The sequence below is a fragment of the Alteromonas sp. ABH4_453 genome, from assembly GCF_056160665.1.
Genome location: NZ_JBSWXP010000004.1, coordinates 57,672 through 173,014 on the forward strand (window position 1 = coordinate 57,672; position 115,343 = coordinate 173,014).

At 45.2% G+C, this 115,343-nt stretch carries 94 protein-coding genes and 1 riboswitch (2 of these 95 cut by a window edge); of the genes, 57 read left to right on the forward strand and 37 right to left on the reverse strand.

Annotated elements, in window-relative coordinates; all coding sequences use genetic code 11:
* From ACXAGV_RS09035 to ACXAGV_RS09065, 7 genes are all read right to left on the reverse strand, one after another.
* Positions 1 to 632, reverse strand: partial view of a response regulator gene (locus tag ACXAGV_RS09035; protein ID WP_474872968.1) — the beginning only. Its footprint begins 1,549 nt before the window's first position; only the first 632 of its 2,181 coding nucleotides appear in the window; its start codon is at positions 630 to 632; its stop codon lies off the left edge, out of view.
* 116 nt (positions 633 to 748) lie between these two features.
* Complete coding sequence (locus ACXAGV_RS09040) at positions 749 to 2,095, reverse strand: AmpG family muropeptide MFS transporter (RefSeq protein ID WP_474872969.1); 1,347 nt, start codon at positions 2,093 to 2,095, stop codon at positions 749 to 751.
* Positions 2,096 to 2,165: 70 nt separating this feature from the next.
* Entirely contained in the window at positions 2,166 to 2,489 is a 324-nt protein-coding gene (locus tag ACXAGV_RS09045) for a hypothetical protein (protein ID WP_474873248.1), read from the reverse strand.
* A gap of 142 nt (positions 2,490 to 2,631) precedes the next feature.
* Positions 2,632 to 3,519 (reverse strand): DUF3530 family protein, encoded by an 888-nt coding sequence (locus ACXAGV_RS09050; RefSeq protein ID WP_474872970.1) that lies wholly within the window; start codon positions 3,517 to 3,519, stop codon positions 2,632 to 2,634.
* Positions 3,520 to 3,671: 152 nt separating this feature from the next.
* Positions 3,672 to 4,388, reverse strand: coding sequence for a bifunctional tRNA pseudouridine(32) synthase/23S rRNA pseudouridine(746) synthase RluA (gene rluA, locus ACXAGV_RS09055; RefSeq protein ID WP_474872971.1), 717 nt, complete (start codon positions 4,386 to 4,388; stop codon positions 3,672 to 3,674).
* Between the two features lie 49 nt (positions 4,389 to 4,437).
* Positions 4,438 to 7,299, reverse strand: coding sequence for an RNA polymerase-associated protein RapA (rapA, locus tag ACXAGV_RS09060; RefSeq protein WP_474872972.1), 2,862 nt, complete (start codon positions 7,297 to 7,299; stop codon positions 4,438 to 4,440).
* 88 nt (positions 7,300 to 7,387) lie between these two features.
* The gene (locus tag ACXAGV_RS09065; protein ID WP_474872973.1) at positions 7,388 to 8,803 is read right to left on the reverse strand and encodes a gluzincin family metallopeptidase; all 1,416 of its coding nucleotides are present in this window, start codon (positions 8,801 to 8,803) and stop codon (positions 7,388 to 7,390) included.
* Positions 8,804 to 9,322: 519 nt separating this feature from the next.
* On the opposite strand from ACXAGV_RS09065, the gene ACXAGV_RS09070 reads away from it, so the two are divergent.
* Positions 9,323 to 10,720: a PhoH family protein gene (locus ACXAGV_RS09070; RefSeq protein WP_474872974.1), complete on the forward strand. Its 1,398-nt coding sequence runs from the start codon at positions 9,323 to 9,325 to the stop codon at positions 10,718 to 10,720.
* A 113-nt stretch (positions 10,721 to 10,833) separates the two neighbouring features.
* Here the strand turns inward: ACXAGV_RS09070 and ACXAGV_RS09075 are convergent, their stop codons facing one another.
* From ACXAGV_RS09075 to ACXAGV_RS09085, 3 genes are all read right to left on the reverse strand, one after another.
* On the reverse strand, positions 10,834 to 11,862 hold the full coding sequence (locus ACXAGV_RS09075; RefSeq protein WP_474872975.1) for a hypothetical protein: 1,029 nt from the start codon (positions 11,860 to 11,862) through the stop codon (positions 10,834 to 10,836).
* A 158-nt stretch (positions 11,863 to 12,020) separates the two neighbouring features.
* Positions 12,021 to 13,406: a siroheme synthase CysG gene (gene cysG, locus ACXAGV_RS09080; protein WP_474872976.1), complete on the reverse strand. Its 1,386-nt coding sequence runs from the start codon at positions 13,404 to 13,406 to the stop codon at positions 12,021 to 12,023.
* Positions 13,407 to 13,535: 129 nt separating this feature from the next.
* Entirely contained in the window at positions 13,536 to 15,326 is a 1,791-nt protein-coding gene (locus ACXAGV_RS09085) for a DEAD/DEAH box helicase (protein WP_474872977.1), read from the reverse strand.
* Positions 15,327 to 15,631: 305 nt separating this feature from the next.
* Here ACXAGV_RS09085 and prsT point away from each other — a divergent pair, with 305 nt between their 5' ends.
* The gene (gene prsT, locus ACXAGV_RS09090; protein WP_474872978.1) at positions 15,632 to 18,406 is read left to right on the forward strand and encodes an XrtA/PEP-CTERM system TPR-repeat protein PrsT; all 2,775 of its coding nucleotides are present in this window, start codon (positions 15,632 to 15,634) and stop codon (positions 18,404 to 18,406) included.
* Positions 18,407 to 18,592: 186 nt separating this feature from the next.
* Here prsT and ACXAGV_RS09095 read toward each other — a convergent pair whose 3' ends face one another.
* Complete coding sequence (locus tag ACXAGV_RS09095) at positions 18,593 to 19,447, reverse strand: ion transporter (RefSeq protein WP_474872979.1); 855 nt, start codon at positions 19,445 to 19,447, stop codon at positions 18,593 to 18,595.
* A 184-nt stretch (positions 19,448 to 19,631) separates the two neighbouring features.
* On the opposite strand from ACXAGV_RS09095, the gene ACXAGV_RS09100 reads away from it, so the two are divergent.
* Positions 19,632 to 19,784, forward strand: coding sequence for a hypothetical protein (locus tag ACXAGV_RS09100; RefSeq protein ID WP_474872980.1), 153 nt, complete (start codon positions 19,632 to 19,634; stop codon positions 19,782 to 19,784).
* A gap of 187 nt (positions 19,785 to 19,971) precedes the next feature.
* On the opposite strand, the gene tolC is transcribed toward ACXAGV_RS09100, so the two are convergent.
* Positions 19,972 to 21,369: an outer membrane channel protein TolC gene (gene tolC, locus ACXAGV_RS09105; RefSeq protein ID WP_474872981.1), complete on the reverse strand. Its 1,398-nt coding sequence runs from the start codon at positions 21,367 to 21,369 to the stop codon at positions 19,972 to 19,974.
* Between the two features lie 296 nt (positions 21,370 to 21,665).
* On the opposite strand from tolC, the gene nudF reads away from it, so the two are divergent.
* From nudF to parE, 5 genes are all read left to right on the forward strand, one after another.
* Positions 21,666 to 22,292 carry an ADP-ribose diphosphatase gene (nudF, locus tag ACXAGV_RS09110; RefSeq protein WP_474872982.1) on the forward strand — a complete coding sequence of 209 codons (627 nt, stop codon included), beginning with the start codon at positions 21,666 to 21,668 and terminating at the stop codon, positions 22,290 to 22,292.
* Positions 22,289 to 22,729, forward strand: coding sequence for a DUF1249 domain-containing protein (locus ACXAGV_RS09115; RefSeq protein ID WP_474872983.1), 441 nt, complete (start codon positions 22,289 to 22,291; stop codon positions 22,727 to 22,729). Before nudF ends, ACXAGV_RS09115 begins: the two co-directional genes overlap by 4 nt.
* Positions 22,726 to 23,529: a metallophosphoesterase family protein gene (locus ACXAGV_RS09120; RefSeq protein ID WP_474872984.1), complete on the forward strand. Its 804-nt coding sequence runs from the start codon at positions 22,726 to 22,728 to the stop codon at positions 23,527 to 23,529. The genes ACXAGV_RS09115 and ACXAGV_RS09120 overlap by 4 nt, the downstream gene beginning before the upstream one ends.
* Positions 23,530 to 23,656: 127 nt before the next feature.
* A complete protein-coding gene (locus tag ACXAGV_RS09125; RefSeq protein ID WP_474872985.1) occupies positions 23,657 to 24,238 on the forward strand; it encodes a YqiA/YcfP family alpha/beta fold hydrolase in 582 nt (193 codons plus the stop codon).
* Between the two features lie 136 nt (positions 24,239 to 24,374).
* Entirely contained in the window at positions 24,375 to 26,270 is a 1,896-nt protein-coding gene (gene parE, locus ACXAGV_RS09130) for a DNA topoisomerase IV subunit B (RefSeq protein ID WP_474872986.1), read from the forward strand.
* Between the two features lie 124 nt (positions 26,271 to 26,394).
* Here the strand turns inward: parE and ACXAGV_RS09135 are convergent, their stop codons facing one another.
* Positions 26,395 to 27,069: a hypothetical protein gene (locus ACXAGV_RS09135; protein ID WP_342290839.1), complete on the reverse strand. Its 675-nt coding sequence runs from the start codon at positions 27,067 to 27,069 to the stop codon at positions 26,395 to 26,397.
* Positions 27,070 to 27,280: 211 nt separating this feature from the next.
* Between ACXAGV_RS09135 and ACXAGV_RS09140 the strand changes: the two genes are divergently transcribed.
* On the forward strand, positions 27,281 to 27,982 hold the full coding sequence (locus tag ACXAGV_RS09140) for an HAD family hydrolase (RefSeq protein ID WP_474872987.1): 702 nt from the start codon (positions 27,281 to 27,283) through the stop codon (positions 27,980 to 27,982).
* 178 nt (positions 27,983 to 28,160) lie between these two features.
* Positions 28,161 to 29,456: a hypothetical protein gene (locus ACXAGV_RS09145; RefSeq protein ID WP_474872988.1), complete on the forward strand. Its 1,296-nt coding sequence runs from the start codon at positions 28,161 to 28,163 to the stop codon at positions 29,454 to 29,456.
* A gap of 100 nt (positions 29,457 to 29,556) precedes the next feature.
* Here ACXAGV_RS09145 and ACXAGV_RS09150 read toward each other — a convergent pair whose 3' ends face one another.
* Positions 29,557 to 29,889, reverse strand: a complete 333-nt coding sequence (locus ACXAGV_RS09150; protein WP_474872989.1) for a hypothetical protein — start codon at positions 29,887 to 29,889, stop codon at positions 29,557 to 29,559.
* A 278-nt stretch (positions 29,890 to 30,167) separates the two neighbouring features.
* Here ACXAGV_RS09150 and ACXAGV_RS09155 point away from each other — a divergent pair, with 278 nt between their 5' ends.
* A complete protein-coding gene (locus tag ACXAGV_RS09155; RefSeq protein ID WP_474872990.1) occupies positions 30,168 to 30,359 on the forward strand; it encodes a hypothetical protein in 192 nt (63 codons plus the stop codon).
* A gap of 1 nt (position 30,360) precedes the next feature.
* Here the strand turns inward: ACXAGV_RS09155 and epmB are convergent, their stop codons facing one another.
* Positions 30,361 to 31,386, reverse strand: coding sequence for an EF-P beta-lysylation protein EpmB (epmB, locus tag ACXAGV_RS09160; RefSeq protein ID WP_474872991.1), 1,026 nt, complete (start codon positions 31,384 to 31,386; stop codon positions 30,361 to 30,363).
* A gap of 36 nt (positions 31,387 to 31,422) precedes the next feature.
* On the opposite strand from epmB, the gene efp reads away from it, so the two are divergent.
* The 5 genes from efp to ACXAGV_RS09185 all read left to right on the forward strand — a co-directional run bounded on the left by efp (position 31,423) and on the right by ACXAGV_RS09185 (position 37,084).
* The gene (efp, locus tag ACXAGV_RS09165; protein WP_390380872.1) at positions 31,423 to 31,992 is read left to right on the forward strand and encodes an elongation factor P; all 570 of its coding nucleotides are present in this window, start codon (positions 31,423 to 31,425) and stop codon (positions 31,990 to 31,992) included.
* 101 nt (positions 31,993 to 32,093) lie between these two features.
* Complete coding sequence (epmA, locus tag ACXAGV_RS09170) at positions 32,094 to 33,062, forward strand: elongation factor P--(R)-beta-lysine ligase (RefSeq protein ID WP_474872992.1); 969 nt, start codon at positions 32,094 to 32,096, stop codon at positions 33,060 to 33,062.
* Positions 33,063 to 33,242: 180 nt separating this feature from the next.
* Positions 33,243 to 35,738 (forward strand): TonB-dependent receptor, encoded by a 2,496-nt coding sequence (locus ACXAGV_RS09175; protein ID WP_474872993.1) that lies wholly within the window; start codon positions 33,243 to 33,245, stop codon positions 35,736 to 35,738.
* Between the two features lie 164 nt (positions 35,739 to 35,902).
* The gene (locus tag ACXAGV_RS09180; protein ID WP_474872994.1) at positions 35,903 to 36,526 is read left to right on the forward strand and encodes a gamma-glutamylcyclotransferase; all 624 of its coding nucleotides are present in this window, start codon (positions 35,903 to 35,905) and stop codon (positions 36,524 to 36,526) included.
* Between the two features lie 39 nt (positions 36,527 to 36,565).
* A complete protein-coding gene (locus tag ACXAGV_RS09185; protein WP_474872995.1) occupies positions 36,566 to 37,084 on the forward strand; it encodes a GNAT family N-acetyltransferase in 519 nt (172 codons plus the stop codon).
* 55 nt (positions 37,085 to 37,139) lie between these two features.
* On the opposite strand, the gene ACXAGV_RS09190 is transcribed toward ACXAGV_RS09185, so the two are convergent.
* Positions 37,140 to 37,748, reverse strand: a complete 609-nt coding sequence (locus ACXAGV_RS09190; protein WP_474872996.1) for a peptidylprolyl isomerase — start codon at positions 37,746 to 37,748, stop codon at positions 37,140 to 37,142.
* A 75-nt stretch (positions 37,749 to 37,823) separates the two neighbouring features.
* Positions 37,824 to 39,056: a methyltransferase gene (locus ACXAGV_RS09195; protein WP_474872997.1), complete on the reverse strand. Its 1,233-nt coding sequence runs from the start codon at positions 39,054 to 39,056 to the stop codon at positions 37,824 to 37,826.
* Positions 39,057 to 39,368: 312 nt separating this feature from the next.
* Between ACXAGV_RS09195 and ACXAGV_RS09200 the strand changes: the two genes are divergently transcribed.
* The 6 genes from ACXAGV_RS09200 (at position 39,369) to ACXAGV_RS09225 (ending at position 42,758) form a co-directional block, all read left to right on the forward strand.
* Positions 39,369 to 40,010 carry an alpha-ketoglutarate-dependent dioxygenase AlkB family protein gene (locus tag ACXAGV_RS09200; protein WP_474872998.1) on the forward strand — a complete coding sequence of 214 codons (642 nt, stop codon included), beginning with the start codon at positions 39,369 to 39,371 and terminating at the stop codon, positions 40,008 to 40,010.
* A gap of 5 nt (positions 40,011 to 40,015) precedes the next feature.
* On the forward strand, positions 40,016 to 40,336 hold the full coding sequence (locus ACXAGV_RS09205; protein WP_474872999.1) for a BolA family protein: 321 nt from the start codon (positions 40,016 to 40,018) through the stop codon (positions 40,334 to 40,336).
* 31 nt (positions 40,337 to 40,367) lie between these two features.
* Entirely contained in the window at positions 40,368 to 41,060 is a 693-nt protein-coding gene (locus ACXAGV_RS09210) for a phosphatase PAP2 family protein (protein ID WP_474873000.1), read from the forward strand.
* A 53-nt stretch (positions 41,061 to 41,113) separates the two neighbouring features.
* A complete protein-coding gene (locus ACXAGV_RS09215; protein WP_474873249.1) occupies positions 41,114 to 41,704 on the forward strand; it encodes a nucleotidyltransferase family protein in 591 nt (196 codons plus the stop codon).
* 375 nt (positions 41,705 to 42,079) lie between these two features.
* Entirely contained in the window at positions 42,080 to 42,562 is a 483-nt protein-coding gene (locus tag ACXAGV_RS09220; protein ID WP_474873001.1) for a hypothetical protein, read from the forward strand.
* Complete coding sequence (locus tag ACXAGV_RS09225) at positions 42,555 to 42,758, forward strand: helix-turn-helix transcriptional regulator (protein ID WP_014948230.1); 204 nt, start codon at positions 42,555 to 42,557, stop codon at positions 42,756 to 42,758. Before ACXAGV_RS09220 ends, ACXAGV_RS09225 begins: the two co-directional genes overlap by 8 nt.
* 116 nt (positions 42,759 to 42,874) lie before the next feature.
* Here ACXAGV_RS09225 and ACXAGV_RS09230 read toward each other — a convergent pair whose 3' ends face one another.
* Both ACXAGV_RS09230 and ACXAGV_RS09235 read right to left on the reverse strand, forming a co-directional pair.
* Positions 42,875 to 44,215 (reverse strand): nitrate- and nitrite sensing domain-containing protein, encoded by a 1,341-nt coding sequence (locus ACXAGV_RS09230; protein ID WP_474873002.1) that lies wholly within the window; start codon positions 44,213 to 44,215, stop codon positions 42,875 to 42,877.
* Positions 44,216 to 44,558: 343 nt separating this feature from the next.
* Positions 44,559 to 44,846 carry a hypothetical protein gene (locus ACXAGV_RS09235; RefSeq protein WP_014948232.1) on the reverse strand — a complete coding sequence of 96 codons (288 nt, stop codon included), beginning with the start codon at positions 44,844 to 44,846 and terminating at the stop codon, positions 44,559 to 44,561.
* 431 nt (positions 44,847 to 45,277) lie between these two features.
* Here ACXAGV_RS09235 and ACXAGV_RS09240 point away from each other — a divergent pair, with 431 nt between their 5' ends.
* The 13 genes from ACXAGV_RS09240 (at position 45,278) to ACXAGV_RS09300 (ending at position 65,281) form a co-directional block, all read left to right on the forward strand.
* A complete protein-coding gene (locus ACXAGV_RS09240) occupies positions 45,278 to 46,843 on the forward strand; it encodes a SulP family inorganic anion transporter (protein WP_474853596.1) in 1,566 nt (521 codons plus the stop codon).
* Between the two features lie 312 nt (positions 46,844 to 47,155).
* Positions 47,156 to 49,705 (forward strand): nitrite reductase large subunit NirB, encoded by a 2,550-nt coding sequence (nirB, locus tag ACXAGV_RS09245; RefSeq protein ID WP_474873003.1) that lies wholly within the window; start codon positions 47,156 to 47,158, stop codon positions 49,703 to 49,705.
* 36 nt (positions 49,706 to 49,741) lie between these two features.
* Entirely contained in the window at positions 49,742 to 50,113 is a 372-nt protein-coding gene (nirD, locus tag ACXAGV_RS09250; protein ID WP_014975661.1) for a nitrite reductase small subunit NirD, read from the forward strand.
* An 87-nt stretch (positions 50,114 to 50,200) separates the two neighbouring features.
* Positions 50,201 to 53,092 (forward strand): nitrate reductase, encoded by a 2,892-nt coding sequence (locus ACXAGV_RS09255; protein WP_474873004.1) that lies wholly within the window; start codon positions 50,201 to 50,203, stop codon positions 53,090 to 53,092.
* Between the two features lie 12 nt (positions 53,093 to 53,104).
* Entirely contained in the window at positions 53,105 to 54,088 is a 984-nt protein-coding gene (cobA, locus tag ACXAGV_RS09260; RefSeq protein ID WP_474873005.1) for a uroporphyrinogen-III C-methyltransferase, read from the forward strand.
* A complete protein-coding gene (locus ACXAGV_RS09265; protein ID WP_474873006.1) occupies positions 54,072 to 55,058 on the forward strand; it encodes a glycosyl transferase family protein in 987 nt (328 codons plus the stop codon). The genes cobA and ACXAGV_RS09265 overlap by 17 nt, the downstream gene beginning before the upstream one ends.
* Before the next feature lie 181 nt (positions 55,059 to 55,239).
* Positions 55,240 to 56,784, forward strand: coding sequence for a bifunctional metallophosphatase/5'-nucleotidase (locus tag ACXAGV_RS09270; RefSeq protein ID WP_474873007.1), 1,545 nt, complete (start codon positions 55,240 to 55,242; stop codon positions 56,782 to 56,784).
* Between the two features lie 4 nt (positions 56,785 to 56,788).
* Entirely contained in the window at positions 56,789 to 58,384 is a 1,596-nt protein-coding gene (locus tag ACXAGV_RS09275; protein WP_474873008.1) for a diguanylate cyclase, read from the forward strand.
* Between the two features lie 281 nt (positions 58,385 to 58,665).
* Complete coding sequence (locus tag ACXAGV_RS09280) at positions 58,666 to 59,982, forward strand: methyl-accepting chemotaxis protein (RefSeq protein ID WP_474873009.1); 1,317 nt, start codon at positions 58,666 to 58,668, stop codon at positions 59,980 to 59,982.
* Between the two features lie 557 nt (positions 59,983 to 60,539).
* Entirely contained in the window at positions 60,540 to 61,949 is a 1,410-nt protein-coding gene (locus tag ACXAGV_RS09285; protein ID WP_474853608.1) for a CmpA/NrtA family ABC transporter substrate-binding protein, read from the forward strand.
* Between the two features lie 87 nt (positions 61,950 to 62,036).
* Positions 62,037 to 63,032: an ABC transporter permease gene (locus ACXAGV_RS09290; protein ID WP_474873010.1), complete on the forward strand. Its 996-nt coding sequence runs from the start codon at positions 62,037 to 62,039 to the stop codon at positions 63,030 to 63,032.
* Between the two features lie 16 nt (positions 63,033 to 63,048).
* Positions 63,049 to 63,924 (forward strand): ABC transporter ATP-binding protein, encoded by an 876-nt coding sequence (locus ACXAGV_RS09295; RefSeq protein WP_474873011.1) that lies wholly within the window; start codon positions 63,049 to 63,051, stop codon positions 63,922 to 63,924.
* A 136-nt stretch (positions 63,925 to 64,060) separates the two neighbouring features.
* Entirely contained in the window at positions 64,061 to 65,281 is a 1,221-nt protein-coding gene (locus ACXAGV_RS09300) for an alginate export family protein (protein ID WP_474873012.1), read from the forward strand.
* A 69-nt stretch (positions 65,282 to 65,350) separates the two neighbouring features.
* Here ACXAGV_RS09300 and ACXAGV_RS09305 read toward each other — a convergent pair whose 3' ends face one another.
* The 5 genes from ACXAGV_RS09305 to ccoG all read right to left on the reverse strand — a co-directional run bounded on the left by ACXAGV_RS09305 (position 65,351) and on the right by ccoG (position 71,821).
* Complete coding sequence (locus ACXAGV_RS09305) at positions 65,351 to 65,941, reverse strand: HD domain-containing protein (protein ID WP_474873013.1); 591 nt, start codon at positions 65,939 to 65,941, stop codon at positions 65,351 to 65,353.
* 89 nt (positions 65,942 to 66,030) lie between these two features.
* Positions 66,031 to 66,663, reverse strand: a complete 633-nt coding sequence (locus ACXAGV_RS09310; RefSeq protein ID WP_334059125.1) for a thiol:disulfide interchange protein DsbA/DsbL — start codon at positions 66,661 to 66,663, stop codon at positions 66,031 to 66,033.
* Positions 66,664 to 67,028: 365 nt separating this feature from the next.
* On the reverse strand, positions 67,029 to 68,951 hold the full coding sequence (locus ACXAGV_RS09315) for a TonB-dependent receptor plug domain-containing protein (RefSeq protein WP_474873014.1): 1,923 nt from the start codon (positions 68,949 to 68,951) through the stop codon (positions 67,029 to 67,031).
* 90 nt (positions 68,952 to 69,041) lie between these two features.
* Positions 69,042 to 69,306, reverse strand: a riboswitch (cobalamin riboswitch).
* 104 nt (positions 69,307 to 69,410) lie between these two features.
* The gene (locus ACXAGV_RS09320) at positions 69,411 to 70,394 is read right to left on the reverse strand and encodes a serine/threonine protein kinase (protein ID WP_474873015.1); all 984 of its coding nucleotides are present in this window, start codon (positions 70,392 to 70,394) and stop codon (positions 69,411 to 69,413) included.
* Complete coding sequence (gene ccoG / locus ACXAGV_RS09325) at positions 70,391 to 71,821, reverse strand: cytochrome c oxidase accessory protein CcoG (protein ID WP_474873016.1); 1,431 nt, start codon at positions 71,819 to 71,821, stop codon at positions 70,391 to 70,393. Before ccoG ends, ACXAGV_RS09320 begins: the two co-directional genes overlap by 4 nt.
* A gap of 538 nt (positions 71,822 to 72,359) precedes the next feature.
* Between ccoG and ACXAGV_RS09330 the strand changes: the two genes are divergently transcribed.
* Together ACXAGV_RS09330 and ACXAGV_RS09335 are read left to right on the forward strand one after the other, a co-directional pair.
* Positions 72,360 to 72,725: a hypothetical protein gene (locus tag ACXAGV_RS09330; protein WP_474873017.1), complete on the forward strand. Its 366-nt coding sequence runs from the start codon at positions 72,360 to 72,362 to the stop codon at positions 72,723 to 72,725.
* Positions 72,726 to 72,831: 106 nt separating this feature from the next.
* The gene (locus tag ACXAGV_RS09335) at positions 72,832 to 73,377 is read left to right on the forward strand and encodes a DUF3016 domain-containing protein (protein WP_474873018.1); all 546 of its coding nucleotides are present in this window, start codon (positions 72,832 to 72,834) and stop codon (positions 73,375 to 73,377) included.
* Positions 73,378 to 73,471: 94 nt separating this feature from the next.
* On the opposite strand, the gene ACXAGV_RS09340 is transcribed toward ACXAGV_RS09335, so the two are convergent.
* Positions 73,472 to 75,232 (reverse strand): acyl-CoA dehydrogenase family protein, encoded by a 1,761-nt coding sequence (locus ACXAGV_RS09340; RefSeq protein ID WP_474873019.1) that lies wholly within the window; start codon positions 75,230 to 75,232, stop codon positions 73,472 to 73,474.
* A gap of 347 nt (positions 75,233 to 75,579) precedes the next feature.
* Here ACXAGV_RS09340 and ACXAGV_RS09345 point away from each other — a divergent pair, with 347 nt between their 5' ends.
* Both ACXAGV_RS09345 and ACXAGV_RS09350 read left to right on the forward strand, forming a co-directional pair.
* A complete protein-coding gene (locus tag ACXAGV_RS09345; protein WP_474873020.1) occupies positions 75,580 to 76,371 on the forward strand; it encodes an SDR family NAD(P)-dependent oxidoreductase in 792 nt (263 codons plus the stop codon).
* A 71-nt stretch (positions 76,372 to 76,442) separates the two neighbouring features.
* The gene (locus ACXAGV_RS09350; protein WP_474873021.1) at positions 76,443 to 77,318 is read left to right on the forward strand and encodes an amidohydrolase family protein; all 876 of its coding nucleotides are present in this window, start codon (positions 76,443 to 76,445) and stop codon (positions 77,316 to 77,318) included.
* Between the two features lie 70 nt (positions 77,319 to 77,388).
* On the opposite strand, the gene ACXAGV_RS09355 is transcribed toward ACXAGV_RS09350, so the two are convergent.
* The 3 genes from ACXAGV_RS09355 to ACXAGV_RS09365 all read right to left on the reverse strand — a co-directional run bounded on the left by ACXAGV_RS09355 (position 77,389) and on the right by ACXAGV_RS09365 (position 79,842).
* Entirely contained in the window at positions 77,389 to 78,573 is a 1,185-nt protein-coding gene (locus ACXAGV_RS09355) for a mandelate racemase/muconate lactonizing enzyme family protein (RefSeq protein WP_474873022.1), read from the reverse strand.
* Positions 78,574 to 78,628: 55 nt separating this feature from the next.
* Positions 78,629 to 79,396 (reverse strand): class II aldolase/adducin family protein, encoded by a 768-nt coding sequence (locus ACXAGV_RS09360; protein ID WP_474873023.1) that lies wholly within the window; start codon positions 79,394 to 79,396, stop codon positions 78,629 to 78,631.
* A gap of 65 nt (positions 79,397 to 79,461) precedes the next feature.
* The gene (locus tag ACXAGV_RS09365; RefSeq protein ID WP_474873024.1) at positions 79,462 to 79,842 is read right to left on the reverse strand and encodes an NUDIX hydrolase; all 381 of its coding nucleotides are present in this window, start codon (positions 79,840 to 79,842) and stop codon (positions 79,462 to 79,464) included.
* A 394-nt stretch (positions 79,843 to 80,236) separates the two neighbouring features.
* Between ACXAGV_RS09365 and ACXAGV_RS09370 the strand changes: the two genes are divergently transcribed.
* From ACXAGV_RS09370 to ACXAGV_RS09390, 5 genes are all read left to right on the forward strand, one after another.
* Positions 80,237 to 81,286, forward strand: a complete 1,050-nt coding sequence (locus ACXAGV_RS09370; RefSeq protein WP_474873025.1) for an efflux RND transporter periplasmic adaptor subunit — start codon at positions 80,237 to 80,239, stop codon at positions 81,284 to 81,286.
* A 13-nt stretch (positions 81,287 to 81,299) separates the two neighbouring features.
* The gene (locus tag ACXAGV_RS09375; protein WP_474873026.1) at positions 81,300 to 84,407 is read left to right on the forward strand and encodes an efflux RND transporter permease subunit; all 3,108 of its coding nucleotides are present in this window, start codon (positions 81,300 to 81,302) and stop codon (positions 84,405 to 84,407) included.
* Positions 84,408 to 84,905: 498 nt separating this feature from the next.
* Positions 84,906 to 85,310 (forward strand): type 2 periplasmic-binding domain-containing protein, encoded by a 405-nt coding sequence (locus tag ACXAGV_RS09380; RefSeq protein WP_474873250.1) that lies wholly within the window; start codon positions 84,906 to 84,908, stop codon positions 85,308 to 85,310.
* Positions 85,311 to 85,344: 34 nt separating this feature from the next.
* On the forward strand, positions 85,345 to 86,544 hold the full coding sequence (locus ACXAGV_RS09385) for a topoisomerase IV (protein ID WP_474873027.1): 1,200 nt from the start codon (positions 85,345 to 85,347) through the stop codon (positions 86,542 to 86,544).
* A 143-nt stretch (positions 86,545 to 86,687) separates the two neighbouring features.
* A complete protein-coding gene (locus ACXAGV_RS09390; RefSeq protein WP_474873028.1) occupies positions 86,688 to 88,307 on the forward strand; it encodes a methyl-accepting chemotaxis protein in 1,620 nt (539 codons plus the stop codon).
* 173 nt (positions 88,308 to 88,480) lie between these two features.
* Here ACXAGV_RS09390 and rpoD read toward each other — a convergent pair whose 3' ends face one another.
* From rpoD to rpsU, 4 genes are all read right to left on the reverse strand, one after another.
* The gene (gene rpoD / locus ACXAGV_RS09395) at positions 88,481 to 90,316 is read right to left on the reverse strand and encodes an RNA polymerase sigma factor RpoD (RefSeq protein WP_474873029.1); all 1,836 of its coding nucleotides are present in this window, start codon (positions 90,314 to 90,316) and stop codon (positions 88,481 to 88,483) included.
* Between the two features lie 403 nt (positions 90,317 to 90,719).
* Positions 90,720 to 92,498: a DNA primase gene (gene dnaG / locus ACXAGV_RS09400; RefSeq protein WP_474873030.1), complete on the reverse strand. Its 1,779-nt coding sequence runs from the start codon at positions 92,496 to 92,498 to the stop codon at positions 90,720 to 90,722.
* Positions 92,499 to 92,716: 218 nt separating this feature from the next.
* Positions 92,717 to 93,163, reverse strand: coding sequence for a GatB/YqeY domain-containing protein (locus ACXAGV_RS09405; RefSeq protein ID WP_474873031.1), 447 nt, complete (start codon positions 93,161 to 93,163; stop codon positions 92,717 to 92,719).
* A gap of 179 nt (positions 93,164 to 93,342) precedes the next feature.
* Entirely contained in the window at positions 93,343 to 93,558 is a 216-nt protein-coding gene (rpsU, locus tag ACXAGV_RS09410) for a 30S ribosomal protein S21 (protein ID WP_012517258.1), read from the reverse strand.
* Positions 93,559 to 94,081: 523 nt separating this feature from the next.
* Between rpsU and tsaD the strand changes: the two genes are divergently transcribed.
* Positions 94,082 to 95,107, forward strand: a complete 1,026-nt coding sequence (tsaD, locus tag ACXAGV_RS09415; RefSeq protein ID WP_474873251.1) for a tRNA (adenosine(37)-N6)-threonylcarbamoyltransferase complex transferase subunit TsaD — start codon at positions 94,082 to 94,084, stop codon at positions 95,105 to 95,107.
* 192 nt (positions 95,108 to 95,299) lie between these two features.
* Positions 95,300 to 96,616, forward strand: coding sequence for an alkaline phosphatase family protein (locus tag ACXAGV_RS09420; protein ID WP_474873032.1), 1,317 nt, complete (start codon positions 95,300 to 95,302; stop codon positions 96,614 to 96,616).
* Here the strand turns inward: ACXAGV_RS09420 and plsY are convergent.
* Positions 96,606 to 97,208, reverse strand: coding sequence for a glycerol-3-phosphate 1-O-acyltransferase PlsY (gene plsY / locus ACXAGV_RS09425; protein ID WP_474873033.1), 603 nt, complete (start codon positions 97,206 to 97,208; stop codon positions 96,606 to 96,608). The two genes, ACXAGV_RS09420 and plsY, sit on opposite strands and share 11 nt — an antisense overlap.
* Before the next feature lie 291 nt (positions 97,209 to 97,499).
* On the opposite strand from plsY, the gene folB reads away from it, so the two are divergent.
* From folB to ACXAGV_RS09445, 4 genes are all read left to right on the forward strand, one after another.
* Complete coding sequence (gene folB / locus ACXAGV_RS09430) at positions 97,500 to 97,853, forward strand: dihydroneopterin aldolase (protein WP_474873034.1); 354 nt, start codon at positions 97,500 to 97,502, stop codon at positions 97,851 to 97,853.
* Positions 97,853 to 98,347 carry a 2-amino-4-hydroxy-6-hydroxymethyldihydropteridine diphosphokinase gene (folK, locus tag ACXAGV_RS09435; RefSeq protein ID WP_334059082.1) on the forward strand — a complete coding sequence of 165 codons (495 nt, stop codon included), beginning with the start codon at positions 97,853 to 97,855 and terminating at the stop codon, positions 98,345 to 98,347. Before folB ends, folK begins: the two co-directional genes overlap by 1 nt.
* A gap of 8 nt (positions 98,348 to 98,355) precedes the next feature.
* Positions 98,356 to 99,156: an undecaprenyl-diphosphate phosphatase gene (locus tag ACXAGV_RS09440; protein WP_474873035.1), complete on the forward strand. Its 801-nt coding sequence runs from the start codon at positions 98,356 to 98,358 to the stop codon at positions 99,154 to 99,156.
* A gap of 121 nt (positions 99,157 to 99,277) precedes the next feature.
* Positions 99,278 to 99,649: a histidine triad nucleotide-binding protein gene (locus tag ACXAGV_RS09445; RefSeq protein ID WP_474873036.1), complete on the forward strand. Its 372-nt coding sequence runs from the start codon at positions 99,278 to 99,280 to the stop codon at positions 99,647 to 99,649.
* A 108-nt stretch (positions 99,650 to 99,757) separates the two neighbouring features.
* Here the strand turns inward: ACXAGV_RS09445 and ACXAGV_RS09450 are convergent, their stop codons facing one another.
* Entirely contained in the window at positions 99,758 to 101,452 is a 1,695-nt protein-coding gene (locus ACXAGV_RS09450; RefSeq protein WP_474873037.1) for a dipeptidyl-peptidase 3 family protein, read from the reverse strand.
* 443 nt (positions 101,453 to 101,895) lie between these two features.
* On the opposite strand from ACXAGV_RS09450, the gene ACXAGV_RS09455 reads away from it, so the two are divergent.
* Positions 101,896 to 102,732, forward strand: coding sequence for an HDOD domain-containing protein (locus ACXAGV_RS09455; RefSeq protein ID WP_474873038.1), 837 nt, complete (start codon positions 101,896 to 101,898; stop codon positions 102,730 to 102,732).
* 120 nt (positions 102,733 to 102,852) lie between these two features.
* Here ACXAGV_RS09455 and ACXAGV_RS09460 read toward each other — a convergent pair whose 3' ends face one another.
* Positions 102,853 to 104,043 carry a benzoate/H(+) symporter BenE family transporter gene (locus ACXAGV_RS09460; RefSeq protein ID WP_474873039.1) on the reverse strand — a complete coding sequence of 397 codons (1,191 nt, stop codon included), beginning with the start codon at positions 104,041 to 104,043 and terminating at the stop codon, positions 102,853 to 102,855.
* Between the two features lie 187 nt (positions 104,044 to 104,230).
* On the opposite strand from ACXAGV_RS09460, the gene ACXAGV_RS09465 reads away from it, so the two are divergent.
* Positions 104,231 to 104,794 (forward strand): helix-turn-helix domain-containing protein, encoded by a 564-nt coding sequence (locus ACXAGV_RS09465; RefSeq protein WP_474873040.1) that lies wholly within the window; start codon positions 104,231 to 104,233, stop codon positions 104,792 to 104,794.
* Positions 104,795 to 104,998: 204 nt separating this feature from the next.
* Here ACXAGV_RS09465 and rdgC read toward each other — a convergent pair whose 3' ends face one another.
* Positions 104,999 to 105,910 carry a recombination-associated protein RdgC gene (rdgC, locus tag ACXAGV_RS09470; protein WP_014948279.1) on the reverse strand — a complete coding sequence of 304 codons (912 nt, stop codon included), beginning with the start codon at positions 105,908 to 105,910 and terminating at the stop codon, positions 104,999 to 105,001.
* 128 nt (positions 105,911 to 106,038) lie between these two features.
* Positions 106,039 to 107,772 carry a sensor histidine kinase gene (locus ACXAGV_RS09475; RefSeq protein WP_474873041.1) on the reverse strand — a complete coding sequence of 578 codons (1,734 nt, stop codon included), beginning with the start codon at positions 107,770 to 107,772 and terminating at the stop codon, positions 106,039 to 106,041.
* A gap of 265 nt (positions 107,773 to 108,037) precedes the next feature.
* Here ACXAGV_RS09475 and phoB point away from each other — a divergent pair, with 265 nt between their 5' ends.
* From phoB to ACXAGV_RS09500, 5 genes are all read left to right on the forward strand, one after another.
* Entirely contained in the window at positions 108,038 to 108,727 is a 690-nt protein-coding gene (gene phoB, locus ACXAGV_RS09480) for a phosphate regulon transcriptional regulator PhoB (RefSeq protein ID WP_118490259.1), read from the forward strand.
* Positions 108,728 to 108,826: 99 nt separating this feature from the next.
* The gene (gene phoR / locus ACXAGV_RS09485; protein WP_474873042.1) at positions 108,827 to 110,128 is read left to right on the forward strand and encodes a phosphate regulon sensor histidine kinase PhoR; all 1,302 of its coding nucleotides are present in this window, start codon (positions 108,827 to 108,829) and stop codon (positions 110,126 to 110,128) included.
* Between the two features lie 97 nt (positions 110,129 to 110,225).
* Positions 110,226 to 111,179, forward strand: coding sequence for a PstS family phosphate ABC transporter substrate-binding protein (locus tag ACXAGV_RS09490; RefSeq protein WP_474873043.1), 954 nt, complete (start codon positions 110,226 to 110,228; stop codon positions 111,177 to 111,179).
* 423 nt (positions 111,180 to 111,602) lie between these two features.
* Entirely contained in the window at positions 111,603 to 114,395 is a 2,793-nt protein-coding gene (locus tag ACXAGV_RS09495) for a hypothetical protein (RefSeq protein WP_474873044.1), read from the forward strand.
* A 117-nt stretch (positions 114,396 to 114,512) separates the two neighbouring features.
* On the forward strand, positions 114,513 to 115,343 hold the start of the coding sequence (locus ACXAGV_RS09500; RefSeq protein WP_474827788.1) for a TonB-dependent receptor domain-containing protein. It continues 1,818 nt past the right edge of the window; only the first 831 of its 2,649 coding nucleotides appear in the window; it begins with the start codon at positions 114,513 to 114,515; the stop codon falls past the right edge of the window.

Consider the following 115,343-nt stretch of genomic DNA (forward strand, 5'->3'; position numbering starts at 1 on the left):
AGCCATACAAAAAAGTACCAAAGCACCAAAATAATCACGCTCAATAGTGTGGTAAGCAATATTTTGTGTTGCTGTGACTGAATACGGTTCAACAGGGCGTTTTCTTCTGCTTGTAAGGCTTTTAAAAGCGGAAGCAGGCTAAAGCCATCTTTTTTAATATAGCGAACTTGCTCTGTGTGTGGGAGTTGAATAAGCGTGTGAAGCAGTACCAGCGTTGTTTTTGCTGTTTCTTTCGCCGAAGTGTTTCCTAGGCTGGTCGTTGCTTCCCTAAACGCAGTGTCAGAAAGGGCAGAAAGCGCCACGTAAACGCCACTTTCTTTCTGTATATGTTGCCGCAACCCTTGAAAAGCAATTTGTAACTCATACTCTAAAGCAGTGCGGATGCGGTTAGCGTCTTGATCATGAGTGTAGAGTTGGTGAATTCTATGCTCAGAGGTAAGCAGCCCGTCCCGGAGCTCGCTTTGTTGATTGAGCTTGGTAATAAAAGACTGTTGCTTGCTCATTAATACCAGCAAGATTGAAATAATAACGATGCCAAACAACAATGCCGTCGCATTCACTTTAGAAAAAGTAAATACTGTGGCGTTGCTCAATGTCTTCCGCTGTAGCTTAGTAGCATCGTTTGGACTCAACTTTCTTCCTTGCAAGTTAGTGTTAGTTGCCTTTTATAAAGGTAGGCAACTAAAGCTAACTTGCAAGGAAATGTCGTCAAATTAATTGGAAGTAAAAAAAGAATAGAACCGTTTAACTATGACGTTTCAACGCGTTTAATGTGATGTCTAATAGCGTGTAAGAAGCAAAGGCTTGGTATTACCATAACCGCCGTTAAAATAAAAAATACACTCCAGTTTCCGCTCAGGCTATCCACAACCAAGCCACTGCTAGAGGCGACTAACGTCCTTCCCGCAACGCTGAGCGAGGCCATAAGGGCATATTGAGTGGCGCTAAAAGCACGATTACATAGAAGCGATATAAAGGCGACCATAGCTACCGTGCTCCATGCTCCTGTAAAACCGTCTACAATGACAGTTATGGCTAACAGTGATGTAGAAGGCCCCGTTTGTGCAATGAGCGCAAACAGAAGGTTTGAAGCCGCCATAGCAACACCCGCAATCATCAGCCCTCGATAAATACCATAACGGATATTAACTAGCCCACCTAGTAGTGAAAAGACGATCGTCACCCACCAGTTAAGAAGCTTTGAATAAGTAGCAATATCGGTATTTGAAAATCCGACCTCTTTGTAGAACACAATGCTCATACGGCCTAAAAAAGCCTCACCAATTTTGAAAAGGAAAATGAATAATAAAAATGAAGCTGCCAGCTTGATGCCATTTCGACTAAAGAACTCAGAAAATGGCGTAATGAGCGTTGTTCTTAACCAATTGAGCACCGCTGACTTATTTTCGTGGGTATTCGTTATGCGGCCAAGCAGGGCCTCTCTGTCTACATTGGGCTCATTGGCAAAGCAAGTCGCACAGGCCAATAACGCCATGATAGCACCCAGTAATAGGTATATGTTTGGCCATGACCAAGACGTTAGATCTGCTAAAAAAAAGGGTATAGCACCAAGGCCACCGTATCCTGTCCACCAACCGGCGGTCGCCATCGATGAGGCGGCTGACATACCGTCTTTATCATCTTGTTCAATACAGTCAATCCGAAAGCCATCAATAGCAATATCCTGTGTAGCAGAAGCAATGGCAATCAATAAGCCGATTAATGCAACGTAAAATAAATCATGGTCAGTGTTAAGTTGTGACATGGTCAAACAGAGCAAAACAACACAGCTTTGCATCAAAAAAATCCAGCCTCGTCGCTGACCTAATAGTGGGGGCTTGAGCTTGTCGACAAGAGGAGACCATAAAAAATTAAATGAGTAAGTGGCAAAGATAATGCCAAACAAACCAATAGCCGAACGCGATAACCCTTCATCCTTTAACCATGCTGATAATACCGACCCAATCATGATCCAAGGAAAGCCACTGGAAATGCCAAAAAGAAAAATGGTTAGGTAACGTTTGTCATTGAACGTTTTTAATGCAGTTAGCAATACTTCGACCTTCGGCGTTGACTCAAAAGTGTATTGAGCCATGAACCACGGTGTTTAGCAATAAAACTGTGAAGGCGGATTGGTATAATTACCGCGGTTAAGTAAGAGAGATTTAAGGGCGGATACCCACGCAGTCTAGAGGACAGTGCCCTAGGCCTTCAAGAAAATTGACGCAATTAGTAAGCTCATCAACAAGAAACTGGTCTTTCGTCAATTTTTCTTCATTCCAGTAATGCACTTGGTGAAGCAAATGCCAAAATACACGTTCTTTCTGTGTGTAAGGCTGTGTTAGCGTGCATTCAATTTGACCCCATTCTTCCATGCTATCCCAAAAGAATAGCTCGATCTCCTCGACCGGAAGCTCTCCTTGCCAAAATGCTCTCAAATAGAAACACAGCTGTTTCGCTTTGTTATCTACAAAATTCTGAACATCCACGAGTAACTCAACCATCTTTGTTTGCTTAAATTAGTATAGTTCATTACATGATTACCATTGACAGTATTGACCCACTGTTCGCTCTGTTGCGGGTAGGTAACTGTTTTGGGTACTAATTTAGCGTAATCTCAAGATGACGTAATTACCAGCCTAGATGCCGTGTCCAGCCTACAGTGCTATTTGCAACCATTTGAATGTTAGGTGTTTTTTCAATTTTTTTTATACTAAAGGTTAAAGAATTATTTGGAATTGTAACTTGCCTGTAGTGCAATTTAAGTTCATTTTTTGCTCTAACTTTCCTTTTCATTGCTGTGCTAGTCTCCCAGTCATTAAAGTTGCTGAGGGATAGGTCGAGCACTGGAAAGCTCGCTTTCGCTATAGTGTCAATGACTAAGTTGTTTGTATTTTCCTCTGGCCAAAACGGCGAAATGGCAACAAAAGTGTCAGGCTGTAAGCTAGGTATTGTCTCTATGGAAGACAGGTAAGCGGTAGCAAGCATCCCCTGTGCGATCACCATGCGATATCCTGATCTATCTTGTAAATAATTATCTAAAGCACTGATTTGCAGCGTTAGTGCAGTCGTCGTCGATTCAAAGTTGAGGTACTGCGTCAGTTGGTTACTTCTAGGGTGAATGACTTGCGCTGTATCAGTTAATGGCGAGGCTCCTTCTGTCAATATTTCGCTGTCTTGTTCACCATTGGGTTTGACGGTGGTCGAGCTTATGGGCATGTTGAAAGGGCTTATAACGACATTCCAGCCTTTCTCTGCAAGCATATTTGCTAAGCGGTTTCCTTGTGCGAGGGTAAGGCTCGATGGAAAAGGCTCTGTGAGCACAATGGCAACCCCCAAGGGGAGAGGTGTTTTCGCCTCAACTTCAATAAGTGGCACTTCCATTTCGCCAACCATAAGCGCGTGTACTTCGCCTGGCAGATAAGCATTTTTTACATCCGTAAAAAAGTTGCAGTAAGCCTTTAAAGGCAATAGTGAAATCATAACTGCCAAGGTTATAAGGAGAGCGTGCCTTTTCATATAATGTGGTTTGCCTTTACCTATTACCTTGATACGGACAGAGCAGTCAGTATCAAATCAATTCATCAACCAAATCGTTCTAATAAGGTTATCGGCAATGCGCTTTAAAACTATAATGAGGTCGGTTGGTAAAGCGGCGTAACGCGAAAGTGTTACTCGACATTTTCAGCAAGCGGGTTGGGACGATACTGGCTAAAAGGGATAGTAGTTTGAAAGTGCAGCCAATGCCCAAGTGTCGGGTGCAAAAGACTCAAGCTTTCAGCATGAAGCTGTAAGCGGGCTGCCATGGATAGCGCCTCTTCATGGGCATAGAGTCTATCCCCTAAAATAGGGTGACCTAGAGCAAGCATATGCACGCGCAGTTGGTGAGAACGACCGGTAATGGGATAGAGGGCAACAAGAGAATAGGGTCGCTCTTCTTCATCCAGTGTGCACTCAATGACGTCAAAGTGCGTTACGGCTTTTTTACCGCGCTCGAAATCTACCATTTGCTTCGGTCTGTTCGGCCAGTCGCAAATAAGGGGTAAATTAACCTCTCCGCTGTCTTGTTCTACATGCCCATGAACTAGGGCGAAGTAACGTTTTTTAGTTTGCCGAAGTTCAAACTGTTTCGAGATATGGCGATGGCTGTCTTTATTGAGCGCCAGCACCAAAATACCCGAAGTCGCCATGTCTAAGCGATGTACTACTGTGGCGGTGGGATAAACACGGTTCACCCGGCTGATCAGCGAGTCGCGGTGTTCTAATGCTTTGCCCGGAACGCTCAATAGCCCGCTAGGTTTATGCGCAACCACCATGTCCTCATCTTGATACAAAATATCAAGATAAGGTGTCATCGGTGGGTTATAAACAAAACTTGGGTTCGCCATTATGTACTCGTTGCTTCACAGTCGCTCTTGAATGTTTAACCTTTCGAGGTTACGGGTTATTTACCACAATACGAATGGCGTCCAGCTGAACGTCTGCATCCTGAATAACTTTATCAAGGGCGTTCATTTGCGTTTCGATAAACTCAATTTCGCTGTCACGTACTGCTGGGTTACGCTTTTGAAGATCGCGTAAGCGCTGTATTTCTTCGTTAAGCGTGCTGTGCATACTGTTAAGTGCATCGTGTTGCTTTTGGTTCGCTTGTTGGTGGGCAAGCTTACGCGCCTTTTCAATGGCAAGCTCAAGCGGCTGTTGCAAGGCTTTTAGAAGCTGAGCCGAGATCTTACGTCCAATTTTACGCTTAACGTCGAAGCTCAATTCAGACGGGTTTCCTTGCGCATCTAAACACACTCGCACGGGCGTTTGAGGTAAGAAGCGGCCCAACTGAAGCGCTTTAGGCGCTTGCGCCTGCAGCACAAACAACGCCTCAACCCAATAAGCGCCTTTTGGCAGAGACGGCTCGGCAATGAAGCCCATGCTGCTCTTTCCGTGTACGTCGGTGAGTACTACGTCCATGGCGGTATGCACAAGTGGATGATCCCAACTTAAAAACTGCACGTTTTCTAGCGTGGTGGCAACACGGCGCTTGTAAGTAACCGTCATGCCTTCTGGGTCAAGACCTGGAAGCTGGCTCACCATCGATTCAGTTGGCATAAGAATAAAGCAGTCATTGCCTTTTTCGTCCTGCTGGACGCCGATAGCGTCAAATACACGGCCCATAAAGCGCGACAAATCTTGTTCGCTATCAAGGGTGATAATGTCTTCAAGCAGTTGCTCTACACGGCCTTCTCCAGAAGCATTAAGCTCAAGAAGTCGATCGCGACCGGCTTCAAGCTGTGCCACCAGCTGGCTATTTAGCGTAACACTCATGTTTACAAGCTCGTCACGGGCATTCATATCATTAGGGTGTAAGCAGGCACCAATAAGCAAAGGTTTAACGTCGTCAAACACACCAGAGCCGGTCGGACAGGTTTTCTCAAAGGCATTAAGCCCTTCGTGATACCAATCTAGTAAAACGTGCTGCGCGGTTTTCGCTAAATACGGCACGTGAATTTGTACGGTTTGGGTTTGGCCAATACGGTCAAGACGACCAATACGCTGTTCAAGCAGGTCTGGCGTAATGGGCAAGTCGAACAGAACCAAGTGGTGAGCGAACTGGAAGTTACGGCCTTCACTGCCAATTTCACTGCACAGTAGAATTTGAGCGCCGTCTTCTTCGTCAGCAAAGTAATGGGCGGCCTTATCACGCTCTACGATGCTCATGCCTTCGTGGAACACACTGTGGCGAATACCGGTTTGCGTGCGAATGACTTCGCCTAGTTCTTGTGCCGTACGAGCGCTTGCGCAAATAAGCAGAATCTTTTCTGGCTTAACGCTTTGCATAAAATCTAGCAGCCACTCAACGCGAGGGTCGTGCTTAGTCCAGCTATTAACAACACTTGCCATACGCTCAGGGTATAGTGAATAGGTTAGGTCGCCGCCGCTCACTGCCTCTGAATAAACCTCCGGCAAAGCCAATTCATATGCACTTAGTTTACGCTCCGGAAAGCCTTCGATATTGGCGCGACGGTTTCTAAACAGCATGCGACCTGTGCCGTGACAGTCGATAAGTTGATGCAGCAACGCATGACGATTTTCCGGCGCACTTAAATCACCCGCATGTTCCATTACGTCAGGCGCAAATTCTGCGAGTTTGCTGCGCTGTTTGTCGTTCGGCTCGGCGTCTGAAAGTAATGGCGCTACCGCATCGGCGAGCTGGCTGTATTTCGATTCTTCATCTAAGAAAGCGTCGTAACTATGAAAGCGAGCCGGGTCGAGTAGGCGTAAGCGTGCAAAGTGGCTTTCGTGACCAAGCTGATCAGGCGTTGCGGTAAGTAGCAATACGCCAGGTGTTTGATTCGCTAGTGCTTCAACACATAGGTATTCGGCAGAAGGAGCCTCACTTGACCACGCAAGGTGGTGGGCTTCATCGACAACCATTAAATCCCAACCTGCGGCTTGAATTTGTTGCTGGCGTTTTTCGCTCTTACTGAGAAAGTTGATACTGCAAAGTACCAACTGATCGCTTTCAAATGGGTTTACTGCGGCTGTGTCAGCTGTATCGTCATCTTCTAGACCTTCGCTCTCTTCTATCGCTTCGCAGCGACTCTCATCGTAAATGGCGAAGGGAAGATTTACACGGCGCAGCATTTCAACTAGCCATTGGTGCATGAGCGAGTCTGGAACCAAGATAAGCACGCGCTCTGCACGGCCTGTTTTAAGCTGCTGGTGAATAATTAACGCGGCTTCAATGGTTTTACCAAGCCCTACTTCATCAGCAAGCAATACGCGAGGCGCGTGTCTTCCGCCTACCTCTGACGCTATGTGTAGCTGGTGCGGGATAAGCGATATACGGGCACCGGCAAGGCCGATAGTACTTGAACGCAAATATTCGTATTGATGGTCTAGGGCGCGTTCACGTAAGTCGAACCATTTCGGATTGTCTAGTTGCTGACTAAACAGGCGCTTTTCAGGTTGGTTTAAGCGAATGTGGCTGTCTAGCATGGTTTCAGGTAAACGCACTTGGGCCTTGGTATCTTCACGAAGCCCGTGATATATAAATAAACCTTGGCTTTCTTCTTTTTCAGTAATGGTCATTTCCCAGCCATCTTGGCTTTTGACCGTTTCGCCAATTTCGAATATTAGTCGCGTAAGCGGCGCGTCCTGCTTTGTGTATTTTCGCGCTTCGCCTGTTGCCGGATACAACACTTCAACTGAGCGGAAATCGTTACCGATAACCACGCCCAGCCCCAGCTCTATTTCGGTGTTGCTTAACCAACGCTGACCAACTAAAAATTGACTATCTGAACTCATAAATCACCAACCTGTTTTTCGGGGGGCGGTATTGTACGCATTGCGTTGTGATAAGTCATTAATACTAGACCATTGGTTGTCATTTTTACTACATGGGCGAAGAGGGGATCTGATGCATCTGAAAAAGGTTTTCAATTCCTTGAATGGCTTTTGCTGCATCATCACTCGTTGCACTGTTGATGGCTTTTATAAGCTCAGGTGCATGGTATCGTTCTAACAAGTTTAAGAACGTCGCTGTGCCAGGCGGCATACCATTATTCACTGCTTTTTGAAGTCGCTTCCATACAGTGAACAGCGACTCCTCACCTAACGTTTTTTGTTGCACCACGCTATCGATGGCGCGGTGCATTATCATCCCGCATGAATAATAAAGATTGAAGTGCCCGTTTTTATAAGCACGAGCCAGCGTAGTCTGCGCCAGCCCTTCAGTACAGCGCTCGAAAGCGCGGGTCATTCGGCTTTCAACGTAGCTATTGGCGTCTTCGTAGAGGAAGTTCATGGCGATTGCCGCAAAGTAGTCGGCGTTGCCCTCGTGCAGCCAAGACTGCTCCTCGTTTTCTGATACACCTTCGGTACTGCCGGGCTGATATAAATGGGCGACTTCGTGAGCAAAGAACCAAAGTGTTTGGTTAACAAAGCTGCTGTTATCGGCCTGCTCATTTAAGTCTTGTCTGTTCCAATGCATAAATATCTGGTTAGGTAGTGTGCCGCCTTGTGTAGAGTGATCGTTTACGTTTGCATAAGAGGCAAGTAACATGGGCTTTTCGCCCTTAAGCGGATTAAGAGAATGGGAGAAAAACGCCATCATGTTGGGTATATCTTCTTCTAGCGAAGCTTTAATGTTTTCAGGAAGCCCGGGATCAATTAGGGCAACCACATCATCGGTAATAATTGGCTGTTGCCTACCCACATACACAACTCTTCCGTCATTGTTATCTGTCCACGACACGCTGCTTTTCACTACTTTGCCATTCAACACTATGTGCTCATCACTGGGAACATTGAGTATCAGGTGCCATTTATTATCTTCTTCAGTACAGGCATTAGCACAAGCAAACAGTCGCCCAGAGTGAAAGGCATTTCCACCATCAGAAAAAGGAGAAAATGGTGCGTAATCTTTACCCAAATGTTTATAGGTGGGCGTCAGTAAAAATGACACGGTAGAGAGGGGCTTGCCCGACTTCGAGCGTACAAGTTCTTGGTGTTTGACGTTATCAAAGACGATTTCTATGTCGTTGTCTTGCGCGAACCAACGTGTTGTTCTTGATGTATCTGGGTTTCTAACAAAAGCCAGCGTTTTGGCTGGCGTAGTTAATGTGTAAGTGACTACCCATTTTTCAGACTTATCAGCCGTGCTTTTCGCAACCTTGATTAGAATGGTAGAAGGGGAAAAATTATTGTGCGCTTGGCTATTCGCCCATGCAATTTCAACGTTAAAGCACGCTAGTAGCGCTAACGTCATGCTTATGGCTGTTTTTATTTTTGTGATGTTAAGCCAATTCATAGCTGCTCTTTCCCTGAGTGTTATTAATTTAAACGCATCCACTTTATTGGGGGGGGGCATTGGGTTAGCCCCCGTGTTTTATTCACCGCTTCAACAAGTACACCTTAGCGTATTTGGGTATTAAAAACGCAGTTAAAACTACGCTAACTGTCGTTAAAGTGTGAGCATTTGTTACGAACCAAGTATGCCAGTTTCTTCTTTTTATCAAAATTGGAGCGCTGTGCTATCTCATATAACGTGAAGGGACTGTTCGTCGCTTCTCACTTGCTCTAACGAAAAATAAAAAAGAAAAAACAGTGCTAAATCTGAAAAACTGGATTATGGTGGAATTAAGGGTTCGCTAATTTAACAAACGAACCTTTGAGGCAGAAAGAGTAGTACTGCTTCTCAGTCGACGCGAGTAGGGGAAGAAGTCCTGTTTCGAGCGGCATTCTCCTACAACCGTAACTGTAGCTTGTTAGCGCGTGCGTTCATAAATGAACAATACGTCTGACCTGGCTTTATTTACCGGAGTGAAGGATGCCAAAAAAAAATTCTACCGATACTAAGATTTACGTCCTCGATACCAATATCCTGCTGCACGAACCTCACGCTTTTCTCTCCTTTAAAGAACATGATGTTGTTATTCCAATGACCGTATTGGAAGAACTCGACTACATCAAAGACAGCAAAAAAGACGTGGCGCGTGATGCACGGGTATCCATTCGGGCTATGGAGGATTTACTCCACGACGCAACGCCAGAAGATATGCTAGCGGGTGTATCGATGGAAGGGTTAGGCGCGGGTCAAACGGCACCTACAGGGAGTCTATCTATATTTGCCGACCTTAATATGGTCGAAGCCCAGCAAGTTTTTACCAGCAATGAGAATGACAACCGCATCATTAACGTAGCGCTGCACTTGCAAAAGACGTTCGCGCCGCAAAAAGTGGTGTTGGTTACCAAAGACTTAAACATGCGCCTTAAAGCGAAAGGGGCAGGCCTCGCTCATGTTGAAGACTACCGCACCGATCAGCTAATTACTGACATCAAATATCTATCTCGCGGGTTTCATACCTTTGACGGTAATTTTTGGGACAGCGTAAAAAGCGTGGATAGCCGCAGCGAAGGGCGCGACACTATTCACACTATCCCCAAGTCTATGTTGCCAGAAGCGTATGTAAACGAGTTTTTGCTCGACGAAACTAAACAGTTTGCAGGTTTAGTAGAAGAGATCACCGACGATCATTTAGAGGTGTTGGATTTAGGTTATGAACGCTTGATGGGTCGTCACGCCTGGGGCATTACACCCAAAAATATAGGGCAGGCCATGGCGCTCCATGCGTTGCTAGACCCACATATTGATATGGTTATTCTCACAGGCCCTGCCGGTAGTGGTAAAACGCTACTTGCGTTAGCGGCAGCCCTTGAAATGGTGGTAGAGCGTAACATGTATGACAAAATCATTGTTACGCGAAGCACGCCGGAAATTGCTGAGTCCATCGGCTTCTTACCGGGAACGGAAGAAGAAAAAATGCTGCCTTGGTTGGCGGCTATTACCGACTCTTTGGAAGTACTTCACAAGCACGACGAAAATACCAAAGGTTCTATGAATTACATCATGGAAAAAGCCAACATTCAGTACAAGTCGGTGAACTTTATGCGAGGCCGAAGCATTCAAAATGCCATTGTGATTTTGGATGAATCACAAAACTTAACGGCGTCACAGCTTAAAACCATCATCACACGCTGCGGTGAAGGAACAAAGCTGATTGTAGGCGGTAACCTGGCACAAATAGACAGTAACTACTTAAGTGCTGTGACCTCCGGGCTTACTTACTTGGTTGAGAAGTTTAAAGACTTCTCGGGCAGTGCCACCATAAACCTAGACGGCGTGGTAAGAAGTCGTCTTGCGAGTTTTGCTGAAGAAAATCTCTAGCAATCAGCCTTTTCTAAGCATTTTAATTAAAGCGCCTTTATCGTAAAGGCGCTTTTTGTTTTCCTAACTGGTGAAGATATTCTTTCATTGCACTATGGGGGCATTAAATCCGATCATTCGACTGTTTCCACTTGATAGCGCCCGGTTACAATGTGGCGTTCGGTATCTTCAGATACTTGTCCAAACGGAATAAGCGCCGGTCCTGTTGGGTCGTAGAGTACATAGGTGTCACCGTCGTATTCTATGGTTCTGTCATCCTTCATGGGCGTCAAGGCAATGCCAAGCAGCGCATGATTAGGTAAAAATATCATAACCATTTTGGTTGACGGTAGAAATGCACGCACCATTGACGATGCCAATACTGCTTTACTATCGCAATCACCCAGGTTATGCAAAAGCACGTTTACAGGCGGCGCATAGCCAGACCCGTTACTCACTACTCTATCTTCTAAGGTGTCGTAAGGGATACTTTGAAGCCAGCTAAGAATTAGCGAGAAATAGGCCCTAGAGTCTGACTGTGAAGCCACTTTTTCATAAAACGCTTGTGATGCTGCTACTAAAGGCTTTACCGACTCAGCAACATATCGCACGTGGTCCGGTTTTACCGCCTTTTGATTAAACAAGGTTGTAAAGCGGGTAAAGTAATGGTCTCGCAAGTACTTATCGTACTCTTGCTGCTGAATAGCTTTTAATTTACTGAGTATTTCTTCAACTTTTGCTTCATCTGACCCTGTAACCTGGATATCAATTGACTCTCTTTTGGGCGTTATCTTCACACGCGCAACTTTCGGGTCTATTTTTTTTGCCTCTTCGGTTAATGCAACGATAATGTATCGCTGAGCAACCTTTGGTTTGTAGTTGGCTTGCCGTGAAGGGGCCTCTCTCAATGCGCTATTGGGTAGCTCAAAAGAAATAGTTTGTCGTGTGTTATCGTTATCTAGCCATTGGTAACTTAAACTAACCCCCGTGTCGGTTTTAGTTTTTTTGTACTTGAGTTGTTCGCTATAGGCAACACACGAAAAGAATATTCCTGAAATAAGTAAAAATACGCCGGCTAACCCATACCACCTCACTGGTTTTAAGGTATAAGGCGACTTAAAACTTGAAAAAGACAAATAACCGCTAAGGCTTTTTTTTAACAATGGAGTGCGCACCGTTTTTCACATATTCACAGTATGTTGAGTATGCGCGCCTGCGTGTAAAAAACAAGTTCATGCCTTAATCAAATCAGCAGGTGGCATGAATAGCACAATAGTTTGGACCAATTGGTTGGTGTGGAAAGTAAGGCGACTTACGTCGCCTATTCTAGAAACCAGTTTAACTCATCGTGAAGACTTACCACGCTACCCACAATAATCAGTGTAGGCGGCTGAAGCTGCGCTTCTTCCTGCTTGGCGACAATGTTCTCAAGGGTGCCTGTTAACACCTGTTGTTTTTCAGTAGTTGCGGACTGCACCAGCGCAATTGGCGTATTGGCATCAAGACCGTGTTCAATAAGCTTTTCGCAGATAATAGGCAAGCCTGTTAAACCCATATAAAACACAGCGGTTTGATTCTTCTGCGCAAGGGCTGGCCAGTTGAGGTCGATAGTGCCATTTTTTAGGTGACCGGTGGCAAATACCACAGACTGTGCGTGATCGCGATGAGTAAGTGGAATGCCTGCATAGCTAGACGCCCCGCTTGCTGCGGTAATGCCGGGAACCACTTGAAACTCAATACCATGCTGAATAAGGGTTTGAATTTCTTCTCCACCGCGACCAAATATGAATGGGTCGCCGCCTTTCAAGCGCACCACGCGATTACCTTTTTTCGCTTCATCAACCATTAGCTGATTAATATCGTCTTGAGGGAGCGTGTGATTGCTTTTGGCTTTCCCAACATAGATTTTCTCAGCGTCACGGCGTACAAGCTCAAGAATTTGCGGCGATACCAAGCGATCATAGACTACCACGTCGGCCTTTTGCATTAAGCGCAATGCACGAAAGGTAAGTAAGTCTGGATCGCCCGGTCCTGCTCCCACCAAATAGACTTGCCCTTCTACTTTTTTGTCTTCAGCAGCAGCTTGCAACGCTAAATCAAAGGCCTCATCAGCTTTTTGGTCTTGGCCTTTTTCAACCATTTCTGCAATGTCGCCGTCGAGCACGTCTTCCCAGAAGTAGCGTCTTGCAGTTACACCGTTAAGCGTCTGTTTGACTTTTTCGCGGAATTTTTCAGAGAACGCGCCTAATCGACTTAAATTGGCCGGCAGAACAGTCTCTAATTTTTGGCGCAAATAACGCAGCAGAACTGGCGCAACACCGCCACTACTCATAGCAATGATAATAGGGGAGCGGTCAACAATAGAAGGGGTAATAAACTGGCAAAGCGGCGTGTTATCTACCACATTAACCAACACTTTTTTAGCGCGCGCTAAGTCGTGAATATGTTGGTTCACATCGCCTTTGTCGGTGGCAATGAAGACCATATCTTTATGGGTGAGATCGCTATTTTCAAACTCGCGTTCAATGAGTGTCACTTTCTCATTGATCGATAATTGCTTAACCGTATCGCAAACCCAGGGCGCTACTACCGTAATGGTCGCAGGTGTCTTCATAATAAGCTCTAGCTTACGGGCTGCCACTTCACCGGCCCCAACAATAAGGACATTGAGTTTTCTAGCGTCTAGGAATAGCGGAAAGTAATCCATAAAGGTTTTCTTAGCTTTAAATACAAAAAAAGAACTGACACTATTTTGCGCCAATTCTTTTTAATTAGAAAACAACGAAAACAGCCTTTATATTACTATTGGTTATATAAAAGCTGAATGTGTTGCTATTTAGTTCTTACGCTTGCGGTCTCCGCGATTGCCTCGGTCTTCACGGTTGCCGCGAGGTGCTCTGTCGCCGCGATTACCACGGTCGCCACGACCTTCTCGCTTAGCTGGTGGCGTATCAGACCATTCGCGAATATTTAAACGCTGTCCAGCAACACGTGTGCCCTGTAGCGTATCGCGCGTTTCCTTAGGCATGCCGTCAGGAAGGTCAACCGTGCTGAAGTTGTCATAAATTTCGATAGCACCAATGTGTTTCGAGTTTATGTTTGCTTCGTTCGCAATAGCGCCTACGATATTGCCAGGCTTAGCGCCGTGAACATGACCTACTTCAATACGGAAGCGCTGCATGCCTTCTTCTGGCTTGCGGTTGCCACGTGGCACTCTTGGCTTTCTTTCGCGGCCATCACGACCATCGCGAGAGTTTCTATCACGATTATCGCGCGGAGGCTTGCTATTGATATCTGGTCGATCCGATTCTTTAAGAATTAACGGCTCATCACCTTGCGCAATCTTAAGTAACGCAGCCATGATAGTTTCAGGCGATGCTTCGTTTTCTTCCTTAATCATCTCAACAATAGGCATTAATGATTCAATGCTATCGTCTTGAGTAGCTTCGGCAACCGACTGTTTGAAACGGCTTAAGCGTGTCTCATTAATTTCGCTAATTGAAGGAATAGGCATTGCTTCAATAGGCTGCTTGGTAGTTTTCTCGATAGAGAACAACAAGCGCTTTTCGCGGTGAGAGATAAATAGGATTGCGTCACCTTGGCGACCTGCACGACCGGTACGACCAATACGGTGTACGTAAGACTCACTATCATACGGGATATCGTAGTTGATAACGTGGCTTACACGCTCAACGTCAAGACCACGGGCTACTACGTCAGTAGCAACAAGGATATCAATTTTACCCTGTTTAAGCTTTTCAACGGTGCGCTCACGGGCTGCCTGAGGAATATCACCGTTTAGCGGCTCTACATCATAACCACGCGCAGATAGTTTATCTGCTAATTCGACAGTAGCGGTTTTCGTACGTACGAAAATGATCATACCGTCGAACACTTCCACTTCCATGATGCGGGTTAGCGCTTCAAGTTTGTGGTGCGGTGCAATTTGGCAATAGCGCTGGCGAATAGTGCTAGCTGTACTTACCTTAGACGCAATTTTAACGTGCTTAGGGTCTTTTAAGTAACGCTGAGTAATTTTCTTAATTGGACCAGGCATAGTTGCCGAGAACAGCGCAGTTTGGCGCTCTTCTGGTGCATGGCTAAGAATAAGCTCTACATCATCAATAAAGCCCATGCGAAGCATTTCGTCTGCTTCGTCTAGCACTAAGAACTTAAGTTCGCTTAAGTCTAGCGTTTTGCGCTTTATATGGTCGATGATACGGCCTGGTGTACCCACAACCACTTGAACGCCGCGCTTAAGCTGGCGAATTTGGTTGTCGTACGACTGACCGCCGTATACTGGAAGTACTTTAATTTTTTGACTAAAGCTCGCATAAACCTGAAACGCCTCTGCAACCTGAATAGCTAGTTCACGGGTTGGGGCCAATACCAGTAATTGCGGCTTACGTTGCTCAGGATCGATATTTGCCAACATAGGCAGGGCAAACGCAGCGGTTTTTCCTGTCCCTGTCTGTGCCTGACCGAGTAAATCGTGTCCTTCAAGAATAAGAGGAATACTCTCAGCCTGAATAGGAGACGGTTTCTCGTAGCCAACTTTTTCAAGGGCTTGTAAGATTGGTTCTGGTAAATTGAGGTCTTTAAATGTCATGTCGACAGTTGTTGTCATTAAGGGTCCTGGTGCATTAAGTAAGGAGGGTGCGGCATACGACTAAACCGTACTTTTTCGGTTTATTATCGCAAGACGCTATACAGCGTTGAACTGGCCTGTCCGGCGAGTTAATGAAGCGTATTCTTAGCGTATTTCGCGATATGCTTGCCAGCAGTGTTGCAAAAAACAGTATTATATTCGAATAATGGACAGGTTGCCACGAAATTGCACAAATTCGATGAAATAATAAGCAGTTTAGTCAGTGCTTTTGACAAAGAGCAGGAATGTGACGATAAAAATCTGAGGAAGGGCAAGGAATTACAATGACAAAGTATAGAACTAATAAATTAATTAAACGCACCACGTTAGCCGTTATGTTAACCAGTGCACTTTTGTCAGGGTGTAGCGAGAAGTCGATGGAAAGCCATTTGGCTGACGCGAGAAACTATGCCTCTCAACAGCAGCTTGATGCCGCCATCGTTGAATACAAAAACGCTATTCAAAAGGGCCCTAATGCGGCAGAACCTCGCTTCGAGCTAGGAAAACTGTACCTACAACAAAACAATTATGCGGCCGCAGAAAAAGAACTTAACAAGGCAATGGACTTAGGCCATCCCGTTAGCCAAGTTATTCCATTGTTATCTGTGGCCTATCAACAGTCAGGAGCGGAAAACGCCCTCGCTGAAGTGGATTATCGCGCAGAAGGAATGACCGCGGTTGAATCAGCAGAAGTGGGCTTTTATAAGCTCCAAGCTCTTATGCAACTTGGTAAAAACGAAGAGGCGCAAGCGCTTCTAGCCGATCTTTCTACCCTAGATACCAGTTCGGTTTACAAAGGCCTTATTGATAGTTACGCCTTTGTGCTAGAAAACGATATGGAAGGCGCATTAGCCGCAACAGAAGCCTTGCGTGAGCAAGCGCCAACCAACAAAGACGTATTGCAACAGCTTGCCAAAATTTACCTGCAAAATGGCGAACCTGAAAAAGCCGCAGAGGTATACGGGGTTTATGTTAGCCAGTTTCCAGATGACGTTACCAGTAAATTTGCGTATGCCGCGCTTCTTATTGAAATAAGAGATCTAGATAAAGCTCAGCCTATTGTCGATGATTTGTTGGTGCTAAACGAGAACCATCCGCTCCTAAATACTTTCAAAGGCATTATTGAGTCAGCCAACGAAAATTACGCGAAAGCCCTTGAACACTTGGAAATTGCCGTTCAAAACGGTAGGAGCGATCAGGTTGTGCGTCTGGTTGCGGGGTTTAGTGCGTATCAAATTCAAGACTTCGAAGCGGCCCAGCGCCACTTAACCATGGTGGCGTCTGGCTTGCCTGATAATCACCCTGGCCTTCGAATGCTAGCAGACAGCATGCTTCAACTAGGTGAAAACGATGAGGCGCTTGAAGTGTTAGCAAGAGTCGAAGGCGAGCAGGGGGTTGATGCGGCCCTGTTTTCGAAAGCCAGTTATCAGTTGCTAAGAGAAGGCAACGTTGTTGGTGCTCAGCAAATGGTAGAAAAATCAGAAGGTGTTAGCACTACCGCCGAAGACTTATCGCGTTTAGGTGTTTTACAGCTTTCATTAAATGATATCGATGGTTTAGTAAATCTTGAACAAGCGGTTGAGCAAGCGCCTGAGTCTGTCACTTCACAAGCAACCCTACTGCGCGCCTACATAGCGACTAACCAACTCGATAAGGCGAAAAGTGCGGCACAAGAGTGGCATGAGGCTTCACCACAGACTGCGGCGCCCCTGATTTATTTGGGGAACATTGCAACGGCAGAAGGCGCATATCAAGAAGCGGCACAATACTTTGACAAAGCGAGTGTGCTCGATGATGCGGGTAATGAGATCACGTATTCTAGAACTAAGCTTCTTGTTGCAGAAGGCAAAAAAGACAATGCGGAAGCGTTTATTCGTGCCTTCATAGACGAGAATCCTTCTGATGTTCAAGCGCTAGCGTTGTGGTTTGCACTAGCGATGGAAAAGGGAAATGCAGATGCTGTAATTAATCATGCACAGACACAATTTGATGCGAACAAGAGCGACGTAAACCTACGTCTTTTACTAGCAAGAATGTACTCGCTTAATAACCAGCTTGATAAAACTGTTTCATTGTTGAGAGCTGTTGAAGGTGACGAGTCATCACCTCAGGCTTTTTGGAGCTTAAAAGGTCAGGCACTTATTGCGAGCAATAATGTTAGCGACGCAACGGCTTTCTTTGATCGCTGGTTATCATTTTATCCACAAGATAAAAATGCGGTGTTGGGCAAGCTGCTTATTGTCGACTCACAAAAGCAATTCAAGCAAGGTCTAGGGTTAACAAACAAAGTGCTCTCTAAGCGCCCTGACGCCCAACTAACGCTGTTGAAAGCGTATTTTCATAGCCGTCTTGGTCAGTCAAAACCGGCATGGGAGATCATCAACAATGTCTCTGACGAGGTTAAGGCATTGCCGTTCGTAAGGGGCGTTATTGCGCGTTTACACCTTATCGATAAAGCGCCAGAGCAAGCCGTTGACCACGCGAAAGCAGCTTATGATGCTACATCAAACTCAGACAATGCTTTGCTACTTGTTGCCGCTCTTGAAATGTCAGGTAAAAAGGAGCAAGCGTTTAGTTTTCTACAAAAGCACGTAACTACGCACAATAACGACGTTCAAAGTGCAATGTTGTTAGCTGAGCGTCAAATAGGAAAAGATAGAGCCGCAGCCATTGATACCTACGAGCTTATACTTACTAAAACGCCTGATAATTTTGTAGTGCTGAACAACCTGGCTTATTTAGCCTTTGAAGATAAAGACCTGAAGCGAGCTGAAGAACTAGCGAAAAAAGCGGTATCGCTGCAACGTGAAAATGCTGATGCTGTAGACACATTAGCGCAGATTTATATCGCTAAAGGTGAGAAAGAAGAAGCGCTAACCCTGTATGAGCAAATATCAACAGGCCCCATTGCTAGCGATGAAGTGTATTTAAACCACGTGGCGTTATTGCTTGAACTTGATAAAAAAGCGTTAGCAAAGCGACGCCTAGCAAGCAGAGAGTTTACCTCTGAAGCGGCAAAGCAAAGAGTCGAAAGCCTCAAGCAGCAATATGGAGTGTAATGCAAGTTCAGCGAGCTAGCGGGCGCGCTTTATTGCATTACAAAAGCTCGATATAAACGAAGGCCACTCAATGTGGCCTTCGGTTTATTCTCGTTTTAGTTTCTGTGCCAAGAGCATGGTAATACTCAACTGCCGATATGTTAACGTGCGGCATGTATTACCGTTTCTATATAGCTGCAAAGCCCGTTAGTCAGCTTTGGTGAGGTATTCATTGTTGCCTTGCGATGAAACTTGGGCTTTCAGCTCGCGCAGCTCTTTTAAAACATCATGCAAGGTAGGCTCTATGTGGCCTTGTGCAATTTGCTCTTCAAGTAAGGCGGCTTCTTTTTCTGCTCTTGCCTTTTCGTTTTCTCTTTCCATCACATTTACCACAATGCCAATGACCATGTTGAGAAAGGCAAACGCGGTGAAGAAGATAAAGGTTAAGTAGAAAATCCAGCTTAATGAGTACACCTCTTGGGTTTCGTACATCACATCTGTCCAATCTTCAAAGGTCATGATCCTAAAGAGTGTCAGCATAGAGATAGTAATATCGCCCCACAGCACAGGGTTAATATTTTCAAACAATGTGCTGCCTACCGCCGCGTATATATAGAAGATGATAAACATCAGCAGCATAACATAGCCTAGCTGAGGCAAAGCCTTTACTAAAGAAACAAGTAATATTCTAAGCTCAGGGATGATTGAAATCATACGAAGTACGCGGAAAACCCTAACTAATCGCGCTATTAGTGCGAGTTCAGTATCGTCTGCCGGTATAAGACTGATAATTACAATGAGAGTGTCGAACCAGTTCCAAAAGCTTTTGAAAAAATAGCGCTTTCGCTTTTCCGCTAAAAATCGAATGGTAATTTCAGTTAAGAAAAACGCGCTGATAAACCAGTCTAGAAATAAAGTGACCGACGACATACCAGCAGGAAGCTCATAGGTCTTAGCACCAACAAGGAGCGCTGAAATAACGATAACGCTGATAACAAAGGCTTCAAACCATTTATTCGCTCTTATGCGCTCAAATTTATTTTGTAGTTCAGAGGCTTGCATTTTTATTTATCACTCAAGGAAAAAACAATAGGCCAAGAGGCTTGTCGTAGACCAACTTGGCGTTATACTAAAGTCGTTGAACGCACACTTTATGCGCTAAAATGTAGGGGCAAATAGGCAAGTTTAAAGCCATTAACCCAGCAAAAATATCACCAATGTTTCAGACAATGTAAAGGGCAAAATCATGGATGATGAGTTACAACTGTTGCAAGAGAAGTTACACGCTGTTTCAGCGCGTTTATCTAACTTTGTAATGACTAAACAAAATGCTGAAGCCTTATGTGCAGAATATCGACAGTTGCTGGGCGCCTTACAAAAATTCTCTTGCGCCAAATAGTCATTCGCTTCAATGCTAACAAAGATTTATCATACCTTCCTGCATTTCCACGCTTCGCTAGGAAACTTGTCAGGGCCTTCTGAGTGGGCAATTACCTAGGCGAACTGGTATTAGGCACAAAAAAGGGCAGCCAGTAGCCACCCTTCCGATATGGTGTTTAAACGCTGGTCTTGCGCTGCATCAAAACCTATTCGTTGCTACTCTTCTCTACAGGTTTAAGGCCGCGGTTGATCATAGCCACATCTTCACCTGTAAGGGTTCCAGCCGCTTGCTTAAGCGTAATGACAGACTGAATAAAGTCGTAGCGTGCGCCCGCAAGGTTACGACGTGCGTCAAACAAGTTACGGGTGCTGTCCAATACGTCAACAATAGTACGTGTACCGACATCAAAGCCCGCTTCTGTGGCTTTAAGTGCGCTATCTGCAGACACCACTGACTGCTCAAGAGCACGAATAGTAGAGATAGACGCTTTTACGTTATTAAACGAGCTACGAACTGACTGTACCGTTTGACGATATGTCTGCTCTGCCGCTTGGCTGGCCGCTACGTAGTTGTACTTCGCTTGCGACGTTTGCGCGCTTATGCTACCGCCTTGATAGATTGGAACGTTCAGCGTAATGCCAATTGATTGGTTATCCAAGTACGGCGTTTCATACCCAAACGGTGTGGTAGAGCCGTCGTCATTTAATATTTCAGCATCAACATCATCTTTCGAGCGACCGTAGCTGCCAGACAGTGATAATGTTGGCAAGTGACCAGAGCGTGCAATAGCAATATCTTCTTTTGCAACGTCCATGGCCAAACGATCAACGAGTAGCGCAAGGTTTTTATCCTGGGCGGTCTCTAGCCAGCTGTCTACCGTTTCTGGTACCGGCATGGTCGCAGAGAAGTTTTCAGTATTTAAACCGAACAGACGGTCGTGGTACTTGCCGGTAATAACGCGAAGTGCTTCAAGGGCAAACTCAAGCTGGTTTTTCGCTTGGATTTCCTGAGCTACTGTACTGTCGTAGTTCGCTTGTGCTTCATGTACGTCGGTGATCGCCGTTAAGCCCACCTCGAAACGCTGGCGTGTCTGCTCAAGCTGTCGCTCAATAGCGCGCTTCTCTGACCCAACGAACTCTACATTGTCACGAGCGCGTAATACGTCAAAGTAGGCAGTCACAGTACGTACAATAACGTCCTGCATACTTGCTGCAAGTTGTGCATCGCTTTGCTCAGCTACTTTCTCTGCGCGGTCTAGACCCAACCAGTTTGCGTGGTCGTATAAAGACATTGAAAGTGATAAACCGTAGTTAAGCGTGTCTACTTCAGTATCTGTTGTGAATACTTGAAGGCCGTTGTCACCAGCCGCTTGTTGGAAGCGTTCTGATTCAGATTGGGTGTAACCCACAGAGCCAGAGATTTGAGGTAGTAGGCTTGCGCGGCTAAGACTGATTCCTTCGAACGCAGCATCACGTTGCGCTTTCGCTTGGTTTACCAATGGATCGTTCGCCAGTGCTTGTTGATATACCTGCATTAGGTCATCGGCTAGCGCACCAGTTGTCATCGAAACACCGATAACTAGCGACAGAAGTGTTCGTTTCATGCTTACGTCTTCCTGTTGTGTTCAAGTTGCGTCGTCGTTTATTCGTTGAGACGACTTATTAAAACCAAGTGTATGAAAATTCAACCACAAACCGAAAGTCCAAACTCGTAACAGTATTCGATTAACTGTAACAGAATATGTGATCTACCCACGCAATTATTATAGTAATAGACGACTTGTAATATGAGTTTTCTGTTATTTGCTCACACGCCGTATCGCAATTTTCATGCGTATACATGGTTGGTGTGTAAATGTACTATGTATGATAAATCTATTTGAACCATAAGTGTCAGCAAATGAGCAAGGAATTCCTTTCATTTACCTCAAATGACGTCGAAATCACCGACATTAAGCCAGTGTATCGTGGTTTCTTTACCATGAATCAGTATCAATTTAAGCACAAGTGTTTTAATGGAGAATGGAGCGACACGGTCACGCGAGAAATATTTGAACGCGGTCACGCGGTGGGAGTCTTACCCTACGACCCCGTTCTCCAAGAGTTCGTGCTAATTGAGCAGGTAAGAATTGGGGCGTTAGCCACATCTTCAAGCCCTTGGCTAATAGAAATTATCGCGGGCATGATCGACAAAGGAGAAACACCGGAGTCTGTATGCCATAGAGAGTCGATGGAAGAGGCAGGTATTACCCTAGATAAATTAACCAAAGCGCTGAGTTATTTATCGAGCCCGGGCGGCACGACCGAAAGATTACACATTTTTATAGCAAAGACTGATGCTAGTAAAGCGCAAGGCATTCACGGCCTGGAAAGCGAGTCTGAAGACATTAAAGTACACCGAATAAAAGAAAACACCGCCCTTGAATGGTTGGAAAATGGCCATATTGACAACGCCGCAGCGGTAATTGCGCTACAATGGTTCTTTATGCACAAAACACAACTTCTGGAGCAATGGCAGACATCGTGACACAACGCAATCAACGAAAATACATCCCTCATCTTCCGTCAATGCAGGCGCTTTGCGAACTGAACTATGCTTATGTTCTTAGAATGCTACCTGATTGCGATACAGAAGACTTGAGTTATGAATTTTCCGTTGGCATGGGGTTGGCCTATGAGATTAGGATAGTGGAGTCTGCTCGCTACACCAGCACGTTAAGCATTAAGCAAACCACTAAAGATATGCCTTCATATTTAACGCCCAGCATGACGGTGCGCTTATATCACGATGCGCGTATGGCAGAGGTTATCAATAGCCAAAATACGGGAGCACTTGAACCGTCGTACGAGTATCCGAATTTAAAAATGCGCCAGCGTAACGAAAAGCACATGGTGAATATCTTTTTAGCTGAATGGCTAAACTTCTGTTTGCAACATTCCTCAAACGTTACTTCTGAAGCGTGATCACACTCATTCAGCTAAGTGATTGCCACTTACTAAAAGACAAAGATAAGACGGAATATGCGGGCATCGCGCCCTATGATTCACTAGCACGCGTGCTTTCTGATATCCAAAATTACATTGTTCAAGAAGTTGCCAGTGAGCCCCAGCAGAGAGCAAAGCACCAAGTAGTCGTGCTGGTTACTGGAGATATTAGCGGCGATAATTCCCCTGAGAGCTACCAGCATTTTATTGCATTGATGGAGCAACATATTGAGCCAGCAAATATAGAATGGTTTGTGCTGGCGGGAAACCATGACAATAATCCGTACTTCGAAAAGTACTTTGGCAGTCGGCACTTACAAAGCAATGACTCGTTAAGCTTGTGCAATTGGCTAATACACGGCATGGATACCCGCGCTACAAGTAATATGCATACGGCAGCGGGGGAAGTAAAAGAAGGCGATATACAGGCGCTAGAGCAATCGTTAGCTACGTCGCCGCAGACAAACCATCTTATTGCGCTTCATCATCACATATTGCCTTCAAACAGTTGGATGGATAAGCACTCTTTGGTTGATGCTCAGCGGTTAGTATCGCTTACAGATGAATATCCGCAGATAAAAGCCATCGTACACGGACACGTACATTCGCCGTTGCGCCAGCAGATAGGAACGAACAATACGCCTTCTTACGGCAGCCCTTCTACGTGTTGGCAGTGGGAAATGCGGCCCGAGTTTGGTGTTAGCAATGAAACGCCAGGGTATCAAGTGATGAATTTAATGGATGACGGTACGGTAAACGTTACCGTTGTTAGGGTTTAGCTCAGTCGAGCTTTGCTTCGGAGGATGCGCTAGGCGCGTTTGGCGTTAAAAACCGTTTCATACTTGCATCGAGTTTAGCGCAAACAAAGAAACAAGAAAGAACAGAGAACACAGAATAGAGAAAAACATGCAGCACATTTTATATCTTCACGGCTTTCTAAGTTCGCCGAAATCTATTAAGGCGCAAGCCACTAAAGCGTATTTTGAGCAGCATCACTCACACGTTACCTTACACATTCCTGAGCTGTCTAATTTTCCTAGTAAAGTGGAAGACCAGCTAATTTCCCTTATTAAGAACACACCGGCATTACTTGAAAACGGGCTGAAACTTATTGGTAGTTCAATGGGGGGCTATCTCTCTACGTTTTTGCTTGAAAAGTTTGGTGGTAAAGCGGTGTTAATCAATCCCGCTGTTCGTCCCTACGAGCTATTGCAAGGGTTTATCGGTACCCATGAAAACCCTTACAGCAAAGAGAAGTTTGAAATAGTAGAAAGCGATATGGGGGTAATCCAAGCGTTAGAAGCTGCCTCAATTAAAACGCCAGGCAATTACAAAGTGCTGCTTCAGACCGAGGATGAAACACTGGATTACCGCTTAGCGGCTGAAAAGTACGCACAAAGTCATTTGGTTATTGAAGAAGGTGGCGATCACAGCTTTGTAGGTTATGAAAATCACTTACCTGCTATTGCCGAGTTTTTGCTGAAATAAGCGCATTGCCAGTCTTTACTCGCCCTGCTAACATCAATCCTATGCTGTGCGGCGCTATGCTTGCTGAAGTTACTATAGCTAACCTTAGTGCCGCGTACCTCTTTCTTTGTCGCTGGCTTAAATAACAACCATAACTATGTCAAATCAATACAATTCAGATGCTATCGAGGTTTTAAACGGCCTTGACCCCGTAAAACGCCGCCCTGGTATGTATACCGACACTACCCGCCCAAATCACTTGGGTCAGGAAGTCATCGATAACAGTGTGGATGAAGCGCTTGCTGGGCACGCCTCTAACATCAAAGTAATTTTGCATGAAGACCAATCGTTAGAAGTTATCGACGATGGTCGTGGTATGCCGGTAGATATCCACCCTGAAGAAGGGATATCAGGCGTAGAGCTTATTCTATGTAAGCTTCACGCAGGTGGTAAATTTTCAAATAAAAACTATGCCTTCTCTGGTGGTCTTCACGGGGTGGGGATCTCGGTAGTTAACGCGCTTTCAACTCGCGTAGAAGTAACTATTCGACGAGACAGTAACGTATACCAAATTGCCTTTGAAAACGGCGAAAAAGTCGAAGACTTACAAGTTATTGATACCTGCGGTAAGCGCAATACAGGAACCCGTGTTCACTTCTGGCCTGACCCGCAATATTTCGACTCGGCAAAATTCTCAGCCAGTCGACTTGTGCACAACTTGCGCGCTAAAGCGGTATTAAGCCCGGGTCTGCGCATTCGTTTCGACAACAAGATCACCAAAGAAAGCCAAGAGTGGTATTACGAAGACGGTCTTAAAGACTATCTCTACCAAGCGGTAGAAGAGTTTGAAACCTTGCCGTCTGACACGCCATTTGTAGGTGCATTCAGTGGCAACACAGAAGCCGCCGATTGGGCTGTAATGTGGTTGCCTGAAGGTGGTGATTTAGTAACGGAAAGCTACGTTAACCTTATTCCTACAGCGCAAGGCGGTACACACGTTAACGGGCTGCGCCAAGGCTTACTAGAGTCCATGCGCGAATTTTGCGAATTTAGAAACTTAATGCCTCGTGGCGTTAAGTTATCGCCAGATGACATTTGGGACCGCTGTGCCTATATCCTGTCGACTAAGATGCAGGACCCGCAGTTTGCCGGGCAGACTAAAGAACGCCTGTCTTCACGTCAGGCCAGTGCGTTTGTGTCAGGAGTGGTGAAAGACGCATTCAGCCTTTGGTTAAATCAGCATACGGAAATTGCTGAGGCCCTTGCTGAGATGTGTATCAACAATGCACAGCGCCGCCTTCGTCAAACCAAAAAGGTTGCCCGTAAAAAGGTCACTCAAGGGCCTGCACTACCAGGCAAACTGACCGACTGCTCATCACAAGATATTTCGTACTCTGAACTGTTTTTAGTAGAGGGGGACTCGGCGGGTGGCTCGGCCAAGCAAGCGCGAGACCGAGAGTTTCAGGCAATTATGCCGCTGCGCGGTAAAATCCTGAATAGCTGGGAAGTTGACTCTTCTCAGGTACTGGCATCACAGGAAATTCACGATATTTCAGTTGCGCTGGGTATCGACCCAGACTCGACGGACCTATCTGGTTTGCGCTACGGTAAAATTTGTATTCTTGCCGATGCTGACTCCGATGGGCTACACATTGCAACCTTGCTATGTGCGCTCTTTGTACGTCACTTCAGAACCTTAGTTGAACAAGGTCATGTGTATGTCGCTATGCCGCCGCTATTTAGAATAGATGTAGGCAAAGAGGTGTATTACGCGCTAGATGAAGGCGAGAAGCAGGGCATTCTTGACCGAATTGAAGCGGAAAAGAAACGCGGTAAAGTCAACGTACAGCGCTTTAAAGGCTTGGGTGAAATGAACCCGCTACAGCTTCGCGAAACAACCATGGACCCGAACACCCGTCGCCTTGTTCAGCTGACCATTGAAGACGCGGAAGAAATGATGGAGTTGATGGACATGTTGCTTGCTAAGAAGCGTTCTGGCGACCGTAAAACATGGCTTGAAAGCAAAGGTAATATGGCCGAAGTGGCGTTGTAGCTTGCAGAAACGCGCCGCTTTTGTGCTTATTTATAGAAGCTTGTATCGATAACGCTGTTCAAACAGGCGACCGCTAGACAAGCAACCTTATCGCAACATGAAGCAAATCGAAAACGCCGAGATACTATCCTGATACGGAAATTTCTCGGCGTTTTAGTTTGTGCATCTGCAATAAAATACTGCCACGCATAATTACACTGGTGCCGTTTAGGATAAGCAGCGGCCAGCTTTGGCTTAATGGCATTGTTAGGCCAAATAATAAAGTGCTAACGTCTTTTATCAAGATATTGCGAAACAGCGCAAATGACAGCGACCCCACTTTTTGTCTGCGCTGCAGTACAAACCACTGGTGCAGTGAACCTTGAAATAAGATAACGGTAACGACCAGCATTAATGTGTTTGCGCCAAGCTGTGCAAGCGTTGGGAATGGCCGAAAAGCAATGGAAAGTGTGCCACCAATAAGGGCTAGCAAGGCAACAGCGGCAACATAGCCTGAAATTGAAGTGCGCCTGTGTTGCCATATTTTCCAAATAATAATGAGCGTAAGTATGAGCGCGCCAAATCGTGTCCACACCAAGTAATGGTTGAAAGGCTCTACCGAAATGCCAAATAGGAAAATTGAGAAAAAGGCAAAATAGCTAGAGCCAAATTGGTTAAGTGACAGACTGTGGTTAGCATCGTCACTTTCGCTAGAAACGGGCACTTGAAAGCGCGTCATGGCCTTAATTTGTGACCATAATCCTAACCATGTTAGTAAAAAAAGCGCGGCACTGGCAAAGCCTAAAATGTGGTAAAGCACCCAATTTGCTCCACGTTGAAAATGTTCTAGCTCGTGAATGCCCCAGTGTACCACAGGACTGGCACTGTTCTGGCATGTTCTGACATATGGCATGAAAACAATCACCATTAACAAAGCACTGCAGCAGGGTCCAAAGGTGTTATCGTTTTTTCGGTATCGATTAACCCAATATGTTTTCAAAACCGGTATTGAACTAGCAAGGAGGTTTATTTTGGCATTGCACTCAGTTTCTTCATCAAGTAGCCAGTTAGCGGTAAGCGACAAAACCACAACGCTATTATTTGATCACGACGGTACCCTTATTGACTCAGAATCCGTACATTTTGACCTGTGGAAAGACATTTTGCTGGGGTACGATGTTGAATTAAGCGAGGATTTTTATTGTGAAGTGATGGCGGGTATTCCAGTAAAGCAAAATGCTGTCGATCTCGTCGAACATTTTAATATTGATGTAGCGCCGCAGCAGCTAGCAGAGCAAAAACACAAAAGCATTAGCGACTACTTAGATAAGCGAGCTTTTCCCTTAATGCCGTTTGCTAAAGAAACCATTGAACATTGTGCAAACAAAGGTTACACCATTGGCATTGTGACGGGGGGAAGTAAAAAGTCGGTGGAAAAAACCTTATCTCAGTATGGTTTAAGTGCTTATATTTCTTGCGTGGTTGCCGTGGAAGATGTCGAAAACAGCAAACCAGCACCCGATTGTTACGCACTTGCAATGGACAAGCTAGGGAAAATACCAAGTGAATGCGTGGCAATTGAAGACACGCAAACCGGCATGACAGCGGCACTTGCTGCGAACCTAGCCTGCGTTGTGATACCCACGGATTTGTCGAAACACCATGACTTGTCTGGTGCCACAGTGCGGTATACAAGCTTGAAAGACTGGGTGGACTGCGAGCTCGTTTTTTAGCGAATGCGGTGGGGGTTAATTGCCCACTTGTCGTGCCACTTGTCACTGGTGGCGCGAAAATAGATAACGTAGTATAACCAGCACGTTAGGGCGTAACTTTCTTTGTTTTACAGCAAAAAACGCCAGAGGCGCTAATTTATTTTTTATTCATTGTTATGACAGGTACAGTTGATTTCTCATGATTTTGCGTAGCGTAAAATGGCTTTTGATTACTCTTGCCATCATAGTTGTTCTGCTTGTAGTAAGCGTTGCTACGGTTACGGTTATGGCTGTGCAAAAAGCGCCATTAGTCGCATCGACAGCGCCCACGCAGCTAGATGGTGCTGATAGCGTTAATGAACTCCTCGGTCAGCTGCAACAGGCCTTTTCCCGCCGAGAAGAGGGGCATCAAGTTACGCTCACCGAAACCCAAGTCGAAAGCTTAGTGGGTGTGTTACAGCGTGCATTACCTGACTTTAAGGGCGTAGTGAATATCACCCCATTGGCGGGAACCATTAATATCACTTACGCTATCAACAATACGGGGTATTATGTAAATGCCTCAGCGCTAGTGCTGCCTGGCGATAGCCTGCGTATAGAGCAAGTTCAAGTTGGCGACTTAACCATTCCAGGTCGATTTTTACTTTGGTTTTTAGAGCGTACGGTGAACTCTTATACGCAATCAGAAATAGCCACCATTGCGTTATCGCGGGTTGAACGTGTGACCATGAGAAGCGGTGAACTTACCCTTGATGTTGGGCGTTTAGATGAGCTGCTAAGCGAGTTAAACGTGGTGGCGTCGAACATGTCGGTAAGCGAACAGACCGAGCTTCAGCAGTTATCTGCGTACTATTTACGTTATTTGTCTGGTAGAGAAATAGCCTTATCAAGTAAACCGGTATCCCTTATTGAATACTTGCGCGAAGGGATGGCACGGGCGAGAGAGCAAAGCCAAACCCCTGAAGATGCAGTACTGCATAATAATGCGGTAATCCTCGCTTTAGCGGTTTACGTTGGGCATCATCGTGTTGGGACTCTGGTGGGCGACATACAGCCAGATTCCGAAAAAGCGTTAAAGCCTCGCAGAGGTGCTGTGCTGCACAAGCGCAACGATTTGGCTCGTCACTTTATCATTTCTGCTGCATTAGAGTTAATGGCTGAACAAGGTATGTCTTTAGCAATTGGCGAGTTTAAAGAGCTAATGGATCGGGGCAACGGTGGTTCGGGCTATAGCTTTGTAGACTTAGCGGCAGACATGTCGGGTACTGAGTTTGCAAAGGTTGCTACCCATCCAAATACTGCGATGGAAGTGCAAAATGCGATTGCGCGCATTCAAAGTGAACTTGAAATCATCCCGCCTATTGAAGGCCTGCCCGAAGGCTTAAGTAAGCAAGCGTTTACTGAACAATATCAGCGGGTGGACAGTAAAGCATACTTAAAAGAAGTGCAGGAAATTAAGCGGAGAATAGCCTTGCTATCGCTTTATCAAAAATAAACGGTAAGGCGCGTGAGAATTCGCCGTAAGCGAGAAGCTAATTTCAAAAAAGCCCGCAAATAAAGCGGGCTTTTCGTTCATAGATATATTTTAGTCCGCGCTAGCTTTTAGATAGGGATTGCTGAAATTGCGCAATGGTCACCAGCGCCAACTCAATTTTTTTAACCAAAGGTGCAAGTGCCTGCTTAGCGGCATAGTCATCCAGCTCCTTTAATGATTGCCAATCGTTTGCTATCTCTTGTACATAGGGGCCAAAGCGCTTGGCTGATGTAGTGAAACCGCTATCGTCAGCGAATACGGCAGCAAACTTACCTTTCTGATCGCGCTGTAAGTTATCTAAAACTTGGTCGGCATCAACGGCTTTGCGGTGCAGCGTTTGAAGTGTTTCTTGAAGTTGTTGATGGACAGCTTGCATCTCTTGGCTCTGTTGCATAGTCACGCCTTTTGTTTCTAATGTAATCCGGTGCACGTGTTAGCCGCACACTTAATGTTCATATATATTGCGCAGCTATCATTTATGCTACGCCGAATGTATTACGGTAAATAATGGTTAAAGTTTCGCCTTTCAAGGCCGATAACTTAACGATGTTGTAAATTACAAAGCTTGCGGTTCACTAACGAACTTGCTGGTTACGTAACACTCAACACATCGTAAGGGTGGGCAATTCTGCCCATTTTTTTACTTTGCTACAAGCAACAAAGGAAAATGGTATGGATCTACAAGGTGCTAGTGCCTCTGGAACGTCCGGTGCGTCACTTGAGTTGGCCTCTCTTAAGTTGGCAAAAAGCCAACAAGAGCAAGAGGGTAAAGCGTCGCTTCAGCTGCTGGAATCAGCCGCTGACGTACCAAAACCGTCATCTTCGAACCCCGCGTTAGGCGCCAACATCGATACCTACGCGTAAGTTACGGATGCAAATGTAAGTCGATAGGCGTTTTGCCGGGTTGACCGCCAATTTCTCTCACCAGTTTTGGCACCAAGAAGCCCGGCAGGCGCTTTATCGCTTCTTCCATAATTGCGCGGCCTTCATCATCACTCACATAAAAATGACTCGCACCCTGCACTTTATCTAACACGTGCAAGTAATAGGGCAGTACACCAGCCTCAAACAGTGTTTCACTTAAATCACTTATGGCATCGCCGGAATCGTTTACGCCTTTTAGCAATACCGACTGATTGAGTAGGGTTACACCTCTTTCTCGCAATGTGTTTAATCGGTTTTTTAGCGTTTCTGACATCTCATTCGCGTGGTTTGCGTGCAGCACTAATACTTTTTGAAGCGGCAATGCGGTAAACCATTCAACAAAGTCATGGCTAACTCGTTCTGGTAGCACTACCGGCAAACGGCTATGAATACGCAGGCGTTTTATATGGGGAATGGCGGCAATTTCGTTGGCTAACCACGACAAATGTTCATCTTTCGCCATCAGTGGGTCGCCACCTGAAAAAATCACCTCATTAATTTTGTTATTATTGCGAAGGTATTCAAGCACATCAAGCCATTGGTGCTTACTTACCGCATTGTCGGCGTAAGGAAAATGGCGGCGAAAACAGTAACGGCAGTTTATTGCACAGCCGGTGCGAACCATTAACAACACGCGAGAATCATATTTGTGCAGTATGCCTTTGCCTGCGGTGTCGTGCTCGTCTAACGGATCTTCGCTATAGCCGGGTGATGTTAGGAATTCATCGCTTAACGGCATGACTTGCAAAAACAGCGGGTCGTTGGGATTTTCTTTTTCCATCAGGTCCACAAAATGTCGTGGAACACGCATAGGAAAAAGACGACGTGCTTTAATGTGTTGTGCGTATTTTTCTTGGTCTAAATCTAAGTGTTGCAATAGCTTTGCAGGATCAGTAAAGCTACTTGCTAATTCTTTTTGCCAGTTATGCTCTACAGAAATCGGTTTTTTAGGTATTATTTGTTCCACGAAACTTTTTGTACCTTATGTTTAGACAGAGGAATTATGGCTAATTACAGCACTAACGAGTTCAAAGGCGGCCTGAAAATCATGCTGGACGGCGAACCTTGCAACATTCTAGAAAACGAATACGTAAAGCCGGGTAAGGGCCAAGCGTTTAACCGCGTAAAAATCCGCAAGCTTATTTCAGGTAAAGTTTTAGAAAAAACTTTCCGCTCAGGTGAATCAGTAGAAGGCGCTGACGTAATGGATACGGAACTTGCCTACTTGTACACCGACGGCGAATTCTACCACTTTATGAACAACGATACATTCGAACAAATCGCTGCAGACGAAAAAGCGGTAGGCGAGAATACAAAGTGGTTGGTAGAAAACGACATTTGCACCATTACACTGTGGAACGGTTCTCCTATTACGGTAACGCCACCTAACTTTGTTGAGCTAGAAATCACTGAAACGGACCCAGGTCTTAAAGGTGATACAGCAGGCACTGGCGGTAAGCCAGCAACGCTTAGCACTGGTGCAGTTGTTCGCGTTCCTTTATTCGTACAAACAGGCGAAGTTATCCGTGTAGATACGCGCTCTGGCGAATACGTGTCTCGTGCACAAAAATAATAGCGAAAACTAGCGCGCTTTTAGCGCATGTTGTTTACGTATAAAAGCCGGTGCCTTGTGTACCGGTTTTTTGTTTAAGCTTACTATTTAGGTTTTAATACATGCAATTTTGGCAGCCTACTACCACTCATGATACGCGTGTTGCGCGTGCTGAATTACTCAGAAGCATCCGCGAGTTTTTTTACGCAAGAAACGTGTTAGAGGTAGATACGCCTTTACTTTCAAACGGCACAGTTACCGATGAACACCTAGATGCTTTTGAAACACAGTTTAACTTTGGCTTATCCGGTAAGCCAACCACGCTGTATCTTCAAACTTCCCCTGAATATGCCATGAAGCGGTTACTGTGCGCAGACAGCGCAAGTATTTACCAAGTGTGTAAAGCGTTTCGCCATGAAGGGGAAGGGCGCTGGCACAACCCCGAGTTCACCATGCTAGAGTGGTACCGCTTAGGTTTTGATCACTTTGAGCTAATGGACGAGGTTGACGCCTTGCTGCAAGAAACCCTAAACACGCCTTTGGCCGACAAGATGACGTATCAGCAAGCTTTTCAAACCTATTTAAATATTGACCCGTTAAGTGCAGATAACGATGCGTTGCTAAAAGCAATGAAAAAGCAAAACATAGATATGCATGCGCCGGAAAACCTAAGCTATGACAGCAAGTTACAACTGTTATTCAGCTATGTGATCGAACCTAAAATCGGTAACGAAAAACCGTGCTTCATCTACGATTTCCCTGCTTCTCAGGCGGCGCTTGCCAAACTAAGCCCAGTTGATGAACGGGTTGCCGAACGCTTTGAGGTGTATTACCAAGGCGCTGAACTTGCTAACGGTTTTCATGAGTTAAGTGCTGCAAAAGAGCAGCGCGAGCGCTTTGAAGCTGATAACAAGAAACGCAAAGAAAATGGGTTACCCATAAAGCCCATTGATGAGAACTTTCTAAGCGCGCTAGATGCCGGATTGCCACCGTGTTCAGGTGTGGCGCTGGGCATTGACCGTTTGCTTATGCTTAAAACCAATGCAACGCACATACAAGAGGTGCTTAACTTCACGGTAAGCAGAGCTTAAGGCCTTTATATTGCTTATGGGTTAGAAAAGCGCAGACTTTGCACTTAAACAGTTACAAAACATTAAATAACGCTAGATAACTGGAAAGTTACGTTAGCCTGCGGTTGACATGAGCACGGCAATGCTGAAAAATGTTATAACATCACCAGATAATGTTATAACATCCTCAGAGGAATACCCATGAAAATGCGTTCGCTGCTAAGTTTGTCCATAGCAGGGCTGTTAAGTACGCCTGTGTATGCCACCACAGTAACGGGAAAAGTCACCGACACGGCAGGGCAACCTGTTGCAGGGGCTGAAGTAAAAATCGAAGGCAGCCGCCGTGTAGCATACACCGATGCAAATGGTATTTACCGTTTTGACGATGTAAAGCAGCCACATATTCATTTACATGTTTATTCTTCAAACTACATTCATGGTGATAACGACTTAGGCGACGTAAATACGGATCAAAATGTAGACTTCGTTTTAAAGCCTGCATCCGTTGAAAACATCGTGGTTACCGCTAACGCACTTCAATCATCTGTACTGGAATCTGTTACACCAGTGACCGTAATTGGTGCTGATAAACTGCGTAAAATCGAAGCGCCTACGTTAGGTGAAACCCTTAAAAACGCGCCTGGTGTGCACAGCACCTACTTTGGCCCAGTCTCAAGCAGCCCGGTTATTCGCGGTAACGATGGCCCTCGCGTGAAAATAGTTCAAAACGGGTTAGATGTTTCTGACGTATCTCGTGTTGGACCAGATCATAACGTAGCGACTACGCTTTCAAGTGCAACCCAGGTAGAAGTACTTCGCGGCCCAGCAACACTTCAATACGGCAGCGGTGCTATCGGTGGAGTGGTTAACGTAGTAGATAAACGCATTCCCCAGTACCAAATAGATGGCGTAGAAGGCGAAGCTGAAACTAGCTATAGCACAGTGAATGACGGCGCGTATACTCGTGCAGATGTAACAGGCGGCAGTGGTAATATTGTATGGCATGTTGATGGCTTTTATCGCGATACAGACAATGCAGATATACCTGGTTTTGCATCTATCGACCCCGATGAAGATGAACCTAACGGCGTACTAGAAAGCAGCGCAATGGAAACGCGCAACATTGTTGCGGGTCTATCTTACGTAGCAGACGAAGGTTACTTTGGCTTCGCGGTTGAGCAGTTAGACAATGAATATGGCGTGCCAGGCCACAGTCATGCTCACGGTGAAGAGGAGCACGATGAACATGACGAAGAACATGAAGATGAAGAGCACGAAGAACATGATCATGGCGAAGAGGGTGTGCTACTTGATGTAGATATGACTCGCTATCAAGCAGCCGGTGAATGGCATTCACCCTTTGAAGGGCTAACTAACCTTAAATTTGCGGCAGCTTACACTGACTACGAACATGCTGAGATTGAAGACGGTGAACCAGGCACGGTATTCACTAATGAGTCGAGCGATATCCGTCTTTCTGCTTACCACGAAGAAGTGAACGGCTGGCACGGCGTGTTCGGGCTACAGTTTAATCATAGCGATTACAATGCCGTGGGCGAAGAAGCCTTTACCCCCGCTAATACCACATCGAGCTACGCACTTTATCTAATAGAACAAAAGAAAGTAGGCGATGTAACGTTTGAGCTTGGCGGCCGACTAGAGCGCACGACCTTAGACGCTGATGCCAGCGAAGTGGAACTTGACGTATTACATGAAGAACATGAAGGCGAGGAACACGAGGGCGAAGAACACGACGAAGAGCATGAAGGTGAAGAACATGAAGAGCACGCTGTTGCCTTCAACTTCCCTGATTATGACTTTACCAGCTTGTCACTTTCAGCAGGCGCTAACTGGGAATATCAGGAAGGTCATTCAATTGCTGTAACCTTATCACGCAGCGAACGTGCGCCTAGCCAGCAAGAGCTTTTCTCTGCGGGCCAGCATTTAGCAACCCAAAGCTACGAAGTGGGTTTAGTATTTGATATGGATGAAGAAGGTCATATTGAAGAAACACTTAAAGGCGTAAAAGAAGAAGTAAGCACCAACCTAGACATTACTTTCCGTAAATTTACCGGAAGCTGGGGCTACAGTGCGTCGTTTTTCTATAATCAGGCGGATGACTATATTTTCCAAACGAGCACAGGTTTAATTGCACTTAGTGAGCATGAAGAACACGGCGAGCATGAGGAAGAAGAACTAGAGGGCGAACACGAAGAGCACGAGCATGATGAGCATGGCGCTGAAGAAGGCTTGCCTATCTATTACTTTCAACAGGCTGACGCTGACATCTGGGGTTTCGAAGCAGAAACCTATGTTGATTTAACAGATACGCTACGCTTAACCGTATTTGGTGACTATATTCGCGCAGAAATCGAAGACGACAACCTTCCGCGCACGCCACCTATGCGCTTTGGTAGTGAATTGAGCTACGTGAACAATGGTTTAAGCGCTGACGTAGGCTTTACATGGTACGACGACCAAAACGAAGTTGCGTCGTTCGAAACCACAACCGATGGCTATACATTGGTAAATGCAAGCGTACAGTATGAGTTTGGTTCTCAAGGTATCGACTGGGTATTGTTCGCCCGTGGTGAAAACCTGACTGATGAAGATGCCCGTGTTCATACATCTTTCTTAAAAGACCAAGCACCGCTTCCAGGTAGAAACTTTACTATGGGTGTGAGAGCGTTGTTTTAATTAACAGCATTACTGTATTAAGCAAAGGCGGTGTAACTTGTTACTCCGCCTTTTTTATTTATGCTGTGTGAAAAATGGTGAACGCAGTTTTTTGGGGCTTTACACAGCAAAGATAAATAGTCCGAAAATAGTGATAATGAAGCGGCTATGACGTAGAGGTAAAAATGAATGAAATAGCGAATTGGCTAAGTACGCAAACCGAAAAGCATATGGTTTTAGGTTACGGAAGCTTACTTAGTAAAGACAGTCGAGAACGCCACTCAAACATTTTCACTAAAGGGATCCCTGTAACTGTATCTGGCTTCGAACGGGCTTGGGTAACGCGCAGTATTCATGAAGAGCAAACCTATGTAGGCGCCGTGGCCAACGTCCACAGTCATCTGAACGCTCAGCTTATCCCCACGCAAATTAACCCTGCCTTACAGGAGAGGGAAAAAGACTATAGGTTTATTGAAGTAAGCCCTAAAGCACTCGATTTTCACCTTCATCAAGGTGAGGTAACAGGTGCGTTAAATGAGCGATTGTCGCAGTTTACTTTCTGGATTTGTGAAACACTCGCGTGCGAGCCAGCAAGCGAAGCATTCCCTGTTAACCAAACCTATATTGATACCTGTATGGCCGGTTGCCTTGAACACGGTGGCATAAAAGAAGCGGAGCGATTTGTAACACATACGTCACTATGGGAGCACCCAAGAGTAAATGACAGAGCACAACCCAAGTACCCGCGTGCAGCAAAGGTAAATAGTGAAGCTATTGAACAGATAGACAAAATTTTAGCGAAGCGCTAGTTTTAGCAGTAGCAAACGCCCTTAATCAGAGAATTTAGTGTGAAGACAGGTGTATCAATTTTAACCTCCGATAAAATTACTTTAAGACCGCTCACGTTTGATGATCAACACTGGGTATTGGCATTACAGCAAGACGAGCTGTGGCTTAAGTACATTGGAAGTAAAAATGTAAATACGTTAGACGATGCCTGCGATTACATTGGGAAAACCAATGCACAACGAGAAGAGTGGGGGTACGGTCTACTTGCGGTTGAGCTAAATAAAACTAAACAGTCGTTAGGGGTTTGTGGTTTATTTAATCGCTTTGCATTTGAATGCCCAGATTTGGGTTTTGCGATGCTGCCAGAAGCAAGAGGAAGCGGCTTATGCCATGAGGCATGCAAGAAGGTTATAGCCTGGGCTACTGCTGAGGGGTATGGCTTTTTAACCGCAATGACACACCCAGATAATAAAGCATCGCAAAAGCTATTACAGCGACTAGGGTTCAAAAAGCAGGGATTCTACTTCGATAAAACCTTTCCAAAACAGCATTTGTTCAGGTTAGAATTACAGCCATAAAGCATTGCTCTCTATGGCTGTTTTTTGTTAGTAGTTTACGAAAAGCAAGCCGTCGTTATAGAGGCGGCAACACCGTCATCTTTTTAATAATGATCGGCTCAATGGGTACGTTATTCGCGTTAAGGCGAATGGAGTATTCAGTTTCTACTTCCGACATAGCATCAACAATGTCTTCGCCTTCTACAATCACGCCAAACACCGCGTAGCCCCAGTCCCTTCCAGGGTTTAAGCTGCTGTTGTCATTCACATTGAAGAAAAACTGTCGGTTTGCGGTATGCGGGTCACCTTGTCTAGCCATTGCAATGGTGTGCAGATCGTTAGTCAAACCGTTACCAGACTCATTGAATATATCGGGGAAGTTCGACTTGCCGTTGAAGTCAGCAGTATAGCCTCCACCTTGCACAACAAAACCAGGTACTATACGGTGAAAAATAGTGTCTTCGTAGGCGCGCTTATCCACATAACGAAGAAAGTTATTTACCGTAATTGGCGCGCGTCTTCTGTCTAGCTCAACCACGATATCGCCCATAGTGGTTTCTATTTTCACCCTTGGGTAATAGTTATCGGGCTGAACCTGAGACCCATCGTCTTTTTTGGCCATAACAGATGAACTGCTGCCAATCAGCATAATGGCAGTCAGCATTGATAAAAGTATTTTCTTCATAAAAATGCCTTTAAATATATTCCTTAGTTTGTGCACTTTTTCGGCGCACCTTTCATTTTGCACCTTTTTCCGCGCTTAGCGTTTTGCAGTGCCTAAGATAACGAACTTTTTATCACTCGCAAGTACCTTGGCGCCACCAAACAGCTTTTTAAGTTTAATGTGGTAGTCAAGGTGTCTGTTGCCAACCACCACCAAGTGACCACTTTTAATAAGCAATTCACGAGAATCTGTAAACATCTGCCATGCAATATGATCGGTAATTGCGTTTTGTTGATGAAAGGGCGGGTTACACAAAATTTTGGTAACAGCAGGCTTATTTTCACGGTTTAATAACGTTTCCAGACAGTTGCTTGCTACAAACTCGCACTGGTCGATTTTATCCGGAAAGTTGTTTAGCACGTTGAGTCGGGCACTTTCCAACGCCATATAGGACTCGTCCACGAATATCACTTTGGCGTCAGGAGCGAGAGACAGCGCGTTTACACCCAGTACACCATTACCACAGCCTAAATCTACCACAACGTCATTGGCACTCACCGTCATGTGCTCAAGCATAATACGCGCGCCAATATCCAGCGACTGTCGAGCAAATGTGTTGGCAAGGTTATCAATAGTAAGCTCTGCGCCCATGGTGCTTTTACACTGCCAGCGCGTAGGATAGGGAGAGTCAGCGAGTTTTAGAGACTCACGAGGCGTTGCGAAAATAAGCCGAGATTTCTTTTTAGCAAGAGAGGTGGTCGTTGGCCCAATATATCGCTCAAACAAGTTAAGTACTGACTTTGTAATGGCCTTAACTTTGCCCGTTGCGACGATGCGAGTATCGGGCGTAACATATTTCTGTAAATCAATAAGCTGTTGTTCAAGAAGTGCGAGGGCGCGGGGGACCTTAAGCACAACAAGACTTGGCGCCTTTTCTAGCTTAAGCGTTAAGCTTTGCACGCTGGTCAAGGTTTTCAGCGGCGCGGTTTGTAGACCGTTTTTATTACTCGCCTCTGCATTATCCAGTAGATGATTGGCTTTTAAATTCTCAGATAACGAGCGCAAGGATATGTAAGAGTCAGATACCCAGTAAGGTGATAAGTGTGAAAACCAACAACCCAACGCACCGAAATCGTCGTTAAATATCATCATTGAGCCATCATTCTCGTCGCTGCCTATCGAAAGAGACGCGTCACTTAGTAAAGCCTCAATGTGCTCAATAACGAGTTCATCGGCGCTATCCCATGCTTGAAGGCTTATATGCTGGTGCTTTTCTGGGTAGCGAATAAGCGAGAATTGTCGGTCGGCAAAAATAAATTCAGTATTCATTGGAGTCAGTTTTCAGAGAAAGGCTCAAAGCACTCACGTTGGAATGCTATTTGGTTTAAGTACGCGACCTTTATCTTATCATATCAGGAAGGTCTAGCCATTAAGGCGTTATTCTTGAACAATGAATGTGTATGGCAAGCCGTGAACGCGTGTGGGTTAAAGAATCACCATACAAACCGCAGAAAAATCCACATTAGCAAAGCATGCGTAATTAGAGTGTAATTAGGGGAATCGCACAAGTGTGTTTAAGTACGTTTGAGCTCAAGTTCCCATAGTCAAGATTATAAATCACCGGAAATATCATAGTTACGTATGCAGTTTTCTCTTTTCGAGACCCCAGAACACAATAGCTCATCTCATAAGCTCCCGCTGTCGGAGGGCGATGTTACTTATTTTCCTCAAGCGCTATCAAAAAATGATGCAGATACTTTTTTTGAGTTACTGAAGGACGAGTTACCCTGGCGTCAGGACTCGATCAGATTGTTTGGCAAGCCGGTAAAAATTCCCCGTCTTCAGAGCTGGCACGGTGATGAAGATTGCACCTATACCTATTCGAATTTAACCATGTCGCCAAATCCGTGGACGAACAGCCTACTAAGTATTAAGCACTGTTGTGAAGCGTTATGTGCTCCAAACCAAAACCCAAAGTTCAACAGTGTGTTAGCGAATTGGTATCGCAACGGACAAGATAGCATGAGCTTTCATTCAGATGATGAGCCTGAGTTGGGCATAAACCCTGTTATTGCATCCGTCACCTTAGGTGAAGCAAGGCCCTTTGTTTTTAAGCACAAAGAAACAAAGGAAAAGCATACACAGGTGCTTGAGCACGGCAGCGTATTAATTATGGCAGGAACAACACAAAGTCATTATGTGCACGGTATTGCGAAGACGGCTAAGCCTATCGGTGGTAGAATTAACCTTACATTCCGACATCTTATTCAAAGAACAAGGTAAGCCAAATGCAAGTAAAAGCGTTTCTGGAAACTACAATTGAAGCAGCACTTAATCCGAGTTATCTCGAGGTTGTAGATGAAAGTTTTATGCACAATGTTCCAGAGGGAGCTCAAAGTCACTTTAAAGTAACGGTAGTGAGCGGTGCTTTCGAGGGTAAGCGCTTGATTGCAAGGCACAGAGAAATCAACGGTCTTGCCGCCGAAGCGCTGCAGGGGCCAGTGCATGCTTTAGCACTTCACACGTATACGCCCGCAGAATGGGAAGCGCGAGGTGGACAATCTCTGGTATCGCCACATTGCCTTGGCGGCAGCAAGCACGACCTATAACGTTCTTTTTGTACTAAATGGAAGTAGATTTATGACAAGCAGTGAAACGAAAAACAGCGGCGCGCTAGCCTCTTACTTAGATATCATTAAAACACCCTCTATTCAGGTGTTACTACTTGGCACCGGTTTTTTGCTTATGATGCTGTTTGTCTACATGGGCGTGCTGACTACGTTTGACAATGCGTTATTCAATGTAATTAGCGAAGCGGGCAATGTATCAGGTTGGAAAGAAGACGCGCTTCGCGATATCACCGCGTTAGGCAGTAACACGGCGCTTGTTTTTGTAACGATTTCAGTTGCCGGAGCCTTGGCGATGGCCGGTGAAAAGAAAAAAGCACTGACTTTCTTGATTGCTGTTGCCGTGGGGATCGCAACGACCTTCTTACTCAAAGCAGGCATCGACAGGCCTCGTCCTCCGCTGCCCATGCAGGATGTGAGTGTGTATACACAAAGCTTCCCCTCTGCACATGCTACCTTATCTACGCTTGTTTATTTCTATATAGCCTATTTGTTAACGTACTTCACGCAAAACGCTTCAGTTAAAGTGTGGATCTACTTTGCTGCCACCTTTCTTGTATTTTGTATTGGCTTAAGCCGCATTTTATTGGGCGTGCATTGGCCTAGTGATATCATTGCAGGGTGGTTTGCTGGTGGCAGTATGGCTGCCTTTTGCTTTTATATCATCAAGTGGAAACGCAAACTGCGTATAAAAGATGAAGGTTAAACGTGGACAAGCGCAGACGGCTTGAAGGTGTCATCAAGCGGGACCCTTTCAGAATGCGTTGCCTTCGCGCTTTGAGAACGCTCAATTTACCGCAAGGGTACATAGGTGCAGGTTTTGTTCGAAATGCCATATGGGATGAGTTACACGAAAGAACTACACCGACTCCGCTTAACGATATTGATGTTGTTTACTTTAGTGGTGGAATTACTCCGTCGGAAATCGTTGCGACAGTTGAGAAAGCAATGGAATCCGTACCTCAACCTCACATTCACTCCCCAAGTTTTGCAGCCGCTAAATCAGAACTAAAAGTACAAGAACAAGTTATTAAACACGAGTTATCGCGTATGGTTCCCCAAGCAAATTGGCAAGTTAAAAACCAAGCGCGTATGCACTTAGCTCACGAGCATGCTCCCTATCAAAATTGCCACGACGCTATTTCTTATTGGATAGAACGAGAAACCTGTGTTGCGGTTCGTCTTTTAGCCAACGATGATTTAGACATACTCGCGCCATTTGGTTTGGAAGCAAACTTCGTCGGCACCATAAGTATTAACCCAAAATATCCAAGACCCGAAGTTTTTAAACAGCGACTTGCTTCTAAGAATTGGCTTACTGTTTGGCCTTCGCTAACAGTTCAGAAATAACTGGAAAGCAGTACGTACTTGTAAGAATCGGCACGCAATGTTTGAGACTATACTCTAGTTAATCAAAGCCATAATAAACATTCTTCTGCGCAACAATTCGTTGTTCTTGTGCTTTTATACCAGCAGCAAAGCATTACTCAATAACCATTTTATCTCGGTATTTCCTTTGTACCTATCATCCATAAAGTTACGAAAGAGCGCTGTCACAGTAAACGCTTAACACTTGAGTTGCACAAAAAACTTGCACTTGTGTAACCTTTGGTTATTATTGATACCTATGGGTTACATATGATCCGTTTAGGTATCAAACGAGACACTAAAACGCAGTGAGCTTTATATGGCATCAATGCGCCGTTAATAATAAGGAATTTAAAAATGGCAACATCAATTTTAGTAACACCAGAGACGGAGCAAGAGTATTTAACAATAACTGGAAAAGTTAGTATTTGCCTTGCTCTTATTGTACTAAGTAAGGCTGCGTTGGCTGTGGTCAACGACACTGGCTCAGTGGTTAACGTACTACTGAATCTGATAGCAGCGGCAAGTGCGATTTACTGCGTTGTTTTATCAGTTAAAACGATGAAATTCACAAAAAATATATCGCGTTTGGGTTTTTGGACACTGAAATTTAACGATGAGTATGTGGACTATGTCAGTTCGTTTAGCTTGCGCATTACCTGTCACATCATGTTATTTGGTGCGTTGGTTCTTGCTTTTTGGGGCGACAGCAGATGGTTTGTAGATCTCATGGCCCCCTTTGAGATCACCAATGCTCTTCAAGTCTTGCTCGGTGTAGCCGCGGCTGCGCATGGAACATCCATTTTATGGAAGCTGCGTGAGGAAGACCTAGATGAATGAAGATTTAGATAACCACATTCATAAGCTACGATTGCAACACAAAATATCTCAGCAAGAATTAGCTGACGCTATTGGTGTTTCCAGGAAGACTATTAGCACAGTAGAAACCGGACGCTTTACACCATCGGTAGTTATTGCTCTAAAAATTGCCGAATATTTTGCCATTCCAGTTGAGCAAGTATTCGCACTTAAGTAAATAGGTAGCGTTATGCTGGAACTATAGTGTAGTGATTGTCATATTAGATAGCGCTGCACTATACGGTTGAATTAGTACGTCTGAACTAGTACGTCTGAATTAGTACGAGCCGGAATTTATCTTCTGGCCGAGTTTTTCGATGCAATATCAACGATTTTAGCGGAAATAGCGGCTATGGTTGTGTTTTCGCTCATGGCTTGTTTTTGCAGTCGGCGATACGCGTTATTTTCGCTTAGTCCAAATTGTTCCATAACTACCAGCTTTGCTCGACTTATCAGCTTCTGATCTTGAATTGAACGCTTAGCCTCTTCGAGCTCTCGCCCCATGTCTTCTATATGCTGGGCTTGTGAACGCAGTAAGTCGTAAAAAGAGCGGTGGGCCGATAAGGTTTTAGTCTGCTCATTGAGCGACAGCGTTTTAATGTCGTCTTCTTTTGTATCTTCCGCCAAGCCCGGCACACTGGGATCAAACAATAAGGTGAGCGGCGAGCCATCATTAGCGTGCTCATCGTTAAAGCGCGTAAGCAACTGTTGATGATTGGCCATTTCATTTTTTGCATTGGCAACTTTACTGTTAGCTTGCTGTGTTAAGGCTTCGGTCAGTGCCACTTCGATATCCTGCATTGCATCTATACGACGGGTCGCTACATCAAACCATACTTCTGATATTTCAGCGGCAATCGGGCTGCCATCACCAAGTTGCGCAATCATATTCCTAAGCTGTGTAATGTCGATTGCAGCCGGGCTTTGATTTAATGCTTCCAATGCCGCTTTGTGCGGCTTACAGCTAAATTCACAGAATATACTGAAGTGATGTTCTTGGGCTTGTTGAAGCGCGGCTAATTTTTCACAAAGGCGCACATCAAAATGTGTTTCTGCGAAACCAATAGCACCCCACGCCCGCTCTTGCCCCGCGTATTCTTTTGCCTGCATAAAATTGAAAAGAGCAACCAGTAGGCGGGTTATCGTTGGGTCGCTTGCTATATCTGCCGCTTCAAAAATGACCGTAAGCAAACTGGCAACTAGGCGGCTATATGCTCGTGTAGATTCCAGCGGCGTTAGCTGCAACTTACTTACTTGTTCTCTTAAGCGAGGTAGGTAGTCTGTAGCCTGCATGACAAGTGTAATACTGCTTAATAGACGGGGGTTACCCGTAGTGATTTCATCTGTAAGGTAGAGGGACTTTAAATGGCTTTTTAGCAATGACTCCGCTTGTTCGCTGGCACTGACATACTGTATTCGCTCAACACGATAACGTTCGCCCTTTGAAGCAAGAAAAATATTGCTGGCCCCCCGTTCTTTTTGAAGTTCATGAATGAGCTCTCGAACGGCAATTACAATTCGACAATTACTAGATAATTGCTCAAGCACGGTTATTTCGGCGTGCTTGGCCGCTAGCAAAAAGCGCTTAGTGGCGTCGCTACAAAGCGCAATGGTCTGTTCTGGTTCATGAAGCATGTTAAGGCCTGCTAATCTTCGGTACACACGTTTCGAATTTTTATTGATGAGTGCATCTATTGGCGAAACGTTTTTTGAAACTCTATGCTCTTAGCCCCCTGCACTCAGTAGAGCAATACGTGTACCAAGCAACACTTATGCCCTGTTTATTACAATTAATGAAGATAAGCGTTAGAGTGAGCAAAAACGTTCGCAGTGCTGACATTTAGCGGTATGTGATGTTGCTGAAACTTTTGTTGAAGGTGACTTTACAAGGGGAGACAGGAAGGTTAGCGACGCTGGGAGGGAAGAGGCTGCGCCAAAATGGTGCAGCCTTGCAAACTATGTGGTTTTACTTTCAAGATTAGTTTCTGACTACGCGAAGAAACCAGCCCACAAATAGCGAAATCAAAAAACCGAAGAAGGCAATCATAGTAGTAATGGTAAGCATCTGTCCTGAGAAGTCTGCATTTTCCCCGGTATGTTCGCTTACAAGCATTCCCGATGCTTTGAAGATAAACAATGCCGCTACAGAAAATAGTAAAATAACGGCGGTAGACATAATAGTGGCTTTCCAATAAGCCTTCGGCGACATCCAATGAATAGCGCCTGCCACTAGCACGCACAAAATAGTCAGAATATAAGGTACCACTTTAACTCCTCGTTGAATAAGGCTTTTGCCTTACAGCGACGTCTTACTGTAGCCCCGCATTAAAAATCGAAGCGTATTGAACGACGCGGTTAATAAAAACAATTATACGATGCCATGTATGATGCGATTTGTCAGTATTCGCAATTAAATTAAGCCCTGACCGTGTACGAAAAATTGAAACGCTCTCAGCATTTGGAAAGGGTAAAGAACGTTGTGTTTATCACGTCAGCGCCAAGCAGTTTGGGCTAAGACCTGTTTTTCTTTAAAGTACATCAAAGATCAACAGGCCCTAGTAACAATCTATTAAAAGATTTTAAGCTACAATGGTGATAGAATCGCCGAAAAATTCTCCTACCTACTTGGTGTTCTGCTATAACGCGGTGTACGCCACGGTGGGTTGTTGTGTTTAACATTCTAGCTTCTGAGAGAACATGTTCGATTTAATTACCAGTAAAGACAGCAACGTTAAAAACGATGTGCTATCAGGTATTACCGTGGCGCTTGCCTTGGTCCCTGAAGCCGTAGCATTTGCATTTGTAGCCGGCGTAGAACCAATGATTGGTCTTTATGCGGCTTTCATGATGGGCTTAATTACTTCCGCTATTGGAGGTCGCCCTGGAATGATTTCTGGTGCTACCGGCGCCATGGCCGTTGTAATGGTGGCACTGGTTGCCCAACATGGTGTGCAATATCTATTCGCCGCGGTTATTTTAGCCGGCTTGCTGCAAATAATGTGCGGTATTTTCAAGCTCGGAAAGTTTATACGACTGGTTCCATATCCGGTAATGCTAGGCTTCGTAAATGGTTTAGCAATCGTTATTTTCTTAGCTCAGCTAGGCCAGTTTAAAGTGACTAACGCAGCGGGTGAATTACAGTGGATGGAAGGTACGCTGTTATATTGGATGCTAGGGCTTGTGGCGTTAACCATGGCCATTATCTATTTACTGCCTAAGCTAACCAAAGCTGTTCCTGCGTCGCTAGTCGCGATTGTTACGGTAACAGCATTAGTACACGGCCTCGACTTAGAAGCACGTACGGTAATCGACTTTGTTCGTGACTTGTTACCAGCTGACCAGCGTGACACCGCAACCTTAGCGGGAGAGCTTCCTAGCTTTGCTATTCCTATGGTGCCGTTCACCTGGGAAACTTTCATGATAGTACTACCAACCTCAGTGATTCTCTGCTTGGTCGGTCTTATTGAATCGCTTCTTACTCTTTCACTAATTGATGAAATGACGGATACCCGCGGACGTGGCAACAAGGAGTGTGTTGGCCAAGGCGTTGCAAATACCGTAAACGGTTTCTTTGGCGGTATGGGCGGTTGTGCCATGATTGGCCAAAGTATGATTAACATTAACTCTGGTGGCCGTGGCCGCTTGTCTGGTATTACTGCTGCACTTGTACTATTGGGCTTCATTCTATTTGCTGCACCGCTTATTGAAATGATCCCGCTTGCTGCTCTTGTTGGCGTAATGTTCGTCGTGGTTATTGCTACCTTCGAATGGGCGTCATTCAGAATTATTCGCGGCGTAAACAAAGAAGATGCCTTTGTGCTATTCCTAGTAACAGGCGTTACCGTTATTGCCGACCTTGCCATTGCGGTGGTTGTGGGTGTTATCGTTTCAGCCCTAGTATTTGCATGGAAACACGCTCGCCATATTGAAGCGAAGTCGCACATTGATAACGACGGCTGGAAAGTCTATGAACTAGATGGCCCGCTTTTCTTTGGCTCGGTATCGCATTTCAAAGACTTGTTTGATATTGCTAACGACCCTAACGATGTAGTTATTGATTTCAAAGACTCTCGTATCTGGGATTCATCAGGTATCGACGCACTAGATACCCTTGCAGATAAATATGAAGAGCAAGGTAAGAAACTACACATTCGCCATATCAGTGATGAATGTCGTTCACTGCTTCGCAAAGCCGACAAATTTGTTGAAATTAACGTGGTTGAAGACCCTCGCTACCGCGTAGCGACGGATAAACTGGCCTAAGTTATTTGATACCCTCAATGCACCAAGTGAACACAGTTTTGCGTTTGTTTGGTGCAGTTGTGAGGTCTGAATAATGCTTATTTTGCAGTAAATCAAATAAAAAACAATGAATTACGTTTTTGGCACTGAACTTGGATAGCTATAAACGTAAAGTGTGTTTTGGTGATTTGTGTCAATCGCTGAAAATTGTGTGATTTATAACACTCCGTAAAATGTGTTAGCCGACCTAAACCGTTGGCAAAATAGGCAACGAAGCCCGCATCAACGAAAGTTGAAGCGGGCTTTTTTTTGTCCCGAAAAAAGGGGAATACCATGACTTCATTGGACTCAAAAACGCAAATTGTTGTCGTAGGCAACGGCATGGTGGGGCACCATTTTGTTGAGCAGCTTCACCAAAGCGATGCCAATGTAGAAATAACCGTTTTATGCGGCGAGTCACGCCTTGCGTACGACCGCGTTTATCTGTCATCATTTTTTAGCGGCGCTAGTGCTGATGACCTAGCGCTTACTACACCCGCTCAGTACGCCAAATGGGGCGTAAACGTAGTCACCAATGCCTTAGTGACCGATATTGACCGTGACAATAATAAAGTGACGACTTCAGAAGGGCAGGTGTTTAGCTACGACAAACTGGTGCTAGCCACGGGCTCATATCCATTTGTGCCACCCATTCCTGGCAACGATCAAGAGCATTGCTTGGTGTACCGCACCATAGACGATCTACTCGCTATTGAAGCTTCAGCAGCGGTGAGCAAAGTAGGCGTTGTCGTTGGTGGCGGTCTTCTAGGTTTAGAAGCCGCTAACGCATTAAAGCAAGCCGGTCTCGACACCCACGTGGTTGAGTTTGCCCCGCAGCTTATGGCGGTACAGCTAGACCAAGCAGGTGGTAATGTTCTTAAGGACAAAATTGAAGCATTGGGCGTTATGGTTCACACTCAAAAGGCAACGCAAACTATTGAGGCCGGTGATACCTGCCGCTATAAAATGGTGTTTGGTGACGGCACTGCACTAGAAACTGACATGATTTTATTCTCTGCCGGTATTCGACCTTCCGACCAGCTCGGCAGAAAGTCAGCGCTAACACTGGGTGAGCGCGGCGGTATTGTCATTAATAACCATTGCGTAACGTCTGACCCCAATATTTACGCTGTGGGTGAATGTGCGCTGTGGGATAACAAAATCTTTGGCCTGGTAGCACCTGGCTATACCATGGCGCGCACGGCTGTAAGTCATATAACCGGCGGCGATGCTGAGTTCACTGGCGCAGATATGAGTACCAAACTCAAACTAATGGGTGTAGAAGTGGGCTCCATTGGCGATGCACACGAACGTACAGCCGGTGCGCTTAGCTACACCTATTTGAATCAGCCCGAAGGCGTATATAAAAAGCTGGTGGTAGATAGCGAGCAAAAATACATACTTGGTGCTGTTCTTGTAGGCGATACCAGCGACTACGATACGCTTTTGCAGTATGCGCTTAACGGCATCGAACTGCCTGAACATCCAGAGAGCCTAATTCTGCCCTCATCCGATGCCGCACCAGCGCTAGGTGCCGATGCACTACCAGACACTGCGTCTATATGCTCGTGCCTAAATGTAACGAAAGGCGACATTGTCTCAGCTATAGAAGGAGGCTGTTGTAGCGTTGGCGATGTAAAAGGCGAAACCAAAGCCAGCACAGGGTGTGGAGGTTGTGCTGCCTTACTTAAAAATGTTGTGGATAGCGAACTTGAAAAGCGCGGTGTTGAAGTATCGAAAGCGATCTGTGAACACTTCAATTACACCCGACAAGAACTGTTTCACATTGTTAAAGTTAACGGCATTCGCACCTTCGACGAGCTACTAGAACAGCATGGTGAAGGTCTAGGGTGTGAAATTTGTAAGCCCGCTGTCGGCTCAATTTTAGCCTCGGTGTATAACGACTACATTCTTAAGGCTTCACATCTTCCTCTGCAAGACACCAACGATATCTACCTTGGCAACATGCAAAAAGATGGCACGTACTCCGTTGTACCGCGTGTACCTGGTGGCGAAATAACGCCTGAGAAGTTGATTTTGCTAGGTGAAGTGGCAAAAGAATACAACTTGTACACCAAGATCACGGGTGGTCAGCGCATTGATTTATTTGGAGCGCGCGTAGAGCACTTGCCGGATATCTGGGAAAAACTCGTCGCTGGCGGTTTTGAAACCGGCCATGCTTACGCGAAGGCACTGCGTACCGTGAAATCGTGTGTGGGCAGCACATGGTGCCGCTACGGTGTACAGGACTCTGTGGGCACTGCCATTGATTTAGAGAATCGTTACAAAGGCTTACGTGCACCGCACAAAATTAAATTTGCCGTTTCGGGGTGTACCCGTGAGTGCGCAGAAGCCCAAAGCAAAGACATTGGCGTTATTGCTACCGAGCAAGGCTGGAACCTGTATGTTTGCGGGAATGGCGGCATGAAGCCTCGACATGCAGACCTGTTTGCCACCGACCTAGATACCGAAACCCTAATTAAGTACATCGACCGCGTGCTGATGTTTTACGTGAAAACGGCTGATCGCCTACAGCGCACGTCGGTGTGGATGGACAACTTAGAAGGTGGGTTAGCTTACTTGCAAGACGTTGTGATAAACGATGCTCTTGGCATTAATGGTGAGCTTGAAGCACAGATGGATGCTGTGGTTGATGCTTATCAGTGCGAATGGAAAACCACCATTGAAAACCCTGAGTCGCGCAAACGTTTCCGTCAATTCGTAAACAGCAATGCTAGCGACACCAATATTCAGTTTGTTTCAGAGCGAGGCCAGGTTCGCCCAGCTACTGAAGCTGAAAAAGTAGCAGGTAAAGATCAGTTCATTCCTGTCTCTATGGTATAGCCACTGGCTTATCAACCCTGTTAGGAGAATCAAATTATGTCAGCAGCGCAAAATGTAATGGCGTCAGAACCACAACAAGTGCAATGGCACTATGTTTGTGAGACGAACGACTTAGTGACAAATAGTGGGGTTTGCGCCCTTGTCGACTCACAGCAAGTGGCAATTTTCAGTTTGAAGATAAACGGCGAAACCCAGGTTTTCGCCATTAGTAACTACGACCCTATTGGTAAAGCAAACGTACTCTATCGCGGGCTTCTAGGGTCGATAGGCGGTGCGCCTGTTGTCGCTTCGCCTTTATACAAAGAGCATTACTTTCTAGAAACCGGGCTGTGTAAAGAACACGACGATGTTTCCGTCACGGCTTACGCTGTGAAGGTAGAGGGCGAAAAGGTTTTTGTCGGCGTTTAAGCAAACTGCCTTCATTTGAACGCCCACATGAATAAAGCCTTTTAGCAAAATGCATGCAAAAGCTGTGAAATCGAAAAAGGTAATGAAATGAATATGCCTACACGACAACCCGACATGATGTCTGAACAACTAAGACAAACAACATGCCCATACTGCGGCGTAGGGTGTGGTGTAGATATCAGTTGCAACGTAAGCCCGCGTGCCATAACCCTGGACACTGTTAAAGGCACGCCAGAGCATCCCGCCAATTATGGAAGATTGTGTGTTAAAGGAACAAACCTGCTTGAAACAAACGACGTAAACGGACGTTTGCTTCACCCAACCATGGCAGGTCAATCGGTGGATTGGGACACGGTCACCGATGTGATTGCGGATAAGATCACCTCTACCATTGCGCAGTATGGCGCGGATGCCGTTGCTTTTTATGTATCAGGTCAGCTTCTCACCGAAGACTATTACATTGCCAATAAGCTTATGAAAGGCTATATCGGCAGTGCCAATATCGATACGAATTCACGCCTATGTATGTCATCAGCCGTTGCCGCGTACAAGCGTGCGTTCGGTGAAGATGTGGTGCCTTGCGATTACACCGATTTGGAATGTACAGATTTACTGGTGATCACCGGAAGTAATGCGGCGTGGGCGCACCCAGTGCTTTTTCAACGCATTCAGCGAGCAAAGCTGAAAAATCCGAAAATGAAGGTCGTTGTTGTTGACCCACGCAAAACTGAAACCTGCACCATTGCCGATTTACACCTTCCTATAAAACCAGGTAGCGATGTTGCGCTGTTTAATGGCTTACTTAGCTATGCAGACGCGCAAGGTAGAATAGATAGAACCACCGTCGAAACCTATGCCGAGGGGCTTGATGAAGCGCTTGAAAGTGCAAGTGGCTTAACACTGGATGACGTGGCTAGCGTATGCGATATAGAAAAAAGCAAGGTTAAGGCTTTTTTCGACGCATTCTGTGAAGCATCTAGCGCCATTACTTTTTATTCTATGGGCGTTAATCAGTCTTCGGCTGGCGTAGATAAAGCCCAAGCCATTATTAACTGCCACCTAGCTACAGACTTGATTGCCAAAGACGGGTGTGGGCCGTTCTCAATCACAGGTCAGCCCAATGCCATGGGAGGGCGTGAAGTCGGTGGGTTAGCCAATATGCTAGCTGCACATATGGACCTTGAAAACCCTGAGCATATCAGCGCTGTTAAAACCTATTGGAATGCCCCTGTTATGCCCAAAGGGCAGGGGCTCAAAGCTGTAGACCTCTTTAACGCAATAGAAAGTGGCAAGGTTAAATTCGTTTGGATAATGGGGACGAATCCTGTTGTCAGTATGCCCAACCGCGGCCAAGTTGAGCGCGCACTTTCAAAGTGCGAGATGGTCGTAGTGTCTGATATTGTTGAATCTAACGATACGCTTTCCTACGCACACATTGCCCTTCCCGCTTCGGGGTGGTCGGAAAAAGACGGCACGGTGACAAACTCAGAGCGCCGTATTTCACGTCAGCGCGGTATATTGCCCCCACCAGGTAGTGCAAAACACGATTGGCAAATACTGTGCGAAGTGGCGGGTAAAATGGGCTTTGGCGAGGCATTTAATTTTACCCATCCGTCACAAATATTCTGCGAATACGCTGGGCTAACCGGCTATCAAAATAACGGTAAGCGACAATTAGACCTGTCACCTTTACAAGCGTTAAGTGAAGTTCAGTACAACGGGCTATCGCCTTTGCAGTGGCCTTTTCACACAGTTATAAAAGCTGAGAATACGGCCAGTTCTAATTCTCAACCTAGCCTTACCAGTAAACGTCCTTTTGGAGATAAACGGTTTTCAACCCCTAGTGGCAAAGCTAAATTTATTCCCGTAACTTACAAAGCGCCACTGCAGGTAACATCAGACGCTTATCCTTTTGTTGTGAACAGCGGCCGAGCGCGAGATCAGTGGCATACCATGACGCGCACGGGTAAAGCGGCAAAGTTACTGGCTCATATGCCAAGTGCTTGCGTGCATATCAACCCTAAAGACGCTGCTGAATTGGGCGTTGAAGACGGAAGCCTCGTTTCTCTCTCAAGTGCAGTGTGTAAAGACGCCCCTGTTATTTATCCGGTTAAAGCGGATACGGATATGCGCAAAGGGGAAGTATTCATTCCCATTCACTGGTCGGCGCAATGGGGTTCGCACAGTAAACTAGGCGCACTTTACGCCAGCGCGGTAGACTATATTTCAGGGCAGCCAGAGTTAAAACACGCGGCGGTAGCTATCGCGCCTGCTCATTTCGCTACCTACGGCAAGCTCTTTGTTTCATCAGTAAACCAATCAGCACATAATTCAAAACTTAATCCCTTTAGTGAAGACGCGCTAAAGCATGCGTGTGATTACTGGAATACGACACCGCTTGAAAGCACAGAGGCGTCTTCACCTGTAAATAACTCGGATGCAGCACTATCAGTATTAAACGTAGCTTCGAACAAAGGTCGTCGTGAATTTACTCAAAGCTTGATACCACAGTTACCGCAAAACGCGGTGCTATTGCAGTTTCATCATCATACATACTCAGTATGCCTTGCGCTTGTCGATGATACTCTTTGTTTCGCGGCGTTTTTAGGCGATGAGCCAGAAAAGGGTGAAAGGGCACCAGCAGCCGCACATACAACAACGCAGCCAGTGCCACATTCAAAAAGCACATGGTCAGTACCTAACGAATGGCTCGCCAGCATTCTCAACACATCTGTTTCCACAGACATACAGCGCAATCTATTACGAGGCCAAGTAGACGACGCATTTTTAAATGGTGATGTCGTTTGTAGCTGTTTTGAAGTGCGCGAAAAAACCATTACACATGCCATCGAAGAAGGCTGTAGTTCGGTGGCTGAGCTTGGTGAAACATTAAAATGTGGTACGAATTGTGGCTCGTGTAAACCCGCCTTGTCTCAGCTGATAGACAAGCATTTAGTCATTGAAATTCAATCTGTTTAGGAGCGTTAAATCATGTCAATTGCAACTAGTTGGTCGTTACCGTTTTTGCGCACCTTATTCAAACCGCAGAAACCTTTGTTAAACTTCTTTTATCGCGATGCTATTTCTACCACGGTCACGACCGTGACGACACGCCAGCGCTCCGATAATCCAAAAGCTCCAGCTAAGCACTCATACTTTGGCAAGTGGTTGAAGTTAGCAAACAGGCAAACTGAAGGTCATAAACAAGGGCAGGTGTTCATCGTCGGTGCTGGCCCTGGTGATGCTGAGTTACTTACGTTAAAAGCGTTTCGTCTTCTGCAACAAGCTGATGTCGTGCTGTTCGATGCTTTAGTCAGCGAAGATATTCTCGCGCTAATTCCCTCTAAAGTGGTGAAAGAATATGTAGGGAAGCGCTGCAAAAAGCATAGCTTTACCCAAGACGCTATATGCAATCGAGTGGTTGAATTGGCAAGCAACGGTCACACTGTCGTGCGGTTAAAAGGCGGTGACCCAGCCCTATTTGCAAGAACCTGCGAAGAAACCGATGCACTCACAAAAGCCAACATTCCTTTTGCTATTGTTCCTGGTATTACTGCAGCATCGGGTGTGTCAGCCTATACGGGGATCCCTTTAACCGACAGGCGCTGTGCTCAGTCGGTGAGTTTTATGACCGCACATTTTAAGGACGCTGAGCAATGGCCAGAAATGGCACCCATGGCGCAAAATGTATTAAAGCAAACTATGGTGGTTTATATGGGACTAAGCCGGCTTGAAGGGCTGTGCAAAGGCTTGGTTCATCACAACGTGCCAACCACATGGCCAGTAGCGGCAATCGAAAATGCCACTTCGCCTGAACAGCGCGTGATTACTGGCGTGCTTGCTGATATTCATAGCAAGGTAGAAGCAGCAAATTTAACGGGGCCTACGTTACTTATATTTGGAAAGGTGGTAGAGTCTCGTCAACAGGTAAATACTCTTCTATTACATTCATCCAAGCATGCAGCAACCATTTAGTGAATACATAAAAATTATTGGCAAAGGTCAAAAAGGGGGGCGTAGCCTTACCCGTGATGAGGCTTATCATGCCATGAAAATGGTATTGGCCAATGAAGTGACAGGCGACCAACGCGGCGCATTTCTTATGTTGCTGCGTACCCGTGAAGAAACACCAGAAGAAGTTATTGGCTTTGTCGATGCATGCAGAGAGCTGATAGAGCCAGAAGTTAAAACCCTCACCCCCACGTTAGATATTGGCTGCTACGCGGGAAAGCGTCGCCAGTTACCGTGGTACTTATTGGCCGTAGCGGTTCTAGCCAATAATGGTTACTCGGTTATGCTTCACGGTGCGCATGAACCGGGTTCGGGGCGCCTTTATGCAAGTATAGCGTTACCCCAATTGGGCCTGTCTGAAGTTAGCAGTATTGCAGACGCCAAACAGCAGTTAACGGATAAAGGGGTGACTTACCTTGATTTGGCTTATTTGCTGCCTGCGCTCGACACAATTATTAAGCTTCGTGAGGTATTTGGCCTGCGTTCATGCGCTAACACCCTCGCAAGGTTGTTGAATCCCACCGCTGCACAATTTTGCGTACAGGGTGTTTACCATATGCATCTTGACCACAAACACTGCCGCGTTAATGAAAATTATCCATCTATAGATGCGCTTTGCTTTCGTGGTGATGGCGGAGATCCTGAAGTTAATGGTGAACGGGAAACTGAGCTATTTATTACCCGAAATGGTGAGACCGAAGAAGTAATAATGCCGGTGGTTGCTGACAAATGGGCGCTTAAAGATAAAGACATGAACGTTAACGACATGCTCGATGTGTGGGCGGGTAACGCGAATAGCCTTTACGGTGAACAAGCCATCTTAAGCACACTTGCCAGCTATTTGGTACTGCTACAAAAGTGTGATGTTGCAGATGCCCTGTCCCAGGCAAGGCAGCTTTGGGCACAGCGCGATAAAAGTTCAGCGCCGTTTTAATCGTTCGGTGCAATAACCGCTAAACTCCATCAAAGAGCACACTCCCCGATTATTGGTCACATAGCCCGTGTAAGCTGCCTACTAAATAGAAGCTCAACCACCGGGGGGGGGAAATCCTCTTGATCGAGGAAAAATAGTCAATCATCGCATTGACTTATTCGTTGCTATACTTGTTAATAGTATGAACAAGATTTCCTCTAACGGTGTTATGCGAATCACGCAATGGCTCGTCTTTTTAGCTAGCCTGTCGCTCTTATTTCGAGCAGGTTATGCTGTATCTGAAAATCGAGAACAGGTTACAACCTCTAGTGTAACTTTCGTTCTAACCGCAGATATGCCTAATATCAGCGATTCCCGCACAGGGCGTTACGCTAATCTTCAGACCCTCGTAAAGCAGCAGCGGCAAAATAGTGATACCGTCTTCTTCATTTTTGGCGGAGGTTCAATTGGACCGAGCGCGTTATCCTCGTTTGACCGTGGTTCCCACATTATTGATATCCTCAATTCCCTTGAGCCAGATGTGATGGGAGTCACAAAAAGAGAATTTAGTTTCTATGAAGATGAACTGTCTCTTCGTTCTTATGAGGCTGCCTTTCCATTGGTAGCCAGCAACGTGATAGATAACCGGATGGGGCGTTCCCCTGACGGCCTGCACACTTCTGTAATTGTTGAAAAAGAAGACTTAACCCTTGGTGTTATATCAGTGTTACATGAGAGAGTGATAGAGGAGTACCAATTATCTGATATTGTTATAACGCCACCTCAAAAGGCCATTATGGAGGAGTCTAGGAGGCTGCGTCAGGAAGGCGCAGATATCATTTTGCTGCACTATTCCTACCCATTCCCTTTTGTAAATACTATGTTAAACAAACGCATCATTGATGTCGCTTTTATAACAGACAGTCGCTTGGACGAGAAAAATATGCTCGAAACTACGCGTCATCCTAATAGCATGGTACTTACGCAGCAGGGCACCGCTGTCGTAGCTAGCTTCATGAAAAATGCTGGGTGGTCAGCAACGTCGTATACGGAACAACCGTTAGAAGATATTAAGGCTGACGCCGAGTTAAACGAGCAACTCGTTGAATACGAAGCGCGTCTAAAGCGGTTGTTAAATATCCAGATTGGCGAATGGAAGATTGCCGTTTCGACTGCGCGCAAAGCGGTGAGAAGCGGGGAAAACCCGTTTGTAAATTTTGTCGCTGATACCGTTAAACGCTATGCGAAGACTGACATTGCTTTGATAAATGGCGGTAGCATTCGAGGCAACAAACAATATCAGGCAGGTACACCAATAACTCGGCAAGATATTGTCACCGAAATGCCGTTTCGTGCACATGTGGTGGCTTTAGATATAACGGGCGCTCAGTTAATTCAAGCGCTGGAAGAAGGGCTTTCACAATATCAAAACTTAAAAGGTGGTTTTCCTCATGTATCGGGTATGTCTTACAGTTTCGACCCATCAGCCAAAGTGCTTCAACGAGTAAAGAATGTCACGATTAATGGAAAGCGAATAGATGAATCGAAAACCTACTCACTGGCTACAAGTGACTTTTTGGCTAATGGCGGAGACGGCTTCTATGCGTTGAAAAATACCCAAAAGCGTCCGGCAATGAGCACCCGTCCTCCCCAAATATCAGACCTTGTGATGCAGGCAATCATCAATCAATACGATATAGAGCCTAAAACTGATAACCGCATAATAAATATGGCAAAAGGCGGTTGAGCCGATGCAGCATAAGAAAAAGACCTTATATCTTTTCATCATTGCACAATGCAGTGTAATGGGATTTTTTCTTCTTATACTGGTGTTGTCGCTGCTGCGCTTAAATGACGTGAGGAAAGTGCTTGACGATATCTCCACGTTTTCTATTCCTACGCTGAGCCAAGCAACTGAAATAACCCGTGAAGTTCAACATTTGATTTCTCTTTCGGCACGATTGACCTCTTCTGAAAGTCAATCTGCGCGACGTATTATTAAAGCGCAACTCGACGAAACCATTGAACGCTTAAATTCATCTGATTCAAATGTGGAACAAAGTGATAAATATCTTGCGACACAATTAAAAGTACTCACCTTAGAAATACAGGAACTCAATGAACTGGTACGCCAGCGTATTGATGTAGAAAAAGAAGTGAGAGTGGAAAGAGAAGTATTGTTTGCCTATCTAAATAGCATATTTGAAGGAAAAAACAGACAGTATGATGGTCTTCAATCTTCGAAGAGCCTAGTTCCTCTAGTACTGCAAATCGCGCAAATCAATCAGCAGTTTCAACTGCACGAATTGAGAAAGCTTGAGGATAGTATAGAGAAAAGTATTGCGGCACTTCGAACATTGCCATTGGATAAGCGAAGCCGTGAACTAGTGAATGCGCTTGAAGAAGGGGTGCTTGGTCAATGGGGTATGATAGATAAGCAAGCCAACGTAATGCGCATAAGAGGACGCTCTAGAGGCCGTGGCAGTTTTGTTGAACACCTGGCCGAAGAAGTGGCATCAAACATCGAATTTAGCGCTTCATCTGTAACCCAAAATACCTCTTCATATGCATTAGACACAAACATAGCGGTTGCAAAGCAAATTAGGCTTTCGTTAGCTTTGTCTTTAATTGTCATGTTTATATGCTGCGCCATCATCGTTTACATTTATAAGCGCATAATTATGCGCTTGATAGCGTTAACGAATCTGGTCGAGAACAGTAGTGAGGAAGTGGCTAGGTTTGAAGGCAATGATGAAATTTCTCGTCTGGCCAAGACCTTCGCGTTATATTTTGAAAGAGTGAAAAACCAAGAAGCAGAACTCATTCGCTTGTCTCTAAGCGACCCACTGACTCACATCCCCAATCGACGGGCATTCGAGATGGAAATGGAAAAAGCGATGGCGATGTCAAAACGTCACAAGTGGCCATTGACAATGGTTTTGCTAGATGTCGATAGCTTTAAATTGTACAACGATAATTACGGCCATACTAAAGGTGACGAATGTTTAAAAACGGTCGCCGTAGCATTGAATAATGTAGTGGCACGCAACACCGACTTTTGCGCTCGTTATGGCGGGGAAGAGTTTGTTGCCATTTTACCGGATACCGATGTAAAAGGAGCAAGAGTTAAAGCTGAAGAGATTAGAAAAGCCATTGAAGCTTTAAAAATAGCGCATAGAAAAAGCCCGGTTTCATCCGTAATCACTGTCAGTTTAGGTGTTGCAACAGTTGAATTTGCAAAAAACGATAGTTGGGCGCTCACAGCAATTCTAAATACTGCTGATAAAGCCTTGTACGACGCCAAATCCAGTGGACGGAACTGCTGCGTATATACATCGCTTCCTTAGTCGAAGACCATGGCAAGCTTGAAACTTACCGCCTCTGATTTCAAAGAAAAGAGGCTTTTATTGCAAAAAAATGCTTCTACGCTTTTACTTTATTTTATTTTCGTTAGTTTCTAAAAATTTTTCTTTCCTCTGCTATCTTTAATCAAAAGCAAAAAAATAGCTTATCGCTTCAGGCACTAATCGTCACTAATTGTGTAATACCATATCTTACTTTAATTTGGGGAACGCAAAGGGGTTGAGGGCTGAACAGAGAGAGAAGCTTAGTTTATCAGGAGCACAGAATGTTTTTCAAAAATAAAGAGTTGCTAGCAGAAAACTCACGTTTGCAGAAGGAAATTGAGACATACCACACTGTTCAGGAAGAACTTCGCGAAGAAATGCTTTATATCGAGTTAAGACCTGACGGTAGAGTTAGCGCCATTAACGATTTATGTGTTCAGGCTACTGGCTACTCAGTCGCAGAATTAGAGGGAAAGTCTCTTGAAAGTATAATGAGTCAAAATGCGCTCAAAAAGCCCGCTGCACAGGATATGCTTGGTGCTATAAAAACGCATCGCCATTGGCACGGTGCGGTTAGCTTTCAGGATGCAAAAGGGCAAGAAATGTGGGTGCGAGGTATTGTGCAGCCCGTTGATGATGCGTATGGAAATATAAACTATATTGCTTTCTACATGGCAGAGCAAACGCAAAACATCATTCAAAGTAACGAATTGCGCGATATGATTGCTGCGCTTCATCGCTCTTCTGCTGTCATTGAGTTCAATTTAGATGGAACGATAATAACAGCGAATGACAACTTTCTTAAAGGTATGGGGTACACCCTAGAGCAGATAGAAGGTAAGCATCACAGAATGTTTTGTACCGAACAAGAAGCTAATTCAGAAGAATATAAACATTTCTGGCGGGACTTAGCTAAAGGGAAATTAGAATCAGGTAGGTTTAAGCGAATAGATAGCCGGGGTAACGAAGTTTGGTTAGAAGCGTCGTATAACCCAATTAGAAATGAAGACGGAAAGCTTTATAAAGTCGTTAAGTTTGCCACTGTCATTACTGAGCAAATGCAGCGTGAATTTGCAATTTCTGAAGCGGCTAATGTGGCATTTAATATTTCGCAAGAGACAGGAGAGCAAGCCCGCAAAGGTAATGAAGTGCTTAATGCTACAGTGAAAGCGATGAACGAACTTACCGCACAGATGGGGAATGCGAGCGATGGCATCAAAGATCTCGATGAGCAATCTCAAAAAGTGGCTGATTTGGTCAAAAGTATCAGCGGGATTGCTGACCAAACCAATTTACTTGCGCTTAACGCGGCTATTGAGGCTGCACGTGCGGGTGATCAAGGTAGAGGGTTTGCAGTTGTTGCCGACGAGGTTAGACAATTGGCTTCACGGACAAGTAGTGCAACTGAAGAAATAGTAAACGTGGTGGTTGAGAACAGAAAGCTCACGGAGAATGCGGTTCAGTTAATTGAGGCTGGACAAGAAAAAGCTCGTGAAGCACTTGAATACTCAACGCAATCCGGCCAGGCAATGGAAGAGATCCAAGGCGGGGCCAATGAGGTGGTTAACGCCATCGGTCAATTCACCAAACGTTTGTAGAAGAAAATATATAACTCACAATTTTGATGTTACCGGCTTGGCCATGGTGCTTATTCGTTCGCACCATGGTTGAACACTTCCCCCTTTTTGGTGCACAAAAACATATATACGCCTCTTTTTACGTCTTTTGTTTTTGTAAATAATCTTTATTTATCAGTACTTTAAAGTTTTGGCACGTTGGGTGCTATGTCATGTGTGCAGTAGCGTCGTTGCTATAAAAGGCAGCGTGTGCTAAAGCAGCGTGTAAAGCACAACATTTACCATAGTGTGAATAAGAAAAACTAATAGGAATCATTGGAGAACAGTAAGGAAGCTCCACCTTCTCCGGCATTTATGGCAAATGATAATAACAATAATAAAAGATGGTTTTTTAAGCTTAAGCTTTTAATTAACCTCCCTTTAAGATGAGGTGTGTGAGCGGGAATTCCTGACTTACCAACAACAACTTGATGCGTTAGTAATTACTCCGATGTTACTAACACGGCAACGAAGCCCACCGTGCTAGACATGTAAATGTCTATAGCTGGTGGGTTTTTTTTTGGCTACGAGGAACACGTATGACTGGGTTAAAGACAACATCATTACTAAAACGCTTTAGAACGGTGGGCGCGAGCGTTTGTGCTGCACTTGTCGTGTCTGTAGCAACATTTTCAACATCTGTTTCAGCACAAGCGCCCGCAGTAGGATGGCCAGAGAAAGAAGAACTGAAGTTTGGTTTTATTAAACTGACAGATATGGCGCCGCTTGCTGTGGCGTATGAGAAAGGCTTTTTCGAAGATGAAGGGCTTTACGTCACATTAGAAGCGCAAGCTAACTGGAAAGTGCTGCTAGATCGGGTTATTGATGGTCAGCTAGATGGCGCTCACATGCTTGCAGGTCAGCCCCTTGGCGCGACTATTGGTTTTGGTACGGAATCTCATGTAGTTACTGCGTTTAGCATGGATCTAAACGGCAATGGTATTACTGTATCAAACGAGATTTGGGAGAAAATGAAGGCGCACATTCCACAGGAAGATGGCAAGCCTGTACACCCAATCAAAGCTGATTATCTTAAACCGGTGGTTGATGAATACCGCAACGCCGGAAAACCTTTCAATATGGGTATGGTATTTCCTGTATCTACCCACAACTACGAGCTGCGTTATTGGCTAGCAGCCGGTGGCATTCACCCAGGTTATTACGCCCCTCACAAAGGTGATACTGCAGGCCAAATCGATGCACAAGCGCTATTGTCTGTAACGCCACCACCACAAATGCCAGCGACAATGGAAGCGGGCACTATTTATGGATACTGCGTAGGTGAGCCATGGAACCAGCAAGCGGTATTTAAAGGTATCGGTGTACCTGTAATTACCGATTATGAGATCTGGAAAAACAACCCTGAAAAAGTGTTTGGCGTAAGCCAAGGTTGGGCTGACAAGTATCCAAATACTCACATACGCGTGGTGAAAGCATTAATTCGTGCAGCAATGTGGTTGGATGAAAACGACAATGCTAACCGTCCTGAAGCAGTAAAGATTCTTGCTAAAAGCAACTACGTTGGTGCAGACGAAGACGTACTGGCTAACAGCATGACGGGCACCTTCGAATACGAAAAAGGCGACAAGCGTGACGTGCCAGACTTCAATGTGTTCTTCCGCTACAACGCTACTTACCCGTACTACAGTGATGCAATTTGGTATCTCACACAAATGCGCCGCTGGGGACAAATTTCAGAAGCTAAGTCTGACGATTGGTACAAAGAAACGGCCAAAAAAGTCTACAAGCCAGAAGTTTATGCCCAGGCTGCGAAAGCGCTTATCGCTGAGGGTAAAGCGAAGGCTTCTGATTTCCCTGAGTTTGGAACGGAAACAGGTTATAAGCCGCCTCAGAGCGAGTTTATTGATGGCGTAACGTTTGATGGAAGCAAGCCTAACGCTTACTTAGAGCAATTTGATATTGGTCTTAAAGGCGACACTGTTCTGTAAGTGTCTCGTAAAGTAGCCCCGTCCACCCTAAGGTGAAGGCGGGGCATTCAAAGCGCAATAGCGCACATTAAGTATCAGGAGCAAGCAATGAGCAAGATGACAACCATTCTTCGCCTTCCATCATCGCCGTCAAACGCAAACACTTTATTGAGTCGTTTTTATCAATCCACGCCTGCGTTGTTGCTGCCTGTAATCGGCTTGCTGATGTTTCTGGCCATCTGGAATGGCGTTGCAAAAAGTATCGATACATCGTTAGGGCAATTCCCAGGCCCAGCACAAGTTTTTGAACAAGCAGGGGCTTTAATTGACGAGCATATTGCCCAGCGTGAAAAGGCAGATGCCTTCTATCAACGCCAAGAAGAACGAAATGCAGCGCGTGTGGCGCAAGACCCTACTTATGAGCCAAAGATACGAGACTTTACCGGTGCACCTACTTTCTTCGATCAAATTTGGACTAGCCTTTACACGGTTATGGTTGGATTTTTTATTGCATCAGTAGTCGCAGTCCCATTGGGAATTTTGTGTGGTTTAAGCAAATCAGCATACACGGCCATAAACCCACTTATTCAGTTATTCAAGCCCGTTTCGCCACTAGCCTGGTTGCCACTAGTTACTATGGTAGTGAGTGCGCTTTATGTCAGTGAAGACCCGGCGTTTTCAAAGTCGTTTGTGACTTCTGCCTTCACGGTCTCGCTTTGCTGCCTATGGCCAACTCTTATTAACACAGCGGTAGGGGTGTCAAACATTGAAAAAGATCTTATTAACGTGAGCAAAGTGCTGCGTCTTACGCCTTTTGCGCACCTTACGAAAATAGTACTGCCATCTTCAATTCCAATGATTTTCACTGGGCTTCGATTATCGCTTGGTATTGGTTGGATGGTACTCATAGCAGCGGAAATGCTTGCCCAAAACCCAGGGTTAGGAAAGTTTGTTTGGGATGAGTTTCAAAACGGTAGTTCAGAATCCTTAGCCCGAATCATGGTGGCAGTATTAACTATTGGTGTCATCGGCTTTGTACTGGACCGTTTAATGTTATCAATTCAGCGCGCGGTAAGCTGGGATAAGTCGAGCGTATTACGCTAATTTTGAGGAGAAATTTATGCACACTAAACACTTAGAGTTAGAGCAGGTAGGTATCGACTTCCCCACTCCAAAGGGCCCCTTTACTGCGCTTCAAGATGTAAATCTAAAAATTAGTAAAGGCGAATTCGTATCACTAATTGGTCACTCTGGCTGCGGAAAATCGACAGTGCTGAATATTATCGCGGGTTTACACCAAGCGACTTCTGGAGGCGTAATATTAGATGGCTCTGAAGTAAAGCAGCCTGGACCAGAGCGCGCTGTAGTATTTCAAAATCACTCGTTATTGCCTTGGCTTACGGTATATAAGAACGTTGAGTTGGCGGTTAAATCCACCATGCGGGGCAAGAGTAAAGGCGAGATGCGCGAATGGATCATGCACAACTTAGAGCTGGTACACATGACCCACGCACTCGATAAGCTACCTAGTGAGATCTCCGGGGGTATGAAACAACGTGTAGGTATTGCGCGCGCGCTGGCAATGGAACCTAAAGTGCTATTGATGGACGAACCGTTCGGGGCGCTTGACGCATTAACTCGTGCACACCTTCAAGACTCTTTAATGGAAATTCATGCTGATTTGGGTAACACCGTCATCATGATTACCCATGACGTGGATGAAGCGGTATTGCTATCTGATCGCATCGTAATGATGAACAATGGGCCCGCCGCCACCATTGGTGAAATTCTAGATATTGAGTTGCCTCGCCCGCGTGATCGATTAGCACTTGCCGACAACAAACAATATAACCACTACCGACATGAGGTATTAACCTTCCTTTACGACAAACAGAAGAAGGTTGAAACCGTTACTTCCAGAACTAACAACGCAACATCAAAACCCAGCGGGGTGACATCTGAAAAAAAAGATATTAAAAAATCAGATGCTGCCTAGCACTATCGGCATCTGATAAGGGCGGTAGTTGTACCGCTCACAATTCATAACTCTTACATTTCAACCGGCATTTTAATGCTGGCTGGGTAAGTATTGACTAATAAAAAGCTAAAATCAAAATCGATAGGGAACACGCATGAACACGTTTAAAAAACTGAGCATTAATATGTTAGCTGCCTCTGTTATAGCAGTACTAGGCAGCAGCGCGATGGCTGCGGATATTCACACAGCGCTAAGCGACTCAAAGGCATGGGCAGACCTAAACTTGCGTTATGAGGCCGTAGATCAAGACAACGCGCTAGAAGATGCAAGCGCGCTAACGTTACGTACACGTTTAGGCTTTAGCTCGGGAAGTGTTAATGGTTTCTCATTTACCGCTGAGGTTGAAGACAGCCGCATTGTAATGGGGCAAGATGAGTTTACCGTAGGGCCTACTGGCTTCAATGTGGGTGAATACTCGGTTATTGCTGACCCTGAAACGACCGAAGTTGACCAAGCCTTTATTCAATACAAAACAGATGGTTTTACCGCCAAGGTTGGTCGCCAAGTTATTACGCTAGATGACCACAGATTTGTTGGTCACGTTGGTTGGAGACAGGACCGCCAGACCTTTGATGCCGTAAGCGCAAAATATGCGGCAACTGACAATCTAGAGCTTTTCTATAGCTATTTATATAAACGTAACCGTATTTTCGCCGAAGCCGCTGATTTAGATTCAAAAGATCATATCCTTCACGCTACTTATAAGTCGAAAATCGGTAAGTTTGTGGCCTACGCGTATTTATTAGAAGTAGATAATGATACAGACAATACACTGGATACGTATGGCGTAAGCTATGATGGAAAGATGAAAGGTGACAGCATAAATTGGGCTTATGGCGCTGAGTTTGCTACGCAATCGAGCGAAGCTGGCGCAGGAGAGGCAGCCACTGATTTCGACGCGTCTTACCTAAATGCCTATCTAGCCGCAACCTTCTCTGGTGTAACCGCTGAAGTCGATTATGAAGTACTAGGTTCAGATGATGGACTGTACGGGTTTGCTACACCTCTTGCTACTATGCACAAGTTCAACGGTTGGACCGATCAGTTTTTGGGGACACCAGCACAAGGCTTACAAGACCTGAAGTTTTCACTTTCTGGCGGCCTAGCCGGTGGTAAGTGGCTTTTGGCATATCATGATTTCAGCGCTGACGACAGCAGCAATGGTGTTGATGATTTAGGTAGCGAAGTTAATGTTCAATACACCAAAAAATTTGCGGGTAAGTACAATTTCGGTATCAAGTACGGTACCTACGACGCGGGCGATATAAAAGTAGACACTAATCGCTTTTGGATGTGGATTGGTACACGTTTTTAATTGCTATGCGAATTAACTCTCAGACCTAACCTAGCGTTATAGCTTCACGAAACTAGATTGGCTAAGTCGTTATTGACTTAGCCAGTCTTTTTCAACGGCAATATCTAGCTGTTGAGTAACATAGTCCCACAGTGCTGGCGCACAAGATTTTAAATGTGCATTTCGCGCTTCAATTTTCTCTCTTGCGATACCGTGACGCTTCCAGCTTCCTCCATTGTCTTTCATATTTTGAAATACAGGAAGTACTCGGTCCATGGCTTTAGCAAATTCTGCATCGGCAGTTTCTGCTGCTTCAAACTCAAGCCATAAATTGAGCAATTCGCTATCGAGTGGACTTGGTAATAAACCAAAAATGCGCTTTGCGGCCGCAATTTCCTTTTCAGCTTGCGCATCGTGATCGCTCTGCTCGTTAAATGCAAACATATCGCCAGCGTCAATCTCCACGATATCGTGAATAAGGATCATGCGAATAACTCGCGTGATATCAATTGGCTTGGCTGCATATTCACTTAACATGTTTGCCATTAATGCGACATGCCAGCTGTGCTCGGCGGAGTTTTCCTGACGGTAGTCATCACTTGGAAGCGTAATCTGGCGCTTCACCGCTTTAAGTTGATCGAGTTCACAGATGAATTCGGCAAAATCACTAACAGCATGCATGTCAAAAGGCTCTTGGGCGTAAAAATGGGCGCCTTGGCGCCCATTCAATTATTGAGGGTAAAATGTGAAGTGTAATTGATAAGAAGCAATTACTTCTGTTCTGATAACCACACGATAAGGTCAGCGATGTCATCAAAGGTCATATCAGAGGTAAACGTTGGCTGATATTTACCGTTGATAATAAAGCTAGGCACACCAGTTAGGTGTTCACGGTACTCATCGATTTGCTGTTGGTTTTTGCGAACCATGCTGTTTACGCCAAAGCTCTTCGCCATTTTATCAAACTCTGCACCGTCTACGCCGTTAACTACGAAGATGTTGCGAAGGTCTTTCAGGCCTGTGATAGACGCACGCTGTTTATGAATATAGTTGAAGATAGCGCCGTTCATTGCATCTTCTTGCTTCATTGCACGTGCAATAAGCATAGCTTTGGTAGCATCGTCCTGAACTTCTGGGCCGGTAAAGCGCATAAAGTTTACGTGTACTTTGTTGAACTTAGTACCGTCGCTTTTCTTTTCTTTAATTTGTGCAACGATTGGTTCAAATTGGAAGCAGTGGGGGCACCAAAATGAGAAGTACTCAGTAATTACGGGTTTATCTGTGGCTTCTTTATCAAGCACTTTATAGTGCGTGCCTTCTTTCCATTTAGACGCCGGCTCTTGAGCACAAGCTGTTAATGGCAAAAGCATTGCCATGACAAACATTACTGCAAACTTTTTCATGGATTATGATCCTGTATTAAAAAAACGATTATCAAAGTTGAGATTATCACAGCCTTATTCGCTTAACTAGGACCTGTTTCGCAACAAGGTCTTAGTACGCGATAAGGTTAACATTGGCTGCGATAGGATAAGCGATTGTCGCAGAATAAACCTCTTACTATGAATAGAATATGAATAACATTAACTGCGAAGGGGAGATCATAAGACGTGAGAAAGGGAACGATCTGACGCCTAGGTTAGCGGTAAAAGAGATGATAATAATTAGATGCAAAAACTACAGCAATACAATAGACGTGGAACTATTGAACGAAAAACGGCTACACCAAGATGTAGCCGGATAAATTGCTAGGCTAAGCCTAAATTAACTACATAGTATAGCTAACAGAAAGTAGCGCGCGACGCTCTTGACCCGCATAGCCCACAATGTCTTCATAGTCGGCATCAAATGCATTGTCGACTTTCAACGAGACCTGCCACTGACTGTCAATTTGATAACCGAAGTTAACGGTAACAAGGGTATAAGCTGAAAGCGCTAACGTTTGAGATGGCTCAGGAAATGGCGGGAAGAAAGTGTCGTAGCGACTTCCAGTGTAGGCCAGCTTAGTGTAAAAGCTGAACTTTTCTGTACCAAAGTCAGAGGTATAAGTTAACGAGCCTTGATGGCGAGCACGACGTAACTCTGTGCTTGTGATACCACTGTCAGTTTGTTCAGCGTCTAGGTAGCTGTAGGCGGCAGAAATGTCACCATAGCCACTGTCCCAGTTTAGCTCTACATCAACCCCTTCTCGTGAACTTTCACCATCGATATTATCCGCACTGAACGCACCTAAGTCAGAAACATATACAAAGCCGTTAATTTCATCTTCAAGGTCAGTAGTGTAAGCGCTGATTTGTGCAGACAGTGATTGCCAGTTTGCCTTAACGCCTACTTCCCATTCTTCACTGCTTTCGGGCTCAAGGTTAGGGTTACCTATAAAGCTCGCTGGGAAGTAACCAAAACGCTCGGTAAAAGTAGGGGTTTTAACGGCTTTACCATAGCTGGTAAAAACGGCGTAGTAATCGTTAAGTTGCCATGTGAGTCCGCCGCGATAACTTGCGGCGTTATCGAATTCACTATTGTTGTCGAACCTTGCGCTTAATGTTGCCGTTAGCGACTCGGTAAACTGACTGTTTGCTTCTGCAAATATGCTGTAGGTGTTGTCGTGTTGTTTTTGATTAGGATCGCCAAATACAATAGGGCCGCGCTGGTCAAAAAGACGCTGTAGATATTCAACGCCGCCTGCAAAATCCCAATTGTCGATGGTGTAAAAACCGGTCCAGTTTAACTCAATACGCTCACCCGTGGTGCCGCCTGTATCAGTACCCGATTCAGTATTATCGTTTTCATCCTTACGATAGTGTGCACTTAATGCCGAGCGGTAGCCTGTGTTTTCAGGGGCAAATTCCCATCTTAACTTCGCGCTAATTTGTGTGCCGTCAGTTACGTTGTCTGAATCAGCTGGCAGGCCGGTTATTACAAAGTCAGTACTATCATAGTCATTTTCATATTGAACAGTACGTAAATTCGCGATGAAGGTATGCTCGGTGGTGGCGGCATAATTAAGGTTTATGCCGGCAGTCATATTGTCATAGCCATCATCTTCGTTTCCAACGCGAGACACATTATCGCCGTCAGTTCTAATGTAGCTTGCATAGGCAGACACCCCCACATTATCGCTTTGTGAGCGCGCATTCATGCTGCCCTGCAACGTACCTTGTGTGCCAACGCCAGCAGAAAAATCTACGTAGGAAATATTGTCGGCAAACTGGCCAGATTTAGTGGTAATGCTTAATACACCACCAATTGCGCCGCTTCCCCACCTTGCACTTTGCGGACCGCGAAGTAGCTCAATGCGCACTACGTTGGCGCTAGTTAGGTGAGCAAGGTCAACCAGGCTTCCTTGGCCTACGTCGTTGGCAACAACGCCATCAATTAAAACAAGTAGATGGTTGGTTTCACCGCCGCGCACGCGCAGCTCTGTTAAGCCACCAGGACTGCCTGACTGAGACAAGCTAACGCCCGGTAGGCCGCGAATTAGTTCGGTAAGTTGAAGTGAGCCCGACGCTTTAATGTCGCTTTCAGTTAGCACCGATACTGAACCAGGAAGTTTGGTTAACGAAATAGGCAAACGCGTGCCTGTTACTGTTAAGGTTTCAATATCTTGGTCAGAAGTTTGAGCAAAGGCAGGTGTGCTTAAGCACGAAATAACTGCAGCGCTAAGGGCTGCTTTAGTAAAATGTGTACGCATGGTTTTTATGTTGTCTTTGATGCGCTCCACCCGAGCACATGATTAGGGAAAGTGCACGTTTTTGCTTAATTATGGATGTGAGCAAGCAAACGACACCATGAAGTACAGGCCGGTATCCGGGCTTACTCACCAATACCGATAAGGTAGTGGCTCTTTTGCCTTCCCATCTAGTGGCGTTTAATTGCGCTGTAGCGCGTTAACGTATAAATGACAGTGGCGCAAAGAAAAGAAAACGACAATGCGTTGAGTTTACCGTTGCGGGGGCAGCATCAGCCTTTCACTGATTTCCCGTTTAACTTTTGTCACTTAGGTTGTAATGGATAGCGACAAAAGCACCTACACAGCGCGAGTATATAGAACTTAAAAAGTGATAGCGAATACGGTTTCTTATACCTTACGCCTTTTCGAAATGCATTAAAGCACCGAAAAAGCGCTCTGTTAAGTCATGTGAAAGTTGAATCAGTAACCCAATTTGAGCGGGGGCTCTTGGAGTGCAGATAGCTGTTCTTTAAGGGCAAGTATTTGGCCTTCCCAGTATTTATCTTCAGCAAACCAAGGAAATGCCCGAGGGAACGCAGGGTCTTCCCAACGACGAGAAAGCCATGCCATGTAATGCACCATGCGCATTGCGCGAAGGGGCTCAATAAGTGGCAACTGTGCAGTGTCAAACGGGTGAAACTCTTCGTATGCTTCAACCAAAGTATCGAGCTGCAAAAGCTGTTGTTGGCGGTCGCCGCTTAGCATCATCCACAAATCTTGGATAGCAGGGCCCATGCGGCAATCATCTAAATCAACGAAGGTCGGACCGTCGCGCCACAGTATATTGCCTGGGTGGCAGTCACCGTGAAGTCGAATACTAGATGTTGGCTTATACGCTTTTTTCGTGGCATCAATAACGGGGTTAAGTATGGCAAAAAATGCTGTCTTTAAATGCTCTGGCAAAAGTGTACTTTGCGTAAGCACCTGCTTCGGTTCATCGAGGTAACTTTCAATATCAATCGAGGGGCGATGTGCAAACCCTTTAGCATGGGCCACGCGGTGAATACGGCCAATGAAACGCCCCATCCATTCGAGTTGATCAAGGTTGTCATTTTCGAATTGCCTGCCGCCTACCGAAGGAAATAACGCAAATCGATAGTCAGTTTCGGCCACGGTGTGGTGATGCAGCGTGCTGCCATTGAGAGAAATGGGCGCAGCCAATGGAATTTCGTTATCGATTAGCTCTGCAGCAAACGCGTGTTCTTCAAGAATTTGAGCGTCGGTCCATCGACCTGGGCGATAGAATTTTGCTACATAGCGCTGACCGTCTTCAGCCAAAAACTGATAGACGCGGTTTTCATAACTATTTAGTGCTAGCAAACCGCTTTGAAGAAAAATGCCCTGACTTTCCAGGGCATCTAATATGGTGTCTGGGCTAAGCCCAGAGAATGAAAAATCTGTCATCGATAAAGGAACTTAGTTGGCTCATCAACAGTAACCGTTTCCCCATCAATTGTGGTGGTTACACTGATAAAAATATCGGTAACCGTATCTTCCAGATTATAGGCGTCAGTTGCAACTGAAATTGGCGTGCTATACACCGCACCGCCTTCAACTGTTACAGTTTGCTCACCTATATACTCGTAGTCAGGCAGACCTTTTACAGCAATAGAGTAGGTTTGGGTTTGCTGTGTTTTGTTAAGTACTTTTATTGTATAGACGTTCTCAATTAGCCCTTCATTCGTTTCGCGGTATAGGGAATTTCTATCGCGGATAATGTCGACTTCGGTGGGGCTGCGCATCCAAATATTAGCGAATAGCAAGCCGGTCATAACAACAAGTACGACAAAATACCCAATTAATTTAGGGCGCAATATATGAGTTTTACCGCCAGCAAGTTCTTCTTCCGAGGTAAAGCTTATCAGGCCTTTGGGATAGCCCATCTTGTCCATAACGCCGTTACAGGCATCAACACAAGCACCGCAGTTGATGCATTCGTATTGAAGGCCGTTGCGAATATCGATACCGGTAGGGCAGACTTGAACACATAAATTACAGTCAATGCAGTCACCTAAGCCTTTTTCCTGCACCTGTTCGTGACTGAGCTTTCGAGGGCGTGGGCCGCGCTGTTCGCCGCGTTTTGCATCGTACGATACGGTGAACGTATCTTTGTCGAACATGGCTGACTGGAAACGTGCATAAGGACAAATGTGCGTGCACATAATTTCACGCATATAGCCTGCATTACCGTAGGTACAAACTGCAAAAAAAATAACAGAGAATCCTGCCCAGAAACTGGTATTTAATGTTACAAAATCAACAAACAGTTCATCAATTGGCGTGAAGTAGCCAACAAAAGTTAAAGCAGTGAGCAGTGCTACTAATACCCAAGCGGTATGTTTCGCCGTTTTACGCAAAAACTTATCTGCATCCATTTTACGCGCATCTAGCGCTATACGTTTATTGCGCGGGCCTTCGAACTTCTCTTCGAACCAAGTATAAATGTATACCCAAGTTGTTTGAGGGCACATAAATCCGCACCACACACGACCAGCGAAAGTGGTGACAAAGAATAGTGCAAAGGCGGAAACAATGAATATATAGGCCAGTAAAGTGAGGTCTTGAGGCCATAAGGTTAGTGAGAATATAGTAAATCGCTGCTCGCCAATATCAAGCAGCACGGCTTGGTGGCCGTTGTACTGAATCCACGGAATGATGGCGAAAAGACCCAAAAAGAAGAGGCCAAACATGCGTCTAAAGGTCTCTAAAGGGCCTTGTACTGCTCGCACATAAATACGACTACGAGAATCGTGGCGTTTTCCCTCAGGTGTGCCCTTGGGTTTATGTACTTTTACCGGCGTGACGGTCTTTACCGGTATTTGTTCATTCATAACTTAACCTTATGTGACGTAACAAACTGCCTGTGCAGTATAACTGCGTTCAACACGTCATATTTAATATAGATCAATAATGCGACGTATGGTCTACCTTTTTAAAGTTTCAGTCAATACTGAAACTTCAGAAGGTTTTCCATTCATTTGGTTTTAACGAGGTGTAATAGAGTTTTGATGTAAAACTTTACAAACAGCTGTTGCAAGCTAACTTACAAAATGTCAGATATAAATGTCATATTCGCGGCAATTTAAGTTGCGAGCAATCAGTCGTTCAACGTGAATTGAGACTTTTAAGGTTTGTAGATCAAAGCCTAACCGTCCCTATATATACCAGCGTATAGATTACTGTATTTATTCACAATCAGTTATCGAACTACTATTAACGCCAATATTATGGTTATTTAGCGCCCAAATCATGTACAGTGGACGTTGTTATAATGTAATTTGGCAAAAAAATTGAGGGCATATTGTGTCTCAATCCGCCCCATTTGGGTGCTATTTGTTGTGAACGTTCGCCGAAATTAGCTGAGAAGTCATGTTTAGGTTCTTTATTATCGCTGCTGAAATTATTGTTTTAATAATTGTGCTGCGATCTCCTTTTGTTCAGTATCTCTTTGAAGATATTCAAAACTCTGTTTCCGACTGGCTGGTGTCTATCGCCACTCTTCCAGAGCGCAAAGAACTGCAAAGTTTACAAGATAGAATAAATATACAGCTTAGCCCTTTAAAGCCATACCAGCAGAGTTACGTTAAACAAATCACAGCCGATAGCGCTAGCGTGAAACGTTTCCACCACACCTATTGTGAGAATGACGATATAAACCCAAATTTTACGGGAACTAAACGCGCTAAGTTATGCCTAATCATTAAGCAGTCGCCAGTTATGCAAGTTGCACAATGACATGAGCCTTTTTGTAGGAAATATGCTGCGTTAATAGCGCTAAATTAATTTCTCTCGTCACGCTTGCTAACCCGAAGTTAAATCGACTGAATTTAGGAGCATGAAAGTGAATAAATTACGTACTTTTTCTTGTTTAAGTTGCGCCGCAGCAATAGGGCTTCTTGCCGTTTTTGTTCCCACTCAAGCCGCTGAGGTTAAAATTACGTGGGAAGAGCCGGAGTCTTACAGTGATGTGAGGCCGACTAACGAATCTCGTAAACGCTTTCGAGAGCGCACGTTAAAAGAGCTCGAATCGCATATCGTTGAATTAGCCAGTGAATTGCCAGAATCGCAGGTATTGTCTATGACGGTAACGAACGTTGATTTAGCCGGCCAAGTGTGGCCGAGTCAATTTGTGGGATTTGGCAACGGCGCAGGCAGCGACGTGCGTATCATTAAGCGCATTGATATTCCTAGAATGACATTTAGTTACTCGTTAGCTAATGCCGACGGTCAAGTCATTTTAAGCGGTGAAGATGTAAAACTTAAAGATATGGATTTTATGGAATCGAATATACGTCGCAATCGAACGGAATCGCTATCCTACGAAAAAGCCATGCTTAACGATTGGTTTTCAGATACGTTTTCAACACAAGTAGCGGCGAACGACTAACGCATTCGTTCAAATCACAATAAAAGAGGTCACATATAGTGACCTTTTTTGTGTTTATAACCCTCATTTTACGGGCTATAAAAATACAAGCTACCTACAGATAGTCAAACTCATTACCTGATATTGCGAGCGTGCTTTCAGGGCCAGCTTTGTATGCGGCTTTATGCGCATCGCGACGTACTAAGATACGTTCCATGTAAAAGTCACGTGTCTTCATCTTAGACGCTGCAAGTACCGCGTTACCTGAAGCTTGTGCTTTGTCGGCCATGCTGTACCACAGCACACCAATCAACGAATAAGCGCTGTACGCTAGGTAATCACAAGCAGCTGCCGCAGCGGTAGTGGCATCCATACCTAAGCAATCGGCTGAAGATGCACGCCAGTCATCAAGAATACCTTGAGCCAGACCCTTCGCCTCACTGTCTTGAATGTCGCTAGCTAAAGCATTAAACGCATTATAGGTCGCTTCCATCATTTGACCGCCGTCTCGGGTAAGCTTACGACCAATAAGGTCTAGCGCCTGAATACCATTGGTGCCTTCATATAACATAGCAATGCGCACGTCGCGCATAAGTTGTTCCATACCCCATTCACGAATAAAGCCGTGACCACCAAATACTTGTACACCTAGGCTGGTGGTCTCAAGGCCCATATCCGTCATAAAAGCTTTACAGATAGGCGTTAAAAACTGAAGTATCTTGTCGGCATCTTCTTTTTCTTGACCTTCACCAAGCTTCTCAACGTCCATAAACTTGGCATAGAAAAGTGAAAGCGCACGACAGCCTTCAATCAGTGATTTCTGCGTAAGTAACATACGCGCTACGTCAGGTTGAAAGACGATCGGGTCTGCTTTGCCTTCTGGATTTTGAATACCCTGAGGTGCGCGAGACTGAACGCGTTCGCGGGCATAGGTCAGCGCGCCTTGGTAAGAGGCTTCTGCCGCCCCTAAACCTTGCAGACCTACTTGGAAGCGTGCATCGTTCATCATGGTGAACATACATGCCAGGCCTTGGTTTTCTTCACCAACAAGGTAACCCGTTGCACCGTCAAAATTCATCACACAAGTCGGGCTCGCTTTGATCCCCATTTTGTGTTCGATGCTTCCCACTGACAAGCTGTTCGCCTCGCCAGGCTCATTGCTGGCATCTGGAAGGAACTTGGGCACTAAGAATAAGCTGATACCCTTAACGCCTTTAGGGGCGTCAGGTAGACGAGCTAGAACAAGGTGAATAACGTTCGAACTCCAGTCGTGATCACCTGCGGTAATAAAGATCTTATTACCAGTGACTTTATAGCTGCCGTCGCCTTGTGGCTCAGCTTTGGTACTAAGCAAGCTCAAATCTGTTCCTGCGTGAGGTTCGGTCAGGTTCATGGTACCTGTCCACTCACCGCTGATTAGCTTAGCAAGGTAGATATCTTTTAATTCTTTACTGGCGTGCTTAGTAACCGCAAGTGTTGCGCTTTCAGTAAGCATGGTGGTTAAACGCCAGCTTAAGTTCGCCGCGTTTAGCATTTCGTGAACAGGCACAGCCATGGTGTACGGCAAGTCTTGCCCGTCGTACTCGGCAGTACCTAGCATTGCATTCCAGCCGTTAGCAACATATTCCTGATAGGCATCAGCGAAGCCTTTAGGCGTGGTAATGCTGCCGTCTTTTAGCGTACAGCCTTCTTCATCGCCTTCACGGTTAAGAGGGGCAACCACATCCAAAGCAAACTTTGCACCCTGTGCAATAATTTCGTTGGCAAGTTCGCTATCAAAGTCGCTGATACCGAGCTTTTCGTAGTGAGCATCAAGTCCAAGCCAGTCTTTTAACAAGAACTGAAAATCAGTCGTAGGGGCGTGGTACAGAGGCATGGAAGACTCCTTTTTCAAACAAGTGTTTTAATTTTGTCTATTATAGTCACAAAAAGCGTAGTCCGAATAGTCCGTTAAAGGAAAGTTAATAATAAATTTGGGTGATGTGGGTAATGATCTATACGGACTGATATGAGAGAAACACATAGGTTTACCAAGGCTCGTTGACTTTTAATGTGCAGCAAAGGTCATACAGGCTCTGGTGATGATGCCTGACGCATTGATGTTAATATAGAAAAGTGAACTCAAGTGGTAAGCTCGCTTGCAATTCAAATTCTCACTGGCATGCTTAGCCTACATTGAAATAACCCGTTCACATACGCACAAGCAACACGGTACATAAAAACATGAATTCAGAAAGCGCGAAGAAAAACCTTAAACATAGCAGTGATGATGCGCAGCTCCCTGTTTGCATTGTAACGGGGGGAAGCTTGGGTATCGGTTTTGCGGTATGCAAGTTGTTTAGCCAAAACGGTTATCAAGTCATTAATTTAGATATCAGAGATTTTGAAGAAGCGTTACCTAATGCTGTTTGGAAGCCGTGTGATGTAAGTGTTGTGCGCAATATTGAAGCCGCGGTGAGTGAGGTTATTCGTTCTTATCAACGTATAGACGCATTGGTGTGTAATGCCGGTATACATGTTTCGGCAACCATTGAAGACACTGATGAAGCGCTGCTTGATAAGGTAATAAACTTGAACGTAAAAGGGGCGTATGGCGCGATTAAGTCTTGCCTGCCAACCATGAAAGAGCAGGGCAGCGGCGCGATTGTGGTGATGGGCTCAGATCAGTCCTTTGTTGGAAAGCGCAATTCGTTCGCCTACGGGGTCAGCAAAGGTGCGTTGGCGTCTATGGCGAAAACCACCGCACTTGATTACGCACCCTATAATATTCGCGTTAATGCGGTATGCCCGGGTACCATCGAAACACCGCTATTTCACAACGCCATTGATAATTACGTGGCACGTTCTGGGGCAGATAAAAATGAAGTAGTAGCCGAAGAAGCCGCTGCGCAGCCTATTGGACGTTTGGGCCAGCCTGAAGACGTAGCTGAACTGACTTATTTCCTATGCAGCAACAAAGCGTCGTTCATCACGGGCAGCTTGTATGCGGTGGATGGGGGCTACACAGCACAATAGATGGACTGAATAGAAAAGCAACGCGAAATGCCTTATCAGCAATAGCATAAACCAAGGTTTTAAAGACAAAGATGAGCAAGCCTTCAATCACTTGGATAGACCCTCATATCCACTTTTTTGCCTTAAACGAAGGGCACTATGATTGGCTAAAGCCTGCCAATGCCCCCTTCTGGGCAGATAAAAAAGCGATAGCAAACCATACTACAGAGCACATGCTCTATCGCGCTTCGTTAGGGCAGTTAGGCGGTTTTGTTCACATTGAAGCGGGTTACGATAACGAAAGGCCCTGGCGTGAAATTGCGTTCTTGGAGCGTCATTGTACGTTGCCATTTGGTTCAGTTGGGTGTATCGACTTAACAGGAAATAATGTTGGCAGTCATATCGACAAGCTAAAGCGGTACCACTCAATACGTGGGCTTCGTCACATATTAGATGACGATGCTAAAGTACTTTTACGCACCCCTAAAGTTAAATGGGGGCTTCATCATATGGCGTCGCAAGGCTTGTCTTTTGAAGCGCAGTTAAATCTTGCAGATAGCAATGCTGTGCATGCGCTGCTAACGGTATTAGAACAAACACCCTCGCTAAAAGTGGCTGTAAACCATACCGCAATAGCGCCGATTGATGTAAATAGCTTTGCGTTTAAGACGTGGCGGCAGAATATTCGTGACTTGAATGAAACGCAGCAAGTTGTGTTTAAGTTCTCGGGATTAGAAATGCAAGATCGCCGTTGGCTGTGGTCGCGTGCGTCTTATATTTTTGAAACCTTGTTAAGCACAGTTGGCACAAATCACATTATGTTTGCCAGCAACTTCCCGCTGTGTCAGTGGCGAATGCCGTATGCCGCGCTTTGGCAAGGGTTCATTGATATGACAACGCCGCTTTCTGTAACGCAAAAAGCGGCGCTGCTGTACGAAAATGCGAAGCAGTGGTACGACATCGCATAAAGTTAGCTTAGTTGAGCTGCTGAACTAGCCTCGGGTTTATTGCCTTCAATAAACCCATTGAGTTTCAGTTTTATTTAAGCTCAGTTACCGTCATGTGCGGCGAGCGATAAACCACCTCATCGTTTAGATCGATACCAATTCCCGGTGTGTCAGGCGCTTCAATGAAGCCGTTTACTGGCTGAGGATCTTGAATGCAAAGTTCACGGTTCCAGTCTTTAATAGCGTAGGTATGGTGCTCGTGAATTAAAAAGTTTGGAATAGCCGTTTCTAAATGTAGGCTTGCGGCTGTCGCAACAGGGCCTCCGCAAACGTGAGCCTGAATACGTACATCGTAAATGTCGGCATAGTCACACACCTTTTTCGCTTCGGTGAAACCGCCACAAAGGCCAACGTCAGGTTGAAGTACATCAATAGATTGGTCTTCAAGGTAAGGACGAACATCCCAGCGGTGGTACAAGCGCTCACCGCCCGCAATAGGCACATTCACGCTCTTCGCTACTTTGTCGTGAAGCTTCGAGTTAAGGTAATTCACTGGCTCTTCGTAATATAGGCAGCCAATTTCTTCAACGATGTCACCCAGCTGGATAGCCGTTGATGCACCTAATAAGCTGTGACATTCAAAGATGATGTCGCCATCTTCGCCCATTGTGTCTCTAATTGCCTGAAGGCGGGCTTTGAAAAGTTTAAGCTCGGGCTTAGTGAACAGTTTGGTTCTGTCGAAATGAGTGTTGCCATCTTTATCGTAAACGATGGGGTCAACTTTAACCGCATCATAACCATCTTTAAGTGCTTTTTCAGTGGCGCGAGCATAGTCTGCGGGGTCATTTAGCTTGGTTACTTCTTTGTCCCAATCAAACTGTAGCTGGCTGGCGTAGCTACGAAGCTTGCCATTAGTTTTGCCACCCAGTAATTCGTAAACCGGTAAGCCAAGCGCTTTGCCTTTAATGTCCCAAAGTGCAGTATCAATAGCGCTCATCGCAGCATAAATAACCGGGCCGCCGCCTAATCCCCAAAAACCTTCGCGCAGCATTCTCGACCACAGTAGTTCAGTGTGAAAAGGGTTAAAGCCAATTAGCATGGCTTCGGCAATTTCTTTAATCATGTGTGCAGCGGCGCTATGGCCCCAGTCATAAGCAAGCCCAGCTTCACCTACTCCGTTAATACCTTCGTCGGTGTAAACGCGCACGAAAACTGGGTTCCACTGAGGGCGCTTAGGGCATTCGATATCAAAAATTTCTACTTTGGTGACTTTCATAATGTATAAACAATTCCTGTTTGAAATAAGTTGGCGTTTAGCTGACTAAGCTAAATTATTCGCAAAAGCCCGGGTCTAGTTTGTAAGCTTTGCGAAGCATGGCAGGCCATGCTTTTTGTCCGCCTGTTTCGCCGCTGTGAACCACATTAGCCTGTGCGTATATGCCATCAATAATGCTTTGCGGTATCTCGATAACCTCTTCATTAGACTGCATCAGGGCAAGCTGAATTTCGCACGCTCGCTGCAAATCGTAAAAGCGCATAAAGGCGTCGCCAACGGTGGGGCCAAGGGTTAGACCGCCGTGATTAGGCAAAAGCATATGGTTAGTGTCGCCAAGGTCGTCCTGCAAACGTTTCTTTTCACTATCATCAACGGCTAGACCTTCGTAGGCGTGATAAGAAAGTGAAGGTAGCGAAAACATCGAATACTGGCTCCAGGGCTTAAGCCCGCCTTTAACCGACGCGACTGAGATTGTGGCTAGTGTATGCAGGTGGATAACGCAATGGGCATCGTGGCGCACTTCGTGGATAGCACTGTGAATGGTGAAGCCAGCGGGATTAATACCGTAAGGTGTATCGTCAAAGATGTTACCCTCTAAATCGACCTTAACCAGGTTAGAGGCGGTAACCTCGTCAAACGTCAGGCCAAAGGCGTTAACCAAGTAATGATCAGTGCCTGGTACCTTAGCTGAGATATGCGTGTAAATAAGGTCGCCCCATCGCATATCTGCCACTAACCGATAGCATGCTGCTAAATCGACACGAGTTTGCCATTCTTGTTCAGATACTTTGCCTTTAAGGCTTAAGGTTGGCAGTGAAAACAAGCCACTTCTCCTGTTTGTTTTATAGCGACAATTTACCAATACCCGCAACGATGAACAATGCTTTGTCAGCGCTGCTTTATATCGAATTGGGTATAGCCATCACGCAAGGGAATAAGATCGTCTGCAAACCTCAACGCATCGTGGTCTAGCCTAAACGGATCTGCTTTAACCAATCTTACTACCTCTAGTTTTGCCCATGATGGTGCATCGAAGGTGTCAGGAAGGCGTTCAATGCCAGCGTCTACATCGCAACCAAATATGACTAAGCCGTTAGAGGTCGTCGAGAGATACGCGCTAACTTCTACATTGAACCCAGTTTCTTCCCATGTTTCCCGGTGAGCGGTACAGGCAAGTGATTCATTCTTATCCGAGGTCCCGCCCGGAAAGTCTAATTTGCCAGACAGTCGATGTTCTACCATCAGTACCTTGTTGCCGGTTTTTATCAAACAGGCTGCGCCAGACAAAGATATGTTTGTACTCGCACCCGAGTGAAAGCTTTCTGATAAAAGCGCATCAGAAACGCGGCACATTGGAGAGGAGGGGAAGGGTTGTGAACATGCAAAAAGCGTTAAAACAGCAAATATAGCTGATAAGCGAAATAAGATGACCATTGATTTGGGTAAAATACTCAAGCGTTAGTTTGTAATTATTGTAAAAGCAATCAAAATTATCACGCTGACTCTACGCAAAAATAACACAACAAACAATAATAAAGCGGTACACAAAACAATGTTTGGGAAAGCTTACGTTTAACGTAAAGCGAATTTGTGTACTTGAGTATTCGTTGAGCGCTAAAAAAAACAAGCTTAATGGAATATTCTCTTATCAATAGGAAAGGCTATGTCTTCACGATTTTCGTTATCGCCCTTGTTAGTTGGCGCGGTGCTGCTTGCTGGCGTCGTGGCATATTTAAATATGCCCCAGGAAGAAAGTAAAAATAACGCTGGCGTAAGAGCCACACCTGTGAAAGCAGGGGGGGTGTCGTCTCAAGCATTTCCTATTACCATCGAGTCACTCGGTACGGCTACCGCGAACGAGTCGGTAAATATCACCGCACAAGTTACCGATACGGTAAAAACAATAAGCTTTAATGATGGCGATAAAGTCGTAGAGGGCGAACTTCTGGTGCAGCTCAACAACACAGAAGAGCGGGCTAGAGTTGAAGAGCTAAAGGCAAATATTGATGAAGCTAAACGTCAGTTTACCCGTATAGCTGACTTGCGCCAGTCAAATGCAACGTCTGAACAACTTCTCGACGAACAACAAGCCCGAGTGAAAGCGCTACAAGCCCAGTTAGACATTGCCTTGGCTCAGCTCAATGACCTCCAAGTTCGCGCGCCATTTAGTGGGTTTTTAGGAAACCGTGAAATCAGCATTGGTTCACTAGTACAGCCCGGAGACACCATTACTAGTTTAGACGACATTAGCCTCATCAAAGTTGACTTCAGCGTAGCTGAAAACCACCTTGCAAGCGTAGCCAAAGGGCAGTCGGTTAGTGCATCCTCAGTGGCTTATCCTGGGGAAGCATTTACGGGGAAAATCACCAATATCGACACACGCCTTGATCCCATTAGTCGCTCCATTCGCGTGCGCGCAACCATTGACAATCAAGACGGGCGCCTTCGCCCGGGAATGTTGCTTACAGTGGTGGTTGAAAAACGTGTTCTTAACGCCTTAGTCCTACCGGAAAAAGCACTAGTTCCAGTGCAAGATAAGCAATATGTTTATGTGGTTAAAGATGATGTTGCCCATCAAACAGAAGTGAAAATAGGCGAACGCCGCCCAGGGCTAGTGCAAATTGTTAGTGGGTTGAATGAAGGGGATGAAGTGATAACCGAAGGTACACTTCGCGTGCGCGATCAGTCTCCAATTAATGTGTTAAACCGCTAGGAGGCTCGCAGTCATGCTATTGTCAGACGTTTCTGTGAAGCGCCCGGTTTTTGCAACCGTCATCAATCTACTGCTGATTATTTTTGGTATCGTCGCTTTTTCTATGTTGAGTTTGCGTGAGTACCCAGACATTGACCCACCTATTGTATCAGTAAGCACAACCTATACGGGTGCCTCCGCTAATATAGTTGAAACACGCATTACTCAATTACTAGAAGACAGGATCTCTGGCATTGAGGGAATTAAAAACGTTACATCCACATCTCGTAATGGTCGCTCAGACATTACTATTGAGTTTAAGCTTTCTCGTGATATTGACGCAGCTGCCAATGATGTGCGAGAGCGAGTAAGCCGCGCGCTCAATAACCTGCCAGACCAAGCTGACCCGCCTGAAGTGTCTAAAGCAAACTCAGATGAAAGTGCCGTGGTGTGGTACAACCTTAGAAGCACAAACCTTAATACTATGGAGCTGACAGATTACGCAGAACGTGTATTAGTAGATAGGCTATCGATTGTTGATGGCGTGGCCCGCGTGCAAATTGGCGGTGGTAGACGCTATGCCATGAAAGTGTTTTTAGACCGCAATGCTATGGCGGCGAGAGGTATAACCGTAAGTGATGTCGAGCAAGTTATACGCGCTGAAAATGTAGAATTACCGGCAGGAGAAGTAGAGAGTACTGACCGTAACTTTGAAGTCCGTGTAGCACGCACCTTTCTTACGCCTGACGATTTTGCAGCGCTGACTGTTGCAGTAGGAACTAATGGTTATCTTGTGCGACTTGGAGAGATTGCGAATGTTGAGTTAACCGCCGAAGATGACGAAACCGAGTTTCGTGGTGATGGCGTTAACATGATAGGACTTGGCATAATCAAGCAGTCCAAAGCCAATACACTAGAAGTAGCCCGCGCGGCAAAAGCGCAAATTGAAAGAATAGAAGCTACCTTACCTGATAACATCTTTATCGTGCCTAGCTATGATTCGTCGGTCTTTATCGAGGCGTCGATTGACGAAGTGTATGAGACACTGGGGATAGCGATGCTGATGGTAGTAATCGTGATTTACCTTTTCTTGGGCAATATTCGCGCAACGCTAATCCCGGCAGTGACTGTGCCTGTCTCCATTATCGCAGCATTTATCGTGATGTATGCGCTGGGCTTCTCAATTAACCTGCTTACGCTACTTGCTATGGTGTTAGCCATCGGCCTTGTGGTGGACGACGCCATAGTGGTACTCGAGAACATTTATCGGCGGATAGAGATGGGGGAACCGCCTATTTTAGCAGCCTATCGAGGTGCTAAAGAGGTAGGGTTCGCCGTCATTGCCACCACGCTGGTACTGATTTCTGTATTTGTGCCTCTCGTATTTCTTGAAGGGAATATTGGCAGGCTATTTACCGAGTTTGCATTGGCAATCGCAGCAGCTGTAGCATTTTCAAGTTTCACAGCCCTCACGCTATCACCCATGATGGCGTCGAAAATACTTAAAAAGCGCCCTCGTTCTTCTGGTTTTGGGAGCTGGATGGATAAACGTTTTTCACAACTTGAAGCAGGTTATTTTAATACGCTAGGCAAAACACTCCATCAACCCATTCTAATGTTACTTTTACTAGTAATTGCGGTTGTAGCGTTAGTTCAGCTTTCAGAGAAAGTGCCAAGTGAGTTTGTGCCTAAAGAGGACAGAGGCAACTTTTTTATCTTGATGAATGCGCAAGAGGGCGCAAGTTTTGAGAGCAATGCGAGAAACCTCGAACAAATCGAAAGCATTCTAATGCCCTATCGCGAAAGTGGTAAAATTAATCGTCTGTTGGTGAGAACACCTGGATTCGGAGGAAATGCGGGGATTGCGATAGTTGGCTCTGCAGACTGGGACGAACGAGATTTCAGTACATTTTCTTTAATGGATGAAATTAGTGCCAAGCTAAACAGTGTACCTGACGTCCGTGCTTTTGCGATTATGCGTAGCGGTATATCTGGAGGTGGACTAGGTCGCCCCGTTCAGTTTGTTCTACAAGGAGACACCTACGAAAACCTAGTTGAGTGGCGCGATACGGTAATACAAAAAGCCGCGCAAAACCCAGGCCTGATTCGTCTAGACTCTGACTATAAGGAGACGTCACCCCAGCTGTTAGTAAATATAAATCGCGACCGAGCAGCAGACTTGGGCGTATCAATTAGTGATATTGGCGGTACGTTAGAGGTCATGCTAGGACAGCGCAGAGTGTCGACTTTCCTCGATAGAGGGGAAGAATACGATGTCATCATGGAAGGTATAGAGGAAGATTTTCGAAGCCCTAACAGCATTGAAAATTTATATGTACGCTCTTCTCGAACCGGTGAACTTATTCCCATGGATAACTTGTTAACGTTTGAAGAGCAAGCTACGTCAGCGCAGCTCAATCGTTACAATCGAATGCGTGCTGTGACTATATCGGCGAATCTGGCAGATGGCTATACATTGGGAGAGGCGCTCGCATACTTAGAAGATATTGTCGCCACTGAATTGCCTGATAATGTATCTATTGATTACAAAGGTGAGTCACAACTGTATCAAGAAGCGGGTAATTCATTTATTTATGTCTTTATGCTGGCGCTTGCAGTGACTTATTTAATATTAGCAGCACAGTTTGAGAGCTGGGTGCACCCCTTGGTTATTATGCTCACCGTGCCGTTGGCTCTGGTAGGTGCCTTCATAGGGCTGTTTTTTAGCGATATGACGATTAATATCTACAGTCAAATTGGTTTGGTTATGCTTATTGGTCTTGCCGCGAAAAATGGCATATTGATAGTAGAGTTTGCTAATCAGCTTCGCGATGCGGGTATGGAATTTGAACTAGCACTCAAGCGTGCTGCCGCACAGCGTCTGCGGCCTATCGTTATGACAGGGTTTACAACTGTGTTTAGCTCTTTGCCTCTGGTACTTGCTTCAGGGCCTGGCGCTGAGAGCCGAATGGTGATTGGTATGGTTATATTTTCAGGTGTGCTTGTTTCGGCATTTATGACCCTATACGTTGTTCCCACAGCCTATAGCTGGCTTGCAAGAAATACGGGCTCTCCAATGCAACGAACTAATGAAATCAAAGTACTAGAAAAAGCGATTCCTTACGAAAAAGGTGAGTCATAAGAATTTGGTGGTAGGGTAATGGTCGTCTTTTAAACTCTCGCCAGCGCAAGTTGGTGTGAGTTTAAAAATGCCAGGTATCTTTTTTCATACTCTTATATAGGTTCTCATCACTTCTATTGTGACGTCTTATTTTCTTAAGTTACTGTTTTTGTTTGGTTAGTTTTTTCTTCCCTTATCGAATTTAATTTTTCTATCAGCATCTATAAGTGTTAAAAGTATGCATTAGACAATTGTATAGTTGTTTAACTTTCTACTTTCACTACACTGCGCGCATTCCCCAGGCGCTTATATAAGCTATTAATTTATATAAGATAAATATTTAAAGCTCAAAGTGGCGAATATTGGATTTGTGACCAATACTTACACCGTTGTAAATGTTCGGACACACAAGCACCTGTTTGCTTCATATCGCCCAAACACGCAAATGTCGTTTTAGACGTGTTCAAAGAAAGTGAAGGGCGATGGGCTAGCACTCACACAGACTTCAGAGGACATATGATGAAAAAATGGATACTTGCCGCCGGACTGTGCTGCAATGTTGCGATTGCTGATGTAGCAGTCATCGTGCATCCTAGCAATGGCGACTCACTAGATAAAGATAGTATAAGCCGACTTTTCTTAAACAAAGCAAAAGCATTTCCAGGCGGTACAAAAGCAGAGCCTATCGCGTTATCTGAAGGCCAATCTGCCACCGACGAATTTAACGGCAAAGTATTAAATAAGACTGCGGCGCAGCTTACCGCGTTTTGGTCAAAACTAGTATTTACCGGTAAAGGTCAACCACCAAAAGCTCTGGGTAGCGATGCAGAAGTTGTATCTGCAGTAGCAGGAAACCCTGGCGCAATTGGTTACGTCGACGCTGGCGCTGTTAACGACAGCGTACGAGTAGTCGCTACCTTTTAACTGACCGTTTATACAAAGAATTTAAGGAACACGCATGAAAACCAAACTTGCTATCTTATCTATGGCTGGCCTGTTAGCTACTCCGGTACTGGCTGATATTCAAATCAACGGCTTTGCAAACCTTATTGGTGGTATGACACTAGACGATGACGAGTCAGTGTACGATTACGACAGCGACTTTAACTTCGACCCTGCAAGTGTATTTGGCCTTCAGGTTCGTGGTGATGTTAGCGATAAGCTCTCTGCGACCGCCCAGCTGGTTGGCCGTGGTAGTGAAGATTACGACGCCGATTTCGAATGGGCGTACATGACCTATATGTTGAACAACAACTTCAACATTAGTGCAGGCCGTCTGCGCATGCCTTTATTTAAGTACTCTGCTTCATTAGATATCGGTTACTCGTATCACTGGCTAACACCACCAGATGCTGTATACGGCATTGACTTCAACAACATTGACGGTGTTCGTGTTGACTACATGAACTATTCAGGTGACTGGGAATATGGTGCACAGTTTACCGTTGGTCGTGTTGAGGCTGATACCACCATTTCAGGAACGCCTGCTGCGTTAGAATTGGAAAACGTGGTCGCTGTTTCATTTGAAGCAACACGTGATTGGTTCAGTGCGCGTACTTTGCTAGCACGTGGTAAAACAAGTGCTGCTAATGCTGACTTCGACACATTTGTTGGTGGTTTAAATCAATATGGTGCCTTTATTCCTGCGGCGTCTTTAGCCGCTGAAGGTCTAAGCGTAAACGAAGATACAGGTACCTTCTTTGAAGTGGCTGTTGATATCGATAAGTACGATTGGTTTGTGGGTGCAGAATTTACCCAAACAGAAGTTGATGGCTCTGTTATTGCCGATAATAAAGCATGGTACGTTACGGCGGGTATGCGCTTTGGCAAGTTTACACCACATATTACTTACGAAGTTGAAGAAGCGGATAATGGTACTCAGCTAGGTTTAATTGCTGCATTGCCTGCTACGATCGCGACAGGTGATGCCGTGGTTGATGCTACGTGGAACGGTGCAAATGGCTCGCCGGGTATTTACCAAACGGCGGCAGGTATTGCTGCACAACAAGAACTAGATGTATCTGCAGTAACTGTAGGTCTTCGTTACGACGTTGAGCCAGGCTTTGCGCTAAAAACTGACGTAACTTGGTACTCTGACGACTTAAACGATCTAAACGATGCAACATTGCTTAAAGTGGGCGTGAACTATACGTTCTAACTGCTTGTTATGGCCCTGCGTCTTGATGCGGGGCCATAAATTTCACTAAAGATTTTAGCTATTTGGTAGATAAGTTAGATATGATGTTTTTTCAGGTAAAACTGAAACGTAGTTAAGCAATTATAAAAACAGTGAGATAGCGGATGAACTTTCTTAAAAAAATGCCTATTGCGACAAAGATCTTCCTCATACCGGGGATCGCAGCGCTAAGTTTTGTTATTTACTTACTTATCACTGTTTATACCGCGCTCAACAACGGTGCAACATTAGAAAAAGTTCAGAAAGTTCAATTTCCTGCCCTTCAACTATCGGCATCTACGTTAGTTGATATGCAGAAAGTGCGCGATACCCTTGCGAGCGCTGTGACGACAGGCGATCAAGACACGTTAACCATAGCGCAGGAGCTTGCTGAAGAAGCAAAAAACGGCTTAAACCAAATTGCCTCTATTAGCCCTGAGTTTCGCAGTGAAATTTCCCGTATCTCATCAGGCTTTGACAAATACTTCGACGTTGCTTACAACGTATCACAATCTATGGTGAACGGCACTGCTGACTTCAGCCGTTTAGGCGAACTCTCAGCTCAAATGAATCAATCTTATGACGGTGCCATAGCTTCTATGTCTAAATTTCGCGATGCTCAGCAGGCGGCATTTGAAGAAGCGTTTAAAAATACAGATAGTGCCAATACTTCATTAATAAGTACGGGCGTCATTTTAGCCGTAGTGGTTACCATACTGCTATTTGGAACAGCGGTCCCAATTGTACGCGGTATTAAACAAAGTATTGATGACGTGGTTCGTTCATTAAAAGATATCGCACAAGAAAATGGCGACCTAACGGTTCGAATTGAAACCAAAAGCGAGGATGAAATTGGCGATCTGGTATATTGGTTCAATCAGTTCATGGACAAGCTCCAAGGCGTAGTTCGAGACGTGGTTGAGGCGAGTTTGCCGCTATCGAATTTAGCGCAGAATTTACGAGGTGTAACGGAAGAAACCCAGCGCACTATCGATGTACAACAAAGGTCTGCAACCAATGCTAAGCAAGCGGTAGACACCATGAGCGGTTCTGTTGACGGCGTGGCACACAGTGCTGCGCAAGCAGCAAGTGACGCTAACGAAGCCACAACAGCAGCCGGCGAAGGCCGTCAAATCGTTCAGCAAACGGTTACGAGTATTCAGCAGCTTGCTGAGAACGTACGCGAAACAGCTGACGTTATAGCTCGTTTAGAGTCAGACTCTAATAAAGTTGGCTCGGTGCTAGATGTGATCAAAGGCATCGCAGAGCAAACTAACTTGTTGGCGCTTAACGCTGCTATTGAGGCTGCAAGGGCGGGTGAACAAGGTCGAGGCTTTGCAGTAGTCGCAGATGAAGTGAGAACGCTAGCATCTCGCACCCAACAGTCTACGGAAGAAATTCAAAGCACGATTGAACAGCTTCAAAATGCTGCTCACTCAGCGGTAGAGGTAATGTCTCGCGGTACCGAACAAGCATCAAGCAGTGTAGAAACAGCTAATAAAGCGGGAAGTAGCTTAGAAACCATTACCAGTACTATTGGGCGCATCAATCAAATGAACGAGCAAATTGCGCACAATACCGAGGACCAGCGCACGGTAGCTGTGGATATTGTACGTCACGTTGATGAAATTCATCAGCGTACTGAGCAAACGGCGAGTCGTTCAGGTGAATTAGGCAGCATGTGTAATGAGCTTGCTGACCTTGCGCAACACCTTGAGTCAATTGCGAAGCAATTCAGAGTGTAACAGGCACTCGTTTATCAGAAGTTATTAGGAGCCTCCGCAAGGAGGCTTTTTTGTGGGCGCAGCAAAATGTTAAAACAACGAGTTGCAGCTTTTTACAGAAAGAACTTAGGGAAGTTAAAACAAAAAAATCCCCAGCCAAGGCCGGGGATTTTTATTAAAACCAATGCTTTTTTCTATTCGTCTAAGAAGCTGCGTAGCTGCTCAGAGCGGCTAGGATGGCGAAGTTTGCGAAGTGCTTTCGCTTCAATTTGACGAATACGTTCTCGGGTTACGTCGAACTGCTTGCCTACTTCTTCAAGCGTGTGGTCGGTATTCATGTCAATACCGAAACGCATGCGAAGTACCTTTGCTTCACGAGCAGTAAGGCCTGCCAGCACTTCCTGCGTTGCGCCTTTTAAGCTACCGCCAGTTGCTGAATCGAGGGGCTGAATAATAGTGCTGTCCTCGATAAAGTCGCCAAGATGTGAATCTTCATCATCGCCGATAGGTGTTTCCATCGAGATTGGCTCTTTAGCAATCTTAAGTACCTTACGAATCTTGTCTTCAGGCATTAACATGCGCTCTGACAACTCTTCAGGTGTAGGTTCACGACCCATTTCCTGAAGCATTTGACGAGAGATACGGTTTAGCTTGTTAATCGTCTCAATCATGTGCACAGGAATACGGATAGTACGCGCCTGGTCAGCAATTGAACGGGTAATTGCCTGACGAATCCACCATGTAGCATAAGTTGAGAACTTATAACCGCGACGGTATTCGAACTTATCTACCGCCTTCATCAGACCAATATTACCTTCTTGGATTAGGTCAAGGAACTGAAGACCGCGGTTGGTGTACTTCTTCGCAATTGAGATAACAAGACGGAGGTTAGCTTCAACCATCTCTTTTTTCGCACGACGCGCTTTCGCTTCACCGATCGACATACGACGATTGATATCTTTAATATCGGCAATAACCAAGCCAGTTTCTTGCTCAACTTGATTCATTTTGCTAATGCAGCGCTCAATCTCTTCTTGGTTAACTGCAAGTTCAGCTGCATAAGGCGCACCTGATTTAACTGCTTCGTATAACCACGCAGTAGACGTTTCGTTACCCGCGAAAGCTTTGATAAAGTCTTTCTTAGGCATTTTGGCATTAACAACACAGAACTTCATTACAAGACGTTCTTGGATACGTACTTTGTCCATCATTGCACGCATGTTTTTAACCATGCGATCAAATTGCTTAGGAACTAGACGGAACTCTTTGAATACGTCGCTTAGTGCGTTGATTTGTGTACGAGAATCGGCATGTGAACGACCCTTCTTCTCGATAACATCACGAGTTTTGATGTACTGTTCACGAAGTTCTAAGAAACGCTCGCGCGCTAGCTCTGGGTCTACGCCGCTATCGTCTTCATCTTCGTCGTCTTCATCATCATCATCGCCATCTTCGTCATCTAACTCTTCTTCAGATAACTCAGAGCCTACGTGTGTTGCAGTTGGCGCGAGATCTTGATCATCGTTAGGATCAACAAAGCCAGAGATAATGTCACTTAGGCGAATTTCTTCGGCTTCGTATAAATCCCACTGATCTAATAAGTAAGTGATCGCTTCTGGATATTCAGCAACCGAGCACTGTACTTGGTTAATACCGTCTTCAATACGCTTAGCGATTTCAATTTCGCCTTCGCGTGTAAGAAGTTCAACGGTACCCATTTCACGCATGTACATGCGAACTGGGTCAGTCGTACGGCCAATTTCACTTTCTACAGTAGCAAGTGCTTGAGCTGCAGCTTCTGCAGCATCTTCATCAGCATTCGCTTCTTGCATGAGAAGTTCGTCTGCATCAGGAGCTGATTCAGAAACTTGAATTCCCATGTCGTTAATCATGCGGATTATGTCTTCGATTTGATCAGAATCGACAATATCTTGCGGCAGGTGGTCGTTTACTTCTGCAAAGGTTAAGTAACCTTGCTCTTTACCTTTTGCAATCAGGAGTTTAATCTGAGACTGCTTGCTTTGCGCCATATAACCTACACTTCTCACATTCAATTAGTTTGCAATAGAAAAGACAACATACGTCTAGGTATGTTCCCCGTTCTGCTGTAGTACTGCTTTTGTATCAAGGCCGTTAATGCTCGATGCCACGCTGGTCTAAACCATTATGTTGCGATGCACACCTGCTCGGGTTTGGATCTGCCCGTTATGTTCGGCTATATCTTTGCTACTCGTGCTGCTGCATTTTTGTTCACTTTACAGCGAATGAGACACCTTCATCTGTGCCTGCAGCGAATTAGCCAGTATAGCAGAATAAGCGGAGGTTTTACCAGATTGATGGCCGATTTTTTAGCCAGTGTTTTTAAGCTACAAAATAGCCTCATGTAAAAGACTACAGTAGAACAGGTTAACCTATAGGTTATTTCGCCTAAGGTTAACTCTTCTGTCTTTCCCTCATTAGCAGGTTCAATTCCTGTTTCTCCGCTTGTGTCAGCGGCTGAACCCGCGAGCGTGAAATTAAGGTTTCAATGCGGCTATCGAAATGCCCGTCCAGTAAGCGAGCGAAGCTGTCGTTATAAACCCGTTCAGCATCCTCGTCTTTAACCAAGTGTTCTTGTAACAATAATTTCGCGATAGTAGTAGAGTGGGGATGGTCGCGGAAATTTTCAACAAGCTGAGCCGTTTTTGCTTGAGGATGACTTACACAATAGCGATGCACATCGCGCAATAAATCCATACCAGCAGCGTTGCTGCCCGCGAAAATATCAATCTGAACGTCTTCACATAGTGTGGCTAATTCAGGTTTATCAAGCAGCAAGCGTATCAGCATGCGAAGCGGTGATAGTTTAGGCTTGTTTACCTGATTGCGATTCGGAGAATAAGCGTGCTTCGAACCTTGGTTGGCTTTGGTGATATCTTGCTGTAATTTAAATCGGTCGAATTCGCCGGTGTGCTTGGCTAGCTCTTCCAACAACATTTGTTTTTGATCATCACCTAATGTGCTCTCAATAAGCGGCATTGCTGCTTTCTTAAGCGCAATTTTACCTTCCGGCGTGCCCACATTGTGCGTTTTTAATAAATTTTCAAAGAAAAAGCGGGATAACGGCATGGCGTCATCTAGCATTTCCATAAACGCATCTTTCCCCACCTGACGCACCATGGTATCTGGGTCTTCGCCATCAGGTAAGAATAAAAATGAAATACGTACGCCGTCTTTTAGTGCGGGCAGGGCGTTTTCTAAAGCACGCCATGCGGCTTCACGTCCGGCTCTATCGCCGTCGTAGCAGCACACAATGTGAGAAGTAGCGCGAACCAGCATCTGAATATGTTCAGGTGTGGTCGCCGTACCTAACGCAGCGGTAGCAATATTAATGTCGAACTGACTGAGCGCCACTACGTCCATATAGCCTTCTACAATAACGACGGTATCCAGGCTACGATTTTTTTGTCTAGCAGAATAAAAACCGAAAAGCTCACTGCCTTTGTGGAAGATGCGGGTTTCTGGCGAGTTTAAGTATTTAGGGCCGCCGTCATCTAATACTCGGCCGCCGAAACCCACCACACGACCCCGTTTGTCCCTGATAGGAAACATAATACGGTCGCGGAAGAAGTCGTAGGTACGTCCTTGGTCATTTTTATTGACCAACTTTAAATCGACCAACTGCTTGATGTGTTGTGGATCTTTGCCGAAGGTATTTAACAGCGCGTCCCAGCTGTCAGGCGCATAGCCAATTTCCCATTGCTTGACGATATCGCCGCTCAGCCCGCGTTTTTTCAGATAGTCGATGGCCTTTTTGCTATTACCGTTTTGACGTAACTGGTGCTGGAAAAAGCGTGTAACTTGCTCCATTACAGCATAATCGTCTTGCTGTTGCTGCTTTTTCTCTTCGCTCATGGCAGGGCGATTGCCCTTTTCACGGGGCACTTCAAGCCCGTGATAACGGGCTAGTTCTTCAATCGCCTCGACAAATTCTAAGCGGTCGAATTCCATAATAAATGAGATAGCATTACCATGAGCGCCGCATCCGAAACAGTGATAGAACTGCTTATCTTGACTAACGGTGAAAGATGGCGACTTTTCGTTGTGAAAAGGGCAGCACGCTTGGTAGTTTTTACCTGCTTTTTTAAGTTTAACTCGGCTATCTACAACTTCTACCACGTCGGTGCGTGAAAGTAGATCATCTATAAAATCGCGAGGTATTTTTCCAGCCATGAGGGTACTTTCAACAAAAGTTAGTTAAAAAAGGTTAGTTAAAAAAGATTCAGTTCAAAAAGAATGAGAAAAGCACTAGTCGTAACTGCGCTTCAAGCGACAGGCTACAACATTATGAAAACAGTGAAGTACTGTAACAGGGAAGTGTAAAAATGAGAACAACGAAGGTGTGACAATGCACACCTTCAACATGCTTCACTTTTACGAAAGGGCAGTACCTAAGCGTTCAAACGCGACTTAATTTTTGCACTCAAAGCACCCATGTCGGTGCGGCCTTGAACTTTAGGCTTCAATGCGCCCATGACTTTACCCATATCTTGCATACCTGACGCGCCAGTCGCAGCCATGGTTTCGTCGATAAGGGCATTGAGTTCATCGTCAGTCAAAGGCTGTGGCAAGAAATCTTCAATATAAGTGATTTCTTCACGCTCTTTGCTCGCTAGGTCTTCGCGATTGGCGGCGTCGTATTGAGCTGCCGCGTCTTGACGCTGTTTAACCATTTTGGTTAGTACCGCTAAGATTGCACTGTCGTCTAGCGTAATTTGTTCATCAATTTCTTTTTGCTTAATGGCAGCCATTGCCATGCGAATAGTACCAAGACGTACTTTTTCTTTTGCGCGCATCGCATCTTTTTGCGCTGCTTTTAAATCATCAATTAGTGCCATGATGCTTCCTGATTTTTTATTAGTAGATTGAGCTTATTAAGCCCCAGGTTGAAAATCAAATGCAACCATTTGAAAAGGAAAAAATGGAGTCGTTAAGGATAAGGCCGAAAAATAGAGGCCCAGAAACGCGAAAGGTGCTGCAATTGCAACACCTTTCAGACTCGTTACTTAACCCTATATTAGTAGAGTTTTACGCGACGTGCGTTTTCACGAGCTAGCTTCTTAAGATGACGCTTCTTAGCGGCAGCTTTCTTGCGCTTGCGTTCCCAAGTTGGCTTTTCGAAGAATTCACGACGACGAACTTCAGAAAGAACACCTGCTTTTTCACAAGAACGCTTAAAACGACGCAGCGCCACATCAAACGGCTCGTTTTCTCTAACTTTAACGATAGGCATTAAACACTCACCTCAAAACTTTTACTGTGTAAATCCGGGTAAAATTGTGCGCTAAAAAGGCCACCCGGGTTAAAAATGGTGCGAAATTCTAATCATATCTACAGAGAAAGTAAAGGATGAATTGCCAAAAAATAGCCAATATTGTGCATTTACCGTTCATTTACCTGTTCACTGGCATTCCATGAATGCAGGATTAAAGGTAAACTCTGCGCTCGTTAAGTACCGTGTTGTTTAACTCGGCTCGTATTAGCGCCCTTTTCAGAATGTTTTATTGCTCAAATCCTTTTTGAAAAACGAATGTGATCAAAAATGTGAAATTTGATGATCCTGACTAGGGTAGTGTTATGATCGCGGCGGGATCATAAAGATGATCGCGACAGATCACCAGAATTATTTTCTCAGTTTTTGGCATTTGTTTAGTCATTATGGTTCTCAGCAACTGTGTGAACAACGGTTGTAATAAATAGACGACAGTAAAACCAGAAACTAAGCATTGAAGTTAGTAGTAAAAGGGTTGCTCCCCATGCGTATTTTAGGAATAGAAACATCTTGTGACGAAACTGGCATCGCCGTTTATGACGATGAAAAAGGCTTGTTGTCACACGAACTATACAGCCAAGTAAAGCTGCACGCTGATTATGGCGGTGTGGTGCCCGAGCTTGCCTCACGGGATCACGTGAGAAAGATCATTCCTTTAATTGAAAAAGCCATGGAAGATGCGAACACTCAACCAGCAGATATCGACGGCGTTGCTTTTACCCAAGGCCCAGGTTTAGTGGGAGCGTTATTAGTGGGTTCGTCAGTAGGGCGTTCATTGGCCTATGCGTGGAATGTACCTGCGGTGGGCGTTCATCATATGGAAGGACATTTGTTAGCGCCTATGCTTGAAGACGATGCGCCAGAATTTCCTTTTGTTGCACTATTGGTGTCGGGCGGTCACTCGATGTTGGTTAAAGTAGAAGGCATTGGTCAGTATGAAGTACTTGGCGAGTCTATCGATGATGCCGCTGGTGAAGCCTTTGATAAAACCGCCAAGTTACTTGGTCTTGATTATCCTGGCGGCCCTCTTTTAGCAAAACTGGCTGAAAAGGGAGAAGCGGGACACTATAAGTTTCCTCGCCCGATGACCGACAGACCAGGACTAGATTTCAGTTTCAGTGGTTTAAAGACCTTTGCTGCAAACACCATTCGCGATGCTGAACTAACCGGTGATGATGCTGAGCAAATTAAAGCGAATATTGCCTACGCATTCCAAGAAGCCGTCGTTGATACGCTTATTATAAAATGTAAGCGAGCATTAAAACAGACTGGGATGAAGCGTTTGGTTATTGCTGGCGGCGTAAGTGCAAATACAATGTTGCGCAGTGAGATGAAAGCCCTGATGCAAGAGCTAAAAGGTGAGGTGTTTTATCCTAGCTTAGCGTATTGTACAGACAATGGTGCCATGATTGCTTATGCAGGCATGCAGCGTTTAAAAGCTGGGGAAACCTTGGCCTTGTCTTCTCAAGCCAAGCCGCGCTGGCCTCTTGATACTTTATCGGCTATTTAGACATTCATAGAAAGCAGGCAATTAGGTGCCACACCTCGTTGCAAACGCTATTCTGTCTTCCCTAAGTTCACTGGGGAAATATTGTGCATAGCAAGCAGGCAAAACAAAAAAGTATAAATAAAAGGCAATGGGAGCGCATTCCATTGCCTTTTGTTTTATTAAAATGAACCTTGAGTAAGGACGTTAAAAACCATGCGCTTAGCAACAGACGGAACAAAACAGAATGCACCGCTATTCTATTTAGCGTTGTCGTTATTTATTTCGCTTACCTTTGCAGCGCTCACCGCGTCCAATGCATTTGCATCAAGCAAAGCCCCCTTGAATGATTCTGTAAAAGGCCCGAAGCAAGAGCAGCAAGATCAGTATGTCGTGCTCATTTCTCTTGATGGATTTCGCCACGACTATATCGAATTACACAGCGCGCAACACCTTGCTGCTATTGCAAAGAAAGGGGTAAGAGCCTCGTCTATGACCCCTGTTTATCCGTCGAATACCTTTCCAAATCATATTTCACTCATCACTGGGTTATTACCGAAACACCACGGTATCGTGAACAATCGCTTTTTTGATAAGTCTCGACCTACCAAAGAAGGCTATGCACAATATAAGCTCGGCTATGGTGGCATGGACAGCACATGGATAACGGCAACACCGCTATGGAACTTAGTGGAATACCACGGAATGAAGGCCGCGACCTTTTTCTGGCCAGAGTCTGACGCACGCATATCAGGTAGCTTACCGAGCTACTACTATCACTATTCAAAATATGCTGACTACCAGCAGCGCGTCGACCAAATAATAAATTGGCTAAAACTACCTGAGGTATCGCGCCCTCGCTTTATTGCGGGTTATTTCTCGCTTACCGATTCGGTAGGACACGATGAAGGACCTTATGCCGATAAAACCAATGATGCGGTGCAAAAAGTGGATGCGCTTATCGGCCAACTTTATAAGCGTATTAATGCATTAGATTTGCCGGTAAATTTGGTGGTGGTGTCAGACCATGGCATGACACCCATTGATGAAAGACAGCTTATAGAAGTAGAGTCCTTATCTATATCTGATCGCTTCATTATTGAAAATGAAGGGGCTCAAGTTCATCTGTATGCCAAAGAAGGCATCTCAGATAAACAAATAACCGACGAGAAAGACCGTCTTACACAAGTAGCTGAAAACCGCTACATTGTACTTAATGATACCCAGCGCGCTAAACGTCACATGGAAATAGGGAATAGAACTGGTGATATTATTATCGAAATTGCGCCACCAGCCCGTTTCAAAAACGCCAATAGTACGCATGTTAGCAAAGGTGGGCATGGCTACTTAAATACATTACCTGATATGGGGGCGACCTTTGTTGCTGTGGGGCCTGCGTTTAAAGCAAATACTACTTTACCTGTGTTTAGCAACCTAGAAGTTTATCCAGCGCTGGCTAAAATATTGGGTATTTCGCCTGTTACGCCTATAGACGGTAAGCTCAACGTACTGCAACAGGCACTTACTCTTTAACTTTGCCTTTATCCCATACTTTACTTTCATTGCCAGCTATAAGGCGGGCAATGTTGTCCTTGTGGCGTAAAATGATAAGCAGCGAAAGCATGGCTACAGGAATGGTATACAGGGGCTTAATCAAAAACGTGAAAAGCGGCGCGAGAGATACCGCGATAAGCGCACCTAATGATGAATAGCCCGTAAGAAACACAATTACTACCCAACTCAAAATTAGCAAACCTGCTAAATCGAGGCCAATGGGAAGCATGGCGCCGAATGCAGTGGCGACCGCCTTACCGCCTTTGAAACCAAAATAAAGCGGAAATATATGGCCTAAACAGGCAAAGATAGCAATTATGCCAAGCATTATTGGCTCAATACCCAAAAAGTAGCTGCCGTACACGGGGATAGTGCCTTTCAAAATATCCATAACAAGCACAAGTAGCGCAGGAATACGACCACCCAAACGGTACACATTAGTTGCTCCTGGATTTTTAGAGCCGGCGGTTCGTGGGTCGGGTAAACCAAAAAGCTGGCTTATTACCACAGCACTTGAAAGTGAGCCGAAAAGGTAGGCAACAGCAATCATTAAAAGCGTTAGCGAAATCATTTTTTTAATCTAATTATCAAAAGCGTTTTAGAAGCGCTACCCTCTGTCAGGATTCACTTCTCTTGCAGGAGTTAAAAGGCTTGTACTCTATTAAATTACAAAACCTTGGTTGCCCCCAGTTGTCATACAGCGGTATAGTTGTGCCACACAAGCGTAAAGCTACTCCATCCAAACGCGATATACCACCGTTTACCAGCAATATGTGGTTGAAAGCGCAGTAGTAAGACCAGTATTGAAGCCGGAAAGTAGGGCAATAAACTGGTTTGATAACAGACAAGATGAAAAAATTCCATGGGAAAAATTTATATAACAGGGCTTGAAGTAGACACCCTGATTGGTGTTTATGATTGGGAGCGAGTAAGAACCACCCAGCTACTTCTTGATGTAACACTTGATGTTGACTTAAGCGCGGCGATGCAAAGTGATGATGTTGCAGATACAGTAGATTATGCCAAAGTAGCCGAGTGCATCGTGGAAGTAGGTAAAGAAAGTACGTTTGAACTGCTTGAGGCGTTCGGCAGCAAGGTTATGGACACCGTACTTGCTCACTTCTCGGTTTCAGCAATAACGCTTAAAATCGTTAAACCTAATATTCTTCCTAATGCGCAAACCGTCGCCGTTGAAATGCGAAAAGAGCGCAACTAATGCCTGAACATACCATTTTAATTAGCATTGGTTCCAACATTGAGCGCGAGCATTACACTAGGCAGTCTTTGGTTGCCCTAAAACAACACTTTTCTGATGTTTCAGTGTCTTCCGTTTATGAAAGCGAAGCTGTAGGCTTCAACGGCAGCCCTTTTTATAACGCTGCGGCCCGAGCTACAACGTCAAAAAGTATTGAAGAGGTGTGTGCCATTCTCAAAGCAATTGAGAAAGACAATGGAAGAGTGCATACCGACAAAAAATTCTGCGCTAGAACCCTTGATCTCGATTTGCTTACCTATGATAGTAAGGTAACCACATCCCCTGTGGTTTTGCCTCGCGAAGAGATTTGTTACAACGCGTTTGTGCTTTGGCCGTTAGCTGAACTTGTTCCCGACGACATTCACCCTGAAACGCAAGAAACCTATGCCCAAATGTGGCAAAACTTTGATAAACAGAAACAGCAATTATGGCCAATTGACTTTACTTGGAGTTAAGCAAAGGAATGACACTTTTCGAAATCATTATTTTAGCAATTATTCAGGGCGTTACTGAATTTCTTCCAATCAGTAGTTCTGGGCACTTGCTGCTACCCGCTGAGCTTTTCGGCTGGGTAAGCCAAGGTTTGGCATTTGACGTAGCGGTACATGTGGGAAGTCTTCTTGCAGTTATGATCTATTTTCGTCAAGAAATAGGGCAGATGACGGTAGCATGGGTAACGCAAGGGTTTAGTAAGCAACAATCTACCGACAGCAAGCTTGCATGGTACGTGATTGTGGCGACTATTCCTGCGGTGATCATTGGCTTTTTAATGAAAGGCTGGATAGAGGAAAACGCACGTACGGCGTTGGTAATAGCGGGTACCACTATTATTTTTGGTTTGCTTTTATGGTATGCCGATTCGACAGCTAAGCGGGAACAAGAGCTTGAAGGGTTGACGCTAAAACAAGCCATTTATATCGGCTTAGCCCAGGTGCTAGCGTTAATTCCGGGGACATCTCGTTCGGGGATAACGATGACTGCTGGCTTGATGCTAGGACTCAAGCGCGAAGCCTGTGCGCGCTTTTCCTTTCTGTTGTCTATACCTGTCATTCTAGGGGCGGGGTTGTTAGCCACCTTAGATTTACTTAAAGCAAATGAAGCAGTCGACTGGTATGCATTGCTATATGGCGCAGCATTTTCATTCGTAAGCGCCTACCTTTGTATTTACTTATTCCTAAGCTGGATATCCCGCATAGGCATGCTGCCTTTCGTTATCTATCGCTTAGCGTTAGGCGTAATACTTCTTTGGTTTGTTTTCGCATGAAACAAGGCTTTTGAGACGACTAAAAACACCGTAATGTAGATTTTGTTATTGTGTTGGCGAAAGAGCCATCATTAATCGTTAACGCAATAAATAAATATCTTAATAAAAAGGAATGTGAGACATGGCAGAAACAATTTTCGATAAAATTATCAGCAAGGAAATTCCAGCAGAGATTTTGTACGAAGATGAACTGGCGCTGGCGTTTAAAGATATAAACCCGCAGGCTCCGACTCATTTTCTGGTTATTCCAAAAAAGCAAATTGCCACGGTAAATGATATTGCAGAAGAAGATCGTGAAGTAGTGGGGCACTTATCATTTGTGGCAGCAAAAATTGCCAAGGAGCAAGGCTTTGCTGACCAAGGTTTTCGTACGGTAATGAACTGTAATGAATACGGTGGCCAAACCGTATATCACATACACCTCCATGTATTAGCGGGTAAACCGCTAGGTTGGCCGCCATATACTGAGAATATGAAGCAACACGTAGAGTAACGTCTTCGCTTAAAGATAAAAAATGCCGCCATTTGCTAAAAAGGCGGCATTTTTATTTACGCTCCAGATAAATGAGCTAAATGAGATTAAAAAGTGAAACCGAATGGCTTACTCAGTAAGCCCCAACACTTTCTTACCTTGGTTAAAGTGGATATCAACCGGGATGCTCGCAGCCTCTAGACGCGCTAAATCCGAAGCCAGATCGGGTTTAATTACCCCCATAGTTTCTACTAGCTTCGCCACACCGTCGTAATCGCCGTCACCTTGAAGTGTGAGAATTAATTCTGATAGTGCCTCTACTGCAGCGCCCATCTTCTCCATATTCACTCTATACATGCCGTCTTCTGTTTTCTCAAACGCACCTTGCTGTGCAAAGAAGTTAAAACGAATCATGTTCGCTTTGCCATGAGCAGAGCTTGCCCCGAAACGCACTGAACGGAAAATGCCAGCCATAAAGGTAACGTAATAATCTTCTAAAGTACCTTCAGTGATTTCACCTTTTTCAAGAAGACTTTGTACCATGTACAAACCTAGAATATCCGCTTTGCCTTCTTCAAGAGCAGAGGCATGCTCTTGAAGTGCTCCGCGCACAGTCCCTGAACCATCTAGGGTGTTCTTAATCCCTAAACCGTGCGCCACTTCGTGAAACATGGTGTTCGCAAAAAAGGCGTCGAAGGTTATGTGTTCACGTTGCTCTGGTACAATTAACGTATCCGCAATAGGCACCAAAATAGTATCGAACTTTGCACGCATCGCGTTTTTAAGCTGAAGGCGGCGGGTACCTTTTTCTAGCTGTACTCGCTCATCATTGGGCAAGTTAATCGCAATGGTCTTACTGCCTGCATTAGAGTGACCAGCATAATAAATAACATCATAAGCGTTAAGGTCTGCATCAGAACCTGGCATTTCCGCTTTATATGCCTCAGCAACCGGAAGACCTTGCTGTAATTCAGGCAAAAAGGCAGCGTACTTAGCTAGCTTTTCACTCCACGCTAAATCTTTAATAAGCACGTAGGCTTCAAATGCTGCGCGATAGCCAAAGAGTTGGTCTTCGTAGCTTTCGATAGGTCCAATCACCAGCTCTACAGGGTTGGTCTTCATATCCATCCACGCCATATCAGAGGCAAGATAATCGTTTGACAGCAATGCCTCAGAACGCAGTTGAAGGTATTGCTTGAAGCTTTCATCTTCAGCTAGCTCTGACGCTTTTTTTAGTAGGTCAGATGCTTTCATTAACTCACTCTTAAAGGCTTCAGAGTAAGGCACTGAATAAAGGTTACCTGCTTCATCGCGCTTCACTATAGAATACAAGCCTTGCTTGTCGGCAAACTCAGCCGTAGCAAATTCTTCCTTTTCCATGTCGTGAGGATAAAACTCAGCACCTAGGGCTTTATCTTCATAGCCGCTGATAAATGGTGTGTCGCCATTTAAGCGATCCCAAGGGCCGTAGTTTATCGCTGCAAAATGACGGATCCTTTCGTCACTTATTGAGGAAAGAAAGGCATCTTTATCTTCGAAAAACGCCTGTTTCCAAAACAGGTCGTCCATTATTTTCGAAGCATCTATTAATAGCGAAAGCATCTTATGTTGGTTGTCACTCAGGTGTGACAAATCGCTGGTAAGGTCTACGGCGTGATAAATTGACAAGCGAGACTCGTCAATAAGTAGTGTTTGCTCTGTAGTGGTGTCAGGCTTTGCCGTTTGAGTTTGTGTTGTATCGGCGCTTTTGCTGCACGCTGTCAGCAAGAACAACCCTGCTATAGCAGCAGCAATAGGAGAGTATGTTGAAATCGTTTTTTTCATAATGAAGTTTACCGTGTCGTTACACTGTCATTAAACAGTAGTTGGTGCGGTGATAAAGTAGTTCACTATAGCTATGCTTTTGATTTTATACAAAAGTATGAAAATTATTTGCTCAATATCAATAGTGGTTTGCTACTAGTTGTCTATACTTTAAGTGAGCTCCGGTGCTTCTGCGGTTATTTATTATTCGTACTGAAGCAGCCTTTTTTAGTTGGTCGAAACCAAAGAGCTACTATAGTATGGTGATAGAAATACCATAATAAAACAATAAACGGTTTGTATTTTAGCGTGAAACATAGAGGCTATGTGAGTAAACGCAGGGAATGCAACGCATGAACATTCAGTTTGTTTAGTGCGTCAGAATTATTGATGCCTAGATGAACAACGGGTAACGCAAACTATCGCCTTATCAAGGCTATTTGGAACTTTCTAAGGGTAGAAATATGTCTACACAGAACGCGCTTTCAACCATCTTGGTTGAAAAAATAAATAATGACACACTGGTCCTTCCTACACTTCCGGCAATTGCATTGAAAGTCCGTAAAGCGGCAGACGATCCCGACATTAACTTAAATGCGATGGGTGACGTGATTGGTCAAGATCCCTCACTAAGCGCGAGAATGATCAAAATCGCTAATAGCGCTTACATGGGCCGAAGTGTGAAAGTAACCTCTATTAGCCAGGCTGTTACACGAATAGGCTTGCGTCAAATTAAAAATATCTCAACAGCATTGGCCATGGAGCAGTTGTTCGTTTCTAAAAATGATGTTGTTGCGCGCTATCTTCAGCAAGAGTGGGCAAACACAGTAAATATTGTTGCAAACGCAATGGCTGTGCTTCAAATGTATATCGCGCGAACTAAAAAGCGTGAAATGAGCATGGACACCATGACGTTAGCAGCATTGGTTCATAACATTGGTGTGTTGCCTATTTTGACTGAGGCTGAGCGTCATCCTGACGTATTTGCTAACCCTTCATTCCTTGAAGTGGCCATTGATAAATTGGCCGGCCGAATTGGCGCAAGTATAATGCGTGAATGGGGTTTTGGGGATAGCTTTGTCAACGTGGCTAAAAACTGGAAAGATTTAAGCTACATGCCCGATGAACTAGGTTATATTGATTTTGTACGTGTGGGCGCGGCAGTCTCTGGTGCTGCAGGCAGTCAAAAAGACGCTATATTAAACTTAGCGATGCAGCGCGGTGTGGTTGAAGATATGGGAGAGCTTCACTCTGATGAGTTTGAAGAACTAGCAAGCGTCGCGAAACAAATATTCTTATAAGCGCTAAAGTTATAAGAAGCTTGATACTACTATTAGGCCGATACAGAAGAAGATTTTCAAAAGTATCGGCCTTTTTGTTAGGTAAATTTCGCTATGGGTTACAGCGCTAAACAAGCAGGTCTAGGCATTATTAGGCTTCTTTTGAACATACAGCAACAATAAACCTAATCCCAATCCCCACACTGCTGAGGTCATGGAATATAAACTAAATCCAGACGCCGTACACAGCATGGTAAGCAAAGCGGGAGCCCTGTGATGCTCTACTTCCATGGCGCGAACCACCGCTCCTTGTAGCGTAGCCAAGAGGGCTAGTCCAGCAAGCAGATGAATAATGATACTTGGCATACTGGCAAAGAGTGTAACGACCACAGACGCTAATAGCCCCATGAACAAATATGCCACCCCCGCTGCTATGGCCGCTTTATAGCGCTGCGACTTTTCACGATCCGCTTGTTCGCCCATGCATAGTGCTGCCGTTATCGCTGCTAAGTTAAAGGTAAAACCACCGAAAGGTGCTAATAAAGCTTGAACAATGGCAATGCCTGACAAAATTGGTTTATGGTCGGGCGTGTAGCCGTGGGCGTGATGAATAGCTATACCAGGCAAGTTTTGAGAAAGCGTGGTGATAAGAAAAAGGGGAAATGCTAATCCAACTGCAGCACTGAGAGAGAAAGTGGGCGTTACCCAAATAGGCTCGGGCAGGGTAAATATTGATGACAGCCCTGATGAGGTACTTGGTAGAGCAACAACACCGCTAGTACTACCCATAAACAAACTAATGCCTACTGACATAACTAGTAGTAACAGCATCAAATAGCGAGGAAATAGTCGGCTTCCTATTAGATATGCTGCGATAAATAACGCTACTAAGTACGACGCGTCATTAACATCACTGAATATCGCAAGGCATATAGGTAAGAGAATGCCGGCCAAAAGCGCCGATGAGATTGCAGGAGGAATTCGGCTTATTTGTTTAAGCAGGCTACGGCTTTGCGCAGTTGCAAGAGAAAGCAAGGCACATAGTATAAATGCACCAATAGCTTCACTTAAACGGTAGTCACCGATACTGGTTAACAAAAAGGCCGCGCCAGGGGTAGACCATGCGGTAACAACGGGCAGTTTGGATAGCCACGAAAACAGAATGCAGGTAATGCCCATTCCGAGCCCAAGCGCCAACAACCAACTCACTACCATGTCGTCGCTGGCGCCGGCTTTACGCGCTACATCAATGATAATGACAACAGAACTACTGTAACCTACTGTAACCGCGGTTAGCCCTGCGCTGATATGACTTAACTTCCATTTACTCATGAAAACCCTCGTGATGGAATTTCAATTTGGAATCGACTGAGCGATAAAAACACGCTTCTGGTGTCTATCGGTTGTGCTACTCTACCTTTTTGTGCGCTATAACGTACAATAGGTAACTTAACACTTGTGCGTTATAACGCACAAGTGGTTAATTAACGTCAGCGAAAAAATAAAAGGCCTTCATTACATGATAAAAGCGAACGCGCAGCCTTCTGCTATTTCAAGAAGTATTGCACAGCACCTGCAGTCTGTTCGCAAAGCTAGGGGGCTTTCCCTTGATAAAACAGCGCAGTTGACGGGGGTATCTAAAGCCATGTTGGGGCAAATAGAACGAGGCGAGTCTAGCCCCACAATCGCTACCTTGTGGAAGATAGCAACCGGCCTTGCGTGTTCTTTTTCTTCTTTCTTGTCAGGTGATGAAACCGCACCTACGTCCCAACATGTTGATAACAAGTTCGCTAACGATCCAAATGTAACCATAAAAACGCTATTTCCGTTTAACTCAGCCACTCAGTTTGAAATGTTTGAACTATGCTTAACTGACTTTCATGAGCAGCACTCTTCGGCGCATCAAATAGGCGTCACCGAACATATTCACGTACTACAAGGAACGTTAGGGGTTTTGCAAGATGGTCAATGGCAAACCTATCAAGCGCAAGAGCAATGTCTATTACGTGCAGACCAGCCCCACGGTTATCGAGACGAAGTAGGAGAAACGCGGTTTATTGTGGTTATTCACTATCCCACTTAAAGCGGATGGGTAACTTTCTTGTAAGCGCTAGGAAAAAGGCTAGGAAAAGTTAAGAGGTATTTGCGCTACATGACGGTTGCCAGTTCAAACAAGCAAGTTAATTAACAGGCCCTAATAAAAAGCCTAACTACCTTAAGGTAATTAGGCTTTTCGATAGCGCTAGGCTATCCCTCTCATCTGATTTTTTATTGGCGAGAAGTTCGCTTACAAACTATCGTCGTTAAGATTAAGCGCGCCACGAAGGAAGTTTAACAGGGTACAAATTTCTGCTGACATGAGCGCAAACTCTGCATCAAGGCGCGCTTCAACCTGATCTTTTGGCACATCGTCAGTTTCTTCTTTAATGCGGTCGGTGAACTTTACACGTTTAATGGCGCCATCTTCACACATAATAGCCGTTAACGTCTCTGCGTATTCGAATGCGACCTTTTGAACCAGCTTACCGGCATCAAGGTGAATACTGATTTCTTCACTGTCTAGCGGCTGGTTCTTACAACGAATAACGCTGCCCGTGTCATCGGTAGATTTAAGTTCAGCTTCTTCAAGTAGCCCTACACCTTCTGGTGTTGACTCAGTAACCCAGTGCGTAAGTTCGCTTTGAAGGCTTCTGCGCGTAAAGGGCACAACGGGCAGTGAACCAATGGCTTTTCTTACCATGGCCAAAAAGGCTTCTGCTTTGCCATCAGATGATGCGTCAACTACGACTAAGTTGTCAGCAAGCGAGATAAAACCGTGGGTGTAAGTGTTTTTTGTAAATGCCTGAGGTAACAGACGTGTTTGAATTTCTTGTTTAAGATCTGCCTTGGCTTTTTTGCCAACGGGTGAGCCCGTTTCCATTTCAATCTTAGCCACCATTTCATCAAGCTCGGCATTTACCACTGCACCGGGTAAGATCTTTTCTTGTTTTTTTAGGGTTATCCAAAAACGCTGTTGAACAACGTGGAACATAGTGCCTTGCTTACCCGCCTGAGAAAACGGAGAGGCGAACCCCATAGTTGCTAAATCCTGGCTGCCGCATGGGCGAAAAGCGTGTTCGTTAAGGGCACGTTCTAAGTCGCCCTCGTCTAGCGATAACGGTTGAGTTATTTGATAGGCTTTTACATTCTTAAACCACATAGTGTAAGCATTCTCTTGATAAAAATAGGGCGCAAGCGTACCAACGTAATACTTGCGATGCAATTGAATAACTGGCCCTAAAAAGCGCGCCTACTGCACGCTTTACAGATTGAAAATAAAAAGAAGGTTTAAGCGTGCGTTTTCTTAGGAAACCGGATGATGTACTGTAAGCCGTTACCGGGTGTGCTGTCAGCTTCGATATGGCCTTGAAGTGACTGGGTAACCAAGTTATACATAATATGTGTGCCTAGACCACTGCCACCTTCCGCACGTTTGGTGGTAAAGAACGCATCAAACAATTTGCCTAGTTCTTCTTCACCTAAGCCCCTACCGTCGTCGCTGTAGTGAACCACAACGTAGTCGCCAGCTTCTTTCACATCCAATGTTATGGTGCCGGCTGCCTTATCTTCAAATCCATGTGTGATTGAGTTAACGACCATATTAGTGACAATCTGCGCGATGGCGCCAGGTGCACAGGTCACAACTAAATTGTCAGGGCAGGATACGTTAATTTGATGTTCAGTATGCTTGAAACTTGGCCTTAGCGACTGAATGATTTCGTTAATGTAATCACCTAAAACAAACTCGCGTTCGGTTTCGCTTGTTTGGTCAACGGCTACTTGTTTAAAGCTGGCAATAAGGTCAGATGCCCGCTCTAAATTACTCAAAAGTAAGAGTGCAGTTTGCTCAGCCTCGTCAATAAAGCTTGCCATATTCTTACTGGTAAGGCTTTTATCTTGAAAGTCGGTCTTTAAATTGTTCAGTCGCTCTTGAAGAAAACTGGCAGCGGTAACGCTCACCCCTAGGGGCGTGTTCACGTCATGCGCTATACCCGCAACAAGGCCGCCTAGTGAGGCCATGCGCTCTGATTCAACTAATTGTTCTTGTGCCTGATGAAGCGTATCCATTGAACTGGCGAGTTCTTGGTTGCGTTTGCGAAGTTCAGCTTCTATGTACTGGCGGTTTTCGTTTTCCTGGCGAAGCTCTCGTTGATGGGTAATAAGTTCATCTTTTTGCTGCTCTAAGTCGAGCATGATTTGAGACAAAGATGCGGTCTTCTTTGCTACTTCTTGTTCTAATATTAGGTTTTGGTCGTCTAGCTTCTTGTTGGCGAGAGTAAGTTCATTCTGCGCGTCTTTCAGCTTATTGTTTGAAATAATAAGGTCATCAATAACGTGGTTGTAAGATTCCTTAAGCTGTAATAACTCGTTGTCATCATCGAGTTTTATGCTGAGTTTACTCTCCTCTGGATGCTGCGGGTCAAAGTTACCCATTTGCTCAGTAATGGTTTGCAGCGGTTCAGAAAGCATGGTGCGAAATGCGGTCATAAATAAGAAGACAAGAAAAGTGGTTTTTACTAATGCATTACCGATGAGAAAAAACACGCCCACTTCAATACGACTAAAAATAGTGTCGAAGCTCGAATACAGGGTGACATCGCCAACGGTAGATTCACGCCCAGAGAATTTAAACACCAATGGAAAGCTATAGCTAAAAACGCCGCCGGAGTGATCTTCTATGAGTTCTTGATCAACAGGCGCGGGTGAGCGTTGCGCACGAATGCCATACTCTGCAATATAGTTGCCATTCTCACCGCGTACTTGAAGCCCTTCAACGATAGGCAGTGACATTAATCCTTCAGCAATAGCGCGAACCTGATCATTATTTAACTCCCACAAGGCGCGTGTCAGGCTTGAAGAAAAGGTGTTTTTCAGGGTTTGCAGCTCGCCTTCAACGTGATTTTTTGTGCTGAGATATTCAGTAAAGATTTGTCCTATTGTCACAAGAAACGTGAGCGCAAAGTACACCGACAATACCCTGGCTAAGAGCTTCCTTGATAACCCTGTCTTGACCGCAGCCATAGAAAAACACACCCCTGTTACTTCAGACTTTTGATGATACCCACACCATGGCGAGATAGTCGTTATAAATTACATACGCGTTGAAATTTAAGACAAACCAAGAATATGCGCAATCGTATGAATAAACAAGATTCTATGCTTAAACTTTGTGCATAGCATGTTTTATAAACGTATTAAACTTGACACATTAATGTAATCGTTTTAATAAAACTGTCACAGACCACATTAATAATAACGGCGTTTAAAAATGAGCAGGAATATTACGATGTCTCGTACAGTGTTGGTGGTTGAGGACGAAGCGCCTATCCGTGAAATGCTTAAGTTTGTACTTGAGCAGTCTGGTTTTAACATAATTGAAGCTGAAGATTTTGACATCGCACAGGAAAAAATTTGCGAGCCTTACCCAGATTTAATCTTGTTAGATTGGATGTTGCCGGGAGGAAGCGGTGTGCAGCTGGCAAAAAGTTTAAAGCAGCACGAGTTTACTCGTGACATTCCCGTTATCATGCTTACGGCGCGAGGCGAAGAAGAAGATAAAATTCGGGGGCTGGATGCAGGTGCGGACGACTACGTTACCAAACCATTTTCGCCGAAAGAGCTTGTGGCAAGAATCAAAGCAGTGATGCGTAGGGTCACGCCCACATCAAACGAAGAGCCGATTGAGTTTAACGGACTTAAACTTGAGCCTGTATCGCATCGTGTTATGGCCAATGAAGAGCCGTTAGACATGGGGCCAACCGAATTTAAGTTGTTGCACTTTTTTATGACGCACCCAGAACGTGTCTACAGCCGAGAGCTACTGCTGGATAATGTGTGGGGAACAAACGTTTATGTTGAAGACAGAACGGTAGACGTACATATTCGACGCTTACGCAAGGCTATATCTCGCCATGGCCATGATGCTATGATCCAGACCGTACGTGGCGCTGGCTACCGTTTTTCTACTAAGCTGTGAAAAAACGGAGAGAATAGGGAGTAGCTTATGTTACTTCCTTCATGTCTATGCGCCTTCTGAGTGTGCGCCTATTTCCATTTTAACAACGCGAGTTATTTCATGTATTACCCGTTCTCTTGGTTGAGAAGTACATTGCGCTTAGTGCTATTCCTTGTGGTTTTTGCGCTTGTAGGGTGGTATTTGGATGATATGCTGTTTGCCGTTGCTATTGGCGCAACGCTACTTTTATTATTTAACTATTGGCACCTTTATAAGTTAAACCGCTGGTTATGGCATAGTCGTAAAATGTCTCCCCCTACTGTGCGTGGCGTATGGGAGCATATTTATGAAGGTATTTATTATCTTCAGCGCCGTAACCGCAATAAACGCAAAGAGCTTGGCGAGTTAGTGAAACGCTTTAGAGAAGGCTCTGAAGCCCTTCCAGATGCGGCGGTTGTGGTTGACTCTAAGGCTTGTATTATTTGGTGTAATCGCCTGGCGCGGTTAGATTTGGGGCTTAAATGGCCGCAAGACTCTGGACGTCGAATCGATAACCTGTTGCGTCACCCGGAATTTATTCAGTACTTTCATGCGGGCAACTACAAATACCCCATTGAAGTACCATCGCCGACGAACCCCAATAAAACCTTCGAGTATCGAATAATGCCTTATGGCGATGAGCATCTGTTGCTGATTGCCCGTGATATAACACGTGTATCGCAGCTTGAAGAGATGCGTAAAGACTTTGTGGCGAACGTTTCGCATGAACTACGTACACCGCTCACGGTCATTAACGGGTATCTTGAAATTCTACCTATTGATGAAGGTTCTGATCCTTTCATGCAAAAAGCGATGAAAGAAATGACATCGCAAACTCAACGCATGCAAAATTTGATAGAAGATTTGCTTGTGCTATCGCGTATTGAAGCCAGCTCTGAACGCATCTACGAAAATGTTGTGAATATTCCTGCTGTGCTTGCTCAAGTTGAAAGGGAAGCACTGGCCCTCAATAAAGAAAAGAACCACGCTATCAAATTCCATATTGATGAAGAGTTGTATGTCTTTGGTGTCGAAACCGAACTACGCAGTGCCTGTTCTAACTTGGTGTTTAATGCCGTTCATTACACCCCCGCTGGTGGTGAGATAAACGTATATTGGCGTCGCGGTGCGAGCGGCGCTCAGTTTTCTGTAGTAGACAACGGTGATGGCATTGAACAGAACCACCTTAATCGCTTAACAGAACGCTTTTACCGTGTGGATAAGGCGCGTTCTCGTAAAACAGGGGGGTCAGGCTTGGGGCTTTCCATTGTAAAACATGTATTAAGTCATCATAATTCCCGTCTAGATATAACCAGTACACTGGGTGAAGGTAGCCAATTCTCCTTTGTTTTGGATAATGAATTGATTGCAGAAAAGCTGTAACCGTAAGAGGCGAGAAACGTTGGTGAGAAAACGGCATAGAATGGCGAGCGGGTTTAAATATTTAGGTCTTTTAAATCTCATCTTTGCAGTAACTTTAATGTTGCCACTTGGAGTATTTGCCAAGCCCCAAAGTTCACAAGGTTCGTCATCAGCCTCAAGCGCGTATCAAGTACCAGCCTATGAACGAAAGCCTGGGGTGGCAGGAAAAATATCTTCTGTTGGTTCAGACACGCTGGCAAACTTAATGACCTTTTGGTCACAGGAATTCAAAACCCTCTATCCGCAGGTAGGCTTTCAAATTCAGGCGTCTGGTTCATCTACCGCTCCGCCTGCGCTGATTGAAGGTACTGCAACCATAGGGCCTATGAGCCGAGAATTAAAACCCAGTGAGATACGGGACTTCACGCGAACCCACGGTTACCCGCCAACAGTATTGAAAGTGGCAATGGATGCCATCGCCATTTTCGTGGACAGACGCAATCCGCTGCCGGGGATGACTCTTGAGCAAGTTGATGCCGTTTTTTCTGAGACCCAGTTTTGTGGCAGCGATACAGCCATTACCAATTGGTCTCAGCTTGACGTTTACGACGTAGGCTATCGCTCTCCTATCAGGCTGTACGGTCGAAATTCAGTATCGGGTACTTATGGTTTGTTTAAAGTGATGGCGCTGTGTGACGGGGACTTTAAGAATACGGTTAATGAGCAACCCGGTTCTGCTTCTGTAGTATTGTCTGTTGCCAGCGGTACAGGTGCGATTGGCTATGCTGCTTACGGCTATAAAACCGCAGGGGTTCGCGCTTTGCCTTTAGGTGAGTCGCTAGATAGCTTAATCCCTCTTTCTATCGATACGGTGCGCAACGAAACGTATCCGTTTGCTCGTTTTCTTTATTTGGTGATAAATAAAAAGCCAGGTGAGCCCTTACCTACTCTGGAAAGGGAGTTTTTGCGCTATATCTTGTCACAGGAAGGGCAGCAGCAGGTGTTAAGAGATGGGTATTTCCCTATTCGTGAAGATGTATTGGTACGCCAACGTCGATTACTCGATGAATAATTTTGTTTTTCACTACTAACGATTTGGTAACGACATACCTAGTAAACAGATTTTTCTCAAAAAAAGTGCTTTGAAATATTCAGGTGCTTTCAACCATTCTTGTCATAATTACGTCACAAATCAGGCAGGTAGGCTCACAATCTAGGTTAAGATTGGGGGGCAATAGAGGCTATGGCGAGTACAAAAGTATTCTCGAATTCAAGTAAGCGATGCAAGCGTTCCTCCGCTAAGTTTCAGAAAAACAAATAAAAACAAATTTATTATTGGCGAGAATTACAGTTCATTGGGTGTTTTTTAGCTTAAAATTGAACTTTTTCTGTGAAACTTTTGTTACAGCGCCTTTATGTAACAAATGTGTCATCTACCTTAGGTAAAGTTTTCGCGTTTTCTAAATCCATAATTATACCGTACTTGGAGAAACACATGGAACTTAAGCAACTTTTCAAAGCTTCAGCTATTGCTACTGCTCTTGTGCTAGCAGGCTGTGGCGGCGACATCAATATTAGCGAAGGCGATATTGATAACAGCGTTACTAATACAACAAACAATAGTGGCAGTGACACTGATGGCGGCAACACTGGCGGCGATACAGGTTCAACTGATACAGCGCCAGGTGAAGTTAGCTCTTTCCTAAGTGGTGAAGTTTCTGATGCGTTCGGCCAAACGGTTGAAGTACGCGTTCTTTCAGGTCGCTTAACAGCTGACGATGCTGACGACCAAGGCGTTATCACGCTAACCAACGACAAAGTATGGGCGCTTGAAGGTCCAGTGTTTATCGGTAACGACAAAGCTGACAGCGTGACACTTGCAATCGAAGAAGGCACAGTGATCTTTGGTCGTACTGGCGCTGACTATCTTGTAGTAAGCCGTGATTCACAAATTGAAGCTGAAGGTACAGCATCAGCGCCTATCATCATGACATCTTTTAACGATGTTGTTGGTGATGAAGTTGGCGCTGGCCAATGGGGCGGCGTAGTTATTCTTGGTAACGGTACGTCAACTAAGTGCCCACAAGACGGTTCTGATTGTGCGCTTCAGGTTGAAGGTGCAGAAGAGGGTGCAGTATTTGGTGGTACAGACGATACAGACAGCTCTGGTATCCTTAAATACGTAGTTGTTAAATACGCTGGTTTTGAAATTGCGCCAGACAACGAACTTAACGGTATCACTTTTGGTGGTGTTGGTTCAGGTACAGAAGTTGACTATGTACAAGTACACAGCAACGCGGATGACGGTGTAGAATTCTTCGGTGGCGCGGTAAACGCGAAACACTTAGTTTTAACAGCTAACCAAGATGACTCAGTAGACTGGGACAACGGTTACAAAGGTAAGCTTCAGTATGTTTACGTTCAGCACGCTGCTGACAACTCTGACGCAAACCGCGGTATTGAAGGTGACGGCGACGGTGGTGACGGCCTAGAATTCTCTAAGCCAATGATCGCAAACATGACAGTTATCGGTAACACTTTCGACACAGCAGACGCTGACTCTGAAGGTTTACTACTTCGCGACCAAACTGGCGCAAACCTAATGAACTTCCTTATCACTGGTCCAGAAGCAATGGGCGAGTGTTTAGAAATGGACACAGACGAAACGGTTCAAGCTAACCTTTCTGACGGTGACCTAACCATGACTTACTCAGCTATCGCTTGTTCTGAGCCGTTCAACACACCAGAAGGTGCAGTTGACCTAGAAGCGTGGTTTACAGGTCAAGAAGGCAACCAGCTAATCGCGTTTGAAGACCGCGCAAATCTTGGTCTTAACCCAGACGGTACACTAACAGCTCAAAGCGACCTTCTTACAGCTGGTGGCGACGCGTCTACATTGCTTGATACTTTCTTTGAAGCGAACACATTCGTTGGTGCTATTGGCGAAGATGACTGGCGTCAAGGCTGGGCATTCGGTTTCGGTGGCGGTAACATCGAATTAGTGGAAACTGCTTCTGGCTGTCCATCAGGTACAACTTCAATCACGCCAGTAGACGGTTCAACCACTACGTGTGAAGTATCAGGTACTATCACATCTGACCTTACGCTTACAGAAGGTAACTTCTACGCGCTTTCAGGTGCAGTATTCGTAGGTGGCGACAAAGAAAACAGCGCAACGCTTACTGTTGAGCCAGGCGTAACTGTTTATGGCGCATCTGGTAACGACTACCTAGTAATTAGCCGTGACTCAGAAATTAATGCAAACGGTACTGCTGAAGACCCAATCACATTCACTTCACGTGACCACGTTGTTGGCGGTCTTGAAGCGGGTGAAGCTGGTCAATGGGGCGGCATGATTGTTCTAGGTAACGGCGAATCTACTAAGTGCCCTCAAGACGGTACTGACTGTTCACTTCAAGTTGAAGGTGCACAAGAAGGTGCAGTGTTCGGTGGTACAGATAACACTGATAGTTCAGGTACGCTTCGCTACGTTCGCGTAATGCACGGTGGTTTCGAAATCGCCCCAGATAACGAACTAAACGGTATTACGTTTGGTGGTGTGGGTTCTGGTACTACTGTTGAGTATGTACAAGTACACAAAAACGCAGACGACGGTGTTGAGTTCTTCGGTGGCGCAGTAAACGTTAAATATCTTACGCTAACAGGCATCCAAGATGACTCTGTAGACTGGGATAACGGTTACAAAGGTAAACTACAATTCGTTCTTGTTAAGCACGCAGAAGACAACTCTGATGCTAACCGCGCAATTGAAGGTGACGGCGACGGCGGTGACGGTACTGCGTTCTCTAACCCAATGGTTGCTAACATGACTATCATTGGTAACGAGTTCGATACTGCTGACTCTGATTCTGAAGGCGTTCTTCTTCGCGACCAGACAAACGCACAGTTATACAACTTCGTAGTTACTGGCCCAGCGGGTATGGGTGAATGTTTCGAAGCTGACCTAAGCGATGGCGACACTACGCTACTTGCTAACATGGACGGCACTAACGACCCACAACTTACTTTTGAAACTTCTGTACTAGCATGTGCCGAAAACATCAAAGATTCTGGTGACTTTAGCCAAGAAGACTGGTTCACCGCACAAACAGGTAACAGCCTACTTGATAATACTGCGACAGTACTTAACGGTATCTACACAGTAGACGCAACTGCTGCGACTGACGTATCGACGCTAGACAGCTTCTTCTCTTCAGTAGATTTTATCGGCGCAGTTAAAGACGCTGATAACGACTGGACTGCGGGATGGACTGTTGGTCTTGAATAAGACCCAGTTCGCATAGCTAAAAACAAGCAAGTGCGTTGCAAAAGTGGCGCACTTGCTTTTAAGTTTGTAAGACACGAATTATTTTCGTGAATGTATTCCTTTCTAAAGAGGTTCATCATGAACAGACCTGCTAACAGGTTTCTTCTAAAGCCCATTAGCTTAGCCGTTGCAGCAAGTATTTTGCTTCCAGCGTCTATGGCTTTCGCTCAATCAAACGAAGACGAAGTGATTGAGGAAGTTGTCGCTACCGGTACACGCCTAAAGGGCACGGCGACGGCAGTAATGGAAGAACGTAAAAATCAAGCTTTCGTAGCTGACATCATGGGTGCTGAGCAGATAGCTCGTACTGGTGACAGTGATGCTGCGGGTGCACTTCGTCGTGTAACTGGTCTTACACTTGTAGATGGTCGTTTCATCTACGTTCGTGGTCTTGGTGAGCGTTACTCATCAACACAATTAAACGGCGCAATCGTGCCAAGCCCAGATCCAACGCGTAACGTAATACCTCTCGACTTGTTCCCGTCGAGCATTATAGAAAGCCTTGCGGTTCAAAAATCGTATTCGCCTTCCATGCCTGCGGCATTCGGTGGCGGTAACGTAAATATCCGATTGAAATCTATACCTACACAGCGTGTTTTCAACGTATCAGCTGCGGTTGGTATCGATACGGAAAACTCTGGCGATGTCCTGGATTATGCTGGTGGCGGTCGCGACTGGACAGGTGAAGACGACGGTACTCGTGCAGCCTCTGCTGCGATCCAAGAGCGTTGGGATTCAAAGAATTTCCTAGACGACCTAGAGCCCGAGGAAGCGCTAGAGTTGTTCAAGGGCGTTAACAGAGAATATGGGCTTGAGAGAGAATCAGCTGACCCTGATATGCGCGTTAACGTTACCTATGGTGACAGTTACGACTACGACGACGACTGGCGTTTTGGCTTTTTGGTAACT

Coding starts and splice junctions, on each gene's coding strand:
- ACXAGV_RS09040 (WP_474872969.1), bottom strand. CDS start 2,095: ATGGCTCAATACACTTTTGAGTCAACGCCGAAGGTCGAAGTATTGCTA.
- ACXAGV_RS09050 (WP_474872970.1), bottom strand. CDS start 3,519: ATGAAAAGGCACGCTCTCCTTATAACCTTGGCAGTTATGATTTCACTA.
- rluA (WP_474872971.1), bottom strand. CDS start 4,388: ATGGCGAACCCAAGTTTTGTTTATAACCCACCGATGACACCTTATCTT.
- rapA (WP_474872972.1), bottom strand. CDS start 7,299: ATGAGTTCAGATAGTCAATTTTTAGTTGGTCAGCGTTGGTTAAGCAAC.
- ACXAGV_RS09065 (WP_474872973.1), bottom strand. CDS start 8,803: ATGAATTGGCTTAACATCACAAAAATAAAAACAGCCATAAGCATGACG.
- ACXAGV_RS09070 (WP_474872974.1), top strand. CDS start 9,323: ATGCCAAAAAAAAATTCTACCGATACTAAGATTTACGTCCTCGATACC.
- cysG (WP_474872976.1), bottom strand. CDS start 13,406: ATGGATTACTTTCCGCTATTCCTAGACGCTAGAAAACTCAATGTCCTT.
- ACXAGV_RS09085 (WP_474872977.1), bottom strand. CDS start 15,326: ATGACAACAACTGTCGACATGACATTTAAAGACCTCAATTTACCAGAA.
- prsT (WP_474872978.1), top strand. CDS start 15,632: ATGACAAAGTATAGAACTAATAAATTAATTAAACGCACCACGTTAGCC.
- ACXAGV_RS09095 (WP_474872979.1), bottom strand. CDS start 19,447: ATGCAAGCCTCTGAACTACAAAATAAATTTGAGCGCATAAGAGCGAAT.
- ACXAGV_RS09100 (WP_474872980.1), top strand. CDS start 19,632: ATGGATGATGAGTTACAACTGTTGCAAGAGAAGTTACACGCTGTTTCA.
- tolC (WP_474872981.1), bottom strand. CDS start 21,369: ATGAAACGAACACTTCTGTCGCTAGTTATCGGTGTTTCGATGACAACT.
- nudF (WP_474872982.1), top strand. CDS start 21,666: ATGAGCAAGGAATTCCTTTCATTTACCTCAAATGACGTCGAAATCACC.
- ACXAGV_RS09125 (WP_474872985.1), top strand. CDS start 23,657: ATGCAGCACATTTTATATCTTCACGGCTTTCTAAGTTCGCCGAAATCT.
- parE (WP_474872986.1), top strand. CDS start 24,375: ATGTCAAATCAATACAATTCAGATGCTATCGAGGTTTTAAACGGCCTT.
- ACXAGV_RS09145 (WP_474872988.1), top strand. CDS start 28,161: ATGATTTTGCGTAGCGTAAAATGGCTTTTGATTACTCTTGCCATCATA.
- ACXAGV_RS09150 (WP_474872989.1), bottom strand. CDS start 29,889: ATGCAACAGAGCCAAGAGATGCAAGCTGTCCATCAACAACTTCAAGAA.
- ACXAGV_RS09155 (WP_474872990.1), top strand. CDS start 30,168: ATGGATCTACAAGGTGCTAGTGCCTCTGGAACGTCCGGTGCGTCACTT.
- efp (WP_390380872.1), top strand. CDS start 31,423: ATGGCTAATTACAGCACTAACGAGTTCAAAGGCGGCCTGAAAATCATG.
- epmA (WP_474872992.1), top strand. CDS start 32,094: ATGCAATTTTGGCAGCCTACTACCACTCATGATACGCGTGTTGCGCGT.
- ACXAGV_RS09175 (WP_474872993.1), top strand. CDS start 33,243: ATGAAAATGCGTTCGCTGCTAAGTTTGTCCATAGCAGGGCTGTTAAGT.
- ACXAGV_RS09180 (WP_474872994.1), top strand. CDS start 35,903: ATGAATGAAATAGCGAATTGGCTAAGTACGCAAACCGAAAAGCATATG.
- ACXAGV_RS09190 (WP_474872996.1), bottom strand. CDS start 37,748: ATGAAGAAAATACTTTTATCAATGCTGACTGCCATTATGCTGATTGGC.
- ACXAGV_RS09195 (WP_474872997.1), bottom strand. CDS start 39,056: ATGAATACTGAATTTATTTTTGCCGACCGACAATTCTCGCTTATTCGC.
- ACXAGV_RS09200 (WP_474872998.1), top strand. CDS start 39,369: ATGCAGTTTTCTCTTTTCGAGACCCCAGAACACAATAGCTCATCTCAT.
- ACXAGV_RS09205 (WP_474872999.1), top strand. CDS start 40,016: ATGCAAGTAAAAGCGTTTCTGGAAACTACAATTGAAGCAGCACTTAAT.
- ACXAGV_RS09210 (WP_474873000.1), top strand. CDS start 40,368: ATGACAAGCAGTGAAACGAAAAACAGCGGCGCGCTAGCCTCTTACTTA.
- ACXAGV_RS09215 (WP_474873249.1), top strand. CDS start 41,114: ATGCGTTGCCTTCGCGCTTTGAGAACGCTCAATTTACCGCAAGGGTAC.
- ACXAGV_RS09220 (WP_474873001.1), top strand. CDS start 42,080: ATGGCAACATCAATTTTAGTAACACCAGAGACGGAGCAAGAGTATTTA.
- ACXAGV_RS09225 (WP_014948230.1), top strand. CDS start 42,555: ATGAATGAAGATTTAGATAACCACATTCATAAGCTACGATTGCAACAC.
- ACXAGV_RS09230 (WP_474873002.1), bottom strand. CDS start 44,215: ATGCTTCATGAACCAGAACAGACCATTGCGCTTTGTAGCGACGCCACT.
- ACXAGV_RS09240 (WP_474853596.1), top strand. CDS start 45,278: ATGTTCGATTTAATTACCAGTAAAGACAGCAACGTTAAAAACGATGTG.
- nirB (WP_474873003.1), top strand. CDS start 47,156: ATGACTTCATTGGACTCAAAAACGCAAATTGTTGTCGTAGGCAACGGC.
- nirD (WP_014975661.1), top strand. CDS start 49,742: ATGTCAGCAGCGCAAAATGTAATGGCGTCAGAACCACAACAAGTGCAA.
- ACXAGV_RS09255 (WP_474873004.1), top strand. CDS start 50,201: ATGAATATGCCTACACGACAACCCGACATGATGTCTGAACAACTAAGA.
- cobA (WP_474873005.1), top strand. CDS start 53,105: ATGTCAATTGCAACTAGTTGGTCGTTACCGTTTTTGCGCACCTTATTC.
- ACXAGV_RS09265 (WP_474873006.1), top strand. CDS start 54,072: ATGCAGCAACCATTTAGTGAATACATAAAAATTATTGGCAAAGGTCAA.
- ACXAGV_RS09270 (WP_474873007.1), top strand. CDS start 55,240: ATGAACAAGATTTCCTCTAACGGTGTTATGCGAATCACGCAATGGCTC.
- ACXAGV_RS09275 (WP_474873008.1), top strand. CDS start 56,789: ATGCAGCATAAGAAAAAGACCTTATATCTTTTCATCATTGCACAATGC.
- ACXAGV_RS09280 (WP_474873009.1), top strand. CDS start 58,666: ATGTTTTTCAAAAATAAAGAGTTGCTAGCAGAAAACTCACGTTTGCAG.
- ACXAGV_RS09285 (WP_474853608.1), top strand. CDS start 60,540: ATGACTGGGTTAAAGACAACATCATTACTAAAACGCTTTAGAACGGTG.
- ACXAGV_RS09290 (WP_474873010.1), top strand. CDS start 62,037: ATGAGCAAGATGACAACCATTCTTCGCCTTCCATCATCGCCGTCAAAC.
- ACXAGV_RS09295 (WP_474873011.1), top strand. CDS start 63,049: ATGCACACTAAACACTTAGAGTTAGAGCAGGTAGGTATCGACTTCCCC.
- ACXAGV_RS09300 (WP_474873012.1), top strand. CDS start 64,061: ATGAACACGTTTAAAAAACTGAGCATTAATATGTTAGCTGCCTCTGTT.
- ACXAGV_RS09305 (WP_474873013.1), bottom strand. CDS start 65,941: ATGCATGCTGTTAGTGATTTTGCCGAATTCATCTGTGAACTCGATCAA.
- ACXAGV_RS09310 (WP_334059125.1), bottom strand. CDS start 66,663: ATGAAAAAGTTTGCAGTAATGTTTGTCATGGCAATGCTTTTGCCATTA.
- ACXAGV_RS09315 (WP_474873014.1), bottom strand. CDS start 68,951: ATGCGTACACATTTTACTAAAGCAGCCCTTAGCGCTGCAGTTATTTCG.
- ACXAGV_RS09320 (WP_474873015.1), bottom strand. CDS start 70,394: ATGACAGATTTTTCATTCTCTGGGCTTAGCCCAGACACCATATTAGAT.
- ccoG (WP_474873016.1), bottom strand. CDS start 71,821: ATGAATGAACAAATACCGGTAAAGACCGTCACGCCGGTAAAAGTACAT.
- ACXAGV_RS09330 (WP_474873017.1), top strand. CDS start 72,360: ATGTTTAGGTTCTTTATTATCGCTGCTGAAATTATTGTTTTAATAATT.
- ACXAGV_RS09340 (WP_474873019.1), bottom strand. CDS start 75,232: ATGCCTCTGTACCACGCCCCTACGACTGATTTTCAGTTCTTGTTAAAA.
- ACXAGV_RS09345 (WP_474873020.1), top strand. CDS start 75,580: ATGAATTCAGAAAGCGCGAAGAAAAACCTTAAACATAGCAGTGATGAT.
- ACXAGV_RS09350 (WP_474873021.1), top strand. CDS start 76,443: ATGAGCAAGCCTTCAATCACTTGGATAGACCCTCATATCCACTTTTTT.
- ACXAGV_RS09355 (WP_474873022.1), bottom strand. CDS start 78,573: ATGAAAGTCACCAAAGTAGAAATTTTTGATATCGAATGCCCTAAGCGC.
- ACXAGV_RS09370 (WP_474873025.1), top strand. CDS start 80,237: ATGTCTTCACGATTTTCGTTATCGCCCTTGTTAGTTGGCGCGGTGCTG.
- ACXAGV_RS09375 (WP_474873026.1), top strand. CDS start 81,300: ATGCTATTGTCAGACGTTTCTGTGAAGCGCCCGGTTTTTGCAACCGTC.
- ACXAGV_RS09380 (WP_474873250.1), top strand. CDS start 84,906: ATGAAAAAATGGATACTTGCCGCCGGACTGTGCTGCAATGTTGCGATT.
- ACXAGV_RS09385 (WP_474873027.1), top strand. CDS start 85,345: ATGAAAACCAAACTTGCTATCTTATCTATGGCTGGCCTGTTAGCTACT.
- ACXAGV_RS09390 (WP_474873028.1), top strand. CDS start 86,688: ATGAACTTTCTTAAAAAAATGCCTATTGCGACAAAGATCTTCCTCATA.
- rpoD (WP_474873029.1), bottom strand. CDS start 90,316: ATGGCGCAAAGCAAGCAGTCTCAGATTAAACTCCTGATTGCAAAAGGT.
- dnaG (WP_474873030.1), bottom strand. CDS start 92,498: ATGGCTGGAAAAATACCTCGCGATTTTATAGATGATCTACTTTCACGC.
- ACXAGV_RS09405 (WP_474873031.1), bottom strand. CDS start 93,163: ATGGCACTAATTGATGATTTAAAAGCAGCGCAAAAAGATGCGATGCGC.
- rpsU (WP_012517258.1), bottom strand. CDS start 93,558: ATGCCTATCGTTAAAGTTAGAGAAAACGAGCCGTTTGATGTGGCGCTG.
- tsaD (WP_474873251.1), top strand. CDS start 94,082: ATGCGTATTTTAGGAATAGAAACATCTTGTGACGAAACTGGCATCGCC.
- ACXAGV_RS09420 (WP_474873032.1), top strand. CDS start 95,300: ATGCGCTTAGCAACAGACGGAACAAAACAGAATGCACCGCTATTCTAT.
- plsY (WP_474873033.1), bottom strand. CDS start 97,208: ATGATTTCGCTAACGCTTTTAATGATTGCTGTTGCCTACCTTTTCGGC.
- folB (WP_474873034.1), top strand. CDS start 97,500: ATGGGAAAAATTTATATAACAGGGCTTGAAGTAGACACCCTGATTGGT.
- folK (WP_334059082.1), top strand. CDS start 97,853: ATGCCTGAACATACCATTTTAATTAGCATTGGTTCCAACATTGAGCGC.
- ACXAGV_RS09440 (WP_474873035.1), top strand. CDS start 98,356: ATGACACTTTTCGAAATCATTATTTTAGCAATTATTCAGGGCGTTACT.
- ACXAGV_RS09445 (WP_474873036.1), top strand. CDS start 99,278: ATGGCAGAAACAATTTTCGATAAAATTATCAGCAAGGAAATTCCAGCA.
- ACXAGV_RS09450 (WP_474873037.1), bottom strand. CDS start 101,452: ATGAAAAAAACGATTTCAACATACTCTCCTATTGCTGCTGCTATAGCA.
- ACXAGV_RS09455 (WP_474873038.1), top strand. CDS start 101,896: ATGTCTACACAGAACGCGCTTTCAACCATCTTGGTTGAAAAAATAAAT.
- ACXAGV_RS09460 (WP_474873039.1), bottom strand. CDS start 104,043: ATGAGTAAATGGAAGTTAAGTCATATCAGCGCAGGGCTAACCGCGGTT.
- ACXAGV_RS09465 (WP_474873040.1), top strand. CDS start 104,231: ATGATAAAAGCGAACGCGCAGCCTTCTGCTATTTCAAGAAGTATTGCA.
- rdgC (WP_014948279.1), bottom strand. CDS start 105,910: ATGTGGTTTAAGAATGTAAAAGCCTATCAAATAACTCAACCGTTATCG.
- ACXAGV_RS09475 (WP_474873041.1), bottom strand. CDS start 107,772: ATGGCTGCGGTCAAGACAGGGTTATCAAGGAAGCTCTTAGCCAGGGTA.
- phoB (WP_118490259.1), top strand. CDS start 108,038: ATGTCTCGTACAGTGTTGGTGGTTGAGGACGAAGCGCCTATCCGTGAA.
- phoR (WP_474873042.1), top strand. CDS start 108,827: ATGTATTACCCGTTCTCTTGGTTGAGAAGTACATTGCGCTTAGTGCTA.
- ACXAGV_RS09490 (WP_474873043.1), top strand. CDS start 110,226: ATGTTGCCACTTGGAGTATTTGCCAAGCCCCAAAGTTCACAAGGTTCG.
- ACXAGV_RS09495 (WP_474873044.1), top strand. CDS start 111,603: ATGGAACTTAAGCAACTTTTCAAAGCTTCAGCTATTGCTACTGCTCTT.